The sequence below is a fragment of the Enterococcus aquimarinus genome, assembly GCF_001885765.1.
In the GTDB taxonomy this organism is placed as follows: Bacteria; Bacillota; Bacilli; order Lactobacillales; family Enterococcaceae; genus Enterococcus_I; species Enterococcus_I aquimarinus.
On record NZ_JXKD01000002.1, the window covers coordinates 173,015 to 253,988 of the forward strand.

The window sequence follows — 80,974 nt, forward strand, 5'->3', positions numbered from 1 at the left end:
ATATTTTTAACAAAATACTTAATTGAAAGAAAAAGAGCCTGACTTGAAAGTCAGATTGATTTTCAGTTCAGGCTTTTTTTCCATTGTTTCATTTCATTCGTTGATTATTTTGCTGGTGTTTCAGGTACTTCAATTTCTCCAGCAACAATTTGTTCTCTTGCTTTTGCAACTGCGTCTAATGCTTCAGCTGATAATTGACCATCTGTTAAGCCAACACCGTCTTCTTTCAAACCGTAGACAACATGCTCGCCACCAGGGAAGTTTCCTTCAACCGCTTTTTGAGCTAAATCTTGAACAACTGTTCCAACAGCTTTTGTTGTTGAAGTTAACGTGAAGTTTTTATCTTCGCCATCTAGTTTGAAGTTTCCTTCATCTGATTGGTCACGGTCAACCCCGATTACCCAAACAACTTGGTCGCCTGTTTCATTTAAAGATTTCGCTTCTTGGAAAACACCATTTCCCGTTGCGCCTGATGCGTGGTAAACGATATCTGCGCCTGTTCCATACATTCCTTTAGCGATTGTACGGCCTTTATCTGGTGCTGAGAAATCACCTGCGTATTGAACATCTAACGTAATTTCTTTGCCTAACTCTTTCGCACCTGCTTCAATACCAGCGGCAAATCCAGCTTCAAAACGGTCAATTACTTCCCCTTTAACACCACCGATGAAACCAACTTTGTTTGTTGTTGTTGAATAAGCTGCTGCAATTCCTGCTAAGTAAGCTGCTTCTTGGTCTTTAAATGTTGCAGATGCAACGTTATCGCCTTCAACGATATCATCAATGATTGCGAAGTTTACTTCTGGATTTAAAGAAGCTTGATCGGCTACGGCTGGTTGTAATTTATAACCAATCCCAAAAATCGTTGAGAATCCTGCATTTAATGCTTGGTCAATATTCGGAATATAATCAGATTCATTTGAAGATTGGAAGTATTGGTATCCTTCGTTACCACGAGTGACATTGTTTGCTTTACCCCATGCTTCTAAGCCTTCCCAAGCAGATTGGTTAAATGAGCGGTCATCAACGCCACCAGTATCTGTAATTAACGCGGCTGTTGGAAGACTTGTTGTGCCTCCAGCTTCAGATGATGCTGCGTTTGATCCGTCTGCGCTACTGCTGTCAGTAGTACTGCTGCCACATGCACCTAGTAATAGTACGCTTGCCATTGCAACTGCACCAAAACCAAATAATTTTGCTTTTTTCATTATTGAAAAGCCCCCTATAAAATAGTTTTTATTTTCAAAAGCCTTCACGGCTGATTGAACAAAGATCAGACTCCAAATGATGGAGTAAAAACAAATGGTTCGTTTTAAGTAAGCAAGTTTATTTCACTTCTTCTTTACCATTATAGCGAATTCAAATTGATTCGCCTAATTAAAACCTGTTTATTTCTTGAATAATTATCGTTTTGTTTTTATAAATCTTTTCCATTGAAAGAGTAAGGCAATAATTCACCGACCGTTGTTTCTTTTAAGGCCCCTTCATCGCCAACTAATAAGACTGGCATCGTCGGTTCGCAAAATTCAACCATTACTTGACGACAAGCGCCACAAGGTGAAATCGGATCTGGTGTGTGGCCTGCAATCACTAAATACTGAAATTCTTGTTCTCCTTCAGAAATGGCTTTAAAAAAAGCGGTGCGTTCTGCGCAATTCGTTAAGCCAAACGACGCGTTCTCAATATTCAGACCTTGATAGACTTTTCCGCTTTTCGACACTAAGCATGCGCCCACTGGAAAATTAGAATAGGGCACATATGCTTTATCCATCGCGGCAATCGCAAGATCAATCCAGGTTTGCTGTTGATTTTCCATTCATTAATCGCTCCCTAATCTTAGTACCCGACGCCCGTTGCGCCAGAAAGAATTGCGATACTCGCGCTCGTTCCTAAACGACTTGCGCCTGCTTCAATCATTGCTAATGCTTGCGTATCGTTATGGATCCCACCAGAAGCTTTGACGCCCATTTTAGGTCCGACTGTTTCACGCATTAAGCGGACATCTTCGACCGTTGCGCCACCTGTTGAAAAGCCCGTTGACGTTTTGACAAAATCCGCTCCTGCTGCTTGTGCTAATTCGCATCCACGAACGATTTCTTCTTTCGTTAACAAAGCGGTCTCTAAGATGACTTTGACTAACGCTCGATCTTTCGCTGCTGCTACGACCGCTTCAATATCTTTTTGAACCAAATCGTCTTGTCCAGATTTTAATAGCCCGACATTAATGACCATGTCGACTTCATCTGCGCCATTTTCGATTGCATCCGTTGTTTCAAATGCTTTGGTTGCTGAAGTGTTCGCGCCTAAAGGAAAACCAATCACCGTACAAACGGCAGTTGGATAAGTTTTTAATTCTTTTGCTGCTAATGAAACCCACGTTGGATTGACACAAACCGAATAAAAATGATGTTGTTTTGCTTCCTCAATAATTTTCATGACGCCTTCTTGTGTTGTTTCTGCTTTTAATACGGTATGATCCATCATCCGATTTAATTCCATATTTCCCACGTCCTATTCTGTGATGATTTCATGAATGAGTGGCAATTCAACTGCCACTTCTCCAATTTCAATATTTTTTTCTAAGATACGTTCTACTTCATTCAGTTCTAAATCATTACTATAAATCGTTAATAACGGTTCACCTTCTGTGACTTTATCGCCGACTTTTTTGTGTAATTTTAGTCCAACCGCATAATCAATCTCTTCTTCTTTGGTACGACGTCCTGCTCCTAAAAGCATCGCCGCAATCCCCAATTCATTGGCGACTAATTTTGTGACATATCCTGATTTTTTCGCTAAAAATGGTTGCTCATACTTCGCTGTTAGCAAGGATTGTGGATGATCCACAACAGTGTCATCGCCCCCTTGATTCCGAATCATTTCGCGGAATTTTGCCAAAGCTTTTCCTGATTCAAGCGCTTCTTCTAGTAATTTCCGCGCTTGGTCTAAGTCTGGCGCTTTTTTCGCTAAGACCACCATTTGACTCCCTAAAACGTAACACATTTCCAGTAAATCTGCCGGACCTTTTCCTTGCAATGTTTCGATCGCTTCAACGACTTCTAAACTGTTGCCAATTGCTTCACCTAAAGGCTGAATCATATCGGAAATAATTGCCATCGTTTGACGATTCGTCAGTGCCCCAATGCGAACCATTGTTTTGGCTAAGCGTCGTGCATCGGACAGTTTTTTCATAAAGGCGCCATCACCGGTCGTAACGTCTAAAACAATCGCATCCGCACCTGCCGCAATTTTCTTACTCATAATCGAGCTTGCAATTAATGGGATGGAATTCACGGTCGCCGTTACGTCCCGTAAAGCATACAGTTTTTTATCTGCTGGGGCTAAGTTCCCTGATTGACCAATAATCGCGACATGGCTTTGATTGACCAACCGAGTGAACTCTTCTTCTGGTAATTCAATTTGAAATCCTGGAATGGCTTCAAGTTTATCTAGCGTGCCTCCGGTATAACCAAGTCCACGACCAGACATCTTCGCGACTGGCACACCCACACTGGCTACTAATGGCGCCAACACGAGTGTCGTTGTATCACCGACGCCTCCGGTCGAATGCTTATCAACTTTGATTCCTTCAATCGAAGATAAATCAATGACTTCTCCGGAATGTGCCATTGCTAATGTCAATGCCGTAATTTCTTCATCTGACATGTCTTCATAAAAAACGGCCATCAAAAACGCACTGACTTGATAATCTGGAATCTCGTCTTGCGTATAGTTTGTAACGAACCAATTAATTTCTTCGGTCGTTAACTGACCCCCGTCACGTTTTTTTTCTATCAAATCAACCATTCGCATAGATTTGACCTCGCTTCCTCTTCATCGTTTATTATACCCATTCTCATCCAATAGGTAAACCACTTTAGTAAAACAGTTTACTAAGTAGAATAGAATTTTGTAACCCTTTTCATTTCTGATGATATCTTATTTTTTTTACGGTGTCAAACACTTCCCCCTTCTCTTTTAACTAGAAGGGGACTTTGCAATCTTATTCACACTCTCACGAAGAATTAATTTTGTTTCAAAAATTTTGTTTGGCATCCGTCGCTCTGGGAACTCAATCGCATCAACCAAAAATTTAGCAGCTGTAAACCCAATCTCAAAAATCGGTTGTTGCACCGTCGTTAAAGCCGGTGCCAACGAAGCCGTTAATTCAATATCATCAAACCCAATCACCGAAATCTCTTCCGGGACTTTTTTGCCCAGTTCATAAATGGCGCGGTAACAACCAATCGCCATCGCGTCGTTACTACAAAAAATAGCCGTCACTTCTGGATTCAATAAAATGGCTTTTGCCGCTTGATAGCCACCGTTAATGGTAAGATCCCCTGTTGCGACATAATGTTTTTTATAAGGAATCCCCGCATCTTTAAGCGCGTGGCGATAGGCATTGTATCGTTCTTGTAATTGATAATAACTACCGTTTTCTTTTAACAATGCAATATGCCGATGTCCTTGCTGCGCCAAATAACTAACTGCCTGGTACGCGCCTTCATACTCCTTAATAATCAGACGCCCTGTATCCCGTTGGTTAATCCCACGATCAATTAGCACTAAGGGCATTTTACGATAAAAATCACTCCCATAAGCGTATCCTTCTGGCATTAAATTCGGTGTCGCTAACAAGACCCCATCGACCGAACGATGATTTAAATCTTGTAACAATTGCGTTTCTTTGGCTAAACTTTGTTGAGAATGACAAAGAATCAATTTGTACCCAAGAGGTGTCAAATAATTTTCTGCTCCTTCAACCATTTTTGAAAAGAAAAAATCGGTCACATCAGGAATAATCATCCCGATCGTTTTGGAATGGCGATTGATTAAATTCGAGGCAAAAAAATCAGGGCGATACTGGTGTTCGTTGACAATATCTAAGACACGTTTTCGCGTATCCTCACTAAAGCGACTCCCTTTATTATTCAAAATTTGCGAAACAGTCGTGACAGAAACTCCCGCCATCTCGGCGATCTGTCGAATCGTTAATTTCATTTTTTTGACCTCCTTTAATCTCTACTCTTCTTTGATACTTTGAATAATATAATAGCCGCGATCTTTGAGCAGTACTTGTGCATTCCCAAAGATTTCTTGCATTTTCTTTTGTGCACTAGGCGCGCCTTGTTTCTTTTGAATCACAATCGTTAACGTTCCACCCACAAGTAGTAAAGGATAGGCTTTTTCCAAAATTTCGTGAACGACTTGTTTCCCAGCGCGAATCGGCGGGTTACTTAAAATAGCGGCGTACGCAGCATGATTCAGCGTTTCGTATAAATAAGATGAATGAATCTCCACCTGTTGGATATGATTTTGTTGGGCGTTATGTTTGGCTAATTCAACTGCCCGTTCATTGACATCTAACATCTCCACCGTCCGATTCGTGGCATATGCTAATGATAATCCGATGGGGCCATACCCACAACCAACGTCTAATAGCGGGCCCTCTGGTAATTCTTGGTCGTCAAACGCCTCAATTAACACTCGAGAACCGTAGTCGATAGTGGCTTTTGAAAAAACATGACTGTCTGTGGTAAAGCGAAACGTCTTTCCTTTTAATTCAAAGTCAAACGTTCGGTATTCGTGCGCTGTATCCGGTTGATTACTATAATAATGATTTGTCATAAGCTCGCTTCCTTTTCAATCCTTTTCTTAATCATAACGATATTTGAAAGCTTGTAAACTATCTTTTCTTCTCTCTGTGGAATTTTTTATTTTGAAGGCCTTCGTTTTGTGATAAACTAATGCGGAATACTAAAAGGAGGGTTGCTACCAAAATGAAGGAAAATATCAATTACTATGAAATTCCTCGGTCAGAGTGGCAAGGATATTACGCCAAGGAACATATGCCTTTGACGCAAGAAGAATTAGACGGTATTAAAAGTTTGAACGATCGTATTTCGGTACAAGACGTGGAAGATATTTACATGCCATTATGTCATTTGATTCATCTATATATGAAAGAATTCGAGTCATTAACCCTTAGCAAAGGGCTTTTTTTACACCGCTATGTGAAGGTGCCCCCTTTTATTATCGGCGTTGCTGGAAGTGTGGCAGTCGGGAAAAGTACCGCTGCTCGTTTACTCCAAACCTTGCTATCCCGTCTTTTTTCTAGAAAAATGGTGCAACTAATTACGACAGATGGGTTTTTATATCCAAATGCCATCTTAGAAGAACGAGGAATCATGAACCGTAAGGGTTTTCCTGAAAGTTATGATATGGAGCGATTAATCCAAACCTTGAATGAAGTCAAATCAGGTAAAGAAGTCGATATTCCCCTTTACTCGCATCAAGTGTACGACATTGTTCCTGGCGGATTTGAGACCATTCAACAACCCGACATTTTAATTGTCGAAGGGATTAACACCCTACAACTTCCTGCCAATCAACAAATTTACGTCAGCGATTTTTTTGATTTTTCTATTTTTATGGACGCCGAACCGAAATTAATTGAAAAATGGTATTTGGAACGATTCGAATCGCTACTGGATACCGCCTTTTTAGACCCAAAAAATTATTACTATCAATTTGCGATCGGTGATCGACAAGCCGCTTTAGAGATGTCTCGTTCCGTTTGGAAAAATGTGAACTTAAAAAACTTAGAAGAATTCATCTTACCCACACGTGGAAGAGCCGATATTATTTTACATAAACAAGAAAATCATCTAATTGATCGGATTTATCTAAGAAAACACTAATTTTTCCCGTTTAATAATTGCCAAAGCGACAATCTTTTATTATGATTGTCAAAGAGTTTCAATTTGAAAAAGGTTCGCCTTTTTCACCACATTATAGAAGATAGGGGTCGTTTATTGTGACAAACATTGACAATATGCCGAACGTTGAAAAAATCATCGTTCTTGATTATGGTAGTCAATTCAACCAATTAATTACACGTCGCATCCGTGAATTTGGTGTCTTTTCAGAACTATTGAGCCACCGTATTACTGCTGACGAAGTAAAAGCTATTAATCCAAAAGGAATCATCCTTTCTGGAGGTCCGAACAGCGTTTATGCTGATAACGCTTTTGACATCGACGAAGAAATCCTAAATCTAGGAATCCCTGTTTTAGGTATTTGTTACGGTATGCAACTCATCACGCATAAATTAGGTGGAAAAGTTGAAGGAGCCGACAAAAAAGAATACGGAAAAGCCGAACTTAATATTAAGTTAGATGAGGCGCCTTTATTTGGTGCAACACCAAAAAATCAAGTCGTTTGGATGAGTCATGGTGATTTAGTCACTGAAGTCCCTGCAGGATTTGAAGTTGTCGCAACAAGTAACGATTGCCCAATCGCAGCGATGCAAAATCGTGACCGTCAAATTTATGGTGTACAATTCCACCCAGAAGTTCGTCATACTGAATATGGTACGGATCTTTTAAAACAATTTGCGTTTGATATTTGTGGCGCAGCTGGCGATTGGTCAATGGAAAACTTTATCGAAATCGAAATCGCAAAAATCCGTCAACAAGTCGGCGATAAAAAAGTCTTACTCGGCCTTTCAGGCGGCGTAGACTCAAGTGTCGTAGGCGTTCTTCTTCAAAAAGCGATTGGCGACCAATTAACATGTATCTTCGTCGATCATGGTTTATTACGTAAAAACGAAGGCGATCAAGTAATGGAAATGCTGGGCAATAAATTTGGCCTAAACATCATCCGCGTTGACGCAAAAGACCGTTTCTTAGATAAACTTGCTGGCGTGAGAGATCCAGAACAAAAACGTAAAATTATCGGAAACGAATTTGTTTACTTGTTTGACGATGAAGCGAAAAAGATTGCTGGCAGCAAAAAAGTTTCTTTCCTTGCGCAAGGCACACTTTATACAGATGTAATTGAATCCGGAACAGAAACTGCTCAAACGATTAAATCACACCATAATGTCGGTGGTTTACCAGACGATATGGACTTTGAATTAATCGAACCATTAAACACGTTATTTAAAGATGAAGTCCGTGCTTTAGGGACTGAACTTGGCATGCCTGATGATATCGTTTGGCGCCAACCATTCCCAGGACCTGGTTTAGGCGTTCGCGTACTTGGCGAAATTACAGAAGAAAAATTAGAAATCGTTCGTGAATCAGATGCGATTTTACGCGAAGAAATTAAAATCGCTGGCCTTGATCGTGATATTTGGCAATACTTCACCGTTTTACCAGGCATCCGCAGCGTTGGTGTAATGGGCGATGGCCGTACGTATGATTACACGATCGGAATCCGCGCGATTACGTCTATCGATGGCATGACAGCCGATTTTGCCCGTATTCCATGGGATGTTTTACAAAAAATCTCTGTCAGAATCGTAAACGAAGTGGCACACGTTAACCGTATCGTGTACGACATTACGAGCAAACCACCAGCTACGGTTGAGTGGGAGTAATCGCAGGAGAGCTAGAAACCTTTTTATATCAAAGGTTTCTGGCTCTTCTTATTTTTTCACTGCACTTTTATTGCACTTTTTTCATTTCTTTGTTTCGCAAGTAGTCTACAGTAAATTGATTCTTTGGTGAAGTATCATAATTTTGTTTTGCTTCTTTAAAGGAAATGGCTCCATTTAATTTGTTAGCTACCTCAAAATTACTGTTAGGATAAAGATGTCCATACGTTCCTAAAGTCGTCTCAATATCTTCGTGTCCTAGACGATCTTTAATGATAAGTGGATTTTCTCCCATACTGATTAACAAAGAAGCGTGAGAATGCCGTAAACCATGGATTCTGATTCGATGAATACCAGCCAGCTTAGCATAGCGTTCAATAGCATGTGCTAGCGTATGTTTTTGGGTAGGAATACCGTTATAGCTCATTACAAAGTCTGTCTGAATTAGATTTTGTTGCACTTTCTTCCATTCGGATAAATAATTTAATGTGCATTCATCTAATACAATATGACGAACGCTAGCCTTTGTTTTTGGTTCAACAAATCTATAATCCGATTGATTCTTGTAATAGAGTGTTTTGTTGATGGTTAGTACTTCTGAGTCAAAATCAATATCTTCCCATTGAATGGCAGTGGCTTCACCAATCCGCATTCCAGTCATAAATAGAAACCACAGAGAGATAAATAAAAAGTGCTGATAATAATCTTCTTTATAAATTAGAGAGATTACTTTTTCAAATTCTTCTTTTGTCCAAAATTCAATTTTAGACTTTTGCTTTTTCACATTGCCAATAATCTTAGATGGATTTGTGGTGGCTATCCCAAGGACAATTGCTCGATCCATAGCAACTGAAAATAGTCCTTGAACAGCTCTCACATAAGAAGGCTTACATTTCTTTGATAATTTTAGTTGCCAATTTTGCACATCAATAGGCTCAATATCGGAAACAGCCATTTTATCAAAATAAGAGAAATGTTTCTTAATAGTTGGTAAGCGATTTTCATATGTTCTGAGCTTTACCTGTGTCTTATACCATGGAAGAAAAATTTCAAAGATATAATGATTAAACGTCATTTTATCCTTATTCTCACTTAATTCTTCTGGTTTCATCAGTAGTAGTTTTGAATATTCTTCTCTTGCTTCTTTTTTAGTAGTGAATCCACTACGATATTTTTGAATTTTTTTTCCTTTAGAATCATAACCTAGATTTGCACGAAAATAATAGGTTCCATTCTTTGCTTTTTTTATTGGGTCTTTAACCATAGTTTTTACTCCTTACTGTGCAAAAACTACTCAGACCTGTTTTCATTTGAAAACCGAATTCCTAGAATTTCTTCAACAGCTTCACGAGGGACTCTATCCAGCTTTCGAGATTGATAGTAGGTATGCCCTTTTGTAATCATCAATTCTTTTGCTTTTTTTATGATGTCTGCTGAAAAAGAAGTTCCATATCCTAGCTCAACTAAATCTTTTTTTGTGACCGTTATCATTATTACTCCTTTCCCATTATAGGCTAGGAAAACTCCAATATTCACCTATAATTATATCAAATATTTTTATGATAATACATTGACAAGAGAAGAATATCCCAGCAATCAAACAGCTCTAGCAAAGCTCACAGGATTTTCACCTCTACATGGTTCTCATGTAGCCATACCCATTGCCTGCGACGTTTCTATCTCGTTCGGACTGTGGCTGTATGGGAGTATCATTATCACGATAAAAAAGTCATAGCAGTAATCTTGCTAAGGATTACTTACGAAGCATTGACAGGTATCGCTAGCTATCTTTCAAGGTCATGGCGTGTCAGTTCGTCGGCTCTTTTCTTATCGAAACGTATTTGATTGCTTTATTCAGTTGTCAAAGAACAGTGGCTTATTCGCCTGTCCAAACATACTGCAATAGCAATATGTTTGGGCAGATAAACAAACCTATTCGGGAAGCATGTGAACGATTCAACACGCTTCCACGAAAAAAGATAGGGCTATTTAATTTCAAATCCTAAAATTTTAGTAATAAGTTTGGTCTCCATTCTGCCACGAAGGGTTTCATCTACAATCATGTGAGAATTCCCAAATTCATCTGTCATTCGGCGAAGAGAGCGTTTAGTGAGATAGCCCCTGTAATGCTTCACAATCTGGTTAATGGCTTCTGTATCGCCATCTGTCGCTTTTACAATAAGGGAGAAAGGAACCACAGGATATTTTGTTTTCATTCTTCATGCTCCTCCATAAATTTTTTTATGAAAGCTAGTCCACTTGTTCGGTGACGATAAATGGTAGAACGGTTTAGTTTCAATAATTCTGCAATTTCCATATCGCTCATATCCATAAAGTAATAAAGCAATATGATGTCACGCTTTTTCTCTGATAAATTTCGTAAGGCTTCACTCAACAAATCACTTTCCACACGAATGCTAAAGCCGTTCAACATAAATAGTTGAAAATCAGTGGAATGCTTATCCACGGTAGAAAACTGATTGACAAGGTAATCGCCTGTATCAGAAAAGGAAACTTCTTTTTTGGAAAGTCTTGATAGATGTTTGAAGTAATCTTTACGTTCATCTTCCATAGCTCGCTTACAGATATAGTCAAACTGGTTTTCTATGGTTTCTTGAAAAGAAGATGGCTTCATCATTTCTCACCCCCTTTCTTGTCATGAAAGGAAGTGAGCCTTGCTCTGTTATCTCCTTTCGTACTAAGTCCCGACACGAAAGGGCTGTTTGTTGCATTTCTGATAAAAAAGAATTGAAAAATATCTTTTCGCACACAAAAAAACACATAAGCAGACAGTCTAATCTGTTTATGTGTTTTATTAGTTCGTTGTATATGACTTAAAAAACCACATTGATAGGCGTATGTATCTAAGGTAGGTGAAAGCACTTTTTTAATTCGGAGGTTAAAAATAAATAGTGTTGAGGAGTGATGAATTTCATGACGGCTTCCTCCTATGAGCCGTCATATTTCTAAAAGTGAACGTAAGAGTATCTGCAAATGTCGTAAAAGAAAGAAGACGGCTTTTTCAAACCGTCATCAATCAAATGGGGTTCTAATGTTAATTTAAAGCATAGAAAAAGAACTGTTAGATAACGGTTTTTTTTATTACCTTCTAACTAACAGTATTTTTCATTATACCGCACGCATAATAGGAACTAATAAACCTTACGATGTGTTTTTCAATACCTGTTTCTAACAGAATAGGAACAGTAAAATGTATAGAGGTGGTTTATTATGCGTAAAAAGGAAGATAAATACGATTTCAGAGCCTTTGGTTTAGCAATTAAAGATGCTCGTATGAAACGAGGTTTAACTCATGAACAAGTAGGAACGTTGATTGAAATTGACCCACGTTATTTAACAAATATTGAAAATAAAGGACAACATCCCAGCATACAAGTTCTTTATGACCTTGTATCATTACTTCATGTGTCCGTTGATGAATTTTTCTTACCCGCTAATGATCTGGTGAAAAGCACCAGACGATTACAGATAGAGAAGTACATGGATAGCTTTACAGACAAAGAACTATCCTTGATGGAATCTTTAGCGGATGGTATCAATGAAGCTAGAAATATCAAAGATTAATTAACAGAACCCATATATAACAGAAAGAGCCGATAAAATGAGATTAATACAATCTCATTTTATCGGCTCTGCGTCTTTGCGTCTGGCTCTGTAATTACAGTTACTTTAAACTGTTTAATTTTAATCAAAATTTCTTGTCTACATTTAGGACAGTACAAAGGAAAATTCTTTAATTCTGTGTCGCTTCTTATTTTTAATCGTGTTTTATTTCCACAGAAAGGACATAACACCCATTCTGTTCTTAACATTTTATAACACTCCTTTTCAATCAATATCCAACGGGAAATTAATTATTTTTGTTTAGTTAATAATTGTTAATCACAATATGTTGCTGTTCGATTTTCAAGAATGACTAATTGTTCTTTAGTTGTTCTTTGTTCGGATAGCTTAGGCATATCATAAAAATTAAAAAAAACAATATTTGAAGTTTCTAAATTATCCTGAAATGATCCATTAACTATTGTACAGCTAAAAATCATTTTATAATATTGAAATAGCTGTGGTATATCTTCTCGTAAGTCTGTATCAAACACTGCTAGCAATTTATCAACAGTGACATTCAGTCCTGTTTCTTCAAACACTTCTTTAACAATATTCTCCTTTGGCGAGCTCCCTATTTCGGCGTATCCACCAGGCAACGACCATTCTTTTGTTCTAATATCTTCCACTAATAGAATTTTATCATTACATTTGATATATGCTCTAACATCTATTTTGGGAGTTGGATACCCCTCATTTTTATCAAAAAGATTCTCAATATTTTTTAAGGGTTCATCACTAATATTAGTTAACAGGTCAAGTGCAATATCTTTAAGTTCTTGATAACGTTCTTTATCAAATTCATCTTTCCCATAAAACAAACCAGCTTCTGCTAACGCCAGTAATCTCTTATATTTTTTCAATACATGGATAGTCATTTGATGTCTCCTTTAATTTAATTTGCTTTTAAGTATATTTAAGTTATAATATATAATAACTTAAATATACTTAAAAGTAAATCTTTTTATACAGAGGAGTATTAACATTAAAGAAAATGCTGGTTTAATATTTGTGAAATATTAACAGCAAATTTCGTAGTAAAAATAAAGTCAAGGAAAGAGGTTATTATGTGAATCAGAAAGAACGCTTGGATTTAATTCTTACAACTTTAAAAACAGAAAAAAAATTGAGCCTAAAGGAGGTTATTTCATTAACTAATACATCCAGAGATACTGCTAGACGTGATATAGTAGCACTTACTGAAAATAACTTAGTTCAAAGAACTTATGGCGGGATTGCTTTATTGGAATCTTTTAAAGAACTTGATTCTTATTTGGAACGAAGCACACATAAAAACCGAGAAAAATTCTTATTGGCTAAGGAAGCTAGCCAGTTAATTAAAGACAATGAATTAGTTTATTTAGATGTATCAACAACAGTTAGTCTTATTCCTAAAAATATCGATAAAAACAAAACAAATTTAATGGTAACAAACTCAATTGATATTGCTGATCAATTGTTAAGATATTCGAATTGTCACTGTAGGTTACTTGGTGGAAACTTAGATAGAGAGGCAAGATGTGTAGTTGGAACAAAACCTTTAAACGAACTAGAAGATTATAAATTTGATATTTCTTTTCTAGGAGTTGCTGGTATTGATGAAAATGGTGTCTATTATGGTTATGAGGAAGATTTAGAATTAAAGAGAAAAATTAGACAACAAAGCAAAAAAATTGTTTTACTAGTAGATAACACTAAAATTGAAAAATCTCATAATTTTTGCGTTTTTAATATTGAAGATATTGATGTCATTATTATAAATGCTCAATTACCTAGTCATTTGCTTAAGGTTTTGAAAAAAAATAAAGTACAGATTATTACCATAACTGAAGAAAAACTGGAATAAAAAGGGATTTTTATTGTATGAAATATCGTTAAATTACGTTTAAAGAAAAAGATTTTTTTATAAAGGGGAGAGTATATCTATGAAGTTAATAGGTATTGATTTGGACGGAACATTGTTAAATTCACAACAAAAAATAAGTAAAAGAAATGTAGAAATTCTAGAGGAAATATCAGAAAACCATTTTCCTTTTATATGTTCAGGCAGAGAAGTAGAAGATATAAAAAATATACTTAAAGAAAACAAACTATCTATTCCTGCTATAGGGTTAAATGGAGCAGTTGGGTATGACTGCGAAAAAAGATTGTTTGAATTCTATTTTAATCATTTAAGTATGGAAGAGATAAATTTTTTAGTGTCAGACTTTCCAACGAAAATCTATACGAATTACGGCAGTTTTGAATCATCAGAATACAAGACTAAATTGAAAGAAATTTTTAATGAAATAGGAAATGAATTTTCTATTGATGAATTAAATTACGAACTTGAATATGAAAAATCTATCCAATCAGCCTCCTTTAATCATATTAATGAGATAATTGGTATTGATGGAATAAAAGTATACAAATTCTTTGTCTTTATCCCTAACAGAAATATAAAAAGCGAAATCAAAGAAAAATTAGAATCCATACATGGAATCACTATTACTGAATCATCAGAAGTAAATCTTGAGATTGTACCTCATAATGTATCAAAAGGGTTAGTATATCATCATTTGGAAAAAATTTATGGACTTAGAAATGTTACAAAATTTGCAATTGGAGATAGTTTGAACGACCTTTCTCTATTTGAAAATTCGGATTTTAGTTTCGCTATGAGCAACGGACATCCAATGATTAAAAATATAGCTACTTATATAACTTCTTCAAATGATGAAGATGGTGTTGCAGAAGCATTAAATATTATTTCAACAATGTAATTCCTACAAAATTGAAAATACTATCATTCAAGCTCACAGATAAATATTCTGTGAGCTTTTTGCGGATAGTCTTTAATTTACAATCTTCCAGTTGTCCCCGTTCTTTTCAAGTAACAACTCAAATTGTGGGATTTGTGTTGCTTTTGTTTCTTGGTCTAAATATTTCACAGTCATATTCACTATTATTTGGTTGTCCTTTCTGGTATAGATAGGATTGACTAATTCCTCAAAAACATATTCTTTATGAATCACAGGTAACGCACGATTACTTACATAGTAAGCCAATTCTTTTTCTGTGGCGGTAGGGTATAGCTGGAAGAACGTTTCTAAAAAGCTATTGATGTCATCTGTCATTTCCGTATCTATTGTACTGTCACTTTCTAGCTGTTTGGGTTGGTAATCCGATTTTTGTGGTTTCTTACTCATTGTCGGATTTTTGATAATGACCATATTCTCTGCCTTATCTACATGGACAACCACATGGAAGCTGGAAGATACCGTTTTCTTGTCTTTGTCTTCTGTAATTACTTGTTCAACAGAAAATAATATCTCAAAGGTGTTCTCATTCACTTGAGAAACCTGCCACACCTGTATATCGTTCACACTAGAACTGGTAGGAATATCCTTACGAATCATTTCTTCATTTAACGCCTGCAATTCTTCCGTAAAATAATGGGTTAATTTTTCATTTCGTTTATCAATCGCTTCTTGGGATTGGTGCCACGAAAAGTAGTCTTTCGCAAAGGATTTCACAAAACTTTCTACTTGGTTGGTATCAACAATCTGCTGTTCAATGATTTCTGTTTCATGGACAGTATGAGTGTCAATGGCAGTAAAATTTTTATAGATTCCAAATCCGACACTACCAATCAATAAAACCCATAAAACAAAGGTTAATTTCTTATGCGTGCCAACTTTAATCGTCGGAACTTTTCTTTGTTTACTTGTTTTTTTAGATTTCTTTGGTTTCTTTGTTTTTTCTTTTCGTTCAATTTTAATAATCATTTGATTCATTCCTTTCTTAGTTATGAATAACACGCCTAGCCCCAATAAGGTGTTCTTGCCAATAGCTGTTATTAAGGTCTGTATAACCAATTGGGTCACCTGCATGGAACATTTTATTATTCCCTACATAAATGCCAACATGGGTCACATACGTACCTACATTATAGGTCGAGTGAAAGAAGATAAGATCGCCTGCTTGGGCTTCTTCCATAGAAATTTCTTGGGTAGCGTCATACTGATCTTGGGCGACACGTGGGAGCGTAATGCCTGCTTTGTCATACACCCATTGTGTTAAGCCACTACAATCAAAGGAGGTAGTAGGTGAAGCCCCTCCAAAGACATATGGAAACCCTTCGTATTTCAAGGCTTCGTCCATAATCACTTGAACGGTTTCATCATCAAATTCTGTTGGGGAAGTGGCAGTTAGGTACTGTGAAACTAACTGAACATAAAACTGATTTCCATAGTTATATCGCCACCCACCATTTACAGGAATGGCTATGGGAGTGGGATAGTCTGCTTTTTGACCACCCGACTTCTCTTTAGAAAACTGTTCGGCTAATTCATAGGTATATTTTTCCCCATGATTCCCGACATAATTTAAAAAGCCACCGCCGTAATTGTAAGATTGGATAACGGAATCTATATCCACTCCTTGTTGTTCTGCACTGGCTAATAATTCACTGAAATATTTAACTCCTTGCTTGATGGATTCTTCGGTACTCAAACTGTTGGGCGGTAAACCCAAAGATTCGGAACTTTGCATAACATCTTCTGCTGTACCGCTCGATTCCACTTGTATAATGGCTAAGATATAAGAAACATAGTCTTCAATTCCATATTCCTTACAATATTTTTCAACCAACGGACGGTGTGCCAATACTTCTGGTGAAACGGTCACACCGCCTTGTGAAATAGAAGAATCCTTGTTGTTTCCATCACTTTCCGTATCATCTGCAAAGAAAATGACTAGGAACAATAAGAAAAAAAGAACAGAGAGGAGACCATACTACAAATCACTGTTATTTTTAGCTTCATATTTGTTGACCTTTCTTATCCGTTCTTTTATTAAGCTTCCTCTGGTTGAATTGCTTCGGTGGCGTCTTTTGCGTTTGCTCTTTTTTCAATGGTCGCTGATGGGTTTGGCGGTCAATATTTTGTGATACAACAGACGTGACAGTTTGGTGACGCTTGCGTACATGCTGCTGGTTTTTCTGAACAGGAGATGATGGTTTTTCTTTTCGTCTTTTTTCTTTTGCTTTATCCAGTTCCAAACGCTTTTGAGCAATGTTCTTTCGTTTTTGCTCCTGCTGATTCATACGCTGTTGTTTGCGTTGAGCTTTGGTATCTGCCATCGATTGTTTAAAGTCTGTTACATTATGAGTGACATTCTCTTTTCCTTGATGAAGGGCATATTTGACATGGGTTGGTGTCGCCTGTATCTGTTGTTTTGCCTGCTTTCCTTTATCGACTAGACGATTTTTCGTGTCCAATACATGGGCTGTCTTTTCACCTAATCGTTGCCCGATACCGCCTTGTTGCTTTTTCACATTGGAAAGTGCTGTTTCTTTCTTTGATGTAGTCCGTTCATTTTGACGAGTATGGTTAGCTTTATTGGTTTGATTCTGCTTTGTTGTCATTGTTTTTTGCTTCATTGACCCTGCTTTTCCACGGAAAACCTTACTCATACTGCGTTGAAATCTTCTGGTTTGTCGATTCATCATTTGACGAGGTCTGCGAAAGACTTGTCTGCCCATGTTTTGAGAATCGTTGCTTTGTAAAGAGAACAGGCTCATTAAATCGCCCAATTTAAAATAAATCCCTGCAAAGGTCACAATTTGTAAAAACATAATCATGAAGAAGGGAGAACTTGCTGACAGCGAATAAAGCATAGTGGAAATACTAAAAGCAACGGTAATAATCAAGGTAATACCAGCCCTTGTCATAATCACATTAAACTGGCATCAACACGGTTAATCCGTCCGGTGACAAGCAATAAGAGGCGAAAACGGGCGACACTACTGACGTGGACACTCCTGAATCGACAACACCTTAACAAAAAGAGACATCCCTGGAATTAGACGGGATGTCTCTTTTTGTTCGAAAACTTTGATTGATAGACGGGCGATAAAAGTTTGCTCTTTCAAAAAACGCTACTTTATTTTCTCAAAGCAAAATGACTTTTGTCGCACATTCTTTGTGTAGGGAACGATTCTTTGACGTTGGTCCATCTATTCGGATTACGCCGAATTGGAGATAACCGATAGACTAATGAGCCAACATTTCTTGGGCAATTTCTAAGCCTGTTAAATCCGCTTGATAATAAGTCGGCCAATGATCCATTTCGTCATACAATTGTTCTTGGCTTTCATTGCCAAAGTAAATATGATAATGCTCAACCGGCGTATCTGTGATGGTATGGTCACTAAATTGGACGTAACGATACGCACCACTATTTGGATCGGTTGCTTCAAATGCGAAACGCACGCCACGGTTACCCGCTTCATACGTTAAAATCTTATAACCGACATAGCGATAGTTGGAAGACACACGATTACCAGAACGATCCGTGAATGTGATGCGATCATCCGTGATGGTAATCTGATCGATATCTGTTTGGTAACCTGTTTCATAATACGCTTTATATTCTGCTTTTGTTTTGTCTTTTGTTAATTTTTCTTTGTACTCAAACACTTGATCGAGTGTCCCATCTTCTAAGTACGGATAAACCGATTGCCATTCACCAGCCCAATTGGATAGCGGGCGATCTTCCACTTCAGCATCTTCAAAATATCCATTTTGAACGGTTTTTTCGACGGTTGTTTCTTGTCCTAGCGATGCTTGGGTTGATTCTGTTGTTTTTCTTAAAGCTTCTAGATTTTCTTGCATCACGGAAAGATAATTTTTTCCTTCTTCTATTTCTTGCGCTGATAATCCTTCTAATGTATTCAATACGAGTAATTCAACATCCGCTTCTTTCGCCAATGTTTTGGCAATGGCATTTTTCGCATTTGATTCAAAGTAAATGTATTGAATGTCATTGGCTTTGACATACTCTTTTAGTTCTGCTAAACGCGCAGGCGATGGTTCTTCATCGGCTGAAAGGCCCGCAATTGGAACTTGTGTCAACCCATATTCGGTTGCTAAGTAGCCAAATGCAGCATGTTGCGTGACAAAACTAGTTTGTACCGCTTGTTCCGTCAGTGTTTGATAAGACTCATCTAACGTTGCGAGTTCTTCTAAATAAGCTTCCGCATTAGCTGTCAACACATCCGCTTTATCCGGATACGCTTTTACTAATTGGTCGCGAATTTCTTCGACTTCTTTCATTGCTAAATTCGGCGCTAACCAAACATGAGGATCTAATGCATGGGAATGCCCGTGTTCTTCTTCCTCTGAATGATCATGTTCGTCTTCATCGCCAGGTAAGAGAACCATATTTTCGGTAGCTTTTACCACCAATACGTCGCCTTGTTCAAAGACGTTTTCAATGGAAGGTACCCATGTTTCCATGTTTTCGTTATTGTAGACAAACACGTCTGCATCTTGAATTTTTCGTAAATCTTTCGCTGACGGTTCATAGTCATGGCTATCCGTTCCTGCTGAAATCAGTAATTCAACATCCCCTTCCTCACCGACAACATTTTTTGTAAATTCATACATCGGATAAAAAGTGGTCATAATTTGGATTTTGTCTGAATCATTGGTTGCTTCTTGATTCGTAGTACAAGCACCTAAGACACCTCCCAGAATCAAAAGCGTCGCACCCCATAAAATTTTCTTATTCATCTCTTACCTCCTTGTTTCTAAATCGTAATCATTACGTTTTACAAATATGTATGTTATCAGACTACCTTTTTCTTGTCAATCGCTAAATCTTTTTTATTTTCGCTTAGATCGTTTAAGTAAATTCAATCGTATTTGCTCATCTATTAACTAAATCTCTCTGAAACATGTGAATAAACCAACAAAAAACGGCTTTTTCACAAAACAAGGCGCTTTCTTTTGCTTTCTGTTGTATACTAATGCAGTTAGATCATATTTATAAAGGAGCGTATTTTCATGACACACACTTCAGTAAACAGTAAGAAACTAAAAAACAGATGGTTGATTGCTCTTGCTGGTATTTTTATCCATCTCTCAATTGGTTCCGCTTATGCGTGGAGTATTTTTTCCAATCCCATTCAGTCTGCAAGCACCTGGTCTGAGAGCCAAATTTCGTTTGCCTTTAGTCTGGCAATCTTTTGTTTAGGCTTTTCTGCCGCTTTTATGGGGCGGATTACGGATAAACATGGACCACGTTTAACAGGAACGATTTCGGCTATTTTCTTCGGAGCAGGAATTGCTTTGACGGGATGGGCGATTAGCGTGCAATCACTACCCATGCTTTACTTGAGTTATGGTTTAATTGGCGGTATCGGTTTAGGAACAGGTTATGTGACACCCGTCTCCACGATGATGGCGTGGTTTCCCGATCGTCCAGGTATCGCAACGGGAATGGCGATTATGGGATTCGGATTTGCTACGTTAATCACAACCCCTATCGCAGAAGCGCTGATGGCAAGTGTCGGCGTTAGCAATACTTTTTATATTTTAGGAGTAAGTTATTTTGTCATTATTTTATTCAGCGCACAATATATGGAAAAACCGCCTATTGGTTGGGTTCCCAAAGGTTTTGTCCCAAAAAACGAGCCAGAAGTCGCATCACTTCATGATGAAAAAATGTTTTCAGCGAGTGATGCACTAAGAACGAAGCGTTTTTGGATGTTGTGGACTATGTTGTTCATTAATATCACTTGTGGTATCGCCTTAATTTCCGTTGCCGCGCCTCTAGCAGAAAAAGCAACGGGGATGTCAGCCGTGTCAGCGGCTACGATGGTGGCAATCATGGGACTATTTAATGGTGGAGGCCGTTTTATTTGGGCGATGATTTCCGATTATATCGGTCGGCCAAACGTCTTTACAACCTTCTTTATCATTGATGTGACTGCTCTTGTTATTTTGTACTTCACGAAATCACCGGTCTTATTTTTCGTGATCATTTGTCTTTTAATGACTTGTTATGGCGGTGGGTTTTCTTCGGTTCCAATTTATATTCGTGACATGTTCGGTGATAAAGTCGTCGCTTCAATCCACGGCTATATTTTAACCGCTTGGGCGCTTGCTGGGATGGTCGGTCCACTGTTACTTTCTTGGGTTACAGATATGACGCATTCTTATTCAGCAGCAATGTTAGTTTTTGCAGGATTATCCTGTGTCGCTTTAGCGCTTTCGATTGCGATTCGCAGCGAAAATGCCAAATACGCTCCACAAGAATCGCCAACGATTTTGAATGTCAAATAACAGTTAAACCGCCTCACATCCATCGAATGAAGAATGGATGTGAGGCGGTTTTTTTCGACTAATTAAATATCTTGATACGTCACTTCGATTCCGCGCTGAACAGCGGGTCTTTCACTAATCCGATCGGCCCAAGCGATGAGATGCGGATAGTCTTGTACTTGTAAAAATTCAGCTGCGTCGCCGTATAGGTGTCCTTGAACAAGACGACCATACCATGGCCAAAGTGCGATATCCGCAATCGAGTAGGTGTCACCTAAGATATAGGATTTGTCGGCTAAATGTCGGTTTAATAAGTCTAATTGTCTTTTTGTTTCCATGGTGTAACGATTAATGGGATATTCTTGTGCAAATGGCGCATAATGATAAAAATGGCCAAACCCTCCGCCAACAAAGGGCGCTGCACCCGTTTGCCAGAAGAGCCAGTTCATTAACTCGGTCTTTTCTTTGAGTGTTTTCGGAATCAATTGATCAAATTTTTCGGCTAAATAAAGTAAAATCGACACGGACTCGAAAACACGAATCGGCTCTTCTTCGGAATAATCCATTAATGCCGGAATTTTTGAATTCGGATTAATTGCCACAAAGTCGCTACCAAATTGATCGCCTTTTGAGATATCGATTTTGTATAAATCATACTCCGCTTCGGTTACTCCTTGTTCGCGTAATTCTTCCAGTAAAATAGTCACCTTCATTCCATTAGGTGTTCCTAGAGAATATACTTGTAACGGTTTTTGACCGACGGGTAAGGTTTGCTCGAAGCGACTACCTGCGATCGGTTGATTGCCTGTTTTACTTTGTTCGGTTGGTTCCCACTGCCATACGTTTGGTATCTGATAATCTGACATAAAAACGCCTCCTTCTTTATCTTCTAGTATAAAGATGACGGGGATGAAAAGGCAAGAAATTCAACTTCTATCCATGATTTGCTTCGTAAACGATTCGGATATACAGCGAGAAGTGTGATTGATGCGCTGTTAAATCCATGATCTAAGCAGCTAAGGAATAAAAAAAGCTAGAAAGAGTCCGGAATGCTCCTCTTTCTAGCGTCGTTTTAGGGATATTGCGCTCTTGGTCCACCAATGTATTTGGGTCTCGATTTTAGTGCCGTGACGTGTGCGCTGCCGAGTTCTTTTTTGGTCGGGCGAACGGGAACTTGTACATGCTTGACGTGCATCCCAATCGCCGTATCCCCGATATCAATGCCTGCTTGAGCAACGATGTGTTCGACTTCAACTGGATCATCGAAGTACTTAAAGGCTGCGACGGAACAAGCTCCTCCTGCAGTCAAGCTCGGTAAGACTTCGACGATTTCCCATTGCGCGTCTCGAGCAACAGCCCGTTCCACCACGAGGGCCCGATTAAGGTGCTCACATCCTTGCACCGCAAGATGAATCCCTTCAGCATCTAGTAGATCTTTAATGGTACGAACGACCCACTCACCTATTTCCTGACTCGGATTTTTCCCAATATAGCCGCCAGCAATTTCACTGGTGCTACACCCAAGGACAAATGTATCGCCCGCATGAAGTTGGGCTTGGCTTAAAATTTCTTTGATCATTTGAGTTAAATCTACCACGAGTTGTTCTCTATCCACTATCTTACGCCTTCTTTCATTAATGGGTGGTTTATTTTACGAAGGGCACTCATCAAGAAGATGGTTAAGGTAACCCCAAATATATTTTGAATCGTATTTCCAAAGAGTGAAGCGACTCCGGCCGGCCACGTATACATCAGTCCAGTTGCTAGTGCGTAACCCAACACCATCCAGACACTGCCACTTAAAAATCCGAATGTGTCAAACCATCTATTATTCTTACGGAAAAAATATCCCGCAATCCCTCCTTGGATGCCATGAATTAAAACAGACGCGATAATCCACTGCGGATAGCCTGAAAAAAGATCGATCAATCCGCCGCTTAACGCCCCTACCCAGAAACCGCCTAAAGGACCGAGTAAAAAGGCAGCCGTATAAATCCCGACTTCGGCTAACGTGACAAAACCATTGGTGCCAGGGACAGGAAAAATAAATAATAATGAGACCGCGACGGTCAAAGCCGTCAGTAGCGCGATTTTAACTAATTGTTTTTGTAAGGTCATTTATACCGACTCCTTTTTTGTTTTTGGGCGCCAAACATTGCCAGCTTCGCCAACAATGACGCCATTTTCAATTGATTGATAGACATGATTTTTACTTTTTTCAATACTTTCGATTAACGAAAAGCCTTGTGCTAGATGGGCACAAATCGCGGAAGAAAAACAACAACCTGCGCCATGATTGGTTTTTTTTAGGGAAATCGGCCCGGTAAACGACTGGGTAATTGAGCCCTCGCGATACGTATCGATCCCACTTTCGCCACCGGTCACTAACACTTTGACGCCGGTTTTCTTCGCAATCTGCTCCGTCGCAAAGGATAATTCTTCGGCTGACGTTAGCTCCTCACTCCCTGATAAGAACTGGGCTTCCCGGCGATTAGGCGTAATTAAGTCAACATAAGGAAATAATGCTTTTATTTTTTCAATATAGTCTCTTTGAAGTGCGTCTTTTGTTTCCTTGAACGCCATGACAGGGTCTAAAATAATCGGAAACCTCCCTTGATTTCTTTGACAAAAATCTTGAACGAGTGACACGGTCTCTAAATCAGCCAACAACCCAATTTTAACACCCGCCAACTCGAAGTTTCGCTCAATCGTTTGTAATTGTTCCTCTACCAGCGCAACTGGCAATGGACGAATCACAAAATCATCGACCGCTTCAACGGCCAAACATGTTAAGACACTTAATCCAAAGACGTCTAACTGTTCAAACGTTCGGAGATCCGTTTGAATCCCTCCGCCACCCCATGTATCGGAACCACCGATTGTTAACGTTTTAAGTACCATCTTTTCACATCCTTTTTGAACATTATACTTGGAGATTCCCTAAAGCAAAACAGCCAATTGGCTAGTTTTAGACCCATCCACTTTTTTAGTTGGCACTTTAAACGATTCATACTACAAATCAATCATTCATTTTCTGTAATCAAAAGGAGCTGCGACAATCGTCACAACTCCTCTTTTGTTATATGAGAACCTGATTCATCAACGGATGATCCTCGTCTACTCTTTTGGAAATCTCACTCACTTCGAGCGAATAGACTGTTGGGTTATATCGTAAATAAGTATGCTACTGAAATCAGCGCGATAACGTGCATAATGGTCGGGATTTCTTTCGTCCGTTTTGCAAAAATCATACAAATTTCATAAGATAAGAAACCTAAAACAAGTCCTAACGCAATCGATCCCGTTAACGGCATCATCACGATTGTTAAGAAGGCTGGGATAATTGCTTCGTAGCCGCCATCCCAATCGATTTTTGTAATATTTTGCATCATGAAAATTCCGATTACGACCATCGCAGGTGTCGTTACCGCAGACGTTACAAGTGATAACATTGGGTAAAAGAAAGCCGATAATAAGAACAATACTGCGACGATAACACTCATTAAACCAGTTCTAGCACCGGCAATAATTCCTGAAACTGATTCAATATAAGTTGATAAGCTAGAAGTGCCAAAAAGTGATCCGAAGAATGTTCCAAGCGCATCCGCACTATAAATCCGTGTGTTGTCTTCGAAGTGTTCACTCTTCATTTCAGAAACTTGAGTCGCTGCAGCTGCTAGTGTTGTTGCTGTTCCAAAAAAATCTAAAAATAAAAACGTTAAAATAATGACTACTGAATCAAATGACAACATTTTCGGTAAGTTTGTCAAAGCAACTAAGAACGTATTGTCTAGCATCGATTGCATTGGTTCAATGGGTAGTACGATTGGCGATCCTTTTGGTAATTGAGGCAACGTTGCTACAACGCTTTCGCTTAATGTAAACCAGTTCAACGAAACACCGAAACGAATAAACAAGCCACACAATGCCGCACCAATCATTCCTAGGAAAACCGCGTATTGATTTTTACGAACTAAGAAGAACGCTGCGGTTAGTAAGCCGAAGAAGGCGATGATGACATTCGGATTGTTAAACCCACCAAAAGCAATAAATAAACCGTCATCGGGAACGATAATTCCTGAATTTTTAAAACTCACAAAGGCAATAAAAATACCGAGACCCACTGTCCCAGCTTGTTTGACTGTCATCGGAATCGCTTGAATAATTTTTGAGCGAGCACCAGAAAAAGCTAAAATTAAAAATAATACCGAAGCGACTAATACCGCTGCCAATGCTTCTTGCCATGTTTTTCCCATTTGGAGAACAACTGAATACGCAAAGAAGGCATTCATGGACATACATGGTGCTAACCCTAATGGAAATCTTGCCCATAACCCCATAATCAACATCGCAATGGCTGAAGATAAAATCGTTGCCATAAAGACGGCATCTTGTGGCATCCCAGCCTGCCCTAAAATAATCGGGTTGACGAAAATAACGTAAGACATCGCAAGGTAAGCCGTCACGCCACCGGTGAATTCGCGTTTATACGTAGAACCAGATTTTGTAATTCCAAAATAATGATCAATTTTTTCTTTCATCTTTGTTTTTCCTCCTTTTGTGAAAAAAATCCACTCAAATGACAAGAAGGACACAAAGGACTCTTGCCATAGTAAGTTACTTATTGGGTAACTTGTAGAAACTTCTGGACCGTATTACCAGAACTATATGGTTTTTCTTCCTTGGATATCATAACAGGATTTCTGAAAATAATCAATATAAAACACGAACGAAAATAATGATAATATGATTAAAAGTTCTTGATTGGCTTTATAAAACAGGAATTCCCGAAGATTATCCTTCGTTTTAGCTTTTAAAAATGGTAAAACGGCGATTTTTGCGCCTAAATCATTTTTTCATTCTGATTTTCATAAAAATTTCATAGTTTTAATCTCACCACAATCACCCTCTCTCCTTTGAAGGCTTCTTTTTTTCATGGTAAACTAATAAGAAGTTTATTTACGAAAGGATTTACTTATGCAAATCATTATTTCACCGACCAAAACGATGACCACGACTCGTGATCACGACTTCCAGGAAAGTCAGCCTGTATTTTTGGCAGAAACAACTCGTCTTCTTGAAGAATTAAAAAAGCTTTCGCTAGAGGAAGCGACCGCACTTTGGAAATGTAGCGAAGCACTCGGACAAAAAAATTATGAACGTCTCCTACAAATGGATTTGACCAAGCAAACGACACCCGCGATTCTTAGTTATCAAGGCTTGCAGTATCAATACATGGCGCCACATTTATTCACGGCACCGGCATTTGACTATATTCAAGAACGTTTACGGATTCTTTCTGGTTTTTATGGGCTCTTACGTCCTTTTGATGGTATTGTGCCTTATCGTTTAGAAATGCAAGCCCCTCTTCGCATTGGAGCGGCCCAAAACCTTTATACTTTTTGGGGAAGTCGTCTTTATGAAGCACTCGATTTTGCAAATGGTCCCATCATTAATCTCGCCTCAAACGAATATACAAAAGTCCTCACGCCTTACTTACAAAAAGACGATCGATTGTTAGATATTTCCTTTGTAAGTCTCGTCAACGGCAAACCCAAAGTCAAAGCAACCTTAGCCAAAATGGCTCGGGGAGAGATGATTCGTTTTATGGCTGAACATCAAGTCGTTTCAATTGAAGAAATTCAAGCCTTTGATCATCCCGATTATCGTTTTTCAGAATCATTTTCGACGGACCAAAAGCTTGTATTTGTTTATCAGGAAACAAAGAACGAATAACACGCCATTTGGAGGAACACACTTGTGATGATTTTTTTCGCAATGGTGTTTTTCTTTAGGAAATCGTATACTGTAAGTGGTTTCAATTTCCCAAAAAGAAAGGTTGTTATGAATGAAATATGCCTTATTAACGGACTGGCACGTCCACACAGAAGGATTCTTAAGTAAAATTCCAACTGATGATTGTCTGTATGTTTGGGATTTCAACAGAGCGCGCGGAGAACAAGCCGCCAAGAAATACAACGCACGTTATGAAGAAAATCTCGAAAAAGTGTTAGCCGATCCAGCTGTCGAAGCCGTTGTCATCGAAGCACCGACAACGATGCATACAGAGCTAATCTTAGCAGCGATTGCGCACGGAAAACATCTCTTTGTCGACAAACCGCTCGCACCAACCATGACGGAAGCCTTAGAAATAAAAGCAGCCTTAGAGGCGAGTTCATGCCGCTTTGTCCTCTCTTTAGAGTCGTTCATTTCAGGGAGTTATCGTTTCGTCAAAGACCAAATCGAAGCGGGAACGATTGGCGATGTTGTTTCGGTTTACTTTCGTCGTGCGCATGGCGGTGTTTTACATGATTGGCTGCCAGCTGATTGGTACGATGAAACACAAATGGGCGGCGTTACGCTCGATCTGGGTTGCCACGGACTCGCGATGTTACCCTACTTGTGTGGCAAACCAACCAAGGTGAACGCGGTCATGACTCAGTTTGGCGAAAAAGGAATGGAAAATAATTCAACAACGGTCGTATCATTCGAAAATAACGCCATCGGAACAGCCTATACTTCGTTTATGACGACTGTTGGAGAGAATTTTTTGGAAGTCATTGGCCAACATGGTTCGATACAGGTCTTTGGGAATCCTGATTCTCCAACTGGCGAAAGCATTTGGATTCAGTCTGATCTCGTGGAGGCTTATCACGAAAAAACGGTGATTGACGGCAAAACACTCGCACAACAACCTTATCCAATTGAAGTGTTTTCGGCATTAGTCGATGATCCAACACTCCCATCAGTCAAAGAATATGATATCGATGCCGCAGTCGAATTAACTTGGTTGATTGAACAAGCTTATCGTAGTGCAAATGAGGCTTCAATAAATAAGGCGTGATAACAAATATTTTGCTTTGCGAAATTGGTGATACATTTGAATCATGGACTCGTTCCATTACTCGCATATCGTAAGGTTCGCCCATTTCGTAATCAAATATCCATATAAATAAAAGAGCGATGACTGCAGTCACCGCTCTTTCTTGGTTCTTATCCTATTCGAATGGCTTCCATCACGGCAATCATCTGCTTTGTATCTGTCAGATTATGAACCGGACATTGCGTTTGATGGGCTTGGACCAAATCAATAAACTGTTGGATTTCAAGCGTCATATCATCGCCCACCAGGGGATATTCATATTGTTGCGCTTCTTTTCCATTCAAATGAATCGTATATTTTTCTAAGCGATAGAAGAAAGGAATCGTGATTTCGCCGTGTTCACCAATAATACGGGCGACGCGGTCTTTCTCACGGTCAATGCCTCCTTCAACAAACGCTTCGCTGCCATTATCAAACGTAAGCGTCGCCGAAAAATACGTATCGATGTCGTCTACGAGCGTGCGCTGACTATCAAGCTTGACAAGTGGAGCATCAATAAGCGCCAAGACAAAACCGATAGGGTAAGAGCCGACGTCATTGAGCGCTCCGCCTTGTCCTTTTTGGAATAAGTAGGAATGATTGTTACGTGCCGGCATCACGTCTGAACAAAAGCTTGCTTCGATACGGTTAATTTGACCTAGTGTATTCATTGCTTGTTTTAACTGTTGAAAGCCGGTATTGTATTTTGTTTTAAAGGCTTCTACAAATAGCGTTTCATGTGCAGTTGCAGCGTCGATGATTTCTTCCATATCAGCGACTGTTAATACCGCGGGCTTCTCACAAAGCACGGGGATATTTAGAGAGAGTGCCTTGAGTGCCCATTCTTTATGAAAGGCATGCGGTAGCGCAATATAAATGCCTTCAATCGTTGGATCGGCAAGTAAGGCGTCATATGTTTCATAAACCTGAATCTCCGGATGACGCGTTTGAAAAGCCGTATCTCGCGCGAGTGATTTTGATCCAATGGCACTCACTTTCCCGTTCTTCGTATGCTTGATGCTTTGAGCAAATCGTTTGGCAATATTGCCGTATCCAATGACACCGATATTCATTTCTCTTTCCTCCCTATACAGCTTCGTTTTCCAATGTGATCCATCGTCCGTCAAGAAACGTATTATTTCTTCTTATTTTTCTTTTTCTTTTTTTTAGGCTGTGGCGTATTCGCCATTTCTTTTTCTACTTGGGCGTTTACGACTGGGTCTAGTGGCTGCTCGACTGGATGAATCGGTTCCGCGATGTCTTTTTTACGTGGGAACCAGCGCAAACCTTGCAATGAAAAATTCGTACTGCCAATCCAAAATAGATGTCCTAAACTTAAAATCATAAAACTCACAATTAAAAGGAGTAAATACGTACTTTTCATGTTAATTAAAAAAACAAACCAATCGTGAAGCAGCGAGGGAATGCCCGCAATTTCTTGGACACTGGAAATAATGATATTCGATTGTTCCGATACATAAGCTAAAGCCGCCGGTAATTGTTCCAAGGATAAATCGAGTTGGAACAATAACTCACGCCATTCGTTGGTTAAATGGGTTAATTGTTGAGGCGAGAGTTGATTGAGGATTTCACCTATCGTTAGGCCTAAATCAATCGTTTCTGTAATCACCACCGCGCTCGCATAAATCGTTCCGCCAATTAGCACGAGATAACCCAAAACAAGTAATAAATCGCGTTTAAAGAAGATTTTTCTTCTAAACCATAACCAAAAAGCCGTGAAGAAATAAAGGGAAAAACCAAATAAATAGCAAGACTTCTAGTACCAGTACAATACCGACGAGAATACCACCTCGTGTAACCATTGACTGCACATCCGTTAACGGTGTTTCACTTATTAGTAAGTAGGAAATATGTAACACAGAAAATGAGACTTGGGTTTGGAAGAGTCAAAATAAAAAGTGACGTTGAAAATAAATCAGTAAGAAGCTCATAATGGAAAAAAACAAATTTTTCTTGTAGACCTTCGTTTTATTCAGCAATTGTGGACTCAGCGGTTGCATAAACACCCCTCGATTCTCTTTTTTCCATTATACTAGAATCGCGAGTCTAAAAGAACGGTTTCTATGAAAATATTCTCGTACGGTCTCTGCGTAATTAAGTGAGAATTACCACCTTTGATCAATACTACGGACGATCGTAGCGACAATGATGAGCAGCTATTTTTAGTTATTGGATACAGACGTCTGATAATTTCTTAAAAAAACCGCTCGAACTTGCTCCGTTTCTTCATTCCTTGTTATAATCGTCTTAAGACTGTTTTAAAAAAAGGAGCTCATCCATGGCTGAATTATTCGATACCAGTAATCCACAATTAACGGCTAGCGACCATAAAATTATCGCTTTTTTTACCAATCATCCGCAACTTGCACCCTTTTTATCGATTAGCGAGGTCACAGAGACCATCGGCATTAGCAATGCGACATTGACTCGATTCGCTAAAAAAACAGGATTTGCAAATTATAAAGAATTAAAACAAGCCTGGCTCACGCAACAACGCATCTCGCCTTCTGAGAAGTTAGAAAAGCTACGGCAAGAAGCCGCTCCTTTTGAGAGTGCAAATGCCTTGATCCAAAGAGAAATTCAACATTTAAACGAAACAGCGGCTCATTTACAAGGAGAATCGTTCCAGCAGGCGGCCCGGGCAATTACACAAAAGAAACAAGTCTATGTTTTTAGTAAAGGGGCCACCAAAGCATTGGGCGACTTACTTTATTTTCGTCTCAATCGCTTCGGTATTGCGATTCAACATCTCTGTAGTAGTGGTTCTGAAATCTTCGAAACACTCGCGCACATTACGAGCCAAGATGTGCTTATTTTATTTGGATTTGGTAAAATACCAAAAGAAACACTCGTTATCTTATCGTACGCGAAAGAACATCACATTACGACACTCTTGTTTAGCGACCAGTTATACTACGAGAGCCATGAGCCGACGCTTCATCATTTTTATGTGTCACGCGGCCTACCGGATACGTACCATTCACTCACGACAGCCATTGCGCTAATCGATGCTTTCATTGTCGAAGTCAGCCAATTGGCGCCAGAAGCGTATCAAGAAAAACTGCAGCAATTACATACATTAAAAGAACAATATAAAAAAGAAATTCCGCGCTAGCTAACAAGCTGTCCGGAATTTCTTTTTTTATTCGATGGCTAACGGAAAATCATAACTGCCACCTTGACGTTGGAGTTGTTTTAGCACTTTCTTAACTAAATTTGCGCCTTCGACTTTTTCGGCTACTGCCGGATTAACGATGACTTCATAGTCGCCTTGATGCATTTCTTCGCGGAATGCCGCAATCGTTTGAAAATGACGCGCAAAATGATTCGTAACCGAGCCGTATTGTAAATATTGATGGGTGTCACTTCCGGCTAACACAGGTTTGTCATAATAGGCCGCGACTTCCATCACTTTTTGATAATTATTCGGACCTAACACTCCCATATCCTTCCCATTTAAATCAAAGAAATCATAATAGGCAATCAATTCTTCAGGCAGTTCTAAATTATGACACCCTTTACGAAAGACATGCGCCGCTCCAAAAATCACGTCGTATTGTTTGATTAGTGGAAACAAGCGTGCTGCCGGTAAAAATTCCGTTGAGGACTCTTGACGTAAAATTTCTTCTCGGAGTGCGATAATCGTTTCGTACGATCCAATGACTAAATTGTGCCCGCCCTCCGCCATATCGACCTCAATGCCTGGGAAGACACGAACCCCTTCCACTAAAAAGGTATCCCCTTCGCGCGGATAGTGATCTTGAATGTAGGCATAAATCTTATCAAAATCACGTGTATTAAAATGCTCCGTTAAACAGAGTGCTTCAACTCCTCTTTTTTTCGCTTCTTGAAATAGCCGAATCGTAAATTGTTCGGAAAAAGGCAAGTTTTTAGCAAGCTTACCGTGTGTATGTGTATCGATGAACATCTGACATTTCTCCCTTCATATTAGAATAAAAATAAATGGATGCCAATCACACTCATGAAATAGCTGATTGATCCAAATAAAAACCACACGTCGCGTCGGCCAAAAGTAAGTTTTCGTAATTTCATTTGGCGAACTTTTTTATTTTTTAATGATGCTTGATACCCTTTTATTTCGAGCGCTTCGACGGTAGTCCGACTGCGTTTAGCCATATTGAGCATTAAAGGATAAAAAGCCTTCATCATGAGTTTTACTTGGTAGACCACGTTCAAGTACTTGCCTTTTATTCCTTGAGAACTCGGGCGAATCCCGCGTAATTTGTAGGATAATAAAATCGTTTGGTACTCATCCATTAAAATCGGTAAAATGCGATAAGCAAAAGAGACACTAAACACAAAATTTTCTGGTAAGCCAATGGCCATCAGTCCGTTGGCTAACTTATCGGGATCCATCCCGGCAAAGGCGCAAATCGCTGCTAAAGAAACGACCGAGATTTTTAAGGTGAGGGTTAATAATGGAATGATACTGGATAAATCACCCCCAAAGAGCAAGGTAAACAGCAGCAAAAAGCCCGTTTGCGAAAAAATACCGATACAAAAAACAAATAAGATCAAAGGAACCGTATTGGCAAGTTTTGTCATGACTGCGACAAAGAAAAATAACCCCATTAATACCAATACGTCCGAGATGAACCAAGGAATGATCCCAAAAAAGAAGTACCAAATAAATAACGTGCGCGGATCTAAACGGGCAATCAGCGTGTCATGATTGCCATAAGCATTTTTCAGTATTTGATTCTTGATCGTTTCGATTGAAAATTTTTCTAGTAAGCCACTTTCTTCCATTAAATACGCCCTCCTTGTTCGACTTGATGGACAAACTCTTCTACACTGTAGCTGATTACACCGCTTAGCTGTTGACTCAGTTGAACAATCTCTGGCACCACGATACCTGCCCGTTCTAAAAGATGCGTATCCTGAAAAATCACTTCTCGCGGACCATCTGCTAAGATCACCCCTTCGTTCATCACAATAATACGGGTTGCCCATTCTGCGACCAATTGCATATCATGTGTGGCAATCATGACTGTCTCAATCGATTCAGAGAGTGCTTGCAATGTTGAGGTAATGCGTTTGCGCGTCGCCATATCCAAACTCGCCGTCGGTTCATCTAACAACAAAATTTGGGGTGACAAGGCCACACCGATTGCTAAAGACGCCCTGCGCATTTGCCCGCCGCTTAATAAGCGCCCATCGCGATGTCGTAATGCCAGTAAATCAAATTGGGTTAAAAGCATTTCAGTCCTTGTCTGATAGTCTTTTATTCCGCGAGCTCTCATTGAAAAAGCAATATCTTTTTCGATACTATCTTCAATAAACATGCCTTCTGGATTTTGGTAGACATACCCAATCACATTGGATATTTCTTCTGCCTTTAAGCGATGAATCAATTGTTCTTTTAAACGAATTTCGCCTCTTTTTGGTTTTAATAATCCAACAGTCATTTTGAGTAAACTCGATTTTCCTGCGCCATTATTGCCGATAATCGCGACACGATCCCCGCGATGAATTGTTAAGTTCAGTTGGGTTATCACAGGATGGGGACGGTCATTGATTTTTTTATATTCTAAATTCACTTCTTGAAAATTTAAAACGGGCTGTCTTAGAGGGGGGACTTCCGCTTGTGCTACCTCTTTTTCTCGGCGTGAGATTCTCGCTTCGAGTGGTTGCAAATAGGGGAGTGCTTCATGGATCGTAATCGGTAATGTCCCTGCTGGTTGAAGGCCTCTTTTCACTAATTCGTGGCCTAATAACGTGACTTGTGGTGGGAAAATCCCACCGGCAGTCAGCTCCTCGACCCGCTGTAAGGCCTCTTTGACAGGTAGAAACCAACGAATATTTCGCTCTTTCATGAATAAGACGTGGTCACAATATTCACCAATAAAAGCCGTATTGTGCTCAATGACGATAATCGTTTTTCCTTGACGATGTAACACTGCTAATTGTTCATAGATTTTTTTCGCATGATAAGGATCTAATTGAGCGATCGGTTCATCTAAGACAAGTACCTCAGGTGACAGCACTAGCACACCCGCAAGCGCGAGCAAGTGTTTTTGTCCGCCTGAAAGTTGCCACACATACTCATCGGCTAAGTGGTCTAGATCCAGCGCTTCTAAAATCGTCATCGTCAATTCTTCATACGCTTCTTCTCCCATGTTTAAGAGGCTGAAAGACGCATCGTCTAAGACTTTTGGTCGCAATAATTGATTTTCGAAATCTTGATACACATACCCGACAGTCTTGGCTAGAACTGCCGGTTTCTTTTCTCGCACCTTCACCCCTTGAACGCGAATCTCTCCCGATAGTTCCCCGTCAATAAACGTTGGAATAATGCCATTTAATAACTTGCAAAACGTTGACTTCCCTGCACCGTTATCCCCTACAATGGCTACAAAACTCCCAGTGGGGATCGTCACGGAAAGATTTTCTAACGTTGCGACAGCACTGTCAGCGTAACTAAAAGAAACATTCTTCAACTCAATCATTCGGCATGCCTCCAGGAGTTCCTTGACGACTCATGATTCCTTTAATCAAAATCACCACGAATAAGAGGCCCACAATGATCCCGACGAGAATTGCTACGGGACTTTCTGCCCAACTCGCTTCAAATTCAATTAAACTAAAACCTGTATTCGATAAAAATTCGGCCCCAATCGCGAAGAACAATAGCCCAAATCCAATGACAATCCCTTTCAATCCCAAGACGTCCGATAGTGCAGGGCGTAGTTCAGGCGTTCTTTTTTTGATTCCGAGTAAGGGTTCGATCTTCCCATACAAACGAGGAACGAGATAGACGGTCGGCAACATACAAAACAAAATTCCTGAAAATAAAATATCGTTAACAGCTGATAGCATTTCAACAAAAATGACCGACTGTGGTAGACCCGCTACTGCTTCAAATTCTTCAATGGCAAAGGACACTTTTAAGATATCAACGACGGCTGCGAGTAGTTGGTGAATCGCAATTCCGGTGATAGAAGCAATCGCGACTTGACGGCGATTTAACGGATCACGCACGAGCATCCCTGCCACGTAAATGCCTAAGGAGAATAAAATGAATTTCTCGACCTCACCAAGTCCACCAAACTGACCCAACATGATTTCACTAAAAATCACTTCACCAGTAGCCGCCCCGAGTGCCGCTGAGAGCGGATCAAATAAAATGGCTAATGTTAAGGGAATAAATGCAAAATACTCGACGGAAAATTCGATCACCCCTAAATTAATCGAAGGGATTAACTCGGTAAATAATGTTGCAAGGCCATATAAAGACATCGATAAGACAAACACCATCATTTTTTGAGACTGATTTAATTGATAAACAGCTTTCTTTTTCATTGAACACTTCTCCTCCTTTTGTTACCTTCATCTTACGAGAGAATTGTTAAGGTCCCATCGTTTTTATGTAAATTTGTTGTAAAAATTTTCAACGAATTGTTTATGGTACTTTTTTTTCATTCGAAAAAGAAATAGACTGGATCTCTTTTTGACGTATTTGCCAGTTTGACTGATTGATCGACTGTTTCATACTCGAATTTCTTTTTTTCGATGCTATATATAGAAGAAAAAGGAGTTGTTTGCTTTGCCAAAAATCAATCGTATTTTTCGATCATTGCAGCATATGCTACTTTCTCTTGGACTCGTCTATTTGTTTTTATTTATTTTAAAACGTGTCATTAATCTATTTCTTTACCAAGCATCCGATGAAGCAGTGTTACTCGAAATGCTTCAAATTAATTTTACCGATTTATTTTTCTTTGGCTTATTTTTGGCAGCGCTATTTTTTGTGTTATTTTTAAGCGCTTCGTTTATTTTATGGGTAACAGGACGCCTCTTCAAATGGGATGAAATCTTGATTCATAAACGGATTCTCTTTATCGAAAAACTATTCGTGGCGTTGTTTCCAACCTTTTTATTAGCCGGTTCGTTAAACAAAGACTCATTTGTCACGGCTACTAGCTTGATTTCCTTCTTCGCAATTTTTTCCTTTGTGTTCAAATCCAGCATTTGGGAAAAAGGCTTTAAAGAAGAATAATAACCCAAAAGGCCCCATCGAGTATGTTCGATGAGGCCTTTTGGGTTATGTCACGGAATAACAGAGGCGTCAACGTCATATCCGATGGTTTTTATTTTTTAATAAACGATGTAGACCTTCTGAAGCCACAATCATGATGACCGTATAACTCATTAAAAATAGTGGTAAAACAGCAATTCCCACTTGTGGAACTAAAAATCCAAACAACGGTGGCAAAGCAATCGCTCCGGTGTAGGCGATCGCCATCTGAATCCCCATGATTTGTTGGGCTAACGTTTGACCAAAGCGCGTCGGTGTTTCATGCAGCATGGCTGGATAAATCGGGGCACAACCAAATCCGATGAAACAAACCCCTGCTACAAGCAGTGGGTAGCGAGCTCCTTGCCATAACAAGACACTCCCCACCATAATCAATCCTTGCCCTAAGACAATCAACTGGCGATTGGTTAAGAGCATCGACATAAAACCTGAGAGAAAACGACCTAAGGTAATAAATCCAAAAAAACCTGCAACAGCCATCGCTGCTTTAGCGGGGTTAATTCCTTTGGCTTGAATCAGATAACTACTCGCCCAAAGTCCCATCGTCGCCTCGACACCAATATAAAAAAAGAAAGCATAGAGCGCGTAACGAACTTTTTTTAAGCGAATCATATTGATGAACTTCGTCTCCTGGATTTCGACGGGTGTCTGGGTCATTGCTTGGCGTGTTTCACGGCGACGCCACATCGGTAAAGTGACTACTAATAACAGAAATACGACAAACTGGATCACCGAAACGAGTCGATAGCCCATCCGCCAAGATTGATGATTGGCTAATATTTGTCCCATAATTAACGGACTAGCCAATGCACCAATTCCCCAAAAGCTATGTAACCAGTTCATATGATGGGCTTGGTAATGCCTGGCTACATAGTCATTTAGACCTGCGTCTACTGCTCCCGCCCCAAGACCTAACGGAAGTGCGGCGACGATTAACCACAGAAAACTTGGTGCTAGATAAAACCCAAATAAAGCAATCGCTGTCCCCAAAACACTGAAGGCTGTCACCTTGCCCGTTCCAGCATACCGAATCCACTTGCCACTAAAAAAGCTCGCGACAATCGTCCCCAATGAAATAGTCATTGATAAAAATCCAGCGTAACTTTGCGGGACCCCTAGCTCTCCATACATTTCCGGCCAACCCACTCCCAACAAAGAATCCGGTAAGCCTAAACTAATAAATGTCACATAAATGATCCCTAAAAATAATAACGCCATTCTCATCCTTCTTTCTTTTCCATCTACGACTTTCTATCTTTTATTATACGCGAAAGAAACAAAAAAACCGACAGCATTTCAACCCTTTCACTTACGAAAAATAAGAAAGTCAAATAGCAGAAGGTTTCGCTTTCACCATTGCAACTTTGGGTTATTATCGCTAAGATAGAGAGAGTAAATTCAATGAATAAAGGAGTCTATTATGCTAAATCCAACACAACTGATTGAAGATTTAAGAAATCTCGGCGTGAAAGAAGATGATCTCATCATTGTTCACTCTTCTTATAACGGCTTACGTGGCGCTGATCAAATTGAAGGCGGCCCTGAAGCCGTTATTGCGGCGTTAAAAGAAACAGTCAAAAAAGGTACGTTAGTCATCCCAACTTTTAGTTATGAAAATGTGTCGATTGATAACCGCGTGTTTGATGTCGAAAACACCCCTGTTTGTATTGGGATTTTACCTGAAACGATGCGGCTTTCAAACGATGTCTATCGTAGCGTCCATCCCACTCATAGTTTAGCAGCTTGGGGGAAAGATGCCGAAGCGATCACCCAAAACCATCAGTTCGACCATACCCCTGTTGGCGTCAATTCGCCATTAAGCGAAGTCTATCGTCGCAACGGCAAAATTGTCTTACTAGGCTGTCCTTTTGCACGTAACACCAGTCTACACGGTGTTGAAGAAATGATATTACCTGATTATTTATTTACCACAAACTATGATTATGACGTCACATTAGCCAATCAAGAAAAAATCACCATGAATGTCTTACGCCACGATTTTTCTGCTCACGAGCAACGATACGAACGCATCATCGACCTGTTAGAGGAAGAAAAAGACTACAAAATCGGCAACGTCTTAAATGGCCGGACCTGTGTGATGAATGCCCAAGCCACATGGGATAAAGCGCTGATTAAGTACCGTGAAGATAGTCATTATTTTGTGGATGCGTTACCCAACACTTCCTGTTAAAAATACCCGTTTCGAGTCCTTTTTCATGGGACTAGAAACGGGTATTTTTTTAAAGTGACCAATCTAAAACGGGACCAAAAGGCACAATTTGGTTCGGATTGATTGTTGGATGACTACGATAATAGTGATGTTTAATGTGATAAAAATCAACGGTCTCTTTGATTCCTGGATACTGATACAGTTCACGCGTATAACGCCATAAATGAGGATATTCTCTTAACTCTCGTAAATTACACTTAAAGTGTCCGACATAGGCCGAGTCAAAACGCACAAGTGTCACAAACAAGCGCCAATCCGCTTCCGTTAACACCTCGCCGACGAGATACTGATGCGTGCTCAAGTGCTCTTCTAATTCATCTAAGGCTGCAAACAATTGTTGTACTTCTTCTTCATACACTTCTTGCTTCGTAGCAAAACCTGATTTATACACACCATTATTGATTTGATGGTATACTTTTTCATTGATTGCGTCGATTTCAGCCCGCAGCGCTGCTGGATAGTAATCCCCTTCTTTTGCGCCAATCTCATCAAACGCGCTATTGAGCATCCGCATGATTTCGGAAGACTCGTTGTTGACGATTTTCCCTGTTTGCTTATCAAATAATATTGGCACCGTCACGCGACCACTATAATGAGGATCCACATGTGTATAAATTTGATACAAATAGTCTGCTTGGAAAATAGGATCGGGAATGACGCCTTGATCCGGCGCAAACGTCCAACCATTTTCCGCCATATATGGATTGACCACCGAGATCGAAATCATGTCCTCTAAGCCTTTGAGTTTCCGCATAATTAACGTACGACTGGCCCAAGGACAAGCCAAGGAAACATATAAATGATACCTTCCCGCTTCTGCTTTAAAGCCGGCTTCACCGCTTGGTCCTGCGCTCCCATCAGCCGTTACCCAATTACGAAACTGTGAATCTTTGCGAATAAAGTGCCCTCCAGTGCTTTTCGTGTCATACCATTCATCGTGCCACGTTCCTTCTACCAATAATCCCATAATTGATACTCCTTTCGACGTCTCTTGATTCTTTTATTATACGGGAGTGCCGCCATTTTTGCGAATAACACGCTGTTCAACCACATAAAAACCGCTACAACTAACGCCAGTCATAGCGGTTTGATCGTTATTCTAAGTTCTCCAGCCATTTATTACTGCTAAAGCGTTTATAGAAGATAAAACCACGGATCCCCCATTCAATGGTCATCACGACAAAAATTCCCACTAAACCGTAACCGAGTTGAATTCCCACCAGGTAACCAGCACCAATTCGAAAAAGCCACATACTAATCAGCGAAACAGTTGTCGTAAATTTGCCATCTCCGACTGCGCGCAATGCAGACGGCAACACAAAACTATAACACCAGGCGATTCCATGCATCACAAAGGCAACAAGATACATTCGAAAAATAATCGGAATCATTTCCGTTGGCGGGTTGAATAATTTCATGGCGAAGGGAAACAATGGTAAAAGTAACAGATCAACGGTAATAATCGCGATAATGGCTAGACGAATAAAGGAATTCGTCAGTTTTTTGACATCATTGATATTTTTACGGCCAACCGATTGTCCCACAATAGGAACGAGCGCAGTAGCGAGTGCACTGGGAATAATCTCTGCTAATTGAATCCATGATCCCGCAATGGCATTGGCGGCAATATGGGCCGTTCCGAGGCTCACAATCATCATTTGCATGATAATTTTTCCACCATTAAAAAAGAATGATTCTGCAGCAAACGGTAATGAAATCGTTAAAATATAGCGAATCATACTAAAATCAAGCGTCACAACGTTCGACCGTTTGAGACGAAAATCACTTCTATGTAAATAAAAAGCATAACTCGCAAAAAGGACGGCCGACAAGCGAGAAATCAATAACGAATAAATGAGTCCCACAATCCCTAATTGAAGATAAATAACAAAAAAGAGATTTCCTATAATATACATCACATTCATGAATAACGAATTTTTTAAGGAGTTTTGAGTAAACCCTAACCCTCTTAGACTTCCGTTAATCCCTTCAATAATAGCATGCGCCGGATAACTGAGTAAAATCCCAATAAAATACAATTTCGCATTGGCCATGACTGTCGCATCCGCTTGCCCGAATAATAAGTTCAGCACAAATTGATGAAGCACTAAAAAAAGAATCATCAAGAGGACACCCACTAAGAAGGTTGAATGGAGTACACTCCCACTCAAACGGCCGAGTTGACGATGGTCTCCTCCACCATGGGTACGAGAAATCAATACCGTTCCGCCTAACCCAATGGCTACAAAAACTTGGACTAAAAAGATATTGATACTCCCGACCATATTCACCGCACTAATCGCAGCAGCTCCGGACGAACTGATCATCGCGGTATTCATAAAATTAAAGCTAACTAAGAAAAATTGATCAATAATTACCGGCAACAAAATACTTAACGTTTCATTTGCAGAAATCCCTTCGCCTTCTAACGAATTAAAAAATTTTTGTCTTACTTTCAAAAATAGCATCCATCTTTTTCTCGCATTCTCTCTTATTTTTTTCTCGAACACTTCTCCTATGATTATTATAGCAGTATTCCTAAAATAAAGAACGCTTTCAACGTCCATAATCGACCCATCGTGGAATGTGCCCAACAATGAAAACAAAAAAACTGATTCCAGTACTGTACCGGAATCAGTTTTTTGTCTTCTATCTATCACTCTTTTTTATTAGGTCTATCTTAAAGAGGTATCGTTTATCTGAAGGAATGATACCGCAGTCTATGGTACAGTCATCCTACAGAAGATTCGATTTTCCTGACAAGTGCTCTTTCACCTAAATATCGTTCTGATATTTGCAACGACTATCTTAAAAAACAGTAGCAACGATTGGTGTCAGTTATGCTTTAAAGTCGAAAATCTTTAAGTCGGGTGCTTTTGTACTATAATCAGCTAATTTACGAACAAATTTTTGTAGCAATGGACTTTGATTATGGCTCACTATGGCCAATTGATCTTTCCAATTTTCTACCATTATAAAAGTATTTCTTTCTTCTAGTGATTCGTAAAGAGTGTAGGCCAAACAACCTTCTTCTTTTCTAGTTTCTGAAATTAATTCTTCGGCGTCCGATAGGAAATTCTCGCGTTGATTTTCTTTGATAAAAAACGAGGCATTAATCACTTTCATTTGATAGGCTCCCTCTCTTATTTAAAAGTAGTCAATTCTTTAGCATCTAGTCGGATTGAATTGTATCCTTCTTCTAACGCTTTCCCAATCGATAAAATCATGACTGGCACATAACGTTCTTTTTCTAAGCCAAATGCTTCAGCTAATTGATCTGCTTCAAATCCACCAATCGGGTTTGTATCATAGCCATGAGAACGCGCAACAAGCATCAATTGCATCGCAGCTAAACTTGAATCAATTTTTACCACATCATTCATTTCTGCTCTAGTAAAATTTTTGTAATAAGGAATGATGGCAGCTAATTGTTGATCTCGCACTTCTGGAGACATCTTACCTTCAGTGACTGCCTGATTATAAATGGCTTCTCCGTACTCATAACATTCCATATCTCCAAATATTAGGATCATTGCGGAAGAGGTATCATTTTGTCTTGTATTAAAACGGATTAATGGTTTTAATTTTTGTTTTTCTTCAGGACTCTCCACCACTACGAAACGCCAAGGTTGCATGTTTACAGATGATGGTGCGATTGTTGCTTTCTGGATCATTTCAAGCATTTCTTCGTGAGAAATTTTAATATTCTCATCGTATACTCTGATGGATTTTCTATTATAAGTGATATCTGAAAAATTATTATTGATTGTCATTATTAAACCTCTTCTTATTTGATTAATTTATTTAGTAATTGTCGTAATTGTTTCTCTTCTACGGAACTAAGTAGATCATAAAAGGGATTTTGAGAATGATCCTGTTCTTTCTCACAGCTCTCTAGATCCATTCTTGCTTTTTCGGTCATTTCTACAAAAATTTCGCGATTGTTCTCTTTATTTCTTTCTCGAATCACGTATTCTTTTTCTTCTAGAATTTTCAAATGTCTTGTAACCGCAGCGCTATCGATGTGTAACTGATGCTGTATTTGCTTTTGCGAACATTTTCCTGTTTCTTTAAGAATCATCATTAATTCATATCTGGTCAAACTAAAACCCGTCACTTCCTCAAATTTAGAGGTCATTTCTTGGTTCGCAATCTTTATCTGATAAAGAAGACTACTAAACTCTCTAAGATTCAAACTATACCTCCTTTTATATATGTAATTGACTAGTCAATCATTGACGAGTCAATCTTATAATAAAAAGATTATTTTGTAAACAATAATGATTGCTTCATTGAAAATAGGTTCGTTCCAATGGTTGCCATCTCCTCTAAAAGCGGTGAATCTGCTTCCAGATAAAAAAAAGACGCTCGTTTCCACAATCTCACCCGTGGTAACTCAGCGTCTTTCAAAAGATCGATTCGCGTATTGAAAAAAAGCGTTTCAACTTCAAAAGCTTCTATTCTTGTGAATCACTGGTGAGATCTCATTGATTTGAGTCGTCATATTTTTAGTCGAATAGTGGTTACGCCTGTCGCGAGGCTTCAGCGTTTCGCACTACGGCTGATTTTTTTCGACAATCATTTGGACCACTAACGTCATCATACCAAACAGAACACCCGCCACGGGGAAAATAATCCAACTTCTCCCCCAGTCGTTACTAATAAAACTATAAGCTAAAAATAGGGCCACGACTAACATCCAATAACTACCATAAAGAGCATCGGTCCATCGCTTACGACTTTTGATTTGCCGTGTGTATTCGCCTTCTTGGAGTAACTTAAGGTAACTACCCCAACGCATACCCGTTCGAATCAAGAGATAAACCCCACAAGAAACCATGACTAACAAAGCGGCCACCGACAAAAAAATTGCCGATTGATTCGTGGTAAATAACGAGAGTAACAATAACGGTACGGCTGATAAAATACATAAAACGACACCGAGAATAATCATTTTGGTATAGGTCGGTTGATATTGTTGTTGTTGTGCTTTGACCATCTGTGTGACACCATATTGCGTATCGAATACCTCATTTTCTAAGTACTCATACTTTTGAATTTTCAGTCCAGAATATATGAAAATGCCCACCGCTAGTGCGACAAGTAGGAGCAAGACAGTAACCCCTATACCAAGCGCTACATTTTCCGAAAGCGAAAAGATACTGGCTTGTTCAGACGCTCCCAGTAAAACAATGAGGATAGCTGGGGAGAGAATACATAAGACGACACCTAACGCTACACCTTTGGCAGAAGCTTCTACTGCTTGAAGATACTCGTGCGCTTCTTCCAAAGAAATTTGACGAATCGTACCAAAATCGGTATTCGTTTCAAGATATTCTGGCTCTTTCATATCATCGTTTAACAAATAGTCAATGCTCACACCAAAAATTTGACTCATCTGCACAATTTTGTCGACATCTGGAATGGATTGGTTTCCTTCCCATTTTGAGACGGATTGACGAGAGACTTTCAATTGATTGGCAAACTCTTCTTGCGTCCATCCTTCTTTCTTTCTTAAAGAGATAATTTTATCTGCTAACATCGTGAACACTTCCTTTTTCTCCAACTTTTTTAGAATATCTTTTTCACCTATTAGTATACCGTTTTTCAATAAATTCATACAAGAAAGTGTAGTGTACAACTTGTCAACTGCAAGGTGCTTTGATGTAACGTGGGCTTACAAGCCTTGCTAGCAGAGCGTTTTTAAGCAAAAAGTCGTATTCTCTTTTTTTGCTAACTGATTTTCATTGTTGATTAGGAAGTGAATCTTTTCACTCAAGACTAAAATCTCCTTAAGAATTCGCACTCTTTTTCTCAGGATGCTAGAAATAAACGGCTAAAAGTGCTACTATAAGAACGAATGACAGAAGTTGTTTCAGCAACTTAATGTAAAATTTTCATTTAACTTGAGGAGGATATTTTCATGACAAAACAGGCACCTGTTGCGCTAATTATTTTAGATGGTTTTGGTTTACGAGACGAGACAGTTGGAAATGCGGTGGCTCTTGCACACAAACCAAACTTCGATCGCTACTACAATGAATACCCACATACACAATTAAAAGCTTCTGGTCTAGACGTTGGACTACCTGAGGGACAAATGGGGAACTCAGAAGTTGGTCATACAAATATCGGTGCTGGTCGTACCGTTTATCAAAGTTTAACACGTATCGACAAAGCGATCTTAGATAAAGAATTCGAAGAAAATCCTGCGATTAACGAAGCGATTGACTTTGTAAAAGAAAATGACTCAAAATTACATGTTTTCGGTTTATTATCTGACGGTGGCGTACATAGCCACATTAACCATATTATTGAAACCGTCCGTGTCGCAAAACTTAAAGGATTAAAGAACGTTTACTTACATATGTTTATGGACGGCCGCGATGTTTCACCAACTTCTGGTAAATCTTACGTTGAGCAATTAAACAATGTCTTAGCTGAATTAAACTTTGGTGAAATTGCGACAATTTCTGGTCGTTTCTACGCGATGGATCGTGACAATCGTTGGGACCGTGTGGAACAAGCTTATAACGCGATTTCTCATGGTCAAGCACCGATGTTTGATTCTGCCGAAGCAATTATGGAAGCTTCTTACAATAAAGAAGTATTTGATGAATTCATTGAGCCTGCCATTGTTGCCAAAGATGGCAAACCTGTCGCAACGGTTGATGATAAAGATGCTGTCATCTTTGCAAACTTCCGCCCTGACCGTGCAATTGAATTAACGCAAGCCTTCACTTTTGAGGCATGGGATCATTTTGACCGTGGCGCAAGAAAAGACGTTAAATTTGTAACTTTCACTTTATTCTCACCAACAATTGAAGCTTCTGTGGCTTTTGCACCAATGCCGATGACAAACGTTCTTGGAGAAGTCTTATCAAACGCTGGTTTAAAACAATTACGCATTGCCGAAACTGAAAAATATCCACACGTAACATTCTTTATGAATGGTGGACGTAACGCAGAATTCCCAGGGGAAGATCGTATCTTAATCCCTTCACCCAAAGTGGCAACATACGATTTAAAACCAGAAATGAGTGCGTACGAAGTAACGGATGCCTTAGTAGCAGATATTGAAGCGGGCAACCACGAAGCCATTATCTTAAACTATGCAAACCCTGATATGGTTGGTCACTCAGGAATGGTTGAACCAACAATCAAAGCGATTGAAGCAGTCGACGAAGGATTAGGACGCGTTGTAGATGCGATTCTAGCACGTGGCGGTTATGCAATCATTACAGCCGATCACGGAAATTCCGAAACGTTATTTGACGAAAACGGTAACCCGCATACAGCGCACACGACTGTACCGGTACCGGTTATCGTGACAAAACACGATGTGACTCTCCGCGAAGGTGGCGCATTATGTGATTTAGCACCAACAATGTTAGATTTATTAGATGTTGAAAAACCAGCAGAAATGACTGGAACATCATTAGTAAACAAATAAAACAAAAAATCAGGAGCAGATGACGCTCCTGATTTTTTTTGGCCTTACTAAAAAGATTCGCAAAAAGCCACTTGAAAAAAGCAAATAGTTGACTGCTTTTTTCAAGTGGTTCTTGGGGTTATTAGGCTTATTTTAGTAATGCTTTGGCGCGGTCCAATTCTTCACGAATCAACTGATGACCATACGCATGGTGGTAATGGTCGACTTTAGTGTTGGTATCTGCTAGTGACTGATAGAGTGCTTCAAACGCTTCTTCTGAAATATACGGATCGTTCGCACCACTTGTGATCAGGACTTGGAGCTCTTTTTGGGGCTTAAAAGCTACTTCTGGTCGAACCGTTGATGGATGGAACAAGAAGGCATAGTCAAAGCTGACCGCTTCGAATTCTTTTAAAACGTTTAGGGCTAGATTCGCTCCATTCGAATAACCGATGACAGTGATTTTCTTATCTGCTAATTGATATTGTGTGATTACTTTTTGTAAGGAATCATAAAAGTCATACGTTGCACTAGCTAAACTACGTAAATCAAATGTCCCATCTTGGTAGCGCGCAAAATAGCGAGCCATTCCTTGTTCTTCTACTTCACCTTGGAACCCAATCATGGTTGCTTCCGGATCGATGTATTGTCCGATTTCAAATAAACTCGAAGCACTACCACCCGTTCCATGTAAGAGGATCAGTACATGATTATTTTTTCCGGGAATATGTATATGTCTCATTGTGTATCTCCTTTATTTGCTATTTTTGATTTGTGTACGAATATCGGCTAGTTCTTTTGCTTCTTCTTGAGATAACGGCCGCTCTTTCTCGATTTCTTTCAACCATTTCATTGCCTTTTCATTTCATTTCGCCGTTGTAACAACTCGTATTCGTAGCGATCACGATAGCCATAATGTTCCATCTTCGAAATTTTTCGTACTTCTACTGGCATTAAATGCGCCAAAATTTCTTCAGTTTGCTCTGCATAATGTGGTGGAATCAGTAAAGTCTCGCCTAATTCCTCAACCGTTTCATCAATTAAAATCCCAGGTCCGACTGTCGACAACTCAATTAAGATACCGCCTTTTTCTCTGAAATAAATCGCCTGAAAGTATTTACGATTTTTGATTTCTGTAGGCCTGTAACCTGCTTGTTTAATTTTTTCACGCCATGCCTCTAAGTCTTCTTCTTGGATTTTAAAAGCAAGGTGATGTACAGTCCCAACACCCATTTTACCAGGAGTACGCTGTTTTTTATTAAGTTCAAGCGCTCCTCCTAAGTCGTCATTAACCGTTAAACGAATCATTTCTTCGTCTTCTACGCGCCGTTCATATCCCAAAATATCTGTTAGGACGCGGAGTGTTTCTTCCGGTTGTTTCGAATACAAAACGGCCTGTTGAATCCCAATTAATGCTGCCTCTTTTGTGATTTGATCAAAGGACCATGAGTGGCTTTGATCAAATTCGCCTTCAATCAGTTCGAGTTCAAGCCCATCAGGATCCGTGAAACCAATTCTTTTTTTACCAAACCGTTCATATTCAAAATAAGGAATGTTAAACGCTGCGAGACGTGCTTTCCAAAAAACAAACGCATTGGATGAAATCGCATAAGCGGTAACGCCCACTTGTCCCGCACCCACAAATCCTTCATCACCATCTGAAAATGGAAAAGTAGTCGTTAAACCGGTGCTGCCATTCGCGTTCCCAAAGTACAAGTGATAACGATCTTTATCATCAAAGTTTACGGTTTTTTTAACGAGCCGTAAGCCTAAAATACTTGCGTAAAAATCGACATTGCGTTGCGCATGTCCGACGACGGATGAAATATGATGAATCCCTGTTGTTTTTAACATCTCGTTCCCTCCTCTGTTTTGTTTCTCTATCTGTATATTATTACGAATTCGAGATATATTCAACTGATTTGACTTATCGTGATGTACGGAGTAACAATAGGATTATTTTCAAAAATGCTTTTTAATGACGGGTCCGTTCTCTTGCCCATAGAAAAAAATGCTAGCAAACACTCGTTAGATTGTCGCTAGCATTTTTTCGATTGCTCTGTATTTCTTCTGAAAAGAAAGAATTTTTTATTCATTTCCACTTATTGATTGCGTCATTCGCTGTAATGACGTGCAGCCGCCAGTTTATCCATCCAACTCCAAACCATTATCCGCCATAGACCGTGAGATGGGATGGTAAGACAGTCACTTCTAGCGGCAATCTTTCTCCTTCGTCGCCATCGATGTTGGTCACTAATTCTTCCTCGCCTTCAAGCGTGATGACTGCCTGTTTAAACGGATGGTACACTAGATTTTCCGTTGTATCACGGACTCCTTTGATTAAATCTGGAATTGATTTGACCGTATCGAGCACATTTTGGTCTTTTAAATAAATTAAATGCAGGAGCCCATCATTCACTTTAGCATCCGGTAACAATTGTTCGAAGCCCCCAATCGAATTGGTTAAGCCAATAATCATCGTACTCGTTGTCATCTTTTTGTCGACGCCATCTAAGACTACTTGAAAGTTATAGGTTTTAGTATTCGCGAGTTGTTTAAGCCCTGATACGAAATACGCCATTTTCCCAAGTTTGGTTTTCTCTTCGCTTTCAACATCATTGAGTGCTGTGGGTATCGATCCAATCGCCACCACATTCATAAAATAAGCATCATTAATCTTCCCAATATCGAGTGTCGTCGTGTGATCGAGCGAGAAATTGGCAATGGCTTCCTCTGGGTCTAAGGAAAGCGATAAAGCCCGGGCTAAATCGTTGACCGTACCTAAAGGGAAAAAACCGAATGTTGGGCGATAGTCTTGTTCTGCTAACCCACTAATCCCTTCATTGACTGTGCCGTCTCCTCCCATCACGATGACACTATCGCACTGATTTTGAGCAGCTTCTGTCGCAAAACGAGTCGCATCCCCACTTTTTTCAGTATATTTCACGGTGACTTTATCAAAGAGACTTTCTAACTTAGCAACTGCTTTTTTTTCATAGGTTTTTGCTTTTTCTTGACCGGAACTAGGATTGACAATTAACACAACGTCTTTCATCTTTTCGCCTCCAGTAATGACTTTTTTACGGTGAACACCCTTCTTGTCGGTGTAGCATGTGATAACTCATTTTACCGTATGGCGGGAGAAGTCGTCAAAAATTAGCCTTCTAACAGAACTGTTGTTGTCTCTTTAGATAGGGAGTCCGCTATTCGTCCACCACTTTTACATGCTAAAAAAAAAGCAAATCTCTCCCTGTTTGGGTAGACATTTGCTTTTTATTTGTTGGGATGGATTAAGCTTCTGGGTTTAGCGCTTCAAAGACTTCCCATAACTGATCGCAATCTTCTCTTGGACCGATTGCTTCCATTGCAAAAGCATTTTGATCCGTTCCAGCTAAATAGTCACGTAAGTGCATTTCCGAAAATCCATGGGCCGCAGCGTCAGCGCGTGTACTACTATAGTAGACTTTTTTAATATTCGCCCACATCATCACACCGACACACATCGGACAAGGTTCACACGTTGCATACACTTCACAATCGGATAAATCCATGGTCCCTAATTTTTTACACGCTTCACGGACAACGACCATTTCCGCATGTGCAGACGGATCGGTATCCCCGCGTCACATCCTCGTGTGGTTCATCGCTACAATCACTTCGTTATGACGAACAAGCGCTGTCCCCAATAAACCGACAGCTTGACGTTTCTCTTCTGTTACTATCGCTTTAGCAGCCCAGTCAAAATAGTTATTCATGTGATTACACAATACCAAACACTTCACTATTCTTGTTGCTGTTTCGCCAAAATTATAATGATATATAAAACAAATACACTGATTGATGCTGAGACGAACGCAATATTATTTAAAAATACGATTCCTAGAAAAAACACGTCTACCATTGGAAGTAATAATCTTATGATGAAGACAATTACTGCTAATGGATTATAAACACACTCCACATCGACTTTTTTAGACGAATCTATTTCGCGTAAGTTTATAGTCCCTTTTTTATTATGGACAAAACCTATCTAAAGAGTTGTAAATTTCGATTCGATACTTTCTAGTGTTGGTAGAAATTTACCCGCATTATTTGTGTGTATTGAAAAAACATCTTGAATCCCCTAGAATTAAGTCGTCTAAAACAAATCCAAGGGGGAACTCAAGATGCTCGAACTTCATTTTATCAGAACCATGCTAGATATTCTAGACTTTACTATCATTTTTCAAGGCGAAAAAGAAAAAAATCTTTATACCAAGGAATTTATTAAAGAAGAAACGTGTCATGTTTTCCATACCACGCTTTCTTACACGCCTGATTGTTGTATCAAATATAGTATGGAAAACAATCAATGCGTTAGTAAAGGAAATCCTCCTTACCTTCCAACTTCCTTACTTAAATGGCCCTGTTGAGGCACGACAAACTACCATATTAAAGTATTAAAACGAACGACTTATGGCTTTAGAAACTTCATTCACTTCAAAATCAGAATTTTTATCAATCGTGGTAAATACTTCGAAAAGAAAAAGAAATCAAACATACAAAAAATGAACAATAAAAAGACACATAAAAAAAGAGGCTGACTCATAAGTCCAAAAATAAAGAAAAGCGCATCAAATCCATTCTCAAGAATGTTGATTTGATGCGTTTCCTATTTTTATAAACTGTCATTTTCGACTAATAAAACTACTTATGAGTCAGTCTCCTCGTGACGCAATTCTAAAAATTCGTTTAAGATGGTACAAACCCTAGTTGTTAAAGAGCCAAAATTTACCGATCCATCAGTCGCATTTTACACCGTTTTCGGACGGAGTTCCTCAGAAAACAGAGAGAAAACAATCTCTAGTGTTCGTGAGTAGATAATTATTGTCGGATCTCTTACTTTTTACTTTCTTATCCCTACATTTTTTCCAATAATCGCTTGGATTGTGCCATGTGTTCTGTATAAAGTGAATTATTTGGTTGAATGCGATGCGCCTCTTCCATGACGGCATACGCTGCTTGATGTTGCGCGATGCTTCGCAAACTATTTGCTTTATGGAACATATAATCAACCCGTTCCGGATTTTTTTCTAATAAACGATCCATCACTTGGATAGCCTCTTCGTGTTTCCCTACTTCACGTAAGTAATTCGAATAGTGATATAAGTAGAATGTCGTATCTTTCGACTGGATCCCTTGTTCAAAATAAGACTGTGCTTTTGCATGGTCGCCTTGTTTTTTGGCGAGGTTCGCTAAGTAATAGGCAAATTCTGCTGACGTCTCGAAGCCTTTTTCGTAATAGTATGTCGCACTTTCTTCATCGCCTAGTTGTTCATACGTGCGTCCTAAATAATACGTGGTTTCTAAATTACTTGGTAACTGACTTAATTGCGCAAGGGCCTCGTTATTTTTCCCTTGTCGTAACGACTGCCGAATCGCCGTGAATTCATCTTCCAACAATGGATGGCGCAAGAGTTGTTCGATGGTCGTATGGTTTAATTGTTTGGCATATGCAATCGAATCGAGACCATAATCATCGGTTACCTGAGGATTTGCGCTTGCTTGGACGAGTTCCAAGACCATATCACGATACAAAAAGCCTTCATTTCCTAAAATAACTGCTTCTAAAAGAGGCGTCCAGCTCAAGCGATTTTTTTCGTCTGCTGGGACACCAGCGGCTAATGCTTTTTGTACGACAGAGATAAAGCCTTTTTCAGCTGACGGATGCAAAGCGGTCCCACCGAATCGATTGACTTGTTTGAGATCTGGTGAAAATGAAAGAATAAGTTCAAAAACCCCGTCAAAACCATTGGCTGCAGCGGCAATAAAAGGCGACAATTGTGTTTGATCTCGTTGACTTGGAGAATAGCCTTTCCCTAACAAACACGCTACAACCGCACGCTGATTCTTCATAACCGCTACGTGTAACGGGGATTGACCTTGTTCGTTCACAAGGTCTAAATCCCACTCCTTCACGGCAGCAAGTTGTGTTAAAATCGCTTTTTGTGATTTCTGATTGAGTATGTCAAAAATCGTTTCTGTTTTATGCATCATGTCACACCTTACTTATATTTTTTACTAAAAGCGATAATTTCCGTTGTAAATACCTTATGTGATGGATAAGGTATTCTCGCGCTGATTACACCAATACCTGCATATCTCCGATTGTTAATCATCAAGAAAATTGTTTCTTTAGCACAAGATTAGTGGTATGCTCAAAGACGCGACAAAACACTCCTATATAGATTTTATTTAAAAATCTTAATACGATTGTTGGACGAAAAAAACTATAGGGTCATTGCTTGTCATGATTGTTACTCTTTTTTTTAACTCTCAACTACTCTCTTAGTATACGTTTTTTGCAACCCTATTACTATGGATGATATACTTAAAAAGCGATTCATATTTTGGGACACTTTAACCAATAACTAATCATGGAGGTTTATCATGGACGTGACCACTTTTTTACAATTACCTTTTACGAAAGAATTTAAATTACTCGCGGGTGAAAACGGGCTGATCAATCAAATTACAGGGATAAATATTTTAGACAATCCCAATGCGACTGATTGGTTGACTCCTGGAGAATTAATTTTGACTTCCGGCTATTTTTTTAAAGAAACACCCAGTGCGATGGCGAATTTTTTAGCCCACTTTGACCGCTTAAATATCGCAGCCATTTGTATTAAACCACAAATTTATTTAACCCCCTTACCCAGTGCATTGCTCGAGGAATGTAATCAACGCGGGATTCCTCTAATTGAAATTCCATACGGGGTGGCTTTTTCCAAAATTTTGAATACGGTGATGAATTTACTTTCAAATGAAGTCAATGAGGCCAATCAAATGGCCTTAGACTTAAACTCTGAATTACTTGAATATGGGTTACAAGGAAAAGGAATCGAGGAATTAAAGGGAAAATTAGAACGTTTGTTAGGGAATCCGATTTTAATTACGAATGGCGATTGGAGCGTGTTAACCAAAACGATTGATGCAGTATTCACGCCCTACTTAAAGCAGCAACAGCATCACCAAATATTTGATAAAGAATCATTTAAGCATTTACCGGAAAACTTCCATCATTCTAAGCACCCTTCCAATTTTTTACTAAATGACCAAACAAGTGGCACGATTCTCCCCGTTTTTTTTAATGACATTACGTATGGGTATATGATTGTCTTTCAAAAAAACAAAGCTTTAACACGCCAAGACTATCTCGCACTTGAACAGACATCGATTACGATTGCCTTAGAAATCGTTCATCAAAATGAAAAAGAACGGATCCAAAATAAAGTCTTACGTGATTTTTATCGAGAACTTCTTTTTGGTACTCATTCGATTGAAGAGCTCAATACCTTTAATATTGAATTTGATTATGATATTCCTTATACTGTTTTTATCATTGATTTTCAGATTGCCAACCATAAAGAGCAAAGTCTTGTGCAACAAAAATACGAAGAAGAACGGATGATTCGAAAAACTTTTGCGGCAGCTACGTTCTTTCAACATCCCCTGTTTCCAGTGATTCATCTATTTAAACAAGGTCAAGCCATTATTGGTCTCGTCGGCCGAAAACAAGCGAATCGACCAAATGAACATCTATTAGAAGTAGAATTTTTTGAAGCCTTTCACCAATACTTACTCGCAGATTTACCGAAAGACTCATTTATGAATTTCTATATCGGAACCAAACAAGCAATCGAGAATATTAAAGAAAGTTATCGAGAAGCGAAACAAATTTTAGCCTATCAAGAAACACAGAAAAGTCAGATTTATTTTGCGAGAGATTTTTATTTCGAATTGTTTTTACGTCAAAATATCCAACCGGAAGCAGCAGAGGTTTTTATCGAGCATTATTTATCACCGCTTTTAACTTGGGAATCGGGAAGTCATGCGTACTTGCTTGAAACCCTAACCGTCTATTTAAACCACCAACTTAATTTAGCCACGGCCTCGAGAGATTTGTTTATCCACCGAAATACGTTGCGCTATCGGATTGAAAAAATAGAAGGTCTCCTTGGTTATCCCCTTGACAATCCACGCGTCATTTTAAGTTTACAACTGGCGATAAAACTATTAGAAGAATATCAAAAAGAACGGTAGTGTGACGATACTACCGTTCTTTATTCTAAACGAGGGCTCCGTGCGTCAAATAACACGTAAAAATCTCTTATACAAGCTATTAGCAACTAAAATATTCATGAAACGCTATGATTTTCACGTGAAACAATTTATGATAGAAGAAGCTATTGAATTTCTCGGATTAAAGGAGCGTTTTACCATCGAAAATCGAATGAATCGTCATCATAAAATTATTTTAGCCTTATTTCTCAGCGCCTTATCAGGGTTTATCGATATTTTAGGATTATTTGGTATCGGTAAAATGTTCCTCTCATTTATGAGCGGCAACTCCACTCGCTTGGCTTTTTATTTAGCAGAAGGCGAGTTTATTCAAGCACTTCCTTATATCTTTTTAATCGCCAGTTTCGTATTTGGGGCTTTTTTAGGCGATGTGGTCAAAAGTCGTTTTCCAGGAGAAGTCCTGTTAGCCATATTAACAACTGAAACGTTCTTGATTTTTATTAGTTTTATGATGATTTTTCTGGATATCAAAGATGAATGGTCTTATCTACCGTTAACAATCGCCATGGGACTGCAAAATACGATGCATATTCGAGTCGACGATAAAATCATTGGTCGGACTTTTTTTTCAGGCGTCTTACATTCGCTCGGGACGGATATTTCTCAAGCCATGCAAAAAAACAAACCATGGAGTGCTCCGCTCCTTGATTTAGTGATTTGGGTCGTCGCCGTCTCTGGTGCGTTTTTAGCCGGAATCCTACAACCGAACATTCCAACACAAACTCTCCTTGGCTTAGTCTTAATCATTTTACTTTTGGTGATTGTTATTATTATAATGTTAAACAAGAAGCAGCCAGACTTTCGATAAAGAGAGACTCTTTAATTAAAAGTTACTTCTAAATATTGCAGACGAGGAGAAATGAATATGACACATGTTTTTGACGAAATCCTAAAGCACAATGAGGCCTTCGTGGCAAATAAAGAATATATCCCTTACCAAACGGATAGTAATCCTAATAAAAAATTAGCGATTTTAACTTGTATGGATAGTCGCTTGACAGAACTACTACCCGCCGCGCTCGGCATTAAAAATGGTGATGCGAAAATCATCAAAAATGCCGGTGGGATGATCACCAGTCCCGTGGGTTCTACGATTCGTAGTCTCGTCGTTTCGATCTATGCTTTTGATATTAAGCAAGTGATGATTATCGGTCACGATCACTGTGGGATGAGTAATGTCGATAACTCTCCTTTAATTGAAACGATGAAAGAACGCGGCATTACCAAAGAAGCTTTTGAAACCTTTGACAGCGATGATTTTGACACGGCTCGTTGGTTAGAAGGTTTTGCCAATGTCGAAGAATCAGTGGCTAAAACGGTGGCGTCCGTCGTCAACCATCCACTAATTGCTAAAGATGTGGAAGTCCGTGGCTTTGTCATTAATCCAAGTACCGGTGAATTACGCCCTGTCTGCTAAAATGAGACAGCCTAAAAAAAGTGGATCCCCCAAATTGGAGATCCACTTTTTTAGTTTTCTTCTAAGAGTAAGACTTCATACGGTGCTAACGTCAATGTCGTTGGATGAGCCGTACGTGTTATTAAATCTACACCTGCTGTTGCGACTTGAATTTCTTTCGTTTCTTCTGAGAAATTCATGACGAAACGATAAGATTGATCCTCAAAATCACGCGACTGAACGGATACATCTGGATCCCCTTTGATGACCCACGCATTTTCTAAGTCTTTGGCTTTTGCTAGTTCGCCATAAAAACGCTCTAGGAAGTCCAGATTCGTCCGTGCGCCAATAAAGTACGCTGCCCCTTGTCCGTATTGATTACGCGTAATCGCCGGTTTCCCTGCATAAAAATCTTCGGTATAGGTTCCGAGGACATCCGCCCCTTCAAGTTCAAAAAGGCTACAATAGTCTTTTGCTTCAAAAGACTGATCAGCATAGTGGACCGCATTGCGATCTTTCGGATAAAGCGTATCGGTTTCTGTTACCTTAATCCCAAACAGCTCGCGTAACGGTTGCGGCCAACCACCTAAATAAGTCAGATCATTTTCGTTGACGTAACCTGTGATATAAGTTGAAACAAAAGTTCCCCCTTGTTGGACATACGTACTTAAGCGTTTCATCACGTCTTCTGTCATTAAATACATCATGGGTCCAATGATTAACTCATACTTCGAAAAATCAGCCTCTGACGTAATCACTTCTACCGCAATATCATGATTCCAGAAATAGCGATAATGTTCTTGTAACGTTTGCGGATAACGTTTGGATGCATTCGAAAAGCCCTGTGCATCATTGAGCGCCCAATTGTTTTCCCAATCATAAATAATCGCGACTTTGGCTTTTTTATAACTACCTTTTACTGCTTTGATCTTTTCGAGTGCCTCACCCACCCGCGTAACTTCTTTAAATACACGGTTGTCTTCACTATTATCATGATCGACGACGGCCCCATGGAACTTCTCAGAAGAACCACGTGATTTACGCCACTGGAAATATAAATTACTATCTGAACCATGCGCGATAAATTGCATGGAAGATAATAAATGCATGCCGGGTCGTTTCACTTTATTGACTTCATGCCAATTGACCCCACTTGGCGTTGATTCCATAATTAAGAATGGTTGTTGTTTGATACTGCGATATTGATCATTAATGAATCCCACTTTACTCGCTAAATCCGCCGTTGTTTCCCAATCGTTATGCCACGCAGGATAACAGTCCCAACTAATCACATCGACGTGTTTGGCAAATTTTCCGTAGTCTAAACTTTGAAAGGGAATTAGATCATGCGTATCTGCCATAAAATTGGTGGTAATTGGAATTTCCGGTGTCAATTGGCGAATGTCTTTAATTTCATGCTCATAAAAATCAATGGTTTGATCGGTCACAAAACGACGCCAATCTAAATTATGTCCATGAACCATCGTTTCCCCAATACTAGAAGGCGATTCAATCTCTGACCAATCAGAGTAGGCATGACTCCAAAATGGTCCCCACCAAGCATCATTTAAGTCTTTCAAGGTTGGGTATTTCTTTTGTAACCATTGACGGAAGTTTTCTTGACAATATTCGCAGTGACACTCACCTGAATACTCATTCGAAATATGCCACATATATAATGCCGGATGATTGCCATAACGTTCCACTAGTTTTCGATTCATGATGCCGATTTTTTCACGGAAAACAGGCGAAGAAAAACAATGATTGTGACGGCCGCCTTGCAACATTTTTTCCCGTCGTTCATTCGTCCGTAAGACTTCTGGATATTTTTTAGACAACCAGGCAGGACGGGCTCCACTTGGCGTCGCTAAAATCACATTGCCACCCATTTCATAGATGTCATCCATGATTTTATCCAACCATTCAAAGTGATAGTCGCCTTCTGTTGGTTCTAATTGACTCCAAGCAAACATTCCAATCGAAAAGGTATTGGATTTAGACTTTTGCATCAACTCAAGATCTTTTGCTAAAATTTCAGGATAGTCTAACCATTGATCGGGATTGTAATCCCCTCCATGTAATAAACGATTTTCTGAATTGTAACGTGTCATTTTTATCTTATCCTTTCGTTCCACCCGCCGTTAAACCGGACACAAAATGTTTTTGTAACGCTAAGAAAACAAGCGCTATCGGAATACTGATTAAAATCGCACCCGCCGCAAAAGTTGTATAACTTGCGCCCATTTTGTCAGTGACTAATTTGTATAAGCCGATAGGTAACGTGTAATACTCTGGATTCCGTAGTAAAACGGAAGATAGCGCAAAGTCACCTAGTGGTCCAGTAAAGCCATTCATCGCAACGACCGCTAACATCGGTCTAGAGAGTGGTAATATAATTTGTAAGAAAATACGTGTGTTGCTGGCCCCATCAATTTTCGCACTTTCATCTAAGTCGAGTGGAATGGAATCGAAGTACCCTTTCAGTAAGTAGGTATTCATCGGGATTTGACCGCCCACGTAAATTAAAATTAAGAGTGCGTGACTGTTAATTAAACCTAACATTTGTGCGAGCACAAAAATCGCAATCAACGCTGAAAATTGTGGAATCATTTGCAACAGTAAGAATAAAACTAAGCCATTTTTTCTCCCTTTAAAACGAAAGCGTGAGAAGGAATAGGCCGTCATTGAAACAAAAACTAACGATAGTACCATGGTAAAGAAACTAATTTTGAGGGAATTCCAATACCACTGGCCGTAAAATAAACTGCCTTCATTGGCAAATAATCGGCGATAATGCGATAATGTTGGATTCGCCGGAATTAAACTCGTACTCACTAAACTATTACCGGGATTAAAACTAGCCCCAATCGTCCATAGTAACGGATAGACGATGACGATCACCATCAAGATGAGTAATAAGTAAGAGAACGTCATTTTCATCCGTGTTTGCGACTTCATACTTTTCATTTTCGTCTGCATCTTAAGCGACCTCCTTAAAGGCATTTGTTCGTCTAAATTGCCACAGCGCAATCCCGATTACGAAAACTGAAAGTAAAATCGTCAGAGCCGCAGCGAGCGCGTATTGACTGTTTTGCATCGTTAATTTGTAAATCCACGATACTAAAATATCCGTTCCACCGGCAGTCGAGCCAGGCACAGCCGGTCCACCACCATTAAATAAGTAAATAATATTAAAGTTATTAAAGTTAAACGTGTATTGCGTAATCAAAATCGGTGCCATTGCATAGAGTAATAATGGTAAAGTAATTTTTCTGAATTGTTGTAAGGCAGTTGCGCCATCAATGGTTGATGCTTCATATAAATCATCGGGAATCGACTGTAGCGTACCGGTCGTCACAATAAAAATATAAGGAAACCCAAGCCATGCTTGAATCATCAGTAACGCAAGTCTTGTCCAATTGGCATCGGTCATCCAAGGAATTGGCGCAATATGGAAGAAATTTAAGATTGAATTATTGATCGCTCCAAAACTATCATTGAACATACCACCAAAAATTAAGATCGTGACAAAACCTGGAACCGCCCACGGTAACACAAGCATCGTGCGGAAAAACTTTTTGAAACGAATTTTTTTCTGATGAACGACAACGGCCAATAAAATTCCGAGACTGACTTGGAGCGTCGAAGCGACTAGTGTCCAAACAACCGTCCAACCAAATACATTAATAAATGTCGCCCGCCAAATATCGACCGTAAAGATTTGCTTGAAGGTCTCTAAGCCAACCCAATCGGCTAAATTCGCTGGTGCAGAGTGGTATAAGTCATAATTGGTAAAGGCCAACGCGATACTGAATAAGATTGGAAAGATAACTGAAAAGACAAGTAAAATAAAGGCCGGACTACTGAGTAAATACGGATAGCCTTCCGCAAGTAATGCATGGTAACTTTCTTTAATTGAGTTGACTCGTAGATGTTGGTCAATCATTTCGCCATTTTTATACGCGTCACGTAAATTAAGATAGTAAAAAAACAACCCAAAAGTCAGGATAATGAGTGCTACTAATCCTTCTGCCAGTAAGAAAATCGAATTATCACGGGGTACTTCGGTTCCTAAGGTAAAGAGTCCCCAAAATCCCATATTGAATAAATCCGCAAAAACAAATACATATAAAATGGATAGACCTAGAAATAAGCAACCTTTAATCTTTTGTCGATTATAAAATTGACCTATTCCGGGAATAATCGATAACAATGCCGCTTTCTTGGCATGAGAGATGCCATTTTTAATCGTGCTCTCCATAAAGCACCCTCCTTTTATTTTAAAAAGACGGCAAAAGCGCCGCCTTTTCCTTGATTCCTATCCGCTTAGTTTCCAGTCGCTGCAACTGCTGCTTTGATCTGATCGACTGCTTGCGGTAAGACTTCACTTGGTACGCCTTTACCAGTTGCGATCGTTTGTAATGCCGCATCAACAGGTTCCCATACAGAGTTCATTGCGGTAATTCCTGGTGTTAACACTGCATGCTGTGATTGAACAGAAACAGCTAACGCACTTGGGCTTTCTTGAATGATTGGATCTTCTGATAAAGAAGCCACTGCTGGTACTTCTAATGTTTTCTCATAACGTACAGCGGAATTTTCAGCATTCGCAATATATTCTACAAATTGTTGAGCAAGTTCGGTGTTTTTAGAATAACTGCTGACATTATAGCTTTTCACGCCGATAAATGACCCCATATGTTCGCCGTTACTTAAAAGAGGTAATTCTGTGACACCATAGTCAATTCCCGCATCTTTATAAGGCGCAAGATTCCACGGACCAGAAATAACTGCTGCTGCTTTGCCTTCTGTAAATAAAGAATCTAATACGTTAATTCCTTGTTCGCCGATGATACCGGTTGGGAAAACGCCAGATTTATAAAATTCTTGGATGTATTCTGCTCCTTCAATCGCACCAGGACTCGCCAAGCCGATATCGTCTGCTTGGTAATTTCCTTCAGCATCTTGTCCGAAAACATAACCACCGTAAGCACTCATCACCCCTTGGGCATAGTACAATTGATCCCATAATGCCAATAACCCATACGAATCTTTTGTCAGAACGCCTTTTGAATACTCTAACCATTCATCGGTTGATTTTGGTAATTCTTCTTCTGAGATTAAGGCTTTGTTATAGTATAAAATTTGTGTTTCCACTGCTTTTGGTAATCCATAAACGACACCATCGACGATTTGTGATTGCATGGCAGATTGTGTGTACAATTCTTTTACGGCATCGCTCACATCTAACGGTGCTAATAATCCTTCTGTTACAGCTGTTCCGATTTGGTCTCCTGGGATCGTAATCACGTCAGCCCCAGTTCCTGCTGGTCCGTCTAAACGTAAGTCTTCAATTTGACCTGCAAGTGCTTTTTCAACGACTTTAATTGTTACGTCGTTTTCTTCTTCAAATTTCTTAACGGCTTCTTCAATACCCGCTTTCTTATCTTGATCTTCCCAGACAAGTAAATCGTACTCTTCATTATTATTTTTCTTGCTACTTGTTTGGGTGCCTGTTTCCGCTTCTCCGGGACCACATGCTGCCAAACCAAATGCTAACGTACTAAAAAATAAACATTGAACTAATTTTTTCATAATAAATGCTCCTCCTTTTATTGAAAACGCTATCTACACCTATATAGTAAATTAATTTATCTAATTTGTAAATGATTTTTACCAAAAATATTAATTTTTTTAACTGAATCAGTGTTGAAAACAGCTGTTAATCGCTCTATACCAAGCTTTTTACCCTAAAAATAATTTTAAGTAAATTTATTTACTAAAATCGATATATACGCTATACTAGTTGCGAGGTGATATTATGGTGACCATAAAAAAAATCGCAGAAGAAGCAGGGTTTTCGCAAGCAACCGTCTCCCGCTTGTTGAAAGGTGATAGTACATTATCCGTTGGCGAAGAAACGAGAAAAACGATTATTAATACCGCCCTTTCGTTAGGCTATGACCGTTCTAAAATCAAAACAACGATTGAGAAAATTGCGTTGCTTTTTTGGATCACAAATCAAGAAGAACTGCAAGATTTGTACTTTCATCAATTACGTTTATCCATCGAAAAATATGCGCAAGAAAATAATTTGGATATTGTAACCCTTAAACATGAAGATGGCATCGAGAGCTTACCGAAACAGATTTCAGGTTTTATCGGCGTTGGTTTTTTTTCAAGTGAGGAAACGAAACAACTGAAAGCGCGTTGTAGTAATGGTGTCTTCTTAGAAATGAATTTAGAACCTGAACTATTTGATACCATCAAACCCGATACCGATCAAATGACCCGTCATGCGATTGACTTGTTTTTGCAAAAAGGCTATCACAAAATTGGATTTATCGGCGGAGCCTATCACAATCCTGACCTTGATCGCGATGAGGAAGATACACGTGAAACCACTTTTCGCCACTACTTAGCCAAAAAAGGCACACTCGATGAACGCTATATTGTTTCAGGTGGCAAATTTACCGTCAACCAAGGCTATGAATTAACGAAATCAATGATTCAAAACCTCGATGGTCAGTTACCGGAATGTATTTTTATTGCTTCAGACACGATTGCGGTCGGTGCCTTACAAGCTTTCAATGAAGCAGGGATTGTGATTCCCGATCGACTAGAACTGATTAGTATTAATGACAACGAAATTGCGAAATTTGTTTCGCCGCCATTAACGACTTTCCGGATTGATGTGGAAGAATTGGCACAAACGGCGATTGATATGTTAGTCAATCAATTGATTTATCCGCGCGACATCACCAAAACCGTCTTAGTCGGTGCCAAATTGATTGAACGAAAAAGCTTTTCTGTGAAGTAAAAAAAACTTCGAACCCTGATCTGAAAGGGTTCGAAGTTTTTTGGTTTATTTTTCATGCTTTAATAATGCTAAAAAGGCTGCACCATATTTCTCTAATTTATTTTGGCCAACCCCTTTGATTTCAAGAAATTCTAAGGTACTTTGAGGTTGTTTTTCTGCTAATTCTTTTAAGGTCTGATCAGAAAAAATGATATACGGTGGTAACTGTTGTTCCTGCGCGATTTCTAAACGCAGCGTCCGTAATTTTTCAAAAAGAGCATCGTCCGCTACAATTTGTTTGACGATATTTTGCTTACGTGAAACCGTCGCTTGACCTAAGAGTACTTGGATCCCTTTTTCTGAAATAGATAATGTCGGAAACTGGCCTTCTGAAGGTGTGAGATACCCTTCAGCCGTTAAATAATCGATTAGCCCTACTAAATCTTTTTGGGTCCAACCTTTCATTAAGCCATAAGTCGGCAATTGCTCAAAGCGCCATTGTTTGACTTTTTGATCGCTTGAGCCCATTAAAACTTTGGCAACTAACGATTTCCCAAAACGCTGATTCATCCGTTTGACACACGACAAGACTTTTTGTGTTTCAACGGTAATATCGACGACTTCCCGTTCATCAAGACAATTACTACATTGTCCGCAATCTTGAGGATCTTTTTCACCGAAATAACGTAAAATGTAGCGTTGTAAACACATTTGAGTATGGGCATATTGATTCATTTCTTGCAGTTTGACGTGCTCGCTTTGGCGGTACGTAATATCCGATTCCGATTGTTCAATAAAAAATTGTTGGATTTGAATATCTTGGGCGCCATAAAGTAAGATGGCTTCACTCGGTAAACCATCGCGTCCGGCTCGGCCTGCTTCTTGGTAATACGATTCGATATTTCCAGGCATTTGGGCATGAATCACAAAGCGCACATTACTTTTATTAATCCCCATCCCGAACGCATTCGTTGCGACAATCACTTGCAGACGATCAAATAAAAAGTCCTCTTGATTGCTTGAACGCTCTGCTTCACTGAGCCCTGCATGGTAGCGTCCGACTTTTATCTGTTGGTGTTGTAGTAAATGATAGAGCCGGTCGACTTCTTTACGCGTACTTGCATAAATAATTCCTGACTGGTCTTTATTTAAGCGTAAGTATTCTAAGAGATAGACGTCTTTTTGATTTTTAGCAACTTGAAACGATAAATTTTCGCGTGCAAAACCTGTTGTGACTTCATTCTCAGCTGGAATCCCGAGTCGGTGACAAATATCTTGGGCTACTTGAGGCGTTGCGGTGGCAGTCAAGGCGACAATCGGTGGTTTTTGGTCAAACTGTTGAATCGTTTCAGCCACTTTTAAGTAACTAGGACGAAAATCATGACCCCACTGTGAAATACAATGCGCCTCATCGACGGCAAGTAAACTTAAATCAACGTAACGTAGCATTTCTTGAAAATCAAAACTCGCTAAACGCTCCGGCGCAACATATAACAGCTTGATCTCGCCTTGTCCAACTTGACGGAAACGTTGATTTGTTTCTTCTTGGGTTAACGTACTATTGATATACGTTGCGGGAATCCCCATCTCATTCAGCTGATCGACTTGATCTTTCATTAACGAGATCAAAGGAGAAATCACTAAGGTCAAGCCGTCTAGCATTAACGAAGGGAGTTGATAACAAACCGACTTCCCTCCACCAGTTGGCATGATCCCTAACACGTTCTCATGGTTTAATATTTTATCAATAATGGTTTCTTGTCCGGGGCGAAACTCCGCGTAACCAAATTTTTCTGCGAGTAATTGTTGCTTATTAATACGAATGGCCTCCTTTAACACTTGAAAAGCATCGATTAAAATCGATCAAAGTTCTGATACAAGTATAACAAATCTTCACTCTCTTGTTTGAGTTTTTCCCCAATATTCGTTTCAGCCACTTTTTTGCGACTATCAACTTGTTCGACGACTCGTAAAACAGAAACGATATCCGTCCCATTTTCGACGGCATCTTCAATGGACGTAAACGGTTGATGAGCAGCCAGTAACATGCCATAACTATTGGAGAGTAGCGTATAGCCTGCGATACCTGTTTTCTTTTGGTAAGCTTTAGCAAAACCACCGTCGATTACCAACATTCGTTTATTCGCCTTCATCGGGCTTTCTCCTTGTTTTTCTTTGACGGGAGTATGGCCGTTAATAATATGTCCAGTCTTTGGTAAGCCGAAAGAAACTAAAATTTCTTCACAAATTTTTTCCTCATTGCGTAAAGAATAATAGGCATTTTTTTCTTCTATATGACTTTTTTTATCGGTGATATAATAGCGTTCAAAAGTGGTCATCGCTTTTTTACCGAATAAGGAAGAATTTTCACCGGCCCATAAATACCACATTAAATCCGTCGCAAAGTCATCTGTTACTTTTGGCTTGGCGTAGCATTTTTCGACTTGTTCTTGATAAAAATCGAGTAACGCTTTCCCTGCATAACTGTGATTATCGATGCGTAAGGACTTAAAATCGCCATTATCGTGTAACGGGACACACCCATGTAGCAATAAATTATTGTTATAGCACAAATACATTTGTCCTTTTTCATATAAGAAATCCATATGCCGCTTCAATTTTTCAGAATCTTGATAACTTGTCAATAATTGGTGCAACAAGCACGTTTCTTCATTCGTTAATTGGCAAGGGGATGACGGATCAATCGTAGGTGCTTGGAATTGTTCTAATGGATACGTGCGGCCGTGCAGTTCAATCGTTTGCGCGTTATAATCAATTTTTTCTAATACGAGTCGATGAGCCATTTGAAATTCTGGTCGGCGATGAATTAACTGACCTTCTAATTTAAATTGTAAAATGGCACAGGCTTGTTGGACTTGATTGCAAATTTCTTGCTCCCGTAAAGAGACCTCGTCGGCTTCATCCATCACGGGATTAAAATGAGGTTGCACGGTGTAATATTGTTGGCTGTATTCAATTAACGGACGTAAATGAATGCCATAACTTTTTTCTAAAATGGCTAAGTTGCCATAACGCGCTTGGATGCGAATTAAATTGACGAGTGCGGGTAAAGAACCACCCATCGCAGCTAACCAAATAATATCATGGTTGCCCCACTGAATATCCACCGAATGCAGGCCAATCAAGCGTTCCATAATCGCATCAGGCTGGGGGCCTCTGTCATAGATATCGCCTACGACATGCAAATGATCAACGACGAGTCTTTGAATGGTTTCAGCCAATGCTTGAATAAGCCGAGGCGCTTGATTTAACGCCACAATTTTTTCGACAATCGACGTATAATAATCTTGTTTATCGCTTTTTGTATCCAGTCCATTTAATAACTCTTCCATAATATACGCAAATTCTTTCGGAAATGCTTTGTGCATTTTAGAGCGCGTATATTTTTTACCTGCGTAGTCGGTCACTTGAACGAGTTGTAGAATTTTTTCATAATACCACTGATGTAGCGACGCCTTCGCACCAATCCGACTTTTTTCTAAAATAATTTTTTCTTTTGGGTAATAAATAAGGGTACATAAATCCGTAATATCCACCTGTGTCTCATGCTTAAAACATTCTTCCACTTTGCCTCTAACACTTCCTGAGCCATTGCGTAAGACATGATTGAATGCTTCATATTCGCCGTGCACGTCACTGACAAAATGCTCGGTTCCTTTTGGCAATCGTAATATCGCTTCTAAATTAATGATTTCCGTTAGAACATCTTCTTTTTCCGCAAACTTTTCTTTCAACAACTGATAATATTTCTCCTTCATTCACTTGCCCCCTCTGCCTTCGTTCTATCTAATATAGCAAATCCATTAAGCGGTGTATAGGTTCGACCAGACAAAAGTAAAAAGCCGCCCTTTATTTAAACAAGGCGACTTTTGGATTCCGATGTTTCTTATAGTTTATTGACTTTTTTTACAATTTCTCTAATTTCATGTAGGGCTTTTTTCTGTTCAAAATAGCTCTTCACACGGTTTTCATCACCGTCAATTTTACTTAATGTTTTATCTAATTTTTCAACTTCTTTATTGATCCCGTTAATCAGTGACTCTTCTCTTTCTAACTCATTCACCACAGCATCAATTTCGTGTTGTGCATCTTTTTCTTCTAATTTTTCAAGTTTGTGCTCCTTACGAATAATTGTTCTGATTTCGTGAAGGGCTTTTTCTTGCTCGATGAAATGCTTGATTTTACTGTCAGTTTCATCCATTTTGGCTAACGTCTGATCCAGTTTATCCATTTCCTTTTCAATTTCTCTGATTAACTTTTCTTCGCGTGCTGCTACATCTGTCATACTTTCTTCCTCCTTGTTTTTACTTTTTAACGACTCATACCATAAAAATAAGAATACCTGTAAGACTTTTGACAACTATAAAGCAGTGGAGAACGATATAATCTTTGGTTACCGTACTCCAATAATTAAATTATACCTCATCTTTTAAGAAAAATGAAATAAAAACCCTTTATAAACTCGGTTAGCCCTTAACCATATGAATATCTGTGAGGCGTTAGTTAATCTTCAAATGACGAGTCTAATAAAAAAGAAGGGAATCGATCTCCCTTCTTCTTTATTGAACCTATTATTATTTTACCTGAATAACCGCTTTTTCGTTGATTTCAACAACTTGATTTTCTTTTAAGACTTCCACTTGTTCACCAGTCGTAAAGAGTAGCATTGACGTTGTGAATTTACCCGCTTCTTTCACTAACTCTAAATCCATCTCAGCTAAACGATCACCGGCTTTGACTTTTTGTCCTTCTGTCACAAAAGGTTTAAACCCTTTTCCTTTTAGCTCAACCGTATCAATCCCCAAATGAATCAGAATCTCACGACCATTTTTTTCTCTTAACCCGTAGGCATGGCCGGTTGGAAAAACAGTCACGATTTCGCCATCACAAGGTGCGACTACTTCGCCATTCGTCGGTTCAATCGCAAACCCATCGCCCATTATTTTTTTAGAAAAAACGGGATCTTTCACCATTTCTAGCGGCAATACTTTTCCTGCCATAAAAGCAACATACGTTTCTTTTCTTTTTAATCCAAACAAGATCATTTCCTCCTTTATTCATCCATATTTAAGATCTCAATAATACTATTTTTATAAATAATCGCTTTCGCTCCAAAAATCGCTTGGATGCCACCACCAACCATTAACACATCAGCAGCGCCTAATTTTTTCAACCCATCACGATTGACTTTTGATGCATCTGCCACACTCACACGTAAACGCGTAATACATGCGTCAACATCTTGAATATTGTCTTCGCCACCGAGTAATTCAATGATTTGAAGAGACTCTTCCTTCAATGAATCTTTTGTCGTTACTTGTGGTGCACTCTCTTCTTCCGTTTCATCGTCAAAGCGTCCTGGTGTTGGCACGTTAAATTTCACGATAAACGCTCTAAAAATAACATAATATAAGATAAAGAAGACAATCCCTACAGGAATCACGTACATCCAATGCGTTTTTTCTTGACCTTGTAAAATACCAAACAACGTAAAGTCAATCGCACCACCAGAGAACGTATTCCCAATGGAGATATTCAACAAGTCCGCAATAAAGAACGATAAGCCGTCTAGTAATGAATGAATGACGTATAAAATTGGTGACACGAATAAGAACATAAATTCTAGCGGTTCTGTAATTCCCGTAATGAAAGAAGTTAGCGCAACACCGAAAAAGAGACCTGCGTATTTCTTCGCTCGTTCTTTAGGAACAACATGATACATCGCTAAGGCTGCTCCTGGAAGACCAAACATCATCGTTGCAAAACGACCAGAGAAAAAGCGTGTGCCTTCTGTAAAGAGTCCAACATGATTTGGATCAGCTAATTGCGCAAAGAAGATTTTCTGTGCCCCAACGACGGTTTCGCCAGCTACAGTTTCAACTCCACCGAGTTCCGTAAACCAAAACATTGGATAAATCATATGGTGTAACCCTGCAGCACCACTTAAACGCATTAAGAAACCATAGAAGAAACTACCTAAAGGACCCATTTTCGCAATCGTTTCACCTAAAGACACCAATACTTGTTGAAATGGTGGCCACACTAAGTAAAAGAGTGCGCCTACAAAAATCGCTGCAAATGACGTCACGATTGGGACAAAACGCGAACCTCCAAAGAACCCTAAAAATTGAGGTAATTGAATATTGTAATAACGATTGTGTAAATAGACCGCTACACTCCCAATAACAATCGCTCCAATGACACCTGTGTCAATTAATGGCGCATCTTCCGCACTAAAAATGGCAAGTAGCGCTTGAATCGTCGCATTCATTACTAAGAAACCAACAACAGAAGCGAGTACTGCGGTTGCTTTATCGCGTTTAGCTAAGCCAGCCGCAAGCCCCATCGAAAGGAGCAAGGCAAGATTACTAAAGACAACTTCGCCGGCTGCTGCCATGACTTGAAAGAGTCCTTGTAAAAAAGCGACATCTAAGAATGGATACGCTTGAATCGTGGTCGGATTAGATAGCGCACCCCCGATTCCAAGCAAAAGCCCCGCTGCAGGTAAAATTGCGATGGGTAACATAAATGATTTTCCTATTTTTTGTAATCGTTGAAACATGATTATTCCTCCTCTAATTTCGCAATAAAGCGTTGGGCAATTTCTTGTGGTCGCGTAATCGCACCACCGACAACCGCACTATACACGCCTAAATCCATGATTTCTTTTAGTTGTTCTGGGGTATGAATTTTTCCTTCCGCAATGACTGGAATTTGACAGTCTTTGACTAACTGTTTGACTAATTCAACATCAGGTCCTGACGTTTGGGTAGAATAACTGGTATACCCGGCTAACGTCGTCGAAACACAATCAAAACCCATTTCTTCTGCGATTTTCGCTTCTTCTGCGGTAGAACAATCCGCCATTGCTAAACGATTCGCAGCATGAATTTGATCTAAGAGATCTTGTAACAACTCCCCATTTGGACGCGGACGAATTGTCGCGTCAAGAGCGATCATCTCGCAATCCGTTGCTAGTAATTCTTGGACTTCTTTTTTGGTCGCCGTAATAAAGACCTCACTGTCCGGATAGTTTCGTTTAATAATGCCGATCACCGGTAGACCAGTCACCTGCTTAATTTCAATAATATCTTCTACGCCTTGTGCGCGAATGCCGGCTGCCCCCGCGTTTTTAGCAGCTAATGCCATGCGTCCCATAATCATGGGACTATGGAGTGGTTCTCCGGGTAATGCTTGGCAAGAAATCACGAGTTTGCCTTTAATTTGATCTAACATTCTGTTTTCTCCTCTCCTTGTAAATGATACAGATGCAGGGCAATGTAACTAATCTCCGACTGGGAAAATGGGATGAAAAAATTCGCTTGAATTTCTTGCGCTAATTGCTCCGCGATTTGAAAAATTTCTGGATACTGTTTTTTGATGACATCGGCCAAAGGATTGGCTAATTCCTTTTTACTTTCCGAACGCTTTAACGCAAATTTCAAATGGGTAATCAATCGTGCTTTGGCTAAATGATTGTTTGCAATTTGTGCGCCTAATTTTTCTTGTAAAAAGATTAAAGAAAATTCAATCACTTTGGCATAAATCGCTGTTTGCGAGACTTTTTCTTTATTTAATGCTGCATGTAAATGTAAAATAATGGCACCGACTTCTGAATCTGGTAACGTCACCCCGATTGTCTCGTTGATTTGTTTCACCATTTGAGTCGCAATATCATACAGTTCAGCATACATAAAATGGTATTCTTCTGTTAAAAAGCTGCGCACTTCAATTTGATGTTCTAAACGATAAACCGCAAAACGAATATGATCGAGCAATGATAAATGAATCGTTTGATCGAATTTCGTCTGTAATCGTTCTTCTGCTAAAATAATCGCTTTTTCTGTCGCTAGTAAAATCTGTCCTGGAGTATCTAACACCATTTTTTCATAATCTGATAATTTTTGTGAATCTTGAATAAGATGAAAATTACTAATTTTCTCTTCGTTAACAAACAATCCTGGTTTCATCTGAAACCCAATCCCTTTGCCTGTTAATATATATTCTTTGCCCTGATTCACTCCTAATAAAACATTGTGGTTTAACACTTTTAATACCTCGAATGTTTTCATATTTTCCTCCTTTCTAACGTTTCCCCGAAAAATTGGCAATAAAAAAACAACTGTTTTCCCTTTCCAAGACAGACTTCGGCTTACGGTTTCTTCGTAAGCTAATGCCTATACCCAAAAGGTGTACAGTTGCACGCTATAGATAGTACTATAAAATAAAACGGTTGCATTGTCAAATAAAAACTTTTCTCATCAAAAACAGTCTAGTCCCTCTCACGATTCATGCCTGTAATCGCTTGTTTAAATAGTATTTGGTCACACCACGCATAGGCATATCGGCTAATTCACCAAAAATGTCAAACCCTTTTTTTTGATAAAAACCCAGCGCTTGATAACTTTTAGTGGTCAGTGTTAACTGAATGATGGCGCGTTGTCGGGCATAGGTTTCGATTGCTTCTAACAATTGACTCCCCACTCGTTTTCCACGATAGTTGTCATCGACGGCTAATAATTGAACGTAAATCGATTCATGCGTTTGTTTCGCGACAATTCCTCCGATGATTTGACCGCCTTCTAGTGCTGCAAGCGCGATAACTTGATCCTTTACTTTTGGTAAACCCGCCTCTAAGGTCTGTTGATCAAAAATCTTCTCCAAACATTGGCCCAACATTTGGGCATCGACTTCTTGTATTTCCATCGTCACCACTCCTTTTTTTACTCTTGTTTAAAACCCACTGCCTCTAGCCACTGGTTTGCGACTAAGAAATGGCCATTCCGATTCGGGTGAACCCGATCACTGGATAAAATATAGCTTGATTGAATCGCTAAATAATCATCGATGGCTTGCTGAATATCAATATAAATCAATTGATTTTGCTCGGCGAGTTTTTTTACAATCGCTTGATATTTCTTTAATTTCTGTAACATCGGATCTTCTTGACTTTTTTCGAACATAAAAGGACTCAGGAGATAAATCCCTTTTACTTGCTCTTTCGTTTGATCAATTAGCGCTTGATAGGTTTGGGTAAACAATTCTTCATCCACTAAATCAGTCGGTTGTTGAAACGATTGATCAAAGAAACGCCAAACATCATTAATGCCAATTAAAATCGAGACATAATCAGGTGCGAATGCGAGCACATCAGACTGCCAACGCGCCTGTAAATCCGTCACTTTATGACCATTCAGTCCTTGATTAATCACCATGATTTCATGTGCTGGATACAGGGCAGTTAAAGCCGCTGAAATCACCGCCACATAGCCTTCACCTAAACTATTAAAACTACCGGGAGACGCTTGATAATCGCGTCCAGTATCCGTAACAGAATCGCCAATAAAGACGATTTTAGATTGTTTCTTGAGTTGCATTGTCTTCAATCCTTTCCTAGTGAAGCAGCGCCAAAGAAAGAACCTCTGGCGCCACTACTTGCTCATTTATTGATTAAAATAATCCTGATACCACCCCTTGTGCATCCACATCAATCCGTTCAGCAGCAGGTGACTTAGGTAATCCTGGCATCGTCATGATATCGCCCGTTAACGCCACGATGAAACCAGCACCGGCAGAAACTTTCAATTGACGAATCGTCACTGTGAAATCTTTCGGTGCGCCAATAAGTGTCGGATTATCGGACAGTGAATACTGCGTTTTAGCCATACAAATTGGATACTGGGCAAAACCTAATCGCTCCAATTCTAATAGTTCTCTTCTAGCGCCCGGTGTTAAAGTTACTTGCGCACCTCCATACACTTTTTGCACAATTTTCGTTAATTTCTCTTCAATCGAATCTTCTAACTCATAGGCAAAACGGAAGGTATTCGGACGTTCGGCTAATTCAACGACCTTTTCAGCCAGTGCAATCGCGCCATCGCCACCTTTTTCCCAAACTTCTGAAAGCACGACTTCTACGCCACGTTCTTGACACGCCTCTTCTACGGCTTTTAATTCCGCCGCCGTATCTGTCGGGAATTTATTAATGGCTACCACAACCGGTAGCCCAAAGACCTCTTGCATATTCGCTAAGTGTTTTTCTAAGTTTGGGAGTCCTGCTAAGACCGCTGCCACATTTTCTGGTTCTAGTTCAGCTTTGCCGACCCCACCATGCATTTTTAATGCTCGAATGGTTGCCACTAACACGACAGCATCGGGTTTGATGTCTGCCAGACGACACTTAATATCAATGAATTTTTCCGCGCCTAAATCAGCCCCAAATCCGGCTTCCGTCACCGTATAGTCCGCATATTTCAGTGCCATTTTGGTTGCGAGCACACTATTACACCCGTGCGCGATATTCGCAAATGGTCCCCCATGAATTAAGGCTGGTGTATGCTCCAACGTTTGCACTAAATTCGGATGAATCGCTTCTTTCAATAGCGCTGTTAAGGCCCCTTCTGCCTTTAAGTCGCCGGCTGTGACAGGTTCTCCCTGATAATTGTAGCCGACAATAATTTGACGGATTTTTTCCTTTAAATCAACAATGCCATTAGCCAAACAAAGAATGGCCATAATTTCAGACGCAACGGTAATATCAAAACCGTCTTCTCGTGGAACACCATTGACTTTCCCATGGAGACCACTCACAATATGGCGTAACTGACGATCGTTCATATCTACGACGCGTTTCCATGTAATCCGGCGACTATCAATTTGTAAGGCATTTCCATGATGAATATGATTATCTAACAACGCAGCTAATAAATTATTCGCCGCACTAATCGCATGAAAATCGCCTGTAAAATGCAAATTAATGTCTTCCATTGGAACTACTTGTGCGTAACCACCGCCTGCTGCGCCACCTTTCATCCCAAAAACAGGACCTAATGACGGTTCTCTTAACGCCAACATCGGCTTTTTCCCGATTTTTGATAGACCATCTGATAAACCGACAGAAGTCGTCGTTTTTCCTTCTCCAGCGGGTGTCGGCGTAATTGCCGTCACTAAAATCAGTTTACCATCGGGACGATCTTGCATTTTTTCTAATTCAAAAGCATTTAATTTCGCTTTATATTTACCATATAAATCATAATCATCCTCATGTAAATCTAAAGCATGCGCGACGTCTTTGATCGGAAGCATCTCAGACTGACTCGCAATCTCCATATCTGTTAAAAATGTCATTTTCTTTTCATTTCCTTCCACAATGTTCTCAACGTTATTTTTTCATTTCGATTCATCATTCCATTTTCAGCAATCCTACTTAGAGGCGATATAATCCGTATTTCATATCTACCAAAGGATAATTCGATCATTACACGCTCTATTATCACCTAAAAAACGAACAATTTCTAGCATTTTTTTCATTTTTTCAGGAAATTTACTCTCCTATGCTTCATTTTATTCGCATACAAAGCGCACTTACTCTAAAAAGTTCGTTTCGATTCCCATACTAAAAAAATCCGAACGCTTCGAGCACGGTCTTAACCACAGTGCTTGAAACGTTTGGATGCTATCCTTGATTATTCTAATAAATCTTGCACACGTTGGACAAATGTTTGCTCTTGATTAAATGCCGCTCGTAATCCATAGGCCCTCGATGGCTCATTCGTAATCAAGCCATCCACATTCAATCGCAACGCTCGACGAATTATTTGTTCTTGATTCACCGTCCATACACCAATTCCTTTGCCCGCATCACGCGCTTGATCGATCAAGCGTTGGTTCAACGAAAACTCTTCAATCACGACAAAATCGGCACTCGTTTGGGGTAAATTCCCGATATTTAAAGCTACAAGATACCCTGTTGTAATGTCTGGGTCAACCTCTTTTACTTTGGCAATCGCACGCTCTTCAAGTGATTGCACTAAATAATCTTGGGCGACCCCTTCTTTTTGGAGAAGCTCGACAAGAAGTTGCTCCATATCTTCGGACTCATTTCCGTGATACTTAATTTCAATCACCAATTTCATATCAATCTCTTTGGCAACTGCGATATATTCTTCAAGCGAGGGAATTTTATCCGTAAATCCGTTAGCAGATACTTCAATTTCTTGCAACTCGGCAAGCGTCAAATCGCTCACATTTTCATTACGTCCTGCTAAACGTTCTAAATTCGTATCGTGAATCACGACAAATTGGCGATCTTTTGTTTGCAAGATATCCATTTCAACATAATCCGCGTTGGCATTTTTCGCCGCACGTAATGCACCAATTGTATTTTCAACCCCTTCTGCGGTATAGCCACGATGGGCAATAATTTGCGTACTCGGTTGATACAAGATTTTCGTAACCGAAACCGTATTTCCAATTACCGTAAACACAAACATCCCCGCCGCAATTAGATAGAGCCCCCGTGAAAACATGACAGGAAAAAGACTTTTATTTTCTTCTGTTCGTCTTTCAAGCGTATTTAATTCCGGATAAGCAAGGCCAAGTAGTGTATCGGCCAAAATTGCTTGTAAGATTCCAAATGAAAGGAAAAGAACAAGTTGTAACGTCGTTAATGTCAAACCCGCCATCATTGGAGCGGCAGTAGGAACCCATCTTTCAACGGCAAATAACGGTAACAAAATGAGGAAACTCAAGGCCGCCATCGCAAGGCCATAACCTAAGATAATCACAGCAAGATAACTAATATTTCGAATCGTCTTTCTTCGTGTCATGATCCAGCTTTTCTTCACACCTTGTAAAATCGTCATGTTTTCTTCTAACACAAAGAAAGGCACCGCATAAAGCAGACGTAAACTCAAATAAAAGACAAGAATTAAACTAGCAACATATACTTGCAACCCTCCAGGAAATTTCACTAACTCTTCGATAATAAAATGCGGAATATATAAATTTTTCGCCAATCCAGGACTCATTCCAATGGAAGCAATCGGCAATATTAAGAGAAAGTACAGTAGAAAAAGCAAACTTTGTAAACTCAAAAAGAAACGAGCTTTGCGATTTAATTTCCGAATAATTTTTTTGAAATCATAAGGTTCTCCTGTTCGTTGGAAAAAAGCTAAAATAAAATAATACGCTTGCTCATAGTAAATAAAAAAGATCACAATAATCGCTAACAGCGTCAACGCAAAAATACCAAGCGGATGACGAAACACTTCAAATAAATTGTTTTCCGTAATACTGGATAGTCCTGTCACTTTTAGAATTTGTAAAAATAAATAAGATATTGTAGGTAATGCCACGGCAATTTGGATTACTCGTAAAAAAACAATGCTTTGGACATAAACAACAAAGTGCTGTTGAATATTATTCAATATTTTTTTAAGTGGGGTGAAAATATTCATATTTAAGATACCTACCTCTCAGTTCAATGGTCTCATTATATCAGTCCGCCCACGGAGTTGCGAACATTATTTTCTGATGTTATTCTTCGTCTTTTCTTTAAAAATATGCTAGATTGAAGATAAGAAATCATAAGATATCGGAGGGATTCACATGATTATCGAAACGGATCGCTTAATTCTACGTCCTTTTCAGCTAAAAGATTTAAGTCATTTACACCTCTACCGCAATGACCCCCTCTGTGCTCGCTATCAAGCATGGGAAAACACGACAATTGAAGAACTCAAGTTTTTTATCAAAGAAAATATGACACGATCCTTAGATGATCAACAAATCCAAATCGCCCTTGCTGCAAAAGAGACCGATCAGTTAATCGGTGATATTTTTATCGCGAAAAAAGGACACACAATCACATTAGGTTTTACGACTAGCCCGCTCCATCAACGCAAAGGCTATATGCTAGAAGCCCTAACTGCTTTTATCCCGTATCTCCAAAAGCGATTTCCCTCATCTGAAATTATTTGCCTTGTCCATCCTGGAAACCATGCGAGTGAACAATTACTTAAAAAACTTCACTTTACCAAAGAAGAATACATCGAATCGTTCAATAGCGATGTCTTTGTCCTTAAAAAGTAAAAGACAAATAAAAAGGATAGTAGACCCGATAATCAGGTCTACTATCCTTTTTTAGGAGTTTATTTCTTTGGAAGGGAGAAATAAAATGAAAAGTTTTGTTAGCATTGTTTTGGTATGTCTATATAATAGCTCGAAAATATGAACATTTTATGTTCATATTTAAGCAAATTTATGAATAAAAGGATAAGAAAAGATTAAGAGCTCTTTCGCTACACTTATTTTGAGATTGGTATTTTTTCAATCATCTTCATGAGATCATCGCGATCCCACAATTCGATTTTTAGTTTTTTCGCTAACTGTTTGGCTGAATTCGTGAAGTAATTGTTCGTGACGACAATACCTCTATCTAGTTTATAGAAGTCCTTTCCTGCATGAATTTCTTGGACCGCTTTGTTCCCAACACGTTTCTTCCAACGCTTACATTGAATCCCATACGTGACTCCTTCTTTTGTCGCACGTACATCCACTCCTTGATCCGGTCCTTCTCCGGTATCACTTACGTTTTGGTAGCCGTTATTCAATAATAAAAATACGATATATCTCTCAAATTCATATCCCTTCATTTCATCAATTTCAGATATCTTCGCTCTCGAATGGCGCTTCTTCTCACTTAACGTGCCATATAGAAATGGGACAATTCCAATAACAATCGCCATCACGCCCATGAGTCTCAATGGACGCGCCATCGGATAAAGAAAGGATGCAATCACCATTAATACACCAACTACAAACAAATTAATTAATTGACTCTCTTCTTTTTTCTTCAAATCAATACTCCTTTGCTTTTTTGTAATAATTCATTCTACCAAGCCCATTTTTAAAAATTTATCCATTGAAACTTTATTTCTAGGTGTCCTTTGATACGCTGATCATCAAAAAGGATTGATGAATGCTACTGGCATCTCTCATCAATCCTTTTTTAATCCTAAATTGTTTCTTTTTTAAGTAACAATACCGATCCTATCGCTAATAGCACGAGTGCGACACCCGCGACATAAATTCCCCATAATCCTTGGTGTAAAATTTCTCGCAGTGGCAGCAATAAGTTTTCTGGTAATAATTTCGCTGTTTGCGGATTGACTAATTTATTCATAATATCGGGATCATCTGTTAAAGCCGCTTTTGCTAATTCGGTACGCGTGATTGTATTTAAAATTAATCCGAAAACTGAAACCATCACTGTTTGTCCAATCGTTTTACTTAAAGTATTAAAAGACGTTGCAACCCCTAATTGATCCATACCTACGCTATTTTGTGCTTGGACGGTCGTCGCGACAATCGTTCCTCCGACCCCGATTCCCGTAATCCCTGAAATCACTAAAAATACGATAAAAGGCGTTTTCATTGGAATAACTAACAGACTAACGCCCCCTATTAAAGCAATACCTAATGTGCGAAGTAATACAGTTTTCATTGAATGCTGAACCATCCAACGACCCACTAAAGAAGAACCATATACCCATAAAATCGATAGCGGTGCTAATACTAAGCCACCTAGTCCTGCTTTGTACCCTAAAACACCTTGCATCCACATGGGAATATAGACTTCAACAGCCATTAAAAAGCCACTAATTAAAGCTGCAACAAGATTAACCACGATAAAAATACGGCTACTAAATAACTCAAGGGAAATAACTGGATCTTCGGCGTTTTTCTCTGCCCGAATAAAGAGGAAAATAGAGAGAATCGTTGCACCAAACATACCGATAACTTTTAAATCAAAGCCAGATTCACTTAGAAATTGGAAGGCTAAAAGCAACGTTAATAACATTGTCATCAAGAAAAGACTTCCTTGAATATCCATTTTTTTATTGTCTTTTTCTTGTTTTTCTTCGACTAAATAATAAGACACAAGTCCGATTAAAACGAGACCGATTGGAACGTTAATAAAGAAAATCCAGTGCCAACCAATCGTATCTACAATTACACCACCCGTTAGTGGTCCTACCACACTGGCAATTCCCCAAGCGGTACTGTTTAAGCCAAGCATCTTCGCGCGCTTTTCAGCTGAATACATATCTGCCAAAATCGTTAAGGCAACCGGCATCATCGCACCGGCTCCAATTCCTTGAATTGCCCGAGAAATAATCAAGGTTAACATGGTGTTTGAAAAACCACACATGGCTGATCCAATAATAAAAACAAGTGTTCCAAAGATAAAAATTGAGCGACGGCCAATTTTATCTGCTAATTTTCCATAAATTGGTGTAAACATCGCATTAGTTAATAAATAAATTGAAAATACCCAGTTCATAATTTCAATGCCATGTAAAGACCCTACAATCGTTGGCATCGCAGTCGTTACGATCGTCCCTTCAATCGCGGTCATAAAAGTTGCCACAAAAACGGCAATTGTCACAATCAGTACATTTGTTTCTCTCTTTTTTTCCATCTTCTCACTCTTTCTTTTTTAAACATCAAAAACGACCTCTATCAAAAGTTATCCTAATGATAGAGGTCGCCTCTTTTATTCCTTCACACTTGCGATTAAGGCATCTACCTTATCGGTTTGTTCCCATGGCAAGTCGATATCTGTACGACCAAAATGTCCATACGCCGCTGTCTGACGATAAATCGGACGACGTAAATCTAACATTTCTATGATTCCAGCAGGACGTAAGTCAAAATTCTCACGAACGGCTTTAATTAATTTCTCTTCTGAAACAGTACTTGTCCCAAAGGTGTCAACCGAAATTGAAACTGGTTGCGCTACTCCAATCGCATAAGCCAACTGAACTTCAACTTTTTTCGCTAATTTTGCAGCAACGATATTTTTTGCAATGTAACGGGCGGCATAACTGGCAGAACGATCGACTTTTGTCGCATCTTTTCCTGAAAAAGCACCCCCACCGTGACGTGCATAACCACCATATGTATCAACAATAATTTTACGGCCTGTTAAACCAGCATCTCCTTGAGGTCCGCCAATCACAAAACGACCTGTTGGATTAATGTAATATTTTGTTTCATCATCTAGTAACTCACTTGGAATAATGTGCTTAATCACCTTTTCCATTACGTCACGACGTAAGGTATCGTTATCAATCGCATCATCGTGTTGCGTACTGATCACAACGGTATCGACTCTTTTCGGTTGATTTTCTTCATCATATTCGACTGTTACTTGTGATTTTGCATCCGGACGTAAATAGGTCAACTCGCCTTGTTTCCGTAATTCAGCTAAGCGACGGACTAAACGGTGACTTAATGCAATCGGTAATGGCATCAGTTCTGGTGTTTCATCCACAGCAAAACCAAACATTAATCCTTGATCCCCGGCACCAATTTCATCTAACGCATCATTAGCCCCTTCTCGTGCTTCTAGTGCTTGATTCACTCCTTGAGCAATATCTGGTGATTGTTCATCGATTGCCACTAATACAGCCACTGTATCGCCATCAAAGCCGAATTTAGCTCGTGTATAACCAATCTCTTTGACTGTCTCACGAACAACCTTTTGAATATCCACGTAAGCTGTTGTTGATACTTCACCAAATACTAAGACCAATCCCGTTGTAACGGACGTCTCACAAGCCACACGTGCCATTGGATCCTTTTCTAATAATGCATCTAAAATCGCGTCACTAATTTGATCCGCTACTTTGTCTGGATGTCCTTCTGAAACAGATTCTGAAGTAAATAAATGTCTTTCTGTCAATTTTGATTCCCCCTGATTAATTTTCGGTTACAAGGCATCTCCACTTTGTTTACAATGAAGTGAATCCTCTCGGGAACTTGCAACGCTATGATTATAGCAAATTCTAACCGATAATGCTTGGTTTTCTGCTTATTTCTTGTAAATGTTTGTCATTGTCTTTCATTTTTAATCATTTCAATCGTTTTCCAAACAAGAAACATTTTAACTTGAACAAAACAAAATCAATTTTGCTATTTTGAACAGCTAAACTAGACGACCTGGGCGACTGAAACTTCCAATTAGACATCTACACAAAAAGCCTAAATATTTCAAAAAAGAGAGCTACTAGACAAATAGTCTAATAACTCTCTTTTTAAACATGATGATCCGTACGGGAATCGAACCCGTGATACCGCCGTGAAAGGGCGGTGTCTTAACCGCTTGACCAACGGACCTAAAACATAAAACGGAGAAGGAGGGATTTGAACCCTCGCGCCGATCACTCGACCTACACCCTTAGCAGGGGCGCCTCTTCAGCCTCTTGAGTACTTCCCCATAACCAATACAAATTGGTTTTGGTAAATGGGCCTAAATGGACTCGAACCATCGACCTCACGCTTATCAGGCGTGCGCTCTAACCAGCTGAGCTATAGGCCCTAAAAATATATTCCAAAAGCGGGTGACGAGAATCGAACTCGCGACGACAGCTTGGAAGGCTGTGGTTTTACCACTAAACTACACCCGCAATGGATAATGGCGCGAGACGGAATCGAACCGCCGACACATGGAGCTTCAATCCATTGCTCTACCAACTGAGCTACCGAGCCATTGAAAATTTAAAAAACGGTCTGGACGGGACTCGAACCCGCGACCTCCTGCGTGACAGGCAGGCATTCTAACCAACTGAACTACCAAACCATGGAACTTTTCACTGTTTAAATCGTAATAAAAACAGTAATTGCGGGAGTAGGATTTGAACCTACGACCTTCGGGTTATGAGCCCGACGAGCTACCGAACTGCTCCATCCCGCGATAAGGAATGTTTAAAACATTCAAAGGTAATAATGGTGTTACGTGAAAAAGGAGGATGAGGGATTCGAACCCCCGCACGGTTTTACCCGCCTGACGGTTTTCAAGACCGTTCCCTTCAGCCGGACTTGGGTAATCCTCCGGTATAATAAATATGACTTATTCCTACAAACCCATATATGGACCTTGTAGGACTCGAACCTACGACCGGACGGTTATGAGCCGTCTGCTCTAACCAACTGAGCTAAAGGTCCAGGCTCTAAAAAAATCGCGGCGAAGGGGATCGAACCCCCGACCTCCCGGGTATGAACCGGACGCTCTAGCCATCTGAGCTACACCGCGAAAAAATCATTTATTCAAATGATATGGAGCCTAGCGGGATCGAACCGCTGACCT

Annotated in this window: 72 protein-coding genes, 10 tRNA genes, 3 pseudogenes and 2 riboswitches; of the genes and pseudogenes, 17 read left to right on the top strand and 68 right to left on the bottom strand. The window is 39.4% G+C overall.

The features are described from left to right. Positions 1-104: 104 nt before the first annotated feature. The 6 genes from RU93_RS02560 to RU93_RS02585 all read right to left on the bottom strand — a co-directional run bounded on the left by RU93_RS02560 (position 105) and on the right by RU93_RS02585 (position 5,631). Positions 105-1,208, bottom strand: coding sequence for a BMP family lipoprotein (locus tag RU93_RS02560; protein ID WP_071874050.1), 1,104 nt, complete (start codon positions 1,206-1,208; stop codon positions 105-107). A 209-nt stretch (positions 1,209-1,417) separates the two neighbouring features. Next, positions 1,418-1,816: a cytidine deaminase gene (locus RU93_RS02565; protein ID WP_071874051.1), complete on the bottom strand. Its 399-nt coding sequence runs from the start codon at positions 1,814-1,816 to the stop codon at positions 1,418-1,420. 20 nt (positions 1,817-1,836) lie between these two features. Beyond that, complete coding sequence (gene deoC, locus RU93_RS02570; RefSeq protein WP_071874052.1) at positions 1,837-2,499, bottom strand: deoxyribose-phosphate aldolase; 663 nt, start codon at positions 2,497-2,499, stop codon at positions 1,837-1,839. 12 nt (positions 2,500-2,511) lie between these two features. After that, positions 2,512-3,813, bottom strand: a complete 1,302-nt coding sequence (locus RU93_RS02575; RefSeq protein WP_071874053.1) for a pyrimidine-nucleoside phosphorylase — start codon at positions 3,811-3,813, stop codon at positions 2,512-2,514. Positions 3,814-3,978: 165 nt separating this feature from the next. Continuing rightward, positions 3,979-5,004 carry a LacI family DNA-binding transcriptional regulator gene (locus tag RU93_RS02580; RefSeq protein WP_071874054.1) on the bottom strand — a complete coding sequence of 342 codons (1,026 nt, stop codon included), beginning with the start codon at positions 5,002-5,004 and terminating at the stop codon, positions 3,979-3,981. Positions 5,005-5,025: 21 nt separating this feature from the next. Next, positions 5,026-5,631, bottom strand: coding sequence for a class I SAM-dependent methyltransferase (locus tag RU93_RS02585; RefSeq protein WP_071874055.1), 606 nt, complete (start codon positions 5,629-5,631; stop codon positions 5,026-5,028). A 152-nt stretch (positions 5,632-5,783) separates the two neighbouring features. On the opposite strand from RU93_RS02585, the gene coaA reads away from it, so the two are divergent. Next, the gene (coaA, locus tag RU93_RS02590; protein ID WP_071874056.1) at positions 5,784-6,704 is read left to right on the top strand and encodes a type I pantothenate kinase; all 921 of its coding nucleotides are present in this window, start codon (positions 5,784-5,786) and stop codon (positions 6,702-6,704) included. 116 nt (positions 6,705-6,820) lie between these two features. Beyond that, on the top strand, positions 6,821-8,386 hold the full coding sequence (guaA, locus tag RU93_RS02595; protein WP_071874057.1) for a glutamine-hydrolyzing GMP synthase: 1,566 nt from the start codon (positions 6,821-6,823) through the stop codon (positions 8,384-8,386). 67 nt (positions 8,387-8,453) lie between these two features. Here the strand turns inward: guaA and RU93_RS02600 are convergent, their stop codons facing one another. The 4 genes from RU93_RS02600 to RU93_RS02615 form a co-directional block, all read right to left on the bottom strand. After that, positions 8,454-9,647, bottom strand: coding sequence for a site-specific integrase (locus RU93_RS02600; protein ID WP_071874058.1), 1,194 nt, complete (start codon positions 9,645-9,647; stop codon positions 8,454-8,456). Positions 9,648-9,673: 26 nt separating this feature from the next. Continuing rightward, positions 9,674-9,874 (bottom strand): DUF3173 domain-containing protein, encoded by a 201-nt coding sequence (locus RU93_RS02605; protein WP_000633909.1) that lies wholly within the window; start codon positions 9,872-9,874, stop codon positions 9,674-9,676. A 494-nt stretch (positions 9,875-10,368) separates the two neighbouring features. Then, complete coding sequence (locus RU93_RS02610; protein ID WP_071874059.1) at positions 10,369-10,599, bottom strand: helix-turn-helix domain-containing protein; 231 nt, start codon at positions 10,597-10,599, stop codon at positions 10,369-10,371. Next, positions 10,596-11,018, bottom strand: a complete 423-nt coding sequence (locus RU93_RS02615) for an RNA polymerase sigma factor (protein WP_071874060.1) — start codon at positions 11,016-11,018, stop codon at positions 10,596-10,598. Before RU93_RS02615 ends, RU93_RS02610 begins: the two co-directional genes overlap by 4 nt. A gap of 596 nt (positions 11,019-11,614) precedes the next feature. On the opposite strand from RU93_RS02615, the gene RU93_RS02625 reads away from it, so the two are divergent. Then, complete coding sequence (locus RU93_RS02625; protein ID WP_071874061.1) at positions 11,615-11,968, top strand: helix-turn-helix domain-containing protein; 354 nt, start codon at positions 11,615-11,617, stop codon at positions 11,966-11,968. A gap of 59 nt (positions 11,969-12,027) precedes the next feature. Here the strand turns inward: RU93_RS02625 and RU93_RS02630 are convergent, their stop codons facing one another. Together RU93_RS02630 and RU93_RS02635 are read right to left on the bottom strand one after the other, a co-directional pair. Further along, entirely contained in the window at positions 12,028-12,216 is a 189-nt protein-coding gene (locus RU93_RS02630; RefSeq protein ID WP_071874062.1) for a cysteine-rich KTR domain-containing protein, read from the bottom strand. Between the two features lie 66 nt (positions 12,217-12,282). Beyond that, a complete protein-coding gene (locus RU93_RS02635; RefSeq protein WP_071874063.1) occupies positions 12,283-12,885 on the bottom strand; it encodes an NUDIX hydrolase in 603 nt (200 codons plus the stop codon). Between the two features lie 191 nt (positions 12,886-13,076). On the opposite strand from RU93_RS02635, the gene RU93_RS02640 reads away from it, so the two are divergent. Both RU93_RS02640 and RU93_RS02645 read left to right on the top strand, forming a co-directional pair. Then, entirely contained in the window at positions 13,077-13,853 is a 777-nt protein-coding gene (locus RU93_RS02640; RefSeq protein WP_071874064.1) for a DeoR/GlpR family DNA-binding transcription regulator, read from the top strand. A 79-nt stretch (positions 13,854-13,932) separates the two neighbouring features. Next, positions 13,933-14,769 (top strand): Cof-type HAD-IIB family hydrolase, encoded by an 837-nt coding sequence (locus tag RU93_RS02645; protein ID WP_071874065.1) that lies wholly within the window; start codon positions 13,933-13,935, stop codon positions 14,767-14,769. 72 nt (positions 14,770-14,841) lie between these two features. On the opposite strand, the gene RU93_RS02650 is transcribed toward RU93_RS02645, so the two are convergent. From RU93_RS02650 to RU93_RS02665, 4 genes and pseudogenes are all read right to left on the bottom strand, one after another. After that, the gene (locus RU93_RS02650) at positions 14,842-15,774 is read right to left on the bottom strand and encodes a conjugal transfer protein (RefSeq protein ID WP_071874066.1); all 933 of its coding nucleotides are present in this window, start codon (positions 15,772-15,774) and stop codon (positions 14,842-14,844) included. A 16-nt stretch (positions 15,775-15,790) separates the two neighbouring features. After that, positions 15,791-16,812 (bottom strand): annotated as a pseudogene (locus RU93_RS02655) (bifunctional lytic transglycosylase/C40 family peptidase). Continuing rightward, positions 16,809-17,732, bottom strand: a pseudogene (locus RU93_RS02660) (CD3337/EF1877 family mobilome membrane protein); the annotation flags it as partial. The pseudogenes RU93_RS02655 and RU93_RS02660, both read right to left, overlap by 4 nt. 310 nt (positions 17,733-18,042) lie before the next feature. Further along, complete coding sequence (locus RU93_RS02665; protein WP_071874068.1) at positions 18,043-19,563, bottom strand: zinc ABC transporter substrate-binding protein AdcA; 1,521 nt, start codon at positions 19,561-19,563, stop codon at positions 18,043-18,045. Positions 19,564-19,836: 273 nt separating this feature from the next. On the opposite strand from RU93_RS02665, the gene RU93_RS02670 reads away from it, so the two are divergent. Then, positions 19,837-21,117, top strand: coding sequence for an L-lactate MFS transporter (locus RU93_RS02670; RefSeq protein WP_071874069.1), 1,281 nt, complete (start codon positions 19,837-19,839; stop codon positions 21,115-21,117). A gap of 62 nt (positions 21,118-21,179) precedes the next feature. Here the strand turns inward: RU93_RS02670 and yghU are convergent, their stop codons facing one another. The 5 genes from yghU to RU93_RS02695 all read right to left on the bottom strand — a co-directional run bounded on the left by yghU (position 21,180) and on the right by RU93_RS02695 (position 25,637). Further along, positions 21,180-21,962 carry a glutathione-dependent disulfide-bond oxidoreductase gene (gene yghU / locus RU93_RS02675; RefSeq protein ID WP_071874070.1) on the bottom strand — a complete coding sequence of 261 codons (783 nt, stop codon included), beginning with the start codon at positions 21,960-21,962 and terminating at the stop codon, positions 21,180-21,182. Between the two features lie 206 nt (positions 21,963-22,168). After that, a complete protein-coding gene (locus RU93_RS02680; RefSeq protein WP_211272545.1) occupies positions 22,169-22,675 on the bottom strand; it encodes a TIGR01440 family protein in 507 nt (168 codons plus the stop codon). A 35-nt stretch (positions 22,676-22,710) separates the two neighbouring features. After that, positions 22,711-23,214 (bottom strand): ECF transporter S component, encoded by a 504-nt coding sequence (locus RU93_RS02685; RefSeq protein ID WP_071874072.1) that lies wholly within the window; start codon positions 23,212-23,214, stop codon positions 22,711-22,713. Next, positions 23,215-23,997 carry a hydroxymethylpyrimidine/phosphomethylpyrimidine kinase gene (locus tag RU93_RS02690; RefSeq protein ID WP_071874073.1) on the bottom strand — a complete coding sequence of 261 codons (783 nt, stop codon included), beginning with the start codon at positions 23,995-23,997 and terminating at the stop codon, positions 23,215-23,217. A gap of 263 nt (positions 23,998-24,260) precedes the next feature. Further along, a complete protein-coding gene (locus RU93_RS02695) occupies positions 24,261-25,637 on the bottom strand; it encodes an NCS2 family permease (RefSeq protein ID WP_071874074.1) in 1,377 nt (458 codons plus the stop codon). Positions 25,638-25,686: 49 nt separating this feature from the next. Beyond that, positions 25,687-25,788: riboswitch (purine riboswitch) on the bottom strand. 285 nt (positions 25,789-26,073) lie between these two features. Here RU93_RS02695 and yaaA point away from each other — a divergent pair. Both yaaA and RU93_RS02705 read left to right on the top strand, forming a co-directional pair. Beyond that, positions 26,074-26,832, top strand: coding sequence for a peroxide stress protein YaaA (gene yaaA, locus RU93_RS02700; RefSeq protein ID WP_071874075.1), 759 nt, complete (start codon positions 26,074-26,076; stop codon positions 26,830-26,832). Between the two features lie 112 nt (positions 26,833-26,944). Then, a complete protein-coding gene (locus tag RU93_RS02705; protein WP_071874076.1) occupies positions 26,945-27,940 on the top strand; it encodes a Gfo/Idh/MocA family protein in 996 nt (331 codons plus the stop codon). A 149-nt stretch (positions 27,941-28,089) separates the two neighbouring features. On the opposite strand, the gene RU93_RS02710 is transcribed toward RU93_RS02705, so the two are convergent. Together RU93_RS02710 and RU93_RS02715 are read right to left on the bottom strand one after the other, a co-directional pair. Beyond that, the gene (locus RU93_RS02710) at positions 28,090-29,031 is read right to left on the bottom strand and encodes a Gfo/Idh/MocA family protein (RefSeq protein WP_071874077.1); all 942 of its coding nucleotides are present in this window, start codon (positions 29,029-29,031) and stop codon (positions 28,090-28,092) included. Positions 29,032-29,093: 62 nt separating this feature from the next. Beyond that, positions 29,094-29,636 carry a hypothetical protein gene (locus RU93_RS02715; protein ID WP_071874078.1) on the bottom strand — a complete coding sequence of 181 codons (543 nt, stop codon included), beginning with the start codon at positions 29,634-29,636 and terminating at the stop codon, positions 29,094-29,096. 621 nt (positions 29,637-30,257) lie between these two features. Here RU93_RS02715 and RU93_RS02720 point away from each other — a divergent pair. Beyond that, positions 30,258-31,094: a MurR/RpiR family transcriptional regulator gene (locus RU93_RS02720; protein ID WP_071874079.1), complete on the top strand. Its 837-nt coding sequence runs from the start codon at positions 30,258-30,260 to the stop codon at positions 31,092-31,094. 27 nt (positions 31,095-31,121) lie between these two features. Here RU93_RS02720 and RU93_RS02725 read toward each other — a convergent pair whose 3' ends face one another. Genes RU93_RS02725 through RU93_RS02740 form a run of 4 tightly spaced genes read right to left on the bottom strand, consistent with a single transcriptional unit; the run spans position 31,122 to position 35,302 of the window. Beyond that, on the bottom strand, positions 31,122-31,907 hold the full coding sequence (locus tag RU93_RS02725; RefSeq protein WP_071874080.1) for a PHP domain-containing protein: 786 nt from the start codon (positions 31,905-31,907) through the stop codon (positions 31,122-31,124). A gap of 20 nt (positions 31,908-31,927) precedes the next feature. Further along, the gene (locus RU93_RS02730) at positions 31,928-32,749 is read right to left on the bottom strand and encodes an energy-coupling factor transporter transmembrane component T family protein (RefSeq protein ID WP_071874081.1); all 822 of its coding nucleotides are present in this window, start codon (positions 32,747-32,749) and stop codon (positions 31,928-31,930) included. Beyond that, positions 32,749-34,449, bottom strand: a complete 1,701-nt coding sequence (locus RU93_RS02735; RefSeq protein WP_071874082.1) for an ABC transporter ATP-binding protein — start codon at positions 34,447-34,449, stop codon at positions 32,749-32,751. Before RU93_RS02735 ends, RU93_RS02730 begins: the two co-directional genes overlap by 1 nt. Next, positions 34,442-35,302, bottom strand: coding sequence for a DUF8171 family membrane protein (locus RU93_RS02740; protein ID WP_071874083.1), 861 nt, complete (start codon positions 35,300-35,302; stop codon positions 34,442-34,444). Before RU93_RS02740 ends, RU93_RS02735 begins: the two co-directional genes overlap by 8 nt. 244 nt (positions 35,303-35,546) lie before the next feature. On the opposite strand from RU93_RS02740, the gene RU93_RS02745 reads away from it, so the two are divergent. Then, the gene (locus RU93_RS02745) at positions 35,547-35,999 is read left to right on the top strand and encodes a hypothetical protein (protein WP_071874084.1); all 453 of its coding nucleotides are present in this window, start codon (positions 35,547-35,549) and stop codon (positions 35,997-35,999) included. A 75-nt stretch (positions 36,000-36,074) separates the two neighbouring features. Here RU93_RS02745 and RU93_RS02750 read toward each other — a convergent pair whose 3' ends face one another. Next, positions 36,075-37,256 carry an MFS transporter gene (locus RU93_RS02750; protein WP_071874085.1) on the bottom strand — a complete coding sequence of 394 codons (1,182 nt, stop codon included), beginning with the start codon at positions 37,254-37,256 and terminating at the stop codon, positions 36,075-36,077. 202 nt (positions 37,257-37,458) lie between these two features. On the opposite strand from RU93_RS02750, the gene RU93_RS02755 reads away from it, so the two are divergent. Next, positions 37,459-38,229, top strand: coding sequence for an AAC(3) family N-acetyltransferase (locus tag RU93_RS02755; RefSeq protein ID WP_071874086.1), 771 nt, complete (start codon positions 37,459-37,461; stop codon positions 38,227-38,229). A gap of 49 nt (positions 38,230-38,278) precedes the next feature. Here RU93_RS02755 and RU93_RS02760 read toward each other — a convergent pair whose 3' ends face one another. The 6 genes from RU93_RS02760 to RU93_RS02785 all read right to left on the bottom strand — a co-directional run bounded on the left by RU93_RS02760 (position 38,279) and on the right by RU93_RS02785 (position 43,810). Then, positions 38,279-39,235 carry a glutathione S-transferase family protein gene (locus tag RU93_RS02760; RefSeq protein WP_071874087.1) on the bottom strand — a complete coding sequence of 319 codons (957 nt, stop codon included), beginning with the start codon at positions 39,233-39,235 and terminating at the stop codon, positions 38,279-38,281. 127 nt (positions 39,236-39,362) lie between these two features. Beyond that, the gene (locus RU93_RS02765) at positions 39,363-40,736 is read right to left on the bottom strand and encodes an MATE family efflux transporter (RefSeq protein WP_071874088.1); all 1,374 of its coding nucleotides are present in this window, start codon (positions 40,734-40,736) and stop codon (positions 39,363-39,365) included. Between the two features lie 370 nt (positions 40,737-41,106). Beyond that, positions 41,107-41,394, bottom strand: a complete 288-nt coding sequence (locus tag RU93_RS02770) for a putative quinol monooxygenase (protein ID WP_071874089.1) — start codon at positions 41,392-41,394, stop codon at positions 41,107-41,109. Between the two features lie 17 nt (positions 41,395-41,411). Continuing rightward, the gene (locus tag RU93_RS02775) at positions 41,412-42,041 is read right to left on the bottom strand and encodes a nitroreductase family protein (RefSeq protein WP_071874090.1); all 630 of its coding nucleotides are present in this window, start codon (positions 42,039-42,041) and stop codon (positions 41,412-41,414) included. A 14-nt stretch (positions 42,042-42,055) separates the two neighbouring features. Beyond that, positions 42,056-42,463: a MarR family winged helix-turn-helix transcriptional regulator gene (locus tag RU93_RS02780; RefSeq protein ID WP_071874091.1), complete on the bottom strand. Its 408-nt coding sequence runs from the start codon at positions 42,461-42,463 to the stop codon at positions 42,056-42,058. Between the two features lie 360 nt (positions 42,464-42,823). Continuing rightward, entirely contained in the window at positions 42,824-43,810 is a 987-nt protein-coding gene (locus tag RU93_RS02785; protein ID WP_071874092.1) for a helix-turn-helix domain-containing protein, read from the bottom strand. A 381-nt stretch (positions 43,811-44,191) separates the two neighbouring features. On the opposite strand from RU93_RS02785, the gene gpmI reads away from it, so the two are divergent. Next, positions 44,192-45,721 carry a 2,3-bisphosphoglycerate-independent phosphoglycerate mutase gene (gpmI, locus tag RU93_RS02790; protein WP_071874093.1) on the top strand — a complete coding sequence of 510 codons (1,530 nt, stop codon included), beginning with the start codon at positions 44,192-44,194 and terminating at the stop codon, positions 45,719-45,721. Positions 45,722-45,848: 127 nt separating this feature from the next. Here gpmI and RU93_RS02795 read toward each other — a convergent pair whose 3' ends face one another. From RU93_RS02795 to RU93_RS02820, 6 genes and pseudogenes are all read right to left on the bottom strand, one after another. Then, a complete protein-coding gene (locus RU93_RS02795) occupies positions 45,849-46,442 on the bottom strand; it encodes an alpha/beta hydrolase (RefSeq protein ID WP_071874094.1) in 594 nt (197 codons plus the stop codon). Between the two features lie 107 nt (positions 46,443-46,549). Beyond that, on the bottom strand, positions 46,550-47,554 hold the full coding sequence (locus RU93_RS02800) for a VOC family protein (RefSeq protein WP_071874095.1): 1,005 nt from the start codon (positions 47,552-47,554) through the stop codon (positions 46,550-46,552). A gap of 313 nt (positions 47,555-47,867) precedes the next feature. After that, a complete protein-coding gene (locus RU93_RS02805; RefSeq protein ID WP_071874096.1) occupies positions 47,868-48,755 on the bottom strand; it encodes a diacylglycerol/lipid kinase family protein in 888 nt (295 codons plus the stop codon). Between the two features lie 235 nt (positions 48,756-48,990). After that, positions 48,991-49,302 (bottom strand): annotated as a pseudogene (locus RU93_RS12240) (nucleoside deaminase); the annotation flags it as partial. A 21-nt stretch (positions 49,303-49,323) separates the two neighbouring features. Beyond that, positions 49,324-49,455 carry a hypothetical protein gene (locus RU93_RS12340; protein WP_273229879.1) on the bottom strand — a complete coding sequence of 44 codons (132 nt, stop codon included), beginning with the start codon at positions 49,453-49,455 and terminating at the stop codon, positions 49,324-49,326. Between the two features lie 1,144 nt (positions 49,456-50,599). After that, positions 50,600-51,733, bottom strand: a complete 1,134-nt coding sequence (locus RU93_RS02820; protein WP_071874098.1) for an ankyrin repeat domain-containing protein — start codon at positions 51,731-51,733, stop codon at positions 50,600-50,602. Between the two features lie 396 nt (positions 51,734-52,129). Between RU93_RS02820 and RU93_RS02825 the strand changes: the two genes are divergently transcribed. From RU93_RS02825 to RU93_RS02835, 3 genes are read left to right on the top strand one after another with little or no spacing between them, the layout of a single operon-like run. Beyond that, positions 52,130-53,785: a PucR family transcriptional regulator ligand-binding domain-containing protein gene (locus tag RU93_RS02825; protein ID WP_071874099.1), complete on the top strand. Its 1,656-nt coding sequence runs from the start codon at positions 52,130-52,132 to the stop codon at positions 53,783-53,785. Positions 53,786-53,825: 40 nt separating this feature from the next. After that, entirely contained in the window at positions 53,826-54,632 is an 807-nt protein-coding gene (locus RU93_RS02830; RefSeq protein WP_071874100.1) for a YoaK family protein, read from the top strand. 57 nt (positions 54,633-54,689) lie between these two features. Next, positions 54,690-55,241: a beta-class carbonic anhydrase gene (locus RU93_RS02835; RefSeq protein WP_071874101.1), complete on the top strand. Its 552-nt coding sequence runs from the start codon at positions 54,690-54,692 to the stop codon at positions 55,239-55,241. 50 nt (positions 55,242-55,291) lie between these two features. Here the strand turns inward: RU93_RS02835 and RU93_RS02840 are convergent, their stop codons facing one another. The 4 genes from RU93_RS02840 to ganS all read right to left on the bottom strand — a co-directional run bounded on the left by RU93_RS02840 (position 55,292) and on the right by ganS (position 60,815). Continuing rightward, a complete protein-coding gene (locus RU93_RS02840) occupies positions 55,292-57,331 on the bottom strand; it encodes a beta-galactosidase (protein WP_071874102.1) in 2,040 nt (679 codons plus the stop codon). Between the two features lie 7 nt (positions 57,332-57,338). After that, entirely contained in the window at positions 57,339-58,199 is an 861-nt protein-coding gene (gene ganQ, locus RU93_RS02845) for a galactooligosaccharide ABC transporter permease GanQ (RefSeq protein ID WP_281246331.1), read from the bottom strand. Between the two features lies 1 nt (position 58,200). Beyond that, a complete protein-coding gene (ganP, locus tag RU93_RS02850; RefSeq protein WP_071874103.1) occupies positions 58,201-59,481 on the bottom strand; it encodes a sugar ABC transporter permease in 1,281 nt (426 codons plus the stop codon). Positions 59,482-59,546: 65 nt separating this feature from the next. Beyond that, entirely contained in the window at positions 59,547-60,815 is a 1,269-nt protein-coding gene (gene ganS, locus RU93_RS02855; protein WP_071874104.1) for a galactooligosaccharide ABC transporter substrate-binding protein GanS, read from the bottom strand. A 226-nt stretch (positions 60,816-61,041) separates the two neighbouring features. On the opposite strand from ganS, the gene RU93_RS02860 reads away from it, so the two are divergent. Continuing rightward, the gene (locus RU93_RS02860; protein WP_071874105.1) at positions 61,042-62,040 is read left to right on the top strand and encodes a LacI family DNA-binding transcriptional regulator; all 999 of its coding nucleotides are present in this window, start codon (positions 61,042-61,044) and stop codon (positions 62,038-62,040) included. Positions 62,041-62,085: 45 nt separating this feature from the next. Here RU93_RS02860 and recQ read toward each other — a convergent pair whose 3' ends face one another. The 11 genes from recQ to RU93_RS02915 all read right to left on the bottom strand — a co-directional run bounded on the left by recQ (position 62,086) and on the right by RU93_RS02915 (position 75,278). Next, positions 62,086-63,858, bottom strand: a complete 1,773-nt coding sequence (recQ, locus tag RU93_RS02865) for a DNA helicase RecQ (protein ID WP_245785359.1) — start codon at positions 63,856-63,858, stop codon at positions 62,086-62,088. A gap of 14 nt (positions 63,859-63,872) precedes the next feature. Further along, positions 63,873-65,798: a fructose-1,6-bisphosphatase gene (locus tag RU93_RS02870; RefSeq protein WP_071874106.1), complete on the bottom strand. Its 1,926-nt coding sequence runs from the start codon at positions 65,796-65,798 to the stop codon at positions 63,873-63,875. Positions 65,799-65,926: 128 nt separating this feature from the next. Continuing rightward, positions 65,927-66,325 (bottom strand): hypothetical protein, encoded by a 399-nt coding sequence (locus RU93_RS02875; protein WP_071874107.1) that lies wholly within the window; start codon positions 66,323-66,325, stop codon positions 65,927-65,929. 289 nt (positions 66,326-66,614) lie between these two features. Next, positions 66,615-67,079: a PTS sugar transporter subunit IIA gene (locus tag RU93_RS02880; RefSeq protein WP_071874108.1), complete on the bottom strand. Its 465-nt coding sequence runs from the start codon at positions 67,077-67,079 to the stop codon at positions 66,615-66,617. 14 nt (positions 67,080-67,093) lie between these two features. Further along, entirely contained in the window at positions 67,094-68,602 is a 1,509-nt protein-coding gene (locus tag RU93_RS02885; RefSeq protein WP_071874109.1) for a PTS transporter subunit EIIC, read from the bottom strand. Positions 68,603-68,604: 2 nt separating this feature from the next. Further along, a complete protein-coding gene (locus RU93_RS02890) occupies positions 68,605-69,276 on the bottom strand; it encodes an N-acetylmannosamine-6-phosphate 2-epimerase (RefSeq protein ID WP_071874110.1) in 672 nt (223 codons plus the stop codon). Continuing rightward, on the bottom strand, positions 69,270-70,112 hold the full coding sequence (locus RU93_RS02895; RefSeq protein WP_071874111.1) for a PRD domain-containing protein: 843 nt from the start codon (positions 70,110-70,112) through the stop codon (positions 69,270-69,272). Before RU93_RS02895 ends, RU93_RS02890 begins: the two co-directional genes overlap by 7 nt. 217 nt (positions 70,113-70,329) lie before the next feature. Continuing rightward, positions 70,330-70,746, bottom strand: coding sequence for a GNAT family N-acetyltransferase (locus RU93_RS02900; RefSeq protein WP_071874112.1), 417 nt, complete (start codon positions 70,744-70,746; stop codon positions 70,330-70,332). A 17-nt stretch (positions 70,747-70,763) separates the two neighbouring features. After that, positions 70,764-71,417, bottom strand: a complete 654-nt coding sequence (locus RU93_RS02905; protein ID WP_071874113.1) for an SGNH/GDSL hydrolase family protein — start codon at positions 71,415-71,417, stop codon at positions 70,764-70,766. 73 nt (positions 71,418-71,490) lie between these two features. Then, on the bottom strand, positions 71,491-73,167 hold the full coding sequence (locus RU93_RS02910) for a formate--tetrahydrofolate ligase (protein ID WP_071874114.1): 1,677 nt from the start codon (positions 73,165-73,167) through the stop codon (positions 71,491-71,493). A 338-nt stretch (positions 73,168-73,505) separates the two neighbouring features. Next, positions 73,506-75,278 carry a glycerophosphoryl diester phosphodiesterase membrane domain-containing protein gene (locus RU93_RS02915; protein WP_071874115.1) on the bottom strand — a complete coding sequence of 591 codons (1,773 nt, stop codon included), beginning with the start codon at positions 75,276-75,278 and terminating at the stop codon, positions 73,506-73,508. Positions 75,279-75,429: 151 nt separating this feature from the next. Between RU93_RS02915 and RU93_RS02920 the strand changes: the two genes are divergently transcribed. Next, positions 75,430-75,912, top strand: coding sequence for a GNAT family N-acetyltransferase (locus RU93_RS02920; protein WP_071874116.1), 483 nt, complete (start codon positions 75,430-75,432; stop codon positions 75,910-75,912). A gap of 215 nt (positions 75,913-76,127) precedes the next feature. On the opposite strand, the gene RU93_RS02925 is transcribed toward RU93_RS02920, so the two are convergent. The 13 genes from RU93_RS02925 to RU93_RS02985 form a co-directional block, all read right to left on the bottom strand. Next, positions 76,128-76,679, bottom strand: coding sequence for a restriction endonuclease (locus tag RU93_RS02925; protein WP_084131151.1), 552 nt, complete (start codon positions 76,677-76,679; stop codon positions 76,128-76,130). 158 nt (positions 76,680-76,837) lie between these two features. Further along, positions 76,838-78,304: an MDR family MFS transporter gene (locus tag RU93_RS02930; RefSeq protein WP_071874117.1), complete on the bottom strand. Its 1,467-nt coding sequence runs from the start codon at positions 78,302-78,304 to the stop codon at positions 76,838-76,840. A gap of 75 nt (positions 78,305-78,379) precedes the next feature. Further along, entirely contained in the window at positions 78,380-79,570 is a 1,191-nt protein-coding gene (gene metK, locus RU93_RS02935; RefSeq protein ID WP_071874118.1) for a methionine adenosyltransferase, read from the bottom strand. Next, positions 79,568-79,658, bottom strand: a riboswitch (SMK box riboswitch). It overlaps the preceding gene by 3 nt. Positions 79,659-79,932: 274 nt before the next feature. Continuing rightward, positions 79,933-80,004 (bottom strand) — tRNA-Glu (locus RU93_RS02940). Positions 80,005-80,016: 12 nt separating this feature from the next. Continuing rightward, positions 80,017-80,104: transfer RNA gene (locus RU93_RS02945), tRNA-Ser, on the bottom strand. Positions 80,105-80,132: 28 nt separating this feature from the next. Further along, positions 80,133-80,206 (bottom strand) — tRNA-Ile (locus tag RU93_RS02950). A gap of 17 nt (positions 80,207-80,223) precedes the next feature. Next, positions 80,224-80,294: transfer RNA gene (locus RU93_RS02955), tRNA-Gly, on the bottom strand. A 9-nt stretch (positions 80,295-80,303) separates the two neighbouring features. Then, positions 80,304-80,376: transfer RNA gene (locus RU93_RS02960), tRNA-Phe, on the bottom strand. 17 nt (positions 80,377-80,393) lie between these two features. Further along, positions 80,394-80,467 (bottom strand) — tRNA-Asp (locus tag RU93_RS02965). A gap of 40 nt (positions 80,468-80,507) precedes the next feature. Further along, a tRNA-Met gene (locus tag RU93_RS02970) sits at positions 80,508-80,581 on the bottom strand. Positions 80,582-80,630: 49 nt separating this feature from the next. Beyond that, positions 80,631-80,720 (bottom strand) — tRNA-Ser (locus RU93_RS02975). Between the two features lie 38 nt (positions 80,721-80,758). Further along, positions 80,759-80,832, bottom strand: a tRNA-Ile gene (locus RU93_RS02980). 14 nt (positions 80,833-80,846) lie between these two features. Next, positions 80,847-80,920, bottom strand: a tRNA-Met gene (locus RU93_RS02985). Positions 80,921-80,974: the final 54 nt, after the last annotated feature.

Bases quoted from the DNA above. Each gene is read 5' to 3' on its own strand.
- RU93_RS02560 (WP_071874050.1), bottom strand. From the start codon at position 1,208: ATGAAAAAAGCAAAATTATTTGGTTTTGGTGCAGTTGCAATGGCAAGC.
- RU93_RS02565 (WP_071874051.1), bottom strand. From the start codon at position 1,816: ATGGAAAATCAACAGCAAACCTGGATTGATCTTGCGATTGCCGCGATG.
- deoC (WP_071874052.1), bottom strand. From the start codon at position 2,499: ATGGAATTAAATCGGATGATGGATCATACCGTATTAAAAGCAGAAACA.
- RU93_RS02575 (WP_071874053.1), bottom strand. From the start codon at position 3,813: ATGCGAATGGTTGATTTGATAGAAAAAAAACGTGACGGGGGTCAGTTA.
- RU93_RS02580 (WP_071874054.1), bottom strand. From the start codon at position 5,004: ATGAAATTAACGATTCGACAGATCGCCGAGATGGCGGGAGTTTCTGTC.
- RU93_RS02585 (WP_071874055.1), bottom strand. From the start codon at position 5,631: ATGACAAATCATTATTATAGTAATCAACCGGATACAGCGCACGAATAC.
- coaA (WP_071874056.1), top strand. From the start codon at position 5,784: ATGAAGGAAAATATCAATTACTATGAAATTCCTCGGTCAGAGTGGCAA.
- RU93_RS02600 (WP_071874058.1), bottom strand. From the start codon at position 9,647: ATGGTTAAAGACCCAATAAAAAAAGCAAAGAATGGAACCTATTATTTT.
- RU93_RS02605 (WP_000633909.1), bottom strand. From the start codon at position 9,874: ATGATAACGGTCACAAAAAAAGATTTAGTTGAGCTAGGATATGGAACT.
- RU93_RS02610 (WP_071874059.1), bottom strand. From the start codon at position 10,599: ATGAAAACAAAATATCCTGTGGTTCCTTTCTCCCTTATTGTAAAAGCG.
- RU93_RS02615 (WP_071874060.1), bottom strand. From the start codon at position 11,018: ATGAAGCCATCTTCTTTTCAAGAAACCATAGAAAACCAGTTTGACTAT.
- RU93_RS02625 (WP_071874061.1), top strand. From the start codon at position 11,615: ATGCGTAAAAAGGAAGATAAATACGATTTCAGAGCCTTTGGTTTAGCA.
- RU93_RS02630 (WP_071874062.1), bottom strand. From the start codon at position 12,216: ATGTTAAGAACAGAATGGGTGTTATGTCCTTTCTGTGGAAATAAAACA.
- RU93_RS02635 (WP_071874063.1), bottom strand. From the start codon at position 12,885: ATGACTATCCATGTATTGAAAAAATATAAGAGATTACTGGCGTTAGCA.
- RU93_RS02645 (WP_071874065.1), top strand. From the start codon at position 13,933: ATGAAGTTAATAGGTATTGATTTGGACGGAACATTGTTAAATTCACAA.
- RU93_RS02650 (WP_071874066.1), bottom strand. From the start codon at position 15,774: ATGATTATTAAAATTGAACGAAAAGAAAAAACAAAGAAACCAAAGAAA.
- RU93_RS02665 (WP_071874068.1), bottom strand. From the start codon at position 19,563: ATGAATAAGAAAATTTTATGGGGTGCGACGCTTTTGATTCTGGGAGGT.
- RU93_RS02670 (WP_071874069.1), top strand. From the start codon at position 19,837: ATGACACACACTTCAGTAAACAGTAAGAAACTAAAAAACAGATGGTTG.
- yghU (WP_071874070.1), bottom strand. From the start codon at position 21,962: ATGTCAGATTATCAGATACCAAACGTATGGCAGTGGGAACCAACCGAA.
- RU93_RS02680 (WP_211272545.1), bottom strand. From the start codon at position 22,675: ATGATCAAAGAAATTTTAAGCCAAGCCCAACTTCATGCGGGCGATACA.
- RU93_RS02685 (WP_071874072.1), bottom strand. From the start codon at position 23,214: ATGACCTTACAAAAACAATTAGTTAAAATCGCGCTACTGACGGCTTTG.
- RU93_RS02690 (WP_071874073.1), bottom strand. From the start codon at position 23,997: ATGGTACTTAAAACGTTAACAATCGGTGGTTCCGATACATGGGGTGGC.
- RU93_RS02695 (WP_071874074.1), bottom strand. From the start codon at position 25,637: ATGAAAGAAAAAATTGATCATTATTTTGGAATTACAAAATCTGGTTCT.
- yaaA (WP_071874075.1), top strand. From the start codon at position 26,074: ATGCAAATCATTATTTCACCGACCAAAACGATGACCACGACTCGTGAT.
- RU93_RS02705 (WP_071874076.1), top strand. From the start codon at position 26,945: ATGAAATATGCCTTATTAACGGACTGGCACGTCCACACAGAAGGATTC.
- RU93_RS02710 (WP_071874077.1), bottom strand. From the start codon at position 29,031: ATGAATATCGGTGTCATTGGATACGGCAATATTGCCAAACGATTTGCT.
- RU93_RS02720 (WP_071874079.1), top strand. From the start codon at position 30,258: ATGGCTGAATTATTCGATACCAGTAATCCACAATTAACGGCTAGCGAC.
- RU93_RS02725 (WP_071874080.1), bottom strand. From the start codon at position 31,907: ATGTTCATCGATACACATACACACGGTAAGCTTGCTAAAAACTTGCCT.
- RU93_RS02730 (WP_071874081.1), bottom strand. From the start codon at position 32,749: ATGGAAGAAAGTGGCTTACTAGAAAAATTTTCAATCGAAACGATCAAG.
- RU93_RS02735 (WP_071874082.1), bottom strand. From the start codon at position 34,449: ATGATTGAGTTGAAGAATGTTTCTTTTAGTTACGCTGACAGTGCTGTC.
- RU93_RS02740 (WP_071874083.1), bottom strand. From the start codon at position 35,302: ATGAAAAAGAAAGCTGTTTATCAATTAAATCAGTCTCAAAAAATGATG.
- RU93_RS02750 (WP_071874085.1), bottom strand. From the start codon at position 37,256: ATGGCGTTATTATTTTTAGGGATCATTTATGTGACATTTATTAGTTTA.
- RU93_RS02755 (WP_071874086.1), top strand. From the start codon at position 37,459: ATGCTAAATCCAACACAACTGATTGAAGATTTAAGAAATCTCGGCGTG.
- RU93_RS02760 (WP_071874087.1), bottom strand. From the start codon at position 39,235: ATGGGATTATTGGTAGAAGGAACGTGGCACGATGAATGGTATGACACG.
- RU93_RS02765 (WP_071874088.1), bottom strand. From the start codon at position 40,736: ATGCTATTTTTGAAAGTAAGACAAAAATTTTTTAATTCGTTAGAAGGC.
- RU93_RS02770 (WP_071874089.1), bottom strand. From the start codon at position 41,394: ATGAAAGTGATTAATGCCTCGTTTTTTATCAAAGAAAATCAACGCGAG.
- RU93_RS02775 (WP_071874090.1), bottom strand. From the start codon at position 42,041: ATGACAATCAATAATAATTTTTCAGATATCACTTATAATAGAAAATCC.
- RU93_RS02785 (WP_071874092.1), bottom strand. From the start codon at position 43,810: ATGTTAGCAGATAAAATTATCTCTTTAAGAAAGAAAGAAGGATGGACG.
- gpmI (WP_071874093.1), top strand. From the start codon at position 44,192: ATGACAAAACAGGCACCTGTTGCGCTAATTATTTTAGATGGTTTTGGT.
- RU93_RS02795 (WP_071874094.1), bottom strand. From the start codon at position 46,442: ATGAGACATATACATATTCCCGGAAAAAATAATCATGTACTGATCCTC.
- RU93_RS02800 (WP_071874095.1), bottom strand. From the start codon at position 47,554: ATGTTAAAAACAACAGGGATTCATCATATTTCATCCGTCGTCGGACAT.
- RU93_RS02805 (WP_071874096.1), bottom strand. From the start codon at position 48,755: ATGAAAGACGTTGTGTTAATTGTCAATCCTAGTTCCGGTCAAGAAAAA.
- RU93_RS12340 (WP_273229879.1), bottom strand. From the start codon at position 49,455: ATGAATAACTATTTTGACTGGGCTGCTAAAGCGATAGTAACAGAAGAG.
- RU93_RS02820 (WP_071874098.1), bottom strand. From the start codon at position 51,733: ATGCATAAAACAGAAACGATTTTTGACATACTCAATCAGAAATCACAA.
- RU93_RS02825 (WP_071874099.1), top strand. From the start codon at position 52,130: ATGGACGTGACCACTTTTTTACAATTACCTTTTACGAAAGAATTTAAA.
- RU93_RS02835 (WP_071874101.1), top strand. From the start codon at position 54,690: ATGACACATGTTTTTGACGAAATCCTAAAGCACAATGAGGCCTTCGTG.
- RU93_RS02840 (WP_071874102.1), bottom strand. From the start codon at position 57,331: ATGACACGTTACAATTCAGAAAATCGTTTATTACATGGAGGGGATTAC.
- ganQ (WP_281246331.1), bottom strand. From the start codon at position 58,199: ATGCAGACGAAAATGAAAAGTATGAAGTCGCAAACACGGATGAAAATG.
- ganP (WP_071874103.1), bottom strand. From the start codon at position 59,481: ATGGAGAGCACGATTAAAAATGGCATCTCTCATGCCAAGAAAGCGGCA.
- ganS (WP_071874104.1), bottom strand. From the start codon at position 60,815: ATGAAAAAATTAGTTCAATGTTTATTTTTTAGTACGTTAGCATTTGGT.
- RU93_RS02860 (WP_071874105.1), top strand. From the start codon at position 61,042: ATGGTGACCATAAAAAAAATCGCAGAAGAAGCAGGGTTTTCGCAAGCA.
- RU93_RS02870 (WP_071874106.1), bottom strand. From the start codon at position 65,798: ATGAAGGAGAAATATTATCAGTTGTTGAAAGAAAAGTTTGCGGAAAAA.
- RU93_RS02875 (WP_071874107.1), bottom strand. From the start codon at position 66,325: ATGACAGATGTAGCAGCACGCGAAGAAAAGTTAATCAGAGAAATTGAA.
- RU93_RS02885 (WP_071874109.1), bottom strand. From the start codon at position 68,602: ATGTTTCAACGATTACAAAAAATAGGAAAATCATTTATGTTACCCATC.
- RU93_RS02890 (WP_071874110.1), bottom strand. From the start codon at position 69,276: ATGTTAGATCAAATTAAAGGCAAACTCGTGATTTCTTGCCAAGCATTA.
- RU93_RS02895 (WP_071874111.1), bottom strand. From the start codon at position 70,112: ATGAAAACATTCGAGGTATTAAAAGTGTTAAACCACAATGTTTTATTA.
- RU93_RS02900 (WP_071874112.1), bottom strand. From the start codon at position 70,746: ATGGAAATACAAGAAGTCGATGCCCAAATGTTGGGCCAATGTTTGGAG.
- RU93_RS02905 (WP_071874113.1), bottom strand. From the start codon at position 71,417: ATGCAACTCAAGAAACAATCTAAAATCGTCTTTATTGGCGATTCTGTT.
- RU93_RS02910 (WP_071874114.1), bottom strand. From the start codon at position 73,167: ATGACATTTTTAACAGATATGGAGATTGCGAGTCAGTCTGAGATGCTT.
- RU93_RS02915 (WP_071874115.1), bottom strand. From the start codon at position 75,278: ATGAATATTTTCACCCCACTTAAAAAAATATTGAATAATATTCAACAG.
- RU93_RS02920 (WP_071874116.1), top strand. From the start codon at position 75,430: ATGATTATCGAAACGGATCGCTTAATTCTACGTCCTTTTCAGCTAAAA.
- RU93_RS02930 (WP_071874117.1), bottom strand. From the start codon at position 78,304: ATGGAAAAAAAGAGAGAAACAAATGTACTGATTGTGACAATTGCCGTT.